122 protein-coding genes, 3 tRNA genes and 2 rRNA genes (1 of these 127 only partly in view) are annotated in these 107,217 nt (G+C 64.2%); 82 read left to right on the forward strand and 45 right to left on the reverse strand.

Going from position 1 to position 107,217, the window contains the following annotated elements:
* The 3 genes from LY622_RS13555 to LY622_RS13565 all read left to right on the forward strand — a co-directional run.
* A 23S ribosomal RNA gene (locus LY622_RS13555) occupies nucleotides 1-1,726 on the forward strand; the annotation flags it as partial.
* 106 nt (nucleotides 1,727-1,832) lie between these two features.
* Nucleotides 1,833-1,948: ribosomal RNA gene (rrf, locus tag LY622_RS13560) — 5S ribosomal RNA — on the forward strand.
* Nucleotides 1,949-2,381: 433 nt separating this feature from the next.
* Nucleotides 2,382-3,176 carry a substrate-binding periplasmic protein gene (locus tag LY622_RS13565; RefSeq protein ID WP_234291382.1) on the forward strand — a complete coding sequence of 265 codons (795 nt, stop codon included), beginning with the start codon at nucleotides 2,382-2,384 and terminating at the stop codon, nucleotides 3,174-3,176.
* A gap of 48 nt (nucleotides 3,177-3,224) precedes the next feature.
* Here LY622_RS13565 and hisC read toward each other — a convergent pair whose 3' ends face one another.
* A complete protein-coding gene (hisC, locus tag LY622_RS13570; RefSeq protein ID WP_234291383.1) occupies nucleotides 3,225-4,280 on the reverse strand; it encodes a histidinol-phosphate transaminase in 1,056 nt (351 codons plus the stop codon).
* 125 nt (nucleotides 4,281-4,405) lie between these two features.
* On the opposite strand from hisC, the gene LY622_RS13575 reads away from it, so the two are divergent.
* The 5 genes from LY622_RS13575 to mnmH all read left to right on the forward strand — a co-directional run bounded on the left by LY622_RS13575 (nucleotide 4,406) and on the right by mnmH (nucleotide 9,569).
* Entirely contained in the window at nucleotides 4,406-5,302 is an 897-nt protein-coding gene (locus tag LY622_RS13575; RefSeq protein WP_066444732.1) for an AEC family transporter, read from the forward strand.
* A gap of 117 nt (nucleotides 5,303-5,419) precedes the next feature.
* A complete protein-coding gene (locus LY622_RS13580; protein ID WP_234291384.1) occupies nucleotides 5,420-5,869 on the forward strand; it encodes a copper resistance protein NlpE N-terminal domain-containing protein in 450 nt (149 codons plus the stop codon).
* A gap of 112 nt (nucleotides 5,870-5,981) precedes the next feature.
* Nucleotides 5,982-7,358 carry a DNA repair protein RadA gene (radA, locus tag LY622_RS13585; RefSeq protein WP_234291385.1) on the forward strand — a complete coding sequence of 459 codons (1,377 nt, stop codon included), beginning with the start codon at nucleotides 5,982-5,984 and terminating at the stop codon, nucleotides 7,356-7,358.
* 55 nt (nucleotides 7,359-7,413) lie between these two features.
* The gene (gene selD / locus LY622_RS13590; protein ID WP_234291386.1) at nucleotides 7,414-8,451 is read left to right on the forward strand and encodes a selenide, water dikinase SelD; all 1,038 of its coding nucleotides are present in this window, start codon (nucleotides 7,414-7,416) and stop codon (nucleotides 8,449-8,451) included.
* Nucleotides 8,448-9,569: a tRNA 2-selenouridine(34) synthase MnmH gene (gene mnmH, locus LY622_RS13595; protein WP_234291387.1), complete on the forward strand. Its 1,122-nt coding sequence runs from the start codon at nucleotides 8,448-8,450 to the stop codon at nucleotides 9,567-9,569. Before selD ends, mnmH begins: the two co-directional genes overlap by 4 nt.
* A 7-nt stretch (nucleotides 9,570-9,576) precedes the next feature.
* On the opposite strand, the gene LY622_RS13600 is transcribed toward mnmH, so the two are convergent.
* On the reverse strand, nucleotides 9,577-10,272 hold the full coding sequence (locus LY622_RS13600; RefSeq protein WP_234291388.1) for a type 1 glutamine amidotransferase: 696 nt from the start codon (nucleotides 10,270-10,272) through the stop codon (nucleotides 9,577-9,579).
* Between the two features lie 52 nt (nucleotides 10,273-10,324).
* Between LY622_RS13600 and LY622_RS13605 the strand changes: the two genes are divergently transcribed.
* Together LY622_RS13605 and LY622_RS13610 are read left to right on the forward strand one after the other, a co-directional pair.
* Nucleotides 10,325-10,618: an MGMT family protein gene (locus tag LY622_RS13605; protein ID WP_234280999.1), complete on the forward strand. Its 294-nt coding sequence runs from the start codon at nucleotides 10,325-10,327 to the stop codon at nucleotides 10,616-10,618.
* A 55-nt stretch (nucleotides 10,619-10,673) separates the two neighbouring features.
* Nucleotides 10,674-11,264, forward strand: coding sequence for a YjaG family protein (locus LY622_RS13610; protein ID WP_234291389.1), 591 nt, complete (start codon nucleotides 10,674-10,676; stop codon nucleotides 11,262-11,264).
* 16 nt (nucleotides 11,265-11,280) lie between these two features.
* On the opposite strand, the gene LY622_RS13615 is transcribed toward LY622_RS13610, so the two are convergent.
* From LY622_RS13615 to hisB, 5 genes are all read right to left on the reverse strand, one after another.
* Nucleotides 11,281-11,808, reverse strand: coding sequence for a hypothetical protein (locus tag LY622_RS13615; RefSeq protein WP_439649592.1), 528 nt, complete (start codon nucleotides 11,806-11,808; stop codon nucleotides 11,281-11,283).
* Between the two features lie 10 nt (nucleotides 11,809-11,818).
* Entirely contained in the window at nucleotides 11,819-12,592 is a 774-nt protein-coding gene (hisF, locus tag LY622_RS13620; RefSeq protein WP_234291390.1) for an imidazole glycerol phosphate synthase subunit HisF, read from the reverse strand.
* Between the two features lie 4 nt (nucleotides 12,593-12,596).
* Nucleotides 12,597-13,355, reverse strand: coding sequence for a 1-(5-phosphoribosyl)-5-[(5-phosphoribosylamino)methylideneamino]imidazole-4-carboxamide isomerase (hisA, locus tag LY622_RS13625; RefSeq protein ID WP_234291391.1), 759 nt, complete (start codon nucleotides 13,353-13,355; stop codon nucleotides 12,597-12,599).
* A gap of 80 nt (nucleotides 13,356-13,435) precedes the next feature.
* Nucleotides 13,436-14,077, reverse strand: a complete 642-nt coding sequence (hisH, locus tag LY622_RS13630) for an imidazole glycerol phosphate synthase subunit HisH (RefSeq protein ID WP_234281004.1) — start codon at nucleotides 14,075-14,077, stop codon at nucleotides 13,436-13,438.
* 29 nt (nucleotides 14,078-14,106) lie between these two features.
* Nucleotides 14,107-14,700 (reverse strand): imidazoleglycerol-phosphate dehydratase HisB, encoded by a 594-nt coding sequence (gene hisB / locus LY622_RS13635; RefSeq protein ID WP_234291392.1) that lies wholly within the window; start codon nucleotides 14,698-14,700, stop codon nucleotides 14,107-14,109.
* A gap of 190 nt (nucleotides 14,701-14,890) precedes the next feature.
* Here hisB and LY622_RS13640 point away from each other — a divergent pair, with 190 nt between their 5' ends.
* The 7 genes from LY622_RS13640 to LY622_RS13670 all read left to right on the forward strand — a co-directional run bounded on the left by LY622_RS13640 (nucleotide 14,891) and on the right by LY622_RS13670 (nucleotide 19,510).
* Complete coding sequence (locus tag LY622_RS13640) at nucleotides 14,891-15,346, forward strand: acetyl-CoA sensor PanZ family protein (RefSeq protein WP_234291393.1); 456 nt, start codon at nucleotides 14,891-14,893, stop codon at nucleotides 15,344-15,346.
* The gene (locus LY622_RS13645; RefSeq protein WP_234291394.1) at nucleotides 15,343-17,688 is read left to right on the forward strand and encodes an AsmA family protein; all 2,346 of its coding nucleotides are present in this window, start codon (nucleotides 15,343-15,345) and stop codon (nucleotides 17,686-17,688) included. Before LY622_RS13640 ends, LY622_RS13645 begins: the two co-directional genes overlap by 4 nt.
* Before the next feature lie 90 nt (nucleotides 17,689-17,778).
* Complete coding sequence (mutY, locus tag LY622_RS13650; RefSeq protein ID WP_234291559.1) at nucleotides 17,779-18,870, forward strand: A/G-specific adenine glycosylase; 1,092 nt, start codon at nucleotides 17,779-17,781, stop codon at nucleotides 18,868-18,870.
* Entirely contained in the window at nucleotides 18,867-19,139 is a 273-nt protein-coding gene (locus tag LY622_RS13655) for an oxidative damage protection protein (protein WP_234291395.1), read from the forward strand. The genes mutY and LY622_RS13655 overlap by 4 nt, the downstream gene beginning before the upstream one ends.
* A 93-nt stretch (nucleotides 19,140-19,232) precedes the next feature.
* Nucleotides 19,233-19,308 (forward strand) — tRNA-Phe (locus tag LY622_RS13660).
* A gap of 6 nt (nucleotides 19,309-19,314) precedes the next feature.
* A tRNA-Gln gene (locus LY622_RS13665) sits at nucleotides 19,315-19,389 on the forward strand.
* Between the two features lie 45 nt (nucleotides 19,390-19,434).
* Nucleotides 19,435-19,510, forward strand: a tRNA-Thr gene (locus tag LY622_RS13670).
* Between the two features lie 152 nt (nucleotides 19,511-19,662).
* Here LY622_RS13670 and LY622_RS13675 read toward each other — a convergent pair.
* The 19 genes from LY622_RS13675 to LY622_RS13765 all read right to left on the reverse strand — a co-directional run bounded on the left by LY622_RS13675 (nucleotide 19,663) and on the right by LY622_RS13765 (nucleotide 29,315).
* A complete protein-coding gene (locus LY622_RS13675) occupies nucleotides 19,663-20,835 on the reverse strand; it encodes a site-specific integrase (protein ID WP_234291396.1) in 1,173 nt (390 codons plus the stop codon).
* Complete coding sequence (locus LY622_RS13680; RefSeq protein ID WP_234291397.1) at nucleotides 20,832-21,044, reverse strand: DUF4224 domain-containing protein; 213 nt, start codon at nucleotides 21,042-21,044, stop codon at nucleotides 20,832-20,834. The genes LY622_RS13675 and LY622_RS13680 overlap by 4 nt, the downstream gene beginning before the upstream one ends.
* 176 nt (nucleotides 21,045-21,220) lie before the next feature.
* Nucleotides 21,221-21,376 carry a hypothetical protein gene (locus tag LY622_RS13685; protein ID WP_234291398.1) on the reverse strand — a complete coding sequence of 52 codons (156 nt, stop codon included), beginning with the start codon at nucleotides 21,374-21,376 and terminating at the stop codon, nucleotides 21,221-21,223.
* Nucleotides 21,376-21,966, reverse strand: coding sequence for a hypothetical protein (locus tag LY622_RS13690; protein ID WP_234291399.1), 591 nt, complete (start codon nucleotides 21,964-21,966; stop codon nucleotides 21,376-21,378). Before LY622_RS13690 ends, LY622_RS13685 begins: the two co-directional genes overlap by 1 nt.
* Nucleotides 21,963-23,564 (reverse strand): DNA cytosine methyltransferase, encoded by a 1,602-nt coding sequence (locus LY622_RS13695; protein ID WP_234291400.1) that lies wholly within the window; start codon nucleotides 23,562-23,564, stop codon nucleotides 21,963-21,965. Before LY622_RS13695 ends, LY622_RS13690 begins: the two co-directional genes overlap by 4 nt.
* The gene (locus LY622_RS13700) at nucleotides 23,561-23,914 is read right to left on the reverse strand and encodes a hypothetical protein (protein WP_234291401.1); all 354 of its coding nucleotides are present in this window, start codon (nucleotides 23,912-23,914) and stop codon (nucleotides 23,561-23,563) included. Before LY622_RS13700 ends, LY622_RS13695 begins: the two co-directional genes overlap by 4 nt.
* On the reverse strand, nucleotides 23,911-24,105 hold the full coding sequence (locus LY622_RS13705) for a hypothetical protein (RefSeq protein ID WP_234291402.1): 195 nt from the start codon (nucleotides 24,103-24,105) through the stop codon (nucleotides 23,911-23,913). Before LY622_RS13705 ends, LY622_RS13700 begins: the two co-directional genes overlap by 4 nt.
* Entirely contained in the window at nucleotides 24,102-24,560 is a 459-nt protein-coding gene (locus tag LY622_RS13710; protein WP_234291403.1) for a hypothetical protein, read from the reverse strand. The genes LY622_RS13705 and LY622_RS13710 overlap by 4 nt, the downstream gene beginning before the upstream one ends.
* Nucleotides 24,557-24,802, reverse strand: coding sequence for a hypothetical protein (locus tag LY622_RS13715; RefSeq protein ID WP_234291404.1), 246 nt, complete (start codon nucleotides 24,800-24,802; stop codon nucleotides 24,557-24,559). Before LY622_RS13715 ends, LY622_RS13710 begins: the two co-directional genes overlap by 4 nt.
* Nucleotides 24,799-25,419 carry a hypothetical protein gene (locus LY622_RS13720; protein ID WP_234291405.1) on the reverse strand — a complete coding sequence of 207 codons (621 nt, stop codon included), beginning with the start codon at nucleotides 25,417-25,419 and terminating at the stop codon, nucleotides 24,799-24,801. Before LY622_RS13720 ends, LY622_RS13715 begins: the two co-directional genes overlap by 4 nt.
* A 49-nt stretch (nucleotides 25,420-25,468) precedes the next feature.
* Nucleotides 25,469-25,783 (reverse strand): hypothetical protein, encoded by a 315-nt coding sequence (locus LY622_RS13725; RefSeq protein WP_234291406.1) that lies wholly within the window; start codon nucleotides 25,781-25,783, stop codon nucleotides 25,469-25,471.
* Nucleotides 25,784-25,841: 58 nt separating this feature from the next.
* Entirely contained in the window at nucleotides 25,842-26,645 is an 804-nt protein-coding gene (locus LY622_RS13730) for a DUF2303 family protein (RefSeq protein WP_234291407.1), read from the reverse strand.
* A gap of 60 nt (nucleotides 26,646-26,705) precedes the next feature.
* Nucleotides 26,706-27,059 (reverse strand): YfdP family phage-associated protein, encoded by a 354-nt coding sequence (locus tag LY622_RS13735; RefSeq protein ID WP_234291408.1) that lies wholly within the window; start codon nucleotides 27,057-27,059, stop codon nucleotides 26,706-26,708.
* 36 nt (nucleotides 27,060-27,095) lie between these two features.
* On the reverse strand, nucleotides 27,096-27,500 hold the full coding sequence (locus LY622_RS13740) for a pyocin activator PrtN family protein (RefSeq protein WP_234291409.1): 405 nt from the start codon (nucleotides 27,498-27,500) through the stop codon (nucleotides 27,096-27,098).
* Complete coding sequence (locus LY622_RS13745) at nucleotides 27,487-27,780, reverse strand: phage antirepressor KilAC domain-containing protein (RefSeq protein WP_234291410.1); 294 nt, start codon at nucleotides 27,778-27,780, stop codon at nucleotides 27,487-27,489. Before LY622_RS13745 ends, LY622_RS13740 begins: the two co-directional genes overlap by 14 nt.
* A gap of 1 nt (nucleotide 27,781) precedes the next feature.
* Nucleotides 27,782-27,958, reverse strand: coding sequence for a hypothetical protein (locus LY622_RS13750; protein ID WP_234291411.1), 177 nt, complete (start codon nucleotides 27,956-27,958; stop codon nucleotides 27,782-27,784).
* Nucleotides 27,955-28,302, reverse strand: a complete 348-nt coding sequence (locus LY622_RS13755) for a hypothetical protein (protein ID WP_234291412.1) — start codon at nucleotides 28,300-28,302, stop codon at nucleotides 27,955-27,957. The genes LY622_RS13750 and LY622_RS13755 overlap by 4 nt, the downstream gene beginning before the upstream one ends.
* Nucleotides 28,299-28,487 (reverse strand): hypothetical protein, encoded by a 189-nt coding sequence (locus LY622_RS13760; protein WP_234291413.1) that lies wholly within the window; start codon nucleotides 28,485-28,487, stop codon nucleotides 28,299-28,301. Before LY622_RS13760 ends, LY622_RS13755 begins: the two co-directional genes overlap by 4 nt.
* A 153-nt stretch (nucleotides 28,488-28,640) precedes the next feature.
* Nucleotides 28,641-29,315, reverse strand: a complete 675-nt coding sequence (locus tag LY622_RS13765) for an XRE family transcriptional regulator (protein WP_255762587.1) — start codon at nucleotides 29,313-29,315, stop codon at nucleotides 28,641-28,643.
* Nucleotides 29,316-29,430: 115 nt separating this feature from the next.
* Between LY622_RS13765 and LY622_RS13770 the strand changes: the two genes are divergently transcribed.
* The 44 genes from LY622_RS13770 to LY622_RS13975 all read left to right on the forward strand — a co-directional run bounded on the left by LY622_RS13770 (nucleotide 29,431) and on the right by LY622_RS13975 (nucleotide 65,232).
* Complete coding sequence (locus tag LY622_RS13770) at nucleotides 29,431-29,652, forward strand: helix-turn-helix transcriptional regulator (RefSeq protein ID WP_234291415.1); 222 nt, start codon at nucleotides 29,431-29,433, stop codon at nucleotides 29,650-29,652.
* 213 nt (nucleotides 29,653-29,865) lie between these two features.
* Nucleotides 29,866-30,366: a phage regulatory CII family protein gene (locus tag LY622_RS13775; RefSeq protein ID WP_234291416.1), complete on the forward strand. Its 501-nt coding sequence runs from the start codon at nucleotides 29,866-29,868 to the stop codon at nucleotides 30,364-30,366.
* Nucleotides 30,366-30,572, forward strand: coding sequence for a TraR/DksA family transcriptional regulator (locus LY622_RS13780; RefSeq protein WP_234291417.1), 207 nt, complete (start codon nucleotides 30,366-30,368; stop codon nucleotides 30,570-30,572). The genes LY622_RS13775 and LY622_RS13780 overlap by 1 nt, the downstream gene beginning before the upstream one ends.
* Nucleotides 30,569-31,603, forward strand: a complete 1,035-nt coding sequence (locus LY622_RS13785; RefSeq protein ID WP_234291418.1) for a PriCT-2 domain-containing protein — start codon at nucleotides 30,569-30,571, stop codon at nucleotides 31,601-31,603. The genes LY622_RS13780 and LY622_RS13785 overlap by 4 nt, the downstream gene beginning before the upstream one ends.
* Nucleotides 31,603-33,045, forward strand: a complete 1,443-nt coding sequence (locus LY622_RS13790) for a virulence-associated E family protein (protein ID WP_234291419.1) — start codon at nucleotides 31,603-31,605, stop codon at nucleotides 33,043-33,045. Before LY622_RS13785 ends, LY622_RS13790 begins: the two co-directional genes overlap by 1 nt.
* 280 nt (nucleotides 33,046-33,325) lie before the next feature.
* Nucleotides 33,326-33,550 (forward strand): hypothetical protein, encoded by a 225-nt coding sequence (locus LY622_RS13795; protein ID WP_234291420.1) that lies wholly within the window; start codon nucleotides 33,326-33,328, stop codon nucleotides 33,548-33,550.
* A 45-nt stretch (nucleotides 33,551-33,595) separates the two neighbouring features.
* A complete protein-coding gene (locus LY622_RS13800) occupies nucleotides 33,596-33,976 on the forward strand; it encodes a hypothetical protein (RefSeq protein ID WP_234291421.1) in 381 nt (126 codons plus the stop codon).
* 270 nt (nucleotides 33,977-34,246) lie between these two features.
* Nucleotides 34,247-34,825, forward strand: coding sequence for an N-acetylmuramoyl-L-alanine amidase (locus LY622_RS13805; RefSeq protein WP_234291422.1), 579 nt, complete (start codon nucleotides 34,247-34,249; stop codon nucleotides 34,823-34,825).
* Between the two features lie 57 nt (nucleotides 34,826-34,882).
* Nucleotides 34,883-35,212 carry a phage holin, lambda family gene (locus tag LY622_RS13810; RefSeq protein ID WP_234291423.1) on the forward strand — a complete coding sequence of 110 codons (330 nt, stop codon included), beginning with the start codon at nucleotides 34,883-34,885 and terminating at the stop codon, nucleotides 35,210-35,212.
* Nucleotides 35,209-35,667: a hypothetical protein gene (locus tag LY622_RS13815; protein ID WP_234291424.1), complete on the forward strand. Its 459-nt coding sequence runs from the start codon at nucleotides 35,209-35,211 to the stop codon at nucleotides 35,665-35,667. Before LY622_RS13810 ends, LY622_RS13815 begins: the two co-directional genes overlap by 4 nt.
* A complete protein-coding gene (locus tag LY622_RS22485; protein ID WP_255762589.1) occupies nucleotides 35,657-35,782 on the forward strand; it encodes a hypothetical protein in 126 nt (41 codons plus the stop codon). The genes LY622_RS13815 and LY622_RS22485 overlap by 11 nt, the downstream gene beginning before the upstream one ends.
* A complete protein-coding gene (locus LY622_RS13820; RefSeq protein ID WP_234291425.1) occupies nucleotides 35,779-36,099 on the forward strand; it encodes an HNH endonuclease in 321 nt (106 codons plus the stop codon). The genes LY622_RS22485 and LY622_RS13820 overlap by 4 nt, the downstream gene beginning before the upstream one ends.
* A 165-nt stretch (nucleotides 36,100-36,264) precedes the next feature.
* Complete coding sequence (locus LY622_RS13825) at nucleotides 36,265-36,777, forward strand: phage terminase small subunit P27 family (protein WP_234291426.1); 513 nt, start codon at nucleotides 36,265-36,267, stop codon at nucleotides 36,775-36,777.
* Nucleotides 36,740-38,461: a terminase large subunit gene (locus LY622_RS13830; protein ID WP_234291427.1), complete on the forward strand. Its 1,722-nt coding sequence runs from the start codon at nucleotides 36,740-36,742 to the stop codon at nucleotides 38,459-38,461. Before LY622_RS13825 ends, LY622_RS13830 begins: the two co-directional genes overlap by 38 nt.
* A gap of 11 nt (nucleotides 38,462-38,472) precedes the next feature.
* Nucleotides 38,473-39,723, forward strand: a complete 1,251-nt coding sequence (locus LY622_RS13835) for a phage portal protein (protein WP_234291428.1) — start codon at nucleotides 38,473-38,475, stop codon at nucleotides 39,721-39,723.
* On the forward strand, nucleotides 39,710-40,426 hold the full coding sequence (locus LY622_RS13840; RefSeq protein WP_234291429.1) for a head maturation protease, ClpP-related: 717 nt from the start codon (nucleotides 39,710-39,712) through the stop codon (nucleotides 40,424-40,426). Before LY622_RS13835 ends, LY622_RS13840 begins: the two co-directional genes overlap by 14 nt.
* Before the next feature lie 70 nt (nucleotides 40,427-40,496).
* Entirely contained in the window at nucleotides 40,497-41,747 is a 1,251-nt protein-coding gene (locus LY622_RS13845; RefSeq protein WP_234291430.1) for a phage major capsid protein, read from the forward strand.
* A 77-nt stretch (nucleotides 41,748-41,824) separates the two neighbouring features.
* Entirely contained in the window at nucleotides 41,825-42,313 is a 489-nt protein-coding gene (locus LY622_RS13850) for a hypothetical protein (RefSeq protein WP_234291431.1), read from the forward strand.
* Nucleotides 42,314-42,316: 3 nt separating this feature from the next.
* Nucleotides 42,317-42,850, forward strand: coding sequence for a head-tail connector protein (locus LY622_RS13855; RefSeq protein ID WP_234291432.1), 534 nt, complete (start codon nucleotides 42,317-42,319; stop codon nucleotides 42,848-42,850).
* Complete coding sequence (locus LY622_RS13860; protein ID WP_234291433.1) at nucleotides 42,847-43,182, forward strand: phage head closure protein; 336 nt, start codon at nucleotides 42,847-42,849, stop codon at nucleotides 43,180-43,182. The genes LY622_RS13855 and LY622_RS13860 overlap by 4 nt, the downstream gene beginning before the upstream one ends.
* On the forward strand, nucleotides 43,179-43,598 hold the full coding sequence (locus LY622_RS13865) for an HK97-gp10 family putative phage morphogenesis protein (protein ID WP_234291434.1): 420 nt from the start codon (nucleotides 43,179-43,181) through the stop codon (nucleotides 43,596-43,598). The genes LY622_RS13860 and LY622_RS13865 overlap by 4 nt, the downstream gene beginning before the upstream one ends.
* Nucleotides 43,595-43,924 (forward strand): tail completion protein gp17, encoded by a 330-nt coding sequence (gene gp17, locus LY622_RS13870; protein WP_234291435.1) that lies wholly within the window; start codon nucleotides 43,595-43,597, stop codon nucleotides 43,922-43,924. Before LY622_RS13865 ends, gp17 begins: the two co-directional genes overlap by 4 nt.
* A 41-nt stretch (nucleotides 43,925-43,965) precedes the next feature.
* Complete coding sequence (locus LY622_RS13875) at nucleotides 43,966-44,427, forward strand: phage tail tube protein (protein ID WP_234291436.1); 462 nt, start codon at nucleotides 43,966-43,968, stop codon at nucleotides 44,425-44,427.
* Between the two features lie 12 nt (nucleotides 44,428-44,439).
* A complete protein-coding gene (locus LY622_RS13880; RefSeq protein ID WP_234291437.1) occupies nucleotides 44,440-44,865 on the forward strand; it encodes a phage tail assembly chaperone in 426 nt (141 codons plus the stop codon).
* A 26-nt stretch (nucleotides 44,866-44,891) separates the two neighbouring features.
* Nucleotides 44,892-45,176, forward strand: coding sequence for a phage tail assembly protein T (locus LY622_RS13885; RefSeq protein WP_234291438.1), 285 nt, complete (start codon nucleotides 44,892-44,894; stop codon nucleotides 45,174-45,176).
* A 225-nt stretch (nucleotides 45,177-45,401) separates the two neighbouring features.
* Entirely contained in the window at nucleotides 45,402-45,749 is a 348-nt protein-coding gene (locus LY622_RS22670) for a hypothetical protein (RefSeq protein WP_369413790.1), read from the forward strand.
* Nucleotides 45,750-45,803: 54 nt separating this feature from the next.
* Nucleotides 45,804-46,070 (forward strand): type II toxin-antitoxin system HicA family toxin, encoded by a 267-nt coding sequence (locus tag LY622_RS22675; protein WP_369413791.1) that lies wholly within the window; start codon nucleotides 45,804-45,806, stop codon nucleotides 46,068-46,070.
* Between the two features lie 185 nt (nucleotides 46,071-46,255).
* Nucleotides 46,256-46,750 (forward strand): carboxypeptidase regulatory-like domain-containing protein, encoded by a 495-nt coding sequence (locus tag LY622_RS13895; protein ID WP_234291440.1) that lies wholly within the window; start codon nucleotides 46,256-46,258, stop codon nucleotides 46,748-46,750.
* A gap of 57 nt (nucleotides 46,751-46,807) precedes the next feature.
* Nucleotides 46,808-50,113, forward strand: a complete 3,306-nt coding sequence (locus LY622_RS13900) for a phage tail tape measure protein (protein ID WP_234291441.1) — start codon at nucleotides 46,808-46,810, stop codon at nucleotides 50,111-50,113.
* Between the two features lies 1 nt (nucleotide 50,114).
* Nucleotides 50,115-50,489, forward strand: a complete 375-nt coding sequence (locus LY622_RS13905) for a hypothetical protein (RefSeq protein WP_234291442.1) — start codon at nucleotides 50,115-50,117, stop codon at nucleotides 50,487-50,489.
* Complete coding sequence (locus tag LY622_RS13910) at nucleotides 50,486-50,956, forward strand: DUF1833 family protein (protein ID WP_234291443.1); 471 nt, start codon at nucleotides 50,486-50,488, stop codon at nucleotides 50,954-50,956. Before LY622_RS13905 ends, LY622_RS13910 begins: the two co-directional genes overlap by 4 nt.
* Before the next feature lie 7 nt (nucleotides 50,957-50,963).
* Nucleotides 50,964-51,371, forward strand: a complete 408-nt coding sequence (locus LY622_RS13915; protein ID WP_234291444.1) for an NlpC/P60 family protein — start codon at nucleotides 50,964-50,966, stop codon at nucleotides 51,369-51,371.
* On the forward strand, nucleotides 51,362-54,859 hold the full coding sequence (gene gpJ / locus LY622_RS13920) for a TipJ family phage tail tip protein (RefSeq protein ID WP_234291445.1): 3,498 nt from the start codon (nucleotides 51,362-51,364) through the stop codon (nucleotides 54,857-54,859). The genes LY622_RS13915 and gpJ overlap by 10 nt, the downstream gene beginning before the upstream one ends.
* On the forward strand, nucleotides 54,856-55,152 hold the full coding sequence (locus LY622_RS13925) for a hypothetical protein (RefSeq protein ID WP_234291446.1): 297 nt from the start codon (nucleotides 54,856-54,858) through the stop codon (nucleotides 55,150-55,152). Before gpJ ends, LY622_RS13925 begins: the two co-directional genes overlap by 4 nt.
* Complete coding sequence (locus LY622_RS13930) at nucleotides 55,152-55,898, forward strand: hypothetical protein (RefSeq protein ID WP_234291447.1); 747 nt, start codon at nucleotides 55,152-55,154, stop codon at nucleotides 55,896-55,898. Before LY622_RS13925 ends, LY622_RS13930 begins: the two co-directional genes overlap by 1 nt.
* Nucleotides 55,899-55,907: 9 nt before the next feature.
* On the forward strand, nucleotides 55,908-56,363 hold the full coding sequence (locus LY622_RS13935) for a hypothetical protein (protein WP_234291448.1): 456 nt from the start codon (nucleotides 55,908-55,910) through the stop codon (nucleotides 56,361-56,363).
* An 83-nt stretch (nucleotides 56,364-56,446) separates the two neighbouring features.
* Nucleotides 56,447-57,418, forward strand: a complete 972-nt coding sequence (locus tag LY622_RS13940; protein ID WP_234291449.1) for a hypothetical protein — start codon at nucleotides 56,447-56,449, stop codon at nucleotides 57,416-57,418.
* 750 nt (nucleotides 57,419-58,168) lie between these two features.
* Nucleotides 58,169-58,906: a FadR/GntR family transcriptional regulator gene (locus tag LY622_RS13945; RefSeq protein ID WP_234291450.1), complete on the forward strand. Its 738-nt coding sequence runs from the start codon at nucleotides 58,169-58,171 to the stop codon at nucleotides 58,904-58,906.
* Between the two features lie 178 nt (nucleotides 58,907-59,084).
* On the forward strand, nucleotides 59,085-60,035 hold the full coding sequence (locus LY622_RS13950) for a Bug family tripartite tricarboxylate transporter substrate binding protein (RefSeq protein ID WP_234291451.1): 951 nt from the start codon (nucleotides 59,085-59,087) through the stop codon (nucleotides 60,033-60,035).
* 77 nt (nucleotides 60,036-60,112) lie between these two features.
* Nucleotides 60,113-61,651, forward strand: a complete 1,539-nt coding sequence (locus LY622_RS13955; protein ID WP_234291452.1) for a tripartite tricarboxylate transporter permease — start codon at nucleotides 60,113-60,115, stop codon at nucleotides 61,649-61,651.
* Nucleotides 61,648-62,103: a tripartite tricarboxylate transporter TctB family protein gene (locus LY622_RS13960; protein WP_114575098.1), complete on the forward strand. Its 456-nt coding sequence runs from the start codon at nucleotides 61,648-61,650 to the stop codon at nucleotides 62,101-62,103. The genes LY622_RS13955 and LY622_RS13960 overlap by 4 nt, the downstream gene beginning before the upstream one ends.
* A gap of 9 nt (nucleotides 62,104-62,112) precedes the next feature.
* Nucleotides 62,113-63,282 (forward strand): mandelate racemase/muconate lactonizing enzyme family protein, encoded by a 1,170-nt coding sequence (locus LY622_RS13965; protein WP_234291453.1) that lies wholly within the window; start codon nucleotides 62,113-62,115, stop codon nucleotides 63,280-63,282.
* A 179-nt stretch (nucleotides 63,283-63,461) separates the two neighbouring features.
* Nucleotides 63,462-64,460: an ectoine hydroxylase gene (gene thpD, locus LY622_RS13970; protein WP_234291454.1), complete on the forward strand. Its 999-nt coding sequence runs from the start codon at nucleotides 63,462-63,464 to the stop codon at nucleotides 64,458-64,460.
* A gap of 106 nt (nucleotides 64,461-64,566) precedes the next feature.
* Entirely contained in the window at nucleotides 64,567-65,232 is a 666-nt protein-coding gene (locus LY622_RS13975; RefSeq protein WP_234291455.1) for a fumarylacetoacetate hydrolase family protein, read from the forward strand.
* 103 nt (nucleotides 65,233-65,335) lie between these two features.
* On the opposite strand, the gene speA is transcribed toward LY622_RS13975, so the two are convergent.
* The 3 genes from speA to LY622_RS13990 form a co-directional block, all read right to left on the reverse strand.
* On the reverse strand, nucleotides 65,336-67,258 hold the full coding sequence (gene speA, locus LY622_RS13980; RefSeq protein ID WP_234281014.1) for a biosynthetic arginine decarboxylase: 1,923 nt from the start codon (nucleotides 67,256-67,258) through the stop codon (nucleotides 65,336-65,338).
* On the reverse strand, nucleotides 67,255-68,217 hold the full coding sequence (locus LY622_RS13985; protein WP_234291456.1) for a homoserine kinase: 963 nt from the start codon (nucleotides 68,215-68,217) through the stop codon (nucleotides 67,255-67,257). The genes speA and LY622_RS13985 overlap by 4 nt, the downstream gene beginning before the upstream one ends.
* A 110-nt stretch (nucleotides 68,218-68,327) precedes the next feature.
* A complete protein-coding gene (locus tag LY622_RS13990; protein ID WP_234291457.1) occupies nucleotides 68,328-68,624 on the reverse strand; it encodes a DUF2782 domain-containing protein in 297 nt (98 codons plus the stop codon).
* 168 nt (nucleotides 68,625-68,792) lie between these two features.
* Between LY622_RS13990 and polA the strand changes: the two genes are divergently transcribed.
* Nucleotides 68,793-71,591 (forward strand): DNA polymerase I, encoded by a 2,799-nt coding sequence (polA, locus tag LY622_RS13995; RefSeq protein ID WP_234291458.1) that lies wholly within the window; start codon nucleotides 68,793-68,795, stop codon nucleotides 71,589-71,591.
* A 204-nt stretch (nucleotides 71,592-71,795) separates the two neighbouring features.
* On the opposite strand, the gene LY622_RS14000 is transcribed toward polA, so the two are convergent.
* The 6 genes from LY622_RS14000 to dctP all read right to left on the reverse strand — a co-directional run bounded on the left by LY622_RS14000 (nucleotide 71,796) and on the right by dctP (nucleotide 78,825).
* On the reverse strand, nucleotides 71,796-72,869 hold the full coding sequence (locus LY622_RS14000) for an ABC transporter ATP-binding protein (protein WP_234291459.1): 1,074 nt from the start codon (nucleotides 72,867-72,869) through the stop codon (nucleotides 71,796-71,798).
* Nucleotides 72,866-74,476: an ABC transporter permease gene (locus tag LY622_RS14005; protein WP_234291460.1), complete on the reverse strand. Its 1,611-nt coding sequence runs from the start codon at nucleotides 74,474-74,476 to the stop codon at nucleotides 72,866-72,868. Before LY622_RS14005 ends, LY622_RS14000 begins: the two co-directional genes overlap by 4 nt.
* A 56-nt stretch (nucleotides 74,477-74,532) precedes the next feature.
* On the reverse strand, nucleotides 74,533-75,531 hold the full coding sequence (locus LY622_RS14010; RefSeq protein WP_234291461.1) for an iron ABC transporter substrate-binding protein: 999 nt from the start codon (nucleotides 75,529-75,531) through the stop codon (nucleotides 74,533-74,535).
* Nucleotides 75,532-75,761: 230 nt separating this feature from the next.
* Nucleotides 75,762-77,090, reverse strand: coding sequence for a TRAP transporter large permease (locus LY622_RS14015; protein WP_234291462.1), 1,329 nt, complete (start codon nucleotides 77,088-77,090; stop codon nucleotides 75,762-75,764).
* Complete coding sequence (locus LY622_RS14020; protein WP_234291463.1) at nucleotides 77,087-77,590, reverse strand: TRAP transporter small permease subunit; 504 nt, start codon at nucleotides 77,588-77,590, stop codon at nucleotides 77,087-77,089. Before LY622_RS14020 ends, LY622_RS14015 begins: the two co-directional genes overlap by 4 nt.
* A gap of 125 nt (nucleotides 77,591-77,715) precedes the next feature.
* Complete coding sequence (gene dctP / locus LY622_RS14025; protein ID WP_234291464.1) at nucleotides 77,716-78,825, reverse strand: TRAP transporter substrate-binding protein DctP; 1,110 nt, start codon at nucleotides 78,823-78,825, stop codon at nucleotides 77,716-77,718.
* Between the two features lie 337 nt (nucleotides 78,826-79,162).
* Here dctP and LY622_RS14030 point away from each other — a divergent pair, with 337 nt between their 5' ends.
* Both LY622_RS14030 and LY622_RS14035 read left to right on the forward strand, forming a co-directional pair.
* Nucleotides 79,163-81,331, forward strand: a complete 2,169-nt coding sequence (locus LY622_RS14030) for a tRNA(Met) cytidine acetyltransferase TmcA (protein ID WP_500796438.1) — start codon at nucleotides 79,163-79,165, stop codon at nucleotides 81,329-81,331.
* Nucleotides 81,332-81,431: 100 nt separating this feature from the next.
* Nucleotides 81,432-82,901 (forward strand): aminoacyl-histidine dipeptidase, encoded by a 1,470-nt coding sequence (locus LY622_RS14035; protein WP_234291466.1) that lies wholly within the window; start codon nucleotides 81,432-81,434, stop codon nucleotides 82,899-82,901.
* A 100-nt stretch (nucleotides 82,902-83,001) separates the two neighbouring features.
* Here the strand turns inward: LY622_RS14035 and LY622_RS14040 are convergent, their stop codons facing one another.
* Entirely contained in the window at nucleotides 83,002-83,475 is a 474-nt protein-coding gene (locus LY622_RS14040; RefSeq protein ID WP_234291467.1) for a Dps family protein, read from the reverse strand.
* Nucleotides 83,476-83,869: 394 nt separating this feature from the next.
* Here LY622_RS14040 and LY622_RS14045 point away from each other — a divergent pair, with 394 nt between their 5' ends.
* The 4 genes from LY622_RS14045 (at nucleotide 83,870) to LY622_RS14060 (ending at nucleotide 86,576) form a co-directional block, all read left to right on the forward strand.
* Entirely contained in the window at nucleotides 83,870-84,421 is a 552-nt protein-coding gene (locus LY622_RS14045) for a hypothetical protein (protein WP_234291468.1), read from the forward strand.
* Nucleotides 84,421-84,777, forward strand: coding sequence for a hypothetical protein (locus tag LY622_RS14050; RefSeq protein WP_234291469.1), 357 nt, complete (start codon nucleotides 84,421-84,423; stop codon nucleotides 84,775-84,777). The genes LY622_RS14045 and LY622_RS14050 overlap by 1 nt, the downstream gene beginning before the upstream one ends.
* Before the next feature lie 66 nt (nucleotides 84,778-84,843).
* Nucleotides 84,844-85,524 (forward strand): DUF1007 family protein, encoded by a 681-nt coding sequence (locus LY622_RS14055; RefSeq protein ID WP_234291470.1) that lies wholly within the window; start codon nucleotides 84,844-84,846, stop codon nucleotides 85,522-85,524.
* Nucleotides 85,515-86,576 (forward strand): nickel/cobalt transporter, encoded by a 1,062-nt coding sequence (locus LY622_RS14060; protein ID WP_234291471.1) that lies wholly within the window; start codon nucleotides 85,515-85,517, stop codon nucleotides 86,574-86,576. Before LY622_RS14055 ends, LY622_RS14060 begins: the two co-directional genes overlap by 10 nt.
* A gap of 6 nt (nucleotides 86,577-86,582) precedes the next feature.
* Here the strand turns inward: LY622_RS14060 and LY622_RS14065 are convergent, their stop codons facing one another.
* Nucleotides 86,583-87,005 (reverse strand): HIT domain-containing protein, encoded by a 423-nt coding sequence (locus tag LY622_RS14065; protein ID WP_234291472.1) that lies wholly within the window; start codon nucleotides 87,003-87,005, stop codon nucleotides 86,583-86,585.
* Nucleotides 87,006-87,180: 175 nt separating this feature from the next.
* On the opposite strand from LY622_RS14065, the gene LY622_RS14070 reads away from it, so the two are divergent.
* The 3 genes from LY622_RS14070 (at nucleotide 87,181) to LY622_RS14080 (ending at nucleotide 87,999) form a co-directional block, all read left to right on the forward strand.
* Nucleotides 87,181-87,312, forward strand: coding sequence for an entericidin A/B family lipoprotein (locus LY622_RS14070; protein WP_234280767.1), 132 nt, complete (start codon nucleotides 87,181-87,183; stop codon nucleotides 87,310-87,312).
* Nucleotides 87,313-87,416: 104 nt separating this feature from the next.
* A complete protein-coding gene (locus tag LY622_RS14075; protein ID WP_114479694.1) occupies nucleotides 87,417-87,548 on the forward strand; it encodes an entericidin A/B family lipoprotein in 132 nt (43 codons plus the stop codon).
* Nucleotides 87,549-87,732: 184 nt separating this feature from the next.
* On the forward strand, nucleotides 87,733-87,999 hold the full coding sequence (locus LY622_RS14080) for an I78 family peptidase inhibitor (protein ID WP_234291473.1): 267 nt from the start codon (nucleotides 87,733-87,735) through the stop codon (nucleotides 87,997-87,999).
* An 18-nt stretch (nucleotides 88,000-88,017) separates the two neighbouring features.
* Here LY622_RS14080 and LY622_RS14085 read toward each other — a convergent pair whose 3' ends face one another.
* The 5 genes from LY622_RS14085 to LY622_RS14105 form a co-directional block, all read right to left on the reverse strand.
* On the reverse strand, nucleotides 88,018-89,025 hold the full coding sequence (locus LY622_RS14085; protein WP_234291474.1) for an ion transporter: 1,008 nt from the start codon (nucleotides 89,023-89,025) through the stop codon (nucleotides 88,018-88,020).
* A 35-nt stretch (nucleotides 89,026-89,060) separates the two neighbouring features.
* Nucleotides 89,061-89,579: an acyl-CoA thioesterase gene (locus tag LY622_RS14090; RefSeq protein WP_234291475.1), complete on the reverse strand. Its 519-nt coding sequence runs from the start codon at nucleotides 89,577-89,579 to the stop codon at nucleotides 89,061-89,063.
* Between the two features lie 108 nt (nucleotides 89,580-89,687).
* Nucleotides 89,688-90,998, reverse strand: coding sequence for a short-chain fatty acid transporter (locus LY622_RS14095; protein WP_234291476.1), 1,311 nt, complete (start codon nucleotides 90,996-90,998; stop codon nucleotides 89,688-89,690).
* A 118-nt stretch (nucleotides 90,999-91,116) separates the two neighbouring features.
* Entirely contained in the window at nucleotides 91,117-92,412 is a 1,296-nt protein-coding gene (locus tag LY622_RS14100; protein ID WP_234291560.1) for an MATE family efflux transporter, read from the reverse strand.
* A gap of 157 nt (nucleotides 92,413-92,569) precedes the next feature.
* On the reverse strand, nucleotides 92,570-93,184 hold the full coding sequence (locus LY622_RS14105; RefSeq protein WP_234291477.1) for an outer membrane beta-barrel protein: 615 nt from the start codon (nucleotides 93,182-93,184) through the stop codon (nucleotides 92,570-92,572).
* Nucleotides 93,185-93,378: 194 nt separating this feature from the next.
* On the opposite strand from LY622_RS14105, the gene LY622_RS14110 reads away from it, so the two are divergent.
* Nucleotides 93,379-93,702, forward strand: a complete 324-nt coding sequence (locus LY622_RS14110) for a hypothetical protein (protein ID WP_234291478.1) — start codon at nucleotides 93,379-93,381, stop codon at nucleotides 93,700-93,702.
* Nucleotides 93,703-93,785: 83 nt separating this feature from the next.
* Here LY622_RS14110 and LY622_RS14115 read toward each other — a convergent pair whose 3' ends face one another.
* The 3 genes from LY622_RS14115 to LY622_RS14125 all read right to left on the reverse strand — a co-directional run bounded on the left by LY622_RS14115 (nucleotide 93,786) and on the right by LY622_RS14125 (nucleotide 96,557).
* Entirely contained in the window at nucleotides 93,786-94,034 is a 249-nt protein-coding gene (locus LY622_RS14115) for a YfhL family 4Fe-4S dicluster ferredoxin (RefSeq protein ID WP_066451434.1), read from the reverse strand.
* A gap of 83 nt (nucleotides 94,035-94,117) precedes the next feature.
* Nucleotides 94,118-94,597: a pantetheine-phosphate adenylyltransferase gene (coaD, locus tag LY622_RS14120; RefSeq protein ID WP_114575201.1), complete on the reverse strand. Its 480-nt coding sequence runs from the start codon at nucleotides 94,595-94,597 to the stop codon at nucleotides 94,118-94,120.
* An 82-nt stretch (nucleotides 94,598-94,679) separates the two neighbouring features.
* Nucleotides 94,680-96,557, reverse strand: coding sequence for a beta-ketoacyl synthase (locus LY622_RS14125; protein ID WP_234291561.1), 1,878 nt, complete (start codon nucleotides 96,555-96,557; stop codon nucleotides 94,680-94,682).
* Nucleotides 96,558-96,906: 349 nt separating this feature from the next.
* Here LY622_RS14125 and trmB point away from each other — a divergent pair, with 349 nt between their 5' ends.
* From trmB to napA, 10 genes are all read left to right on the forward strand, one after another.
* Nucleotides 96,907-97,611 (forward strand): tRNA (guanine(46)-N(7))-methyltransferase TrmB, encoded by a 705-nt coding sequence (gene trmB / locus LY622_RS14130; protein WP_234291479.1) that lies wholly within the window; start codon nucleotides 96,907-96,909, stop codon nucleotides 97,609-97,611.
* 1 nt (nucleotide 97,612) lies between these two features.
* On the forward strand, nucleotides 97,613-97,942 hold the full coding sequence (locus tag LY622_RS14135; protein WP_234291480.1) for a DMT family transporter: 330 nt from the start codon (nucleotides 97,613-97,615) through the stop codon (nucleotides 97,940-97,942).
* Nucleotides 97,943-98,000: 58 nt separating this feature from the next.
* A complete protein-coding gene (gene dacB / locus LY622_RS14140; protein ID WP_234291481.1) occupies nucleotides 98,001-99,443 on the forward strand; it encodes a D-alanyl-D-alanine carboxypeptidase/D-alanyl-D-alanine endopeptidase in 1,443 nt (480 codons plus the stop codon).
* Between the two features lie 57 nt (nucleotides 99,444-99,500).
* Entirely contained in the window at nucleotides 99,501-99,872 is a 372-nt protein-coding gene (locus tag LY622_RS14145; protein ID WP_234291482.1) for a diacylglycerol kinase, read from the forward strand.
* 87 nt (nucleotides 99,873-99,959) lie between these two features.
* Entirely contained in the window at nucleotides 99,960-102,953 is a 2,994-nt protein-coding gene (glnE, locus tag LY622_RS14150) for a bifunctional [glutamate--ammonia ligase]-adenylyl-L-tyrosine phosphorylase/[glutamate--ammonia-ligase] adenylyltransferase (protein ID WP_234291483.1), read from the forward strand.
* Between the two features lie 233 nt (nucleotides 102,954-103,186).
* On the forward strand, nucleotides 103,187-103,630 hold the full coding sequence (gene aroQ, locus LY622_RS14155; RefSeq protein WP_234291484.1) for a type II 3-dehydroquinate dehydratase: 444 nt from the start codon (nucleotides 103,187-103,189) through the stop codon (nucleotides 103,628-103,630).
* Nucleotides 103,631-103,830: 200 nt separating this feature from the next.
* Nucleotides 103,831-104,004, forward strand: a complete 174-nt coding sequence (locus LY622_RS14160; RefSeq protein ID WP_234291485.1) for a periplasmic nitrate reductase, NapE protein — start codon at nucleotides 103,831-103,833, stop codon at nucleotides 104,002-104,004.
* 7 nt (nucleotides 104,005-104,011) lie between these two features.
* Nucleotides 104,012-104,512, forward strand: a complete 501-nt coding sequence (gene napF / locus LY622_RS14165; protein WP_234291486.1) for a ferredoxin-type protein NapF — start codon at nucleotides 104,012-104,014, stop codon at nucleotides 104,510-104,512.
* Nucleotides 104,502-104,813 carry a chaperone NapD gene (locus LY622_RS14170; RefSeq protein ID WP_234291487.1) on the forward strand — a complete coding sequence of 104 codons (312 nt, stop codon included), beginning with the start codon at nucleotides 104,502-104,504 and terminating at the stop codon, nucleotides 104,811-104,813. The genes napF and LY622_RS14170 overlap by 11 nt, the downstream gene beginning before the upstream one ends.
* A protein-coding gene (gene napA / locus LY622_RS14175) for a nitrate reductase catalytic subunit NapA (RefSeq protein WP_234291488.1) crosses the window boundary here: on the forward strand, nucleotides 104,810-107,217 show its 5' portion. 97 nt of this gene lie beyond the right edge of the window; only the first 2,408 of its 2,505 coding nucleotides appear in the window; its start codon is at nucleotides 104,810-104,812; the stop codon falls past the right edge of the window. The genes LY622_RS14170 and napA overlap by 4 nt, the downstream gene beginning before the upstream one ends.

The raw sequence follows: 107,217 nt of genomic DNA on the forward strand, positions 1-107,217 counted from the left end.
GCAAGCGGTAGAGGAGCGTCGTGTAAGCCGATGAAGGTGGATTGAGAAGTCTGCTGGAGGTATCACGAGTGCGAATGCTGACATGAGTAACGACAAGGGGAGTGAAAAACTCCCCCGCCGGAAGACCAAGGGTTTCTGTTCGACGCTAATCGGAGCAGAGTGAGTCGGCCCCTAAGGCGAGGCCGAAAGGCGTAGTCGATGGGAAACGGGTCAATATTCCCGTACCTCACATGGTTGCGATGGGGGGACGAAGAAGGCTAGGTGAGCCAGGCGTTGGTAGTCCTGGTGAAAGTCAGTAGGCTGGGGGTTCAGGCAAATCCGGACTCCTAAGGCCGAGAGACGAGACGAACTGACTACGGTCAGGAAGTCATCGATGCCACGCTTCCAGGAAAAGCCTCTAAGCTTCAGATCATGTGGGACCGTACCCCAAACCGACACAGGTGGTCAGGTAGAGAATACCAAGGCGCTTGAGAGAACTCGGGTGAAGGAACTAGGCAAAATGGTGCCGTAACTTCGGGAGAAGGCACGCCGGCGTAGGGTGAAGGCACTTGCTGCTGGAGCTCGAACCGGTCGAAGATACCAGGTGGCTGCAACTGTTTATTAAAAACACAGCACTCTGCAAACGCGTAAGCGGACGTATAGGGTGTGACGCCTGCCCGGTGCCGGAAGGTTAATTGATGGTGTTAGCCCTCGGGCGAAGCTCCTGATCGAAGCCCCGGTAAACGGCGGCCGTAACTATAACGGTCCTAAGGTAGCGAAATTCCTTGTCGGGTAAGTTCCGACCTGCACGAATGGCGTAATGATGGCCACGCTGTCTCCACCCGAGACTCAGTGAAATTGAAATCGCAGTGAAGATGCTGTGTACCCGCGGCTAGACGGAAAGACCCCGTGAACCTTTACTATAGCTTCACACTGGACGCTGATGTTGCCTGTGTAGGATAGCTGGGAGGCTTTGAACCCTGGACGCCAGTTCAGGTGGAGCCAACCTTGAAATACCAGCCTGGCATCATTGGCGTTCTAACTCAGGTCCGTTATCCGGATCGAGGACAGTGTGTGGTGGGTAGTTTGACTGGGGCGGTCTCCTCCTAAAGAGTAACGGAGGAGCACGAAGGTACCCTCAGCACGGTCGGAAATCGTGCAGTGAGTGCAAGAGCATAAGGGTGCTTGACTGCGAGACAGACACGTCGAGCAGGTACGAAAGTAGGTTCTAGTGATCCGGTGGTTCTGTATGGAAGGGCCATCGCTCAACGGATAAAAGGTACTCCGGGGATAACAGGCTGATACCGCCCAAGAGTTCACATCGACGGCGGTGTTTGGCACCTCGATGTCGGCTCATCACATCCTGGGGCTGAAGTCGGTCCCAAGGGTATGGCTGTTCGCCATTTAAAGTGGTACGCGAGCTGGGTTTAGAACGTCGTGAGACAGTTCGGTCCCTATCTGCCGTGGGCGTTGGATGTTTGAGAAGAGCTGCTCCTAGTACGAGAGGACCGGAGTGGACGCACCTCTGGTGTTCCGGTTGTCACGCCAGTGGCATTGCCGGGTAGCTATGTGCGGACAGGATAACCGCTGAAAGCATCTAAGCGGGAAGCCCCCTTCAAGATGAGACATCCCTGAGGCCTTGAGCCTCCTGAAGGGCCCAGCGAGACCAGCTGGTTGATAGGCCGGGTGTGGAAGCGCTGCAAGGCGTTGAGCTAACCGGTACTAATTGCCCGTGAGGCTTGACCATATAACCCCAAGGGGTCTGCGCATTACGCGCGCAATTGACGGATACGCAAGGCCCGGTGAGCACCGTGGCCGAGACGATCACGCCAGCATGATTCCAACCAGTTTTGCCTGACGACCATAGCGTTCGGGAACCACCTGATCCCATGCCGAACTCAGCAGTGAAACCGCTCAGCGCCGATGGTAGTGTGGGGTCTCCCCATGCGAGAGTAGGTCATCGTCAGGCATTTATTCCGAGAAAACCCCGAGTTCGAAAGAGCTCGGGGTTTTTTCATGGGCATGGGTCGACCCCGCTCTTTATATCGTGGGGCCGCTTCGCGGGCCGGCCCCTCGCCGGCTCGGGGCGTTCGACCGCCCTCGCGGCGGTGCCGCGAAAGGCCGGGCGGTCTCACCCCCATGCGACCCGTTTGTCGGGAACAAACGGGAACCGCTTTAGCGGGCCCGAAGGGCGAGTCTCAGGATGAGACGAGTAGAGTAGCGGAGCGCCGCCCGGGTAATCGTCAGGCATTTATTCCGAGAAAACCCCGAGTTCGAAAGAGCTCGGGGTTTTTCATGCCACCTCGGAAATTGTAAATTATCGAAACCTTGCGTTACTTTTTGATGCGACTGCCTGCTTGCGGTTATGCTGCAGGCAGGAGCGTGCATACGGGAGGGTTGCTATGAAACGGCTACGAGGGGTCCTTTTGGCGACTCTTTGCCTGGTGGCAGGGGCAAGCTCCCACGCGGCAGAAGAGAAAAGGGTGCGGATCGCCACCCTCTACGACTACCCCCCCTTTGGCTTCTACGAAGACGGCCGGGCCCCACCGATTCTGGAAGTGGTGGTGCCTCCCGGTAGCGATGCTGGCAGGTTCCAGGGCTACAGCTGGGACATCGTGCGGGAAAGCTTTCATGCCCAGGGCTACACCATCGAGCTGGCCATCACACACTGGGCGCGAGCGATGGCCAGCGTCAAGGAAGGTAACGTCGAGCTGCTCTACCCGACTGGCATGAACACCGAGAGGCTGGCCTATTTTTCCTATTCGGAGTCACCGGTCAACGATGCCGCCTTCCTGGTCTACGTAAATCAGGATACGGATATCGAGTGGCAGGGCCTGGCTTCGCTGGAGGGAAAGACCATCGGTATGGTTCGGGGCTACAACTTCGGCGATGAATGGAGCGAGCAGGAAGGGATATCGAAGTACCCCCTCAACAGTATCGAGCAGGGCTTTCGCATGCTGCAACGGGGGCGACTGGACGGCTTTGCCGGCTACGAAACGAACTGGGACTATGTGCTCAAGGAGATGGGGTTGCAGGGGAGCTTCGACAAGTTGCCTGGGTTTGGCTCCAGCAAAGAGTATGTGGTTGGCCTGCAGGACAACCCCGACACCGAGCGACTGCTACGGGATTTCGAGGCGGGGCTTCAAGCCATTCAGGAGAACGGCGAATATCAACGCATTGTAGAGCGTTGGCGCTGACTCTCCAGGTAGGGCCGCCAGCGGGTAACGCCAGCGACCTTTATCGCCTCAGCCGCAGAGTGTCTCCAGCACCTCGACCAGGGAGTCCATCTCGTCGTCGGTGCCGATGGAAATACGCAGGAAATTGCGTAGTTCCTCGGTATTGAAATGGCGCACCAGGATGCCTCGCTCCCGCAGCCCGACGAAGAGCTGGGCGGCATCGAAGTCGGGATGCTCCACCAGCAGGAAATTGGCCTGGGAAGGCAATGTCTCGAAGCCCAGCTCCTTCAGCCGTTTGACGGTGCGCTCACGGGTCGTGATGACCTTACCTCGGCAGGCATCGAAGTACTCGCGGTCCTCGAGCGCGGCGATACCGATGGCACTGGCCAGGCTGTCGATGGGATAGGAGTTGAAGGAGTCCTTGACCCGCTCGAGGCCTTCGATCAGTTCACGTGAGCCGATAGCATAGCCAAGGCGAAGCCCGGCCAGGCTTCGCGACTTGGAGAAGGTACCGGTCACCAGCAGGTTGGGATGACTCGCCACCAGGGGAACGACGCTTTCGCCGCCGAAGTCGACATAGGCTTCATCGACCAGCACGACGCGTTCGGTGATCCGTTCCAGCAGCGCTGAAATGGCATCACGGGAGTGGCCATGGGCGGTAGGCGCGTTGGGGTTGGCGAAGATGACGCCGGCACTATCCGCGGAGAAAGCGTCGAGGTCGACGCGCCACTGTTCATCGAGCGGGCGAGTGCGTCGCTCGATGCCATACAGCCGACAATAGACCGGATAGAAACTGTAGGTGATGGCCGGCATCTCGAGCGGCCGGCCCTGACAGAAGAAGGCCTGGAAAGCCAGCGCCAGTACTTCATCCGACCCGTTGCCAACGAAGACCTGCTCGGTCTCGACACCGTATTCGCGGGCCAGGGCCTGGCGCAGCGCCCGAGACTCCGGGTCTGGGTAGAGGCGCAGGTGGTCGGCGGGGAATTCACGCAGCACCGCCTCGACACCGGGAGCCGGCGGATAGGGGTTCTCGTTGGTATTCAGCTTGATAAGGCGTTCCCGTGGCTGCTCTCCCGGTACATAGGGGGTCAGCTCGCGCACGGTGGGGCTCCATAACTGGCTCATGCTTTCTCGCTTGGCTCGATGACGTGAAACTTTAGCCCATGTTGACCCGAGCGGCGTGACCGCGCAAGCCGTCGACGTGCTAGCCTAGGCGCACTTCAGCGAAACCGAATACCCGGAACCCTTTGATGACCGCACAGATAATCGCCACGCTGCTACCGGTATTTCTGATCGCAGGCTGTGGCACCCTCTACGGGCGTTTTCGCACCCCTGATATCCGCAGCCTCAATACCCTGAATATGGAAATCTTCGTGCCGATGCTGGTGTTCGCCGTCCTGGCGGACCGGCAGGCACCGCTGGCGGAGTATGCCGGGCTGGCACTGGCGGCAGCGGTGGTGGTGTTGGGCTCCGGCCTGGTGCTGTGGCCGGTGGCCAAGCTGCTCAAGCTGGAGCCGAAGACCTTCCTGCCGCCGATGATGTTCAACAATTCGGGAAACATGGGAATTCCGCTGCTGGTGCTGGCTTTCGGTGAGGCGGCCCTGCCGGCGGCGGTTGTGCTGTTCATTGTCGAGATGCTGCTGCATTTTTCCGTGGGGCTCTATATTCTCAGCCCGCGTACGCCGTTGTGGCGACTGCTGCGTATGCCCATCGTGCTGGCAAGCATCGCCGGCCTGGGGTTCAATCTGGGTGGGGTGCCATTGCCGGGATGGCTGCTCGAGGCACTGCATATGCTGGGAGGCGTCTGTATCCCCCTGATGCTGTTCGCGCTGGGGGTGCGCATGCTGGATATCGACTTCGGCGACTGGAAGACCGGGCTGCTCGGCGCCTTGCTCTGCCCGCTCTCGGGGCTGATCCTGGCTGTGCCCATGATTCTGTGGCTGGAGCTGACCGGGCTGCAGGCGGCGTCGCTCTGGGTATTTGCTGCCTTGCCACCGGCTGTGCTCAACTATCTGGTGGCCGAGCAGTACAAGCAGGAGCCCCACAAGGTGGCTTCGCTGGTGTTGATCGGTAACCTGGGGAGCCTGGTGGTGATGCCCATCGTCCTGGCTCTGGTGTTCATGCATGTCTATCCTGGCGCCAGTTGAAGGCATCCCCGGGGAACCCTACGAGTCGGAGGCTGTCTGCTGAAGCTGAGAGGGTTTATGCTGTGAGACAGGCTGCCGTAGTTCACGGCGTCAAGCCCATAGGTTAGGAGTAAGAAAATGCAAATCAGGACCCTGCTGGCTGGCTCGGCCATGCTGGCCTTCCTGGCCGGTTGTGCAGCCGGCCCGATGGATGATCGTGCCGACCCGGCGATGGATGACGCCGAAGTGGCCTACCAAGGCACACTGCCCTGCCGCAACTGCGCCGGGATCGATCTGGATGTGCGACTCATGGGAGATGAGCAGGACTCCCTGGAGGCGCGTACCTTTACGCTGAGTGCCAGCTACCGTGAACACCCGCAGGATCCGCCGGACGAGAACTATGCCGGCAACTGGGAGGTGCTCAGCGGTACCGCAGTCGACCCCGATGCCACGGTCTACGAGCTGACACCCGATGGCGAAGGGCAGATCTACTACTTCCTGCGTATCGATGAGAGAACGCTGGAGCTGATCGACCCCCAGCGGCGCCGGTTCCAGAACAACGAGGCCCTGCAGTTGCAGCGCCTGTAATCACTGCTGGCTCGATTGAACCGAAGGCGGCCTTGTGGCCGCCTTCGTGCGTCTGGGTGCAGCCCCGCAGGTGCCTGTTAGAATGGTGCCGTCATCTGCAAGAGGGGCCGGCATGGCCAAAGCGAAAAGCGCCTTTGTTTGCACCGAGTGCGGTGCGGAATACAGCAAGTGGCAGGGCCAGTGCTCGAGCTGCCAGGAGTGGAATACGCTGAGTGAGGTGAGGCTGTCGGCAGCCCGCCCCGGCGCGGCCACGCCGGGTGCCTCTGGCCGCAGCGGCTATGCGGGCAACCTTTCTCGGGAAGTGGTGGATCTGGGCAATGTCGACCTTTCCGAGGTGCCGAGGCTCTCCTCCACCTTCGAGGAGTTCGACCGCGTGCTGGGTGGCGGTCTGGTACCCGGCTCGGCGGTGCTGCTGGGTGGGCATCCGGGCGCCGGCAAGTCGACCCTGCTGCTGCAGACCGCCTGCAAGCTGGCTCAGTCCCGACAGGTGCTCTATGTCACCGGCGAGGAGTCGCTCTCCCAGGTGGCGATGCGGGCCCACCGGCTGCAGCTGCCCACCCGTGGTCTCAAGATGCTGGCAGAGACCAGCGTCGAAACGGTGCTTGCCGTAGCCGAGCGCGAGCGCCCGGAGATACTGGTCATCGATTCGATCCAGACCATGCACCTGGAGGATATCGCCTCGGCCCCGGGTGGGGTGGCGCAGGTGCGAGAGTCGGCCGCCGCCCTGACTCGCTTCGCCAAGCGGAGCAATACCGTGCTGCTGCTGGTGGGCCACGTCACCAAGGATGGATCGCTGGCGGGCCCCAAGGTGCTGGAGCACATGATCGATGCCTCGCTGCTGCTCGAGGGCGGTGCCGACTCGCGTTTCCGCACCCTGCGTGGACAGAAGAATCGCTTCGGGGCGGTCAACGAGCTCGGCGTGTTCGCCATGCTCGAGCACGGGCTCAAGGAAGTGAAGAACCCCAGTGCGATCTTTCTTTCCCGCAGCGAGGCGCTGGCCTCGGGCAGCCTGGTCATGGTGGTGTGGGAGGGGACTCGGCCACTGCTGGTGGAGGTACAGGCGCTGCTCGACGAGACGGCCCTGGGCAATCCGCGCCGGGTTGCCGTGGGCCTCGACCAGAACCGGCTGGCCATGCTGCTGGCGGTGCTGCATCGCCATGGCGGCCTGTTCACCGGCGACCAGGACGTCTTCCTCAACGTGGTGGGCGGGGTCAAGGTGCTGGAGACCAGTGCGGATCTGGCGGTGCTGCTGGCGGTGGTCTCCAGTCTGCAGAATCGACCATTGCCGCGTGAGCTGGTGGTATTCGGGGAGGTCGGGCTATCCGGCGAGATACGCCCGGTGCCCAGCGGGCAGGAGCGCATCGTCGAGGCGGCCAAGCATGGCTTTACCCGGGCCATCGTGCCCAGTGGCAACGCACCGAAGCGAGCCCCGGCAGGCATGGAGGTGGTTGCCGTGGACAAGCTGACCGATGCCCTGGAGGCGCTGTGAGGCAACGGGGCCTCACTGATATAGAATGGTGTCATGACCTGCCAAGGAGAACGAGATGAGTGCAATCCGCCTGACCCAGTACAGCCATGGCGCGGGATGCGGCTGCAAGATCGCCCCTGACGTACTCGACAGCATCCTGGCCAAGGCTGGCCCGGGTGCCGGCCACAAGGGCCTGCTCGTCGGTAATCAGGGGCGTGAGGATGCTGCCGTCTACGACCTGGGTGATGGCCGCGGCATGATTGCCACCACCGACTTCTTCATGCCCATCGTCGACGACCCCTTCGACTTCGGGCGTATCGCCGCCACCAATGCCATCAGCGATGTCTATGCCATGGGCGGCACGCCGGTGCTGGCCCTGGGGATTCTCGGCTGGCCGCTGGACAAGCTGGGGCCGGAGATCGCCGGCGACGTGGTGGCCGGTGCCCAGTCGGTGTGCCGCGAGCTCGGCCTTGCCCTGGCTGGTGGCCACTCCATCGATGCCCCCGAGCCGATCTTTGGCCTGGCGGTCAATGGGCTGGTGGACCTCGAACACCTGAAGCTCAACAAGGGCGCGCAGGTCGGCGATCTGCTGTTCCTGACCAAGCCGCTGGGGGTGGGTTTTCTGACCACGGCGGAGAAGCAGGGACTGCTGGAGTCCGGGCACCAGACGCTGGCCCGGGAGACCATGCTGAAAGCCAACCAGATCGGCATCGACCTCGCCAAGGTGAAGGGCGTGCACGCCATGACCGACGTGACCGGCTTCGGCCTGGCCGGTCACCTTTCCGAAGTGTGCATCGCCAGCGGTGTGGCGGCTCGTATCGACTTCCGGCGCCTGCCACGACTGGCCGAGGCCGAGGCCTATCGCCGCCGTGGCGCCGTGCCGGGTGGTACCCAGCGTAACCGCGAGGCCCTGGGGGCCGCCCTCAAGGAGATGGACGAGCCTCACTGGCAGTGGCTCTGCGATCCCCAGACCTCCGGTGGCCTGCTGATCTCGGTCCATCCATCCTGGGAGGATGATGTGGAGCGTATCGGCCGTGCCCATGGCATCGAGCTGGTGCCGTTTGGCGAGATCATCCCGGCCGGAGGGACGGCGCTGATAGAGGTGCGCGGATGAGCCTGCCGCTGGTTGAACCCGATCTCAGCCTGCTGCGCGAGGGACGCGTGCTGATCGACGTGCGCGCGCCGGTCGAGTTCGCCCAGGGCGGCCTGCCCGGTGCGGTCAACCTGCCGTTGATGGATGACGAGGAGCGCCGCCTGGTCGGCATCGAATACAAGGAGCGCGGCCAGCAGGCGGCCATCGAGCTCGGCCAGCGGCTGGTCAGCGGCGGAATCAAGGCGGCCCGGGTGACGGCCTGGCGCTCCCTGCTGCAAGCGCAGCCCGAGGCCATTGTCTACTGTTTTCGCGGTGGGCTGCGTTCGCAGATCGCCCAGCAGTGGCTGGCCGACGTGGGGTTCGAGCGGCCCCGTATCCGCGGTGGCTGGAAGGCCATGCGGCAGGGGCTGTGTGCACGCATCGACGCCGCCGCCGAGCAACCGTTGCTGGTGGTCGGTGGGCTCACCGGCTGTGCCAAGACGGCGCTGATCCAGCGGCTGCCCAACGGCCTGGACCTGGAGGGCTGCGCCCGACACAAGGGCTCCGCCTTTGGCCGCCACCCGCTGCCGGCACCCTCTCAGATCGATTTCGAACACGCCATGGGGCTGCGCCTGCTCTCGCTTGACGGCCCGCTGGTGGTGGAGGACGAGTCACGCCAGATCGGCGCGGCCAGCGTGCCGCTTGCCTTCTGGCGAGCCATGGAACAGGCGCCGCGTATCCGCGTGGAGATGCCGCTGGACTGGCGTATCGGCCAGATCCAGAAGGACTACATCGATGACCTCTGGGCTATCTACCGCCACCAGTGCGGTGAATGGCTGGGCTGGACGCTGATGCGCAAGCAGCTCGCCACCGCCTTGTCGCGGCTGAGGAAACGGCTTGGCAGTGCTCGCCTGGCACGTATCGCCAGGCTCCAGGCCCTGGCCTTTCGCGAGCATGAGCGCGGCAACACCCAGGCCCACGAGGCGTGGCTGGCACCGCTGCTGACGGAATATTACGATCCCATGTATCGCTATCAGCTCGAGCGGCGCGATCCCCAGCGTTTCCTGCACGTGGGCGACTGGGATAGCTGCCTGGCGGCTGCGCGCTCCTGGTCGGCCGAAGCGCCGCACCACGACTCGGGGCGGCTTCAGCCAGCCTGATTCCCGCTCAGGCAGGTGTGCTCCGCAACCATTGACTGAGCAGGCGATCGAGCAGTGGCGCCAGCCGGTCGAAACGGGCCGTATCGGCCAGGATCGCCTCGCGAGCCTGCACGTGAGGGCTCGCGTCGCTGCCTTTCGGCCGCTCCTCGCGGTCCAGCAGCTCGGTCACGCCGGCGCGAGTCACCTCGATATGGCAGAGCAGGCCGAGGGCTCTACCCGCATCCCAGGCGAAGCCCTGGACGGGGCTGACCGGGCTGCCGCCCAGTGGCAGGGCGTCGTCGGGCAGGGCGAAGACATCGCCATGCCACATGAAAGCCGTGAACTGTTCCGGCAGGTCGAAGGGGCTCTCGGGGGCCAGGGTCACCTCGTGCCAGCCAACTTCGGCAAAGGTGCCACGGCCCACCGTGGCTCCCAGCTCCGCGGCGATCAGCCTGGCTCCCATGCCGATGCCCAGCAGTGGCTTGTTGCCATCCAGTGCCCGGGCAATGAGTTTGCGCTCGCGCTTGAGCCAGGGATGGGCCGCGATGTCATCGATGTTCATGGCGCCATCGAGCGCGATCAGGGCATCGCAGTCGGCCAGGTCGGGGGGCGCCTCGCCGGCGTACAGATGAAACACCGTATGGCTGTGCCCCATGCTGTCCAGCCAGTCGGCGATGCGGGCGGGGCCGTGGTGCGGGCTGTGTTGAAGCAGGTGTAGATGCATGGGAACCTCGCCATCGATGGAATGCGAAACATGACAGGGGGCGCAAGAGTACATGAAGCCGGCGCTGCGAGAACAGATACTGACGATCATCGCCGAGATACCGGCAGGCCGTGTTACCACCTATGGCCGCATCGCGGCGATGACCGACGGTGGGACGCCACGGCTGGTGGCCAGGGCGCTGCGGGATCTTCCGGAAGGACACGACTTGCCCTGGTTTCGCGTGATCACGGCGTCGCGTCGTCTGGCGGACCACCCTGGCGCCGTCGAACAGCGCGCACGGCTGGTCTCCGAAGGCGTGCTGTTCGATGGCGGTGGGCGGGTTGCCAGCGAGGTCCTGTGGCCATGATCCCCCTGTCGCTCCTTACGCTCACTCTCAGACCCTCATTTTCCGGAGAGAATCCATGAGTCAGCCAACCGGTGGCTTTCATCAGCGCCTTCAGGCCCTTTCGCTGCGTCAGCAGCAAGCCTTCATGGCGGCGCTGTGCGAGCGGCTGCTACCCAACTATGCGCTCTATGCCCAGACGACCGGTGAAGGCAACCCTGCCGGCCTGAAGGCGATTCTCGACCTGGTATGGGAACAGCTGGCGGTCAAGGAAGCGCGCATCGATTTCGATCGCCAGGCCGAGAAGCTGGCCGAACTGGAGCCGACGGCGACAGACGATAGCTTCGGCGTTCGCCGGGCGGTGGAGGCGGTAGTGGCGCTGTCGGCGTTGCTGGATACCCTGCGCGGCGAGGCCCCCGATGCAGTGCTGGAGGTCAGCCGTGTCTCCAAGGGCGGTGTGCGCGCCTTCATCGAACTGACCGAAGGGGAGGAGGACGCCCAGCGCCTGGCGGTCCGCATTCGGGAGCACCCGCTGATGGCGGACGAAAACGACTTCCAGGATGCAGTGCTTGAAGCTGCTGAAGGCCAACTGGATCGCGATGCGCTCAAGGCGTTGCGCCGGCTGGGTCGCAACGAAGGTGTGAGCAATCTGGGGCTCGAAGCAGGCTAGGATCAGCCGACCTTCGCTAGAAGCGGATGCCGCCGAGGATCATGGCACCGGCGGTGCCGAAGACGATCAGGTCGGTCTCGAAGCGCCCCCACTGCAGGCCCAGGCTGGGCAAGGCGGCCGGTGCGGTGCCGTAACGGTTGAAGGGAATGTTGTCCTGATATTCGCCCCGGTAGCCATGCAGCAGTCCAGCGCTCAGCTTGGCCCTTACGGTGATGTTCTCGGTCGGCTTCCAGAAGGGAAATTCACGTCCGGCATAGAGGTAAACGGCTTCCTGGTCGAAGGAACTGAGGAAGCGGGCGCCGCCGACCAGCCAGCGCTGCGGATTGTGCAGTTCGAGGCTGATCAGCTCCTGGTGATTGTTGTGGTCGGGCTGCGGGCTGAAATGGCGGGTATAGAGGCTGGTCTGCAGCAGCACATGGCTGACCTCCAACTGCGGAGGCCAGGTCGGCTGCGGTTCGGCCATCACCGCCTTCGAGGGCAGCAGGAGAACCAGCGCCAGACACAGAGTGGCCAGCCGGGTCGTTGTCATCCCTAACGATGTCACTATTACTCTCCTAGAGACGCATTTCGATTCCGCGTTCGGCCATGTAGCGCTTGGCCTCGGGAATGGTGTATTCGCCAAAGTGGAAGATACTGGCCGCCAGTACCGCATCGGCGCCACCCTCCAGCACGCCATCCACCAGGTGGTCCAGCGTGCCGACGCCGCCCGAGGCGATCACCGGCACGGTCACCGCGTCAGAGATGGCCCGGGTCACGCCCAGGTCGAAGCCGATCTTGGTACCGTCGCGATCCATGCTGGTCAGTAGCAGCTCGCCGGCACCGTACGCCACCATCTTCTTCGCCCATTCCACGGCGTCGAGCCCGGTCGGGCGGCGGCCACCGTGGGTGAATATTTCCCAGCGTGGCGGCTCGCCTTCACCGGAGACCCGCTTGGCATCGATGGCCACCACGATACACTGGCTGCCGAAGCGGTCGGCGGCCTCGCGCACGAATTCCGGGTTGTTCACCGCAGCCGTGTTGATCGACACCTTGTCGGCGCCGGCATTGAGCATGGTGCGAATGTCGTCGCATGTGCGGATGCCGCCGCCCACGGTCAGCGGGATGAACACCTCGCCGGCGATGCGTTCGACCATTTCGACGGTGGTGTCGCGGTCCTCGTGGCTCGCCGTGATATCGAGAAAGGTGATCTCGTCGGCGCCCTGGAGGTTATAGCGCTGGGCGATCTCCACCGGGTCGCCGGCATCGCGGATACCGATGAAGTTCACTCCCTTGACCACGCGGCCGGCATCGACGTCGAGACAGGGGATGATACGCTTGGAAAGACCCATCTGTTCAGCTCCCGGCTCGGTCGAGCCCTGCAGTCAGTTCATCGCATAGCCGCTGGCCCGTGGCGACGTCCAGCGAGCCTTCGTAGATGGCGCGACCGGTGATGGCGCCCAGTATGCCCGGTTCGCCGGCCGCTACCAGTGCGCGCAGATCGTCGAGGTTCGTGACGCCGCCGGAAGCGATTACCGGAAGGCCCCCCTCCCGGGCAAGCTGGGCGGTGGCCTCGACATTGACGCCATTCATCATGCCGTCGCGGGCGATGTCGGTGTAGACGATGCTGGAGACCCCGTCGTCGGCGAAGCGCTTGGCCAGGTCGGTGGCCTTGACGCTGGAGACCTCGGCCCAGCCGTCGGTGGCGACGTAGCCGTCACGGGCATCGAGGCCGACGATGACATGACCCGGGAAGGCGCGGCACATCTCGCCGACAAAGGCGGGCTCCTTGACTGCCTTGGTGCCGATGATCACGTAGGAGACCCCGGCGGAGAGGTAGTGCTCGATGGTATCGGCGGAGCGGATGCCACCGCCGATCTGGATCGGCAGTTCCGGCCAGCGCCGCGCAATGGCCGTCACTGCCTCGCCGTTGACGGGCTTGCCTTCGAAGGCACCGTTGAGGTCGACCAGATGCAGCCGGCGCGCACCGGCCTCGACCCAGCGCGCGGCCATGGCCACCGGGTCGTCGCCGTAGGTGGTGGCTTCGTCCATGCGGCCCTGCTTCAGCCGCACGCACTTGCCGTCCTTGAGATCGATGGCGGGTATTACCAGCATGTCATTGTCCTCGGTTGGCATGGTCCCGGGCACCCGATAAAGGTGCGGCGCCGGGCGCCTGGAAAAGAGCGGTGCGGGCCTCAGGGTGCCCAGTTGATGAAGTTTTCCAGCAGCTTGAGCCCTGCCCGGGAGCTCTTCTCCGGGTGGAACTGGACGGCAAAGGTGGCATCGCGCCCGATGGCCACGTGGGCGTTGACCCGGCCATACTCGGTGGTGCCGAACACCGTGGCGTCGTCACTGGCCTCGGCGTAATAGCTGTGCACGAAATAGAAGTGCTCGTCCTGGTCGATGCCGTTCCACAGCGGGTGGTCGTGATGCTGATGCACCAGATTCCAGCCCATGTGCGGCACCTTGAGACGCTGCCCGTTGGCATCGCGCATGTCGGTCGGGAAGTGCTTCACCTCGCCGGGGAGGAAGCCCAGGCAGGCAATGCCGCCGTTCTCCTCGCTGTGATCGAGCAGCATCTGCTGCCCGACACAGATGCCCAGCAGCGGCTTGCTCTGGCTGGCCAGGAGTTCCTGGACGAGGCCACGCAGCTCGGTCTTTTCCAGCTCGCCCATGCAGTCGCGGATGGCGCCCTGGCCCGGCAGCACCAGGCGAGTGGCACCGCGAATGCAGCGAGGGTCGCGGGTGATGATCACGTGCTCGTGGGTGACGTGCTCCAGCGCCTTGGCAACCGAATGCAGATTGCCCATCCCGTAGTCGATGACGGCAATGGTCATGGAGGCTCCTCATTTTTCGGTCGTCGTATCTACAGACAGCCCTTGGTGGACGGCATCTGACCGGCCATGCGCGGGTCCGGCTCAACGGCCATGCGCAGCGCGCGACCGAAGGCCTTGAAGATGGTTTCCGCCTGATGGTGGGCATTGAAGCCCTTCAGGTTGTCGATATGCAGCGTGACCCGGGCGTGATTGACGAAGCCCTGGAAGAACTCCCAGAACAGCTGGGTGTCCAGGCGGCCGATGGCGGCGCGGGTGAACTCGACATCCATGAACAGCCCGGGGCGGCCGGAGAAGTCTATCACGACCCGGGAGAGCGCTTCGTCCAGCGGTACATAGGCATGGCCATAGCGGCGAATGCCGCGCTTGTCGCCGATCGCCTGGGCGAACGCCTGGCCGAGAGTGATGCCGAGATCTTCTACGGTATGATGATCGTCGATATGCAGGTCGCCCACGGCCTTGATGTCCAGGTCGACCAGGCCGTGACGTGCCACCTGATCGAGCATGTGGTCGAGGAAGGGGACGCCGGTCTCACAGGCCAGCCGGCCTTCGCCATCGAGATTGACGGTCACCGTGATCTGGGTTTCCTGGGTGTCACGGGTTACCGTGGCGATTCGCTCGGACATGTCGGACTCTCTCTCGCGCTTTCGCGCGTCGGCATGGGTGGGCCCGGAAGGCCCTGACGGTACGGCTACCGGGCAGGCAAGACGGTGCTTGCCATCATGGGGCCGTTCATTATAGAGAATCGAGCCCCCCATCCGCTACAATGCGGCCATCACAGCGGCGGCCCCGAGCCGCGGCCCAGGGAGATCCACCATGCCGGTTACGCTTCATATCGTCGATCACGCCGCTTGGGCGTCGGATGCACAGGCCCGGCATGACCTGCCGCGCATCTATGGCGATGCACCGGTTGAGCGGCTCTCCGTACCGGTGAATGACTTCATCCAGCATCACCTCGAGGCTGGCCACTTCTTCGGCTGCGCACGCTTCAATGAGCGCCTGCTGGGTGCCGTGGCCGTGCGTGCCGATGCCGAAGCCTGGTGGCTCTCGGAGCTCTGCGTGCGCAAGACCACCCGAAGGCGCGGTGTGGGTTCCCGCCTGCTGGCCCTGGTCAGCAGCGCTGCGGCCGACCGGGGCCTCGGCCTGCGCGCCCCCGCCTCCGAGCTGCCGGTGGCCGATCAACTGCTGCTTTCCCGGCTGGGCTATCGCCTGCACGCAGCCGGAAACTACTTTGAACTGGCTCCACCGCTGCAAGGAGGCGGTAAACCATGAAGCGACTCTTGCAAACCCTGCTGGCGGCCATCGGCGTACTGGGCGTGGTGGTGGTGGCTGCCGTCGTCTACGTCACCACCTTCCTCGACCCGGAGGACTTCAAGCCGCGGCTGATCGATGTGGTGCGTGAGCACAGCGGCATGGAGCTGACGCTGAACGGCCCGCTGGCCTGGTCCTTCTATCCTCGCCTGGGTGTGAGCGTGGAGCGAGTGGAAAGCCACTTGCCCGAGCAGGCGCCGGATGCACCTCCCTTCCTGGCCTTCGACAAGGCCGAGGTGAGCCTGGCCTTTGCCCCCCTGCTGCGTGGTGAAATCGCCATCGAAGGCCTGTCCCTGGACGGCATGCAGCTGCGGCTGGTTCGGGACGAGCAGGGGCAGGGCAACTGGGAGCCGCTGCTTCAGCGCCTGGACGAGCGGCGTGAGGGGGCTGCGTCGGCGCTGGCACCAGCCAGTGCAGGGCCCAACCTGGAAGGCAGCAACCTGGCCGTGGCGCTCAATATTGCCAACGTCCAGGTACGCAACGGTGCCGTGCGCTTCCGTGACCTGGCGGCAGAGAGCGAGTGGACGCTCGATGACCTCGCTCTTTCCGGCACCAACGTCAATCCGGAGCGCGCCTTTCCCCTCAAGGTCTCCTTTAAGCTGGCCTCCTACGGCGCGCTGGACTGGCGTGAGCTCGAGCGAACGCCGGGGCTGGCCAGCACGATTTCCCTCGAGGGTCGGGCAAGCCTGGCTCTCGCCGAGCGGCGCTATGTGATGGAGGGCTTGAGGCTGAGCACGGCGACGCGACTGGGGGGTGTCGAAGGCCGGCAGCAGGCGGACCTGACCGGACAGCAGCTGGTGCTGGATCTGTCACGCCAGCGCCTGCAGTTGCAGGAGGGGCGCCTGGAAGGCAGCGTACAGCATCCTCGGCTGGGGGAGTCGGCCATCCCATTGGTGCTGGCCTTCGCCATGGAGGCGGATCTGGCGGAGAGCACGGCTCAACTGCGCGACCTGTTGCTCACTGGTCCCGATGACCTGCGGCTCAGTGGCAATCTCAACCTGGCCGGGCTCGACGACGCGCCTTCCTACAGCGGCCAGATCAGCCTGGCGCCCCTGTCGCTACGCCCCTGGCTTGCGCGCATCGACCAGCTGCCCCGCATGGCCGGGCCCCAGGCACTCTCCGACGTGGCACTGACCAGTCCCGTGCGGGGTGACCTGGGTCAGGTCGAACTCTCCGGCCTGACGCTGGTGCTGGATGACAGCACCTTCACCGGCCGACTGGGCATGGGTTTCGATGGTCGTGCATTGCAGCTGGCGCTGCAGGGGGACAGCCTGAATCTGGACAACTATCTGCCCCCGCCGGATGCCGCGGAACAGAGCGCCTCCCAGCGTGGCTTCTTCGGTATCCGTCAGGCCCATGCCGATGAAGCCGCGCCGCTGCTCCCCGTGGAGTGGCTCTCCGAGCTGGCCCTCGATGGCGGCCTCGAGCTCGAACGGCTGAAACTGGGTGGGCTCGATTTCTCCGACGTGGACCTGGCGCTGTCCGGCGGCGATGGTCGCCAGCGCCTGGATCGATTCGGCGCCAAGCTCTATGGCGGCGAGATGAGGGCGAGCGGCGAGCTCGACCTGACGCGTGATCCGATACGCTGGCAGTTGACCCCCGAGCTTTCCCGGGTGCGCCTGGAGCCGCTGCTGCAGGCGCTTTCCAAGGACGAGGAGCCCTCCCCTCTGCGTGGGCGCCTCTCCATCGAGGGAGAGCTGGAGGCGCGCCACAACACCTTGCCCGCACTCAGGCGAAGCCTGAACGGGCGGTTGAGCGGCCACATCGACGAGGGCGCGGTACTCAATGTCAACGTCTCCGAGGAGCTGTGTACCCTGGCGGCCATGGTCGAGGGCAAGGAAATCGACCGGGACTGGAGCGATGACACCCGCTTCGAGCGTGCCGAAGCCAGCCTGCGCATCAGCGATGGCGTTGCCCGCAGCGAGAGCATCCTGGTCGCCATCCCCGGAATCGACATGGATGGCGTGGGGGAGCTGGACCTGGTCACCGAGCGCTTCGACCTGCGCGCGGCGGCACGTTTCGTCGACGCTGCCGAGGCGGCCTGCGCGGTCAATCCGCGGTTGGAGCGTGTCCCCCTGCCGGTTCGCTGCACGGGCGAAATCGGTGGCGATAGTAGCGAGTGGTGCCGCTTCGATCGCAACGCCTTCCAGGCCACCCTGGTCGAACTGCTGCGTGACGAAGTCTCGCGCCGTGCCGGCGATGAAGTCGAGCGTCGCCTGGAGCGGCCGCTTGAGCGACTCGAAGAGCGGCTGGGTGAAGATGGCAAGGAACTTCGCGATGCGCTGCGCGGTCTATTTAACTGAGCATCAAGCAAGTCAGTTTCTGCGCCGACTCCCTAGTCGGCGCTTTTTTTCGTGTTGCTTTTCTGCGGGGTGTTTTTGCCGATGACGCCGATGATAGAGATGCCGACGCCGGTGCTTTCCCCGGAAGAATTCCAGCGCCGCCTGCTGGCCTGGTTCGACCGCCACGGCCGTCACGATCTGCCCTGGCAGCAGGAGCGCTCGCCCTACCGGGTCTGGGTATCGGAAATCATGCTGCAGCAGACCCAGGTTGCCACGGTGATTCCCTATTTCGAGCGCTTCATGGCACGCTTTCCCGATCTTGCCGCCCTGGCCGGGGCGCAGCAGGACGAGGTGCTGCATCTCTGGACGGGGCTTGGCTATTACGCCCGTGGGCGCAACCTGCACAAGGCGGCCCGTGAGGTCGCCGACCGCCATGGCGGCGAGCTGCCGCTGGATCTTGAGGCACTGTCCGCGCTTCCCGGGATCGGCCGCTCCACCGCGGGTGCGATCATCGCCCAGAGCAGCGGCCGGCGGGCGGTCATTCTCGACGGCAACGTCAAGCGCAGCCTGGCCCGGCTGCACGCCGTGGAGGGGTGGCCGGGGAGTACGGCCGTATCCCGTCGCCTCTGGGCCCTGGCCGAGCATTACACCCCTGACGAACGCCTGGCCGACTATACCCAGGCGATGATGGACTTCGGGGCGACCCTATGTCGGCGTGGGCAGCCCGACTGCATGGCCTGCCCCTTCGCCGATGTCTGCGTGGCTCGTTGCCGGGGCGAAGAGCGTCGCTTTCCCGAATCGAAGCCCAGGAAGGCGCTGCCTACACGCACCACCCGGATGCTGCTGCTGCAGGACCCCGAGGGACGGGTGCTGCTCGAACAACGCCCCTCCAGCGGCCTCTGGGGTGGGCTCTGGGGTCTGCCGCAGTTCGACGACATCACCGCGCTCGCGGCCTGGCTGGACAGCCACGCCCCGGATGCCGAGCTCGGCCGCGCCTGGTCACCCTTCACCCATGTCTTCAGCCACTTTCGCCTGGAGATCACGCCGCAGCCGGCCCATTGCCACGCTGTCTTCGCCGTGGACGAGTCGCGCTGCTGGTACGATCCTGACAATCCTGCCAGCATCGGACTGGCCGCGCCGGTCAAGTCGCTGCTGATGAGGTCCAGGCCAATCACGTTTCAGAAACAGGGAGAGCACCCATGAGCCGTACCGTATTCTGCCGCAAGTACCAGCAGGAGCTGGAAGCGCTGCCCTTTCCGCCACTACCGGGCAAGAAGGGGCAGGACATCCAGCAAAATGTCTCTAAAAAGGCCTGGGAGGAGTGGCAGGCGCTGCAGACCCGCCTGATCAACGAAAAGCACCTGAACATGCTCGATCCGGAGTCACGAAAGTACCTGAGCGACCAGATGGAGCGCTTCCTCGACAACCGCGAGACCGACCAGGCCGAGGGCTATATCCCGCGGGACCAGTGATCGGGCGGGCACCGATGCCATTTCGCCATCTTCATGAAACGGAAGGGCTTGACGCCTAAGGCCGTATCTTGTTTAATACGCACCGTTGGCAGCGGCCAGATAGCTCAGTTGGTAGAGCAGGGGATTGAAAATCCCCGTGTCGGCGGTTCGATTCCGTCTCTGGCCACCAAACTGCTGGGGTATAGCCAAGTGGTAAGGCACCGGTTTTTGGTATCGGCATTCCCAGGTTCGAATCCTGGTACCCCAGCCACGCCAACGCTTTTCCGATTCTGCAGTTCGCCTGGATCGGCCCCGAGCCGGCATAGCTCAGTTGGTAGAGCAACTGACTTGTAATCAGTAGGTCCCGGGTTCGACTCCTGGTGCCGGCACCATTAAGTGTTTCGGGAAATCAGCGACTTGCACAGATTAGAAACCGCCATCGAGGGCGGTTTTTTGTTGTCTGCGTAAAATGTGACGTAAAATTCCCGCCCCGTTCCGCCCATTCGATAGGCTCCCCTGCGTGAAATCTGGCGCGCTTCGTGGGTCATTCCTCGCTACTTTTCACGACAGGCAGGCTCAGGTCGTAGACGTCCATCATCTGCTCGGAGCGGTGGCCGCTGGCAGCCTGCTTTTCACCCCTGGTCCCTTTCGTATCTGTGATCCCTTTGCGCTTGAGGTCGTGCAGCCCGAAGCGCTCCTCGGCGCTGATTGTTTCGTCGGAAAGTGCGAGCCGGATGAAGCGCTGCCAGGCGGAATCGAATCCGCTCTTGCGCAGGGCATCGCCGCTGCGGGAAACGATGAGCGGGCGGCGTTCAGGTAGTAGCGGCAGGGCCCGGGCTCTGCGCTCCCAGATATCGGCACGCCTTTGTTGGGCAGCGGTGACGGCAGCGCGCAGGCGCGGTGTCCAGCCGACGATGTTGTCGCGGCTGCCCTTGCGGCGGTTGGTGCGCAGGCCCTGCTCAGTGACGTGGGCGTCTGTGAGGGTCACGACTTCGATGCCACGCAGGCGGCAGAGGTACGCGATCTCCATCACGATCCATAGGTAGGTGGGGCAGCTGCCGGCCTGGCCGCGCTTCGGGTAGTCGTCGCCCCGTTCCTGGGCCCGGGCGATCAGCCGCGACATCACCACCGTTTCCGGCAGCCGGCGCTGCTGGCGTTCCTTGGCGGGTTCCACGCCCTGGGCGGGGTTGTCGTCGCAGTAGCCGCGGTTCTTTCCCCAGCGGAACAGGCGGCGAAGGTAGCGCAGCACGGCGTTGGCCTTGCTGGGTGTGCCTTCGTCGGCAATACGATCAATGAGTCGCTGGATCACAGCACTGGTGAGCTTGCGGGTGGTGAGCTCGCCGAAGGTGCCGATGCGCGTGGGCTGCTCGAGCAGGGCCTTTCGCGTGTACTCGTAGCCATCGCGGGACTTCTTGCTGAGTGCCTTGAACTGGGCGCTGTCGTGGAAGGCTTGAGCGAGCCAGCGCAGCTTGTGGCGGTCGACTTGGGTGAGATCTTCGGCGAGCCTATGAAGCTCGGCCAGGGTGGCGCGTGCCGTGGCGATGTTCTTCCTTCGCTGGCGGTCGCCGTCCTGGTAGAGCATGTACCAGTTGCCACGCCCGCGGTGGTCGAAGTAGACCCCGTCGGGCAACTTGGCCTGATCGATGTGGGCGGGAATGTTCGGGTTGTGGCCGCGCTTGCGGCCACGCTTGGCGGGTGGTGGGCTCGGTGGGTTCATAGAATTCTTGGATCGTAGCTGTCGTCGTTCTGCGCATGGGGAGTGAGTCCACCCGCCTGGTTGACCAGGTCGATGGTGGTCCAGGGGCCGAGGCGCCCCCGAAATACCTTCACGCCCTGCTCGACAAGGCAGCGCTCGATGTCGGCCGGCCGCTGGTAGCCGGTGATTGCGCGCAGGTCCTCGCAGGATAGTACGTTTGGGCTACCCATGGCGTGGCGCTCCCCTCCGCTTAATGCCACCAGGTGGCACCCAGCCGGTGACGGTGGCCAGACGGTCGCAGCGATCCTGAGCGATGACATGGGCGGTACGCTCGCGGAGCTTGGTTCGGCGCGCCTGTTTCAGGTGCTCGTGAAAGTTGGTGAGAATTGGTGAGAAGAGTGGCATGTCAGCGGCCCTTGTCTGCTTGGCGAAGCTGTCTGCGTGTAGCGGTCATCAAGTCCATAGCCACCCATAGCAGGGCGAATTGCCACCAGGTCATATTGGTGTGCAGAGCGATCGCCAATGCGGCGGCAAGTGCCGCTATTTCAGGTATCCAGCGCATCAGCGGCCTCCCTCAGCTTGGCGGCGTTTCTCGCGGGCCCCGCAGCGTAGCCAGTTAGCCATCTGGTGCATGTCGGCAACGCAGTCGTCAGCGGCTTCTTCGAGTGCCTCGGCTTGCTTCTCGGCGATCAGTTTGCGAAGTGCCGGCGTGCTTGCCTTTGCCTTATGACGTAGATCGATCGCTCGCTTCTCGAGGCGGTTAGCGTCGACCTGGTCAAACATCTCGGGGAATTCTTCTTCGAGGATTTCGGCCTGTGCGAGGGCTTTGAAGCTTGTGAGCTGGCTGGTTGGAGCGTCGAGCAAGAGTTTCCGGGCTTGATCAATTCGCCACTCTGCATCATACGGCGCAGACAAAGCCCTTATCGCTTGCTCACCTTTGGCGGCTAATGCGGCCGCCTCTCCCTCTGCCCGATTGACTCGTGACTCCAATGTGTCTAGAACGCCTCGCATATTGGCAAGCGCATCTTTCAGTGCGGCGCTTTCTTGCTCTAGTTCCTCCGCCCTGGCGAGGTGCTCCTGGGCCGCGCGGTAGGCGGCCTGAGCAGCTTGCTCGGCGCTCTGGTAGGTGATTCGCCATGCTTCGTAGATCATGCAGCACCTCCAATCCGCTGCAGCGCGGGTACCTGGCTGTCGTTGGCTTCGGCGATGGCGGCCATTGGCAAGGGGCTGACGGAGTTACCGACCATGCGGGTCTGTGCGGTGGCGGTGATACGCCGGCCATCGTGGCCTCGATCGATGATGTAGGTGTCCGGAAATCCTTGGGCCCGATAGAGCTCTCGGCCCTTGAGCATGCGCAGGCAGATATCAACGATGACGTAGGGCGTGCCCTGGATCGTGGCCGTGACCAGTGCCAGGCGGTCGCGGGTTGTCAGGGTGTCCATCGGTTCGCGCAGATCCCTGGGCCCGCCCTTGCCGTAGTAGCTGATCAGGAAGGCGGCAACGCGCAAGGCACCGGCTTCGACTTCGGGGGCCAGCTGGCACTCGACCAGGGCGTGATGCTCGCCGCCGGCAGTGATGGTCGCCAGTGGGTCGCGGATATCGGCGCCGATGCAGTTGCGGCGCAGCGTCGCCAGGTGAGCGGTAACCAGCTGCTGCTGGGTGCCTCTGCCGGTGATGGTGGTCAGCGGCTCACGCAGGTCTCGGCCCGGGCTTTCGTTATATCCGCCGTTCATCTGGGCCATGTAGGCGGTGGCCACCGCGAACGCGCCGCCACGTGGCCAGGCGGTGATGGTGCGCAGCGGCTCGTTTATCGACTGGACGATGTCGCTGGTACCGCCGTAGTTGGCGATAGGCACGATGAACGGCTCACCGGCCTCGATGACGAACTTCTGGATGCCCTTGGCGATGCGTCGCAGGGTGTTTTCTGCCAGCGGCCGGGGGCGGTCGAAGATGCTGCGGGTGGGGATCGACCAATCAATGCACTCGGCAGCGGCTCTCCAGCGCTTCTGGCCCCGGCCCGGGCGCTTGTGATGCGTTGCCTTGGGCCAGACGATGGGCTGGCCGTCGCAGCGGGCCATCAGGTAGAGGCGCTCGCGGGTAGTGGGGGCGCCGTGGTCGCAGGCGGCGATGGTCCGCCACTGCACCTGGTAGCCGAGCCGTCGCAGGCCCTCGACGAAGTGCCGCCAGTTGTGCCCACGCCGAGCCCTGTCCGGTACCAGGAACTGTTCCTGCACTGGTACTCGCTCGCCAGGGGCGGCAATGGTGCCATCGATCTTGATCACCCGGCCGGTTTCCTTGCAGCGCTTGGCGATCAGCGGGCTCCATTGCAGGATCTGCTCAACGTTCTCGAGCGAGATCCGCCTTGGCCGCGCCAGGCCTGCCCACTTGTGCACCACCCAACTGAGCGAACGGATCGCGCGCTTGCGAGGTTGGCCGCCGCGGGCCTGGCTGTGGTGAGTGCAGTCGGGGCTGGCGTGCAGCCAGCCCACCGGGCGGCCTCCAGTTGCCTCGAGGGGATCGACCTCGTAGACGTCACTGAGGTAGTGCTTGGCGCCAGGGTGGTTGGCCTGGTGCATGCTGATCGCGTCGGCGTCGTGATTGATGGCGACGTGCACCGGGCGTTTGAGGCCCATCTCGAGCCCGGTGCTGGCCCCGCCGCCGCCAGCAAACAGGTCGACGTTGATCTCGCCCTGGTAGTCCAGGGCGAACTGGTGGCGCCAGGCTAGGTTGGCGGGAGGGTTGGCGGTCATGCACCACCTCCTGCCGCGATGATCACGGCCTGCACCCTGGCGAGGGTGTCGGTTGAGATACAGCCGTTTGTGCGGCGCATCTCGGTGCGGATCTGCAGCAGTACCTCGCGCATCTCACGGACATGGGCGATCAGCTCGGGTTGCATCATCTTGCCGAGTGGGTCGCCGGCAGCGACGCGGATATCGAAAGTCAGGCCGAGAAGGCAGGTGTTGTCGTGGTTGGCCTCTTCGAAGTAGCGTGCAGCGGCGTCCGCCACTTTACGGGCCTGCGGATCGCTCTCGTGCCAGGCCATGCCGAGGGTGTTGGTGACCAGATCGTTGGCCCAGCGGTCGCGTTGCTGTTCGTTCATGACTGCTGGCCCTCCTTGGGGCTGGCTGGGTGGCGTTTCAGCACCTTGTCCAGGAGGTCCACGGCGGTGATGCCGGCGGAGGGCATGGGGGTGTCGCCGATCGTGTCGCGGACGGCCTTCAGGTCGGCACGCAGCCGCTCGTAGCTTGCCTCGAAGTTGGCCGGGTCCTGACGGGTGGGGGGCTTGATCATGACGGTTGGCCCTCCGACTCAATCGGCAGCGAAGGCACGCCATCCATGTAGGCAAACATCTCTGCCAGGCTGTCCTCGTCAGCCTCGCGGAAGCGCTCAAAGGCAACATGGGCGGCGCCCTTCAGGACCGTGGGCGTCATGGCGGCGACCAGATCGTCGGTGAGATCCGGCGGTTGTTGGTTATGGTCGAGCAGGGGAACTCTGGCGAGGCAGCGGCCGGTGCGTGCCTCGGTAACGTTGACCTGGTGCTCCCAGTTGCTGATGAGGTCGTCGCCTACGTGCTCAAGCCAAGCAAACGCCTCGATCCTGCGTCCGGCCAGGTCGCCCTCGGCCACCTCCATGCTCAGGTCGCCCAGTGCCTTCACGTCGTGTACGCCACTTCCGCCAACAATGCTGATCCTGCGCATGTGCGGCGCGCCTTCGTCGATGGTTCGCGTGCTCTCGTGCAGCTTCATCCCCGGCCCCCTTTCCCGTAGGCCTCAAGGGCTTTCTGCAGGCCTTCCTGCTGGCCGAACTCGCGGATGTTGTTACGGATATCCCTGGGCGACATCCAGAGTTCATCCATGTCACCTTCGCTGTATGTAACCTCGACCCGGGCGGCCTCGGCGCCGCGGCTGGCACGGCGCGGGTTGAACTCGATCAGGCGGAACTGGGGGAAGATCGGGCCGGGATTGGTCGCTTGCTGGAGGTGGTTCATGCGGCACCTCCCTGCCGGGCAGCAGCACGATCGAGGCGTTCGATCTCGGCGAGGATCAGGGCGCCGGCCTTGACCAGGTTTCGGCGGGGGTCGCTGGGCTTCCACCATTTCCTATCCCATGGCCAGATGGCGGGGGCATTGTCGGTGCAGGTGTTCGCCGCTTGATAGGCATAGCTGGCCGCTGCGTAGGCCAACTCGGCGTGTTGGTATTCATCATCCCGTTCGCGGCTGAACCCTTCGGTGGAGAGCTGCCGCATGCGCTCGTGGTAGACGGCGAGATAAGAGGGATTGAGAGCGCTCTCCCGGCCGGCAAACGCCGAGTCAGCGCACAGCAGCAGCTGAGCGAACACGGTCTTGGCGCGCACGGCGACGCTGAATATCTCGCTGTCTTCGTTGTCGCCGCGGTAGATCTCAGTGAAGGCGGCGGGGTGCTGGAAGGTGAGCGAATCGATATAGGCCATGCTGTCGCGGCCGAAGGCGTCGGCTTCCTCCGGCTGCTCGATGGGGCAAGGCAGTTCCTGGAACTCGACGCTGACTTCGAACCCGAAGGGCTCCAGGGTCTCCTTGATGGGGCGCTCTTCAAACAGCGGATGATCAAGCAATTGGTGGTTGTGCATTTGGTGTGCTCCCTGGGTGGTGGACCGCTGACGACCTGGTGGGCAGTCGTCAGGCGGCGTAGTCGCGGAAGAGTCGGCCAGCGAGCTTGCCGGCCGGCGTGGCCAGCACCTGGCTGGCGACCTGCTTCCGTGTTGCCGGCGAGCGGCTCGCGGCGGTCTGGCGGTTGCGACGGCTGGTCGATGCCATTTTGCCGGCGCGGCGCTTGCCTTCGGGCACCGCTTTGATCAGCTCGAGGCCCCGCTTGCCGTCGCAGTAGCGGCGCTGGATGGTGGCGTAGTTGTGGTCGTGGCGGATGGCCAGCTCCTGCAGGCTGACAAGCTCACCGGTTGCCGGGTCTTCCGTCATGTGTTTCGGGCGTGCCATGGCTGTGTCCTCTGCGGGGATCGGCCAGCATCGCCGGCCGGTCCCGTGGGGTGGTGGCTCACTGCTTGCTGAAGTTGCCGAGCAGCAGGGTGGCGTCGTCGTCCAGGTTGGCTCGCAGCACATCCTTGAAGTCCTTGGCGATCTCCTCCTTGATGCCTTCCAGGCCCATCACGCGCAGCTTGACCTTGGGCTTGTCGATGTCGGTGAGGATCGAGACGCGCAGGTCGAAGGTGCGCAGCGGCAGTCCTTCATAGGGCAGGCAGGTGAGGCGGATCACCGCCGGGGTGTCGGTACCGGTGCTGGCGTCGATGGCATCGAGCCCGGTGCGCGTGGCGTTCCAGTCGCCCTCCTCGTGGGTGCGCTCGCTTGCGGCCTTGATCTCGATCTTGCGCACCATGTTGGCCAGCTGCTTGGGGCTGAGCAGGTTGCCATTGGTGCTCTCGCCCTCGATGTGGGCGTGCCAGTCCTCGATCCAGTGGGCGAGCTCCTTCTGGCCGAAGGCGTTTTCGTGGGCACTGAGCACAGCGCGGTAGGGTGCGGTCTTCTGCAGCGCCAGGCTGGCACGGTGCTCGGCGTGGCCGGGTGCCTCTGGGTTGCCCAGGTCAAAAAAGGCGATTGCATCCATGTCGTCGGTGTCGACGAATACCTCGGCCTCTAGCTGCTTGTTGGCGTACTCGGCGAAGTCCTCGATCGAGCGGGTGGAGAACACGCCCCGGTAGCGGCTGGGCGCCTCCTGATACTTCTCGAGGCTGGCCAGCTTGTAGCCTTCGGGCACGAGCATGGTGGGTACGTCGGTGCCGGGGTGGCCGATCTGCGACGCCTGGACGAGCGCCTGGATCTTATCGATGGCTTGTGCATCCATGTTTCAGGTTCCTGTGTGATTGCGGTTGGTGTGCGTGTGGTGGTGGGTTGGGCGCGGCGGTTAAGCGCGCTGGGTGGCGTTCGGCTGCTGGTCGAACTGGAACTTGCCCTGCTCTTCCGGGAACAGCGAAAGACCGTTACGACCTACGTGCAGCGGAGTCGAGGTGGTGTTCTCCTCGGTCTTCTTGCCCTTCGCTGTGGGCTGGATGAACGAAACCTTGTGGTCGCAGTTCACCTGGCGGCTCTCAGCTATGCGCTTGAAGCTCAGCTTGATGGTCACTTCGCCGGCCTTGCCGTGCTCGACGACGCCAAAGGCGACATCGGTCAGGGCGCGGGCGATCTTCTCGCGAAACACGCCGGCATCGAGATCGTCGAGCAGGGCGTTCACGTCGGTGTTGGTAGATTGCTGTGACATGGTCTTTCTCCTACGTGGTGGTGGCCCGTGGGCCGGTTAGTCCGCGGTGGCCAAGGCCACCGTGCGGAATTCGGTTTCGGGTACCGCGTCGATCATCCGTTGCCGAAGCCGGCGTTTGTCTTCCGACGTGGTGTAGAGCACCTGGCGTTGGGCGGCGGCATGGGTGGCGCGGGATTCGATGAGGGCGGCGAGCTGGTAGATGCAGACGTACGTCATCGCCTTGGCGCTATCGTCGAGGGTGACCAGCGGCAGGGGGATGCGTCCGTCGCGCAGGGCCCGCTTGAAGGTTGCCTCGTTGAGATTGCGGAAGTACGCCTTGCGCACCGCATCAGGATCGATCAGCACGCCTCCGAACTGGCGGTAGAGCAGTGCGACGGTGCTTGTGTCGTCGGTCGGCTCCTCGCTGCCCAGGTGGCGGATGTCGACGTCAGGCTTGCTCATCGTTGGCCGCCTCGCGGTCGGTGACGATCTGCCGGCCCAGGCGGGTGGCGATGTAGCGCAGCCCCTGATCTGTGATCAGCGTCTTGCCGTAGGGCACCGGTGAGCCCCTGCCGACGTGCTTATACTCCTTGAGTTTGACGACGAGCCGGCCGGCGCTGGTGTGGGCACGGGTGCCCAGGTTGCGGCTGTCGAGCATGCCGAGTTCGCGGAGCTCCTTGCAGAGTGTCGTTCGGCCGGTACCAAGCAGGGCGGCGGCTTGCTGGAGGGAGTATTGGGCCATGTCAGAACCTCCTCTCGAGATAGGTGCCCAGGAGGGCGGCAAACAGGAGAAGTGCGATCAGCACGAGCATGATGCCCAGCAGAATGGCGCTGCCCACGGCCAGGTCGCTTGCGTCTGCCGGGAGCAGGGCGACCAGCAGCGTGGCGAGGTAGTGGAAGGGGCTGAAGAAGTCGCTCATGCGGCACCCCCCGTCCCTGGTCCTGGTCCTGGCATCGGCAGGCGCGCGGTGAGCTGGTTGAGCATGTGGCTCAGGCTATTCAACGAATCAGCGTCGGCGAGCTTTTGCGGTGGCAGGTAAACACTCATGCTCCACTCGGATCTGTAGCTACCATCGCCGCCTTTTTCCTTTTCCTGACGATGAGGTGGGATGATCGAAGCAGTGAGCGAGTGGGTGCCCCCTGAGTAATGGCAGCAAGCCTCGTACTCGGTGTGCAGGGTGATATCGACACAGATGTCCTGGATGCGCGCCATCAGGCAGCGGTGTGCCGTGGTCAGGCCGTGCAGGTGGGTAACGTTGTTCATGCCGCACCTGCCTTCGCTTCGGCGCGGGCTATTTCTGCGGGGGTGAGCAGGTGGATACCACGACCGGCGGCGACGACGCAGGCGAGTCGGCCGGTGGCATGCTCAATGGCTTGAATGGCTTTGATGCTGGTTATGGCGGCCGGGTGCAGGTACACCCGTGCCGGGGTGATGCTGTTGGTGTGCATTGCGCTTTCCTCTAACTCGTGGTGGGCGAGTAAGAGAAGCATTGCGCAACGTTTGGTTGTTGTCAATACGAAATGTTATGTCTGCTGGCGGACTATAACAAAAAGGCCGGTGCTGACCGGCCGATATGTAGTGATGACTGGAGTGTGTCGGTGCTAGAGGTTGCCGCCGTGCCAGATGATGCGTCCGACGATAGTCAGCTGGGCCATGGCGTCATCGGCGAGCTCTTCATCGGGATATCTGCGCTTGTCGTCATTGTCGCTGCGGATGATCCAGCGGCCGGTAATGCTGTGAACCAGGCGCTTGATCAGCAGTTCGCCATCGGGTCGGCGAATGACATAGATTTTGCCATTGCGGGGCTCGGTCTGGCTTTCATCCATCAGCACCACGTCCCCATCGAGGATGGTCGGCTCCATGCTCATGCCTCTGGCATAGATAACATGCAGGTCATCTGGGTTTGCGCCCATGCGGTGCAGCCAGGAGCGCTTGAAAGCCAGGCCGCCATTGACCTCGATGTGATCATTCATGTGACCATTGCCCAGCGATCCAGCGGCGGTGTATTGGTCAATGATGATGAAGTCGTCGTCCCCGTGCTGCTGCCTGTCTTCTTTTACGCCGTGGCTCTCTTCATCCAGCAGCCGCATCAGTGATGCGTCCAGGGCACGGGCGATCTTTCGCAAGTCGCCGATGTTGGGCTCTCTGCGATCCTTTTCATAATTGGCAATTCTTGCTTGGCCCGCCGAGTCCCAGCCGCAATGCCTTGCCAGCTCTGCCTGGGTCAGGTTACGGGCCTCGCGCAGGGCGCGTATGCGCTGGCCGAGTGTGTTCATTCCGCGAAAATATCACGGTATGAAAAGGCCGGTGCAAACGATTGGTAGGGTTCGTGCTTGTGCGCATTGCAATCCGTTATTATAGTGGGGCATGAACCCTACGGAGTAACGGGGAATGAACAGGATAATTGAGCTGCGAAACAAGCACCGCATCAAGCAAATAGACCTTGCTAATCAACTGGGCTGGCATCAGGCCCGGTTGAGCAATTATGAGCATGGTCGCCGGGGTCCTTCGCTGGAAGACAGTCGCGCTATCGTAACCGCGCTGCAGGCTCTGGGTGTTGATTGCACGCTTGACGATGTTTTTCCCCCAAAGCATGAAGGTCAGGCCGCCTAGGGAGGCGGCCTGACCAGTGCCGGGGAACCTACCCACCATAGGTAATCCCCCGGCGGTGCTGGTGAATGTGGTTAGCAGTCACCAGACTTGTCGCAGAGAGGTTGAATGCCCACCACAGGCTTCTCTGCATGTGATGCACACCAAATGCGATCACGCTTGCAAGGATAACGCATTGGCAAGCGGATCGCATGGCAACGTAGCGGGAGTAATGCCATGTCGAGGCGCCTACCGAATTCGCGCGATCGTGCCCAGCGCGAAGTCCTTCCTCTTTCCCTTGCCCTGTACCACGCTGCCCGGGACTATCCCGGTGGCATTAAAGCCGTCGCCGCGGTACACGGGATCAACCCCACTACCCTGCAGCACAAGCTGAGCCCCACCCACGAACCGCACCGGCCGAACATCGATGACCTCGAGGCGGTGCTCGCCACTACCGGCGACGCCCGCATCCTGGATTCCCTGGGCGAGATGGCCGGGTGCATCTTCGTGTGCCCGTGCCCCAAGCATGTCGAGGGGCCAGTGGTCGGCCTGCTGGCATCGGTCGGTGAGCTGCAGCAGCGTGTGGCAGATACCGTCAAGACCCTGCACGAGAGCCTGGAAGATGGGGTGATACACCCCCACGAGGCGCGTGAGCTGCACCTGCGCGTGCGGCGGTTGATGGCGGCGTCGCTGGCGATCGAGGCGGCGGCGAACAACTACGCGGAGGGCGATGAGTAATGGACAACGCCGATATCGCGCAGGATCTGATCGAGTATCGCCTTCAGCAGAGCCTTGCCGCACGCCAGGCGGCTCTGGCCAAAGCCGGCGTCGGGCCGGTGGAATGCGAAGAATGCGGCGAGGAGATCCCCGCTGCCCGCCGCGAGCGGTTGCCGGGCGTGACGACGTGCGTACCCTGCCAGACGATCAGGGAGGGGCGTCGGTGAATTATGATCCTCTATCCCTCGACGAGCTGCGCCAGGCGCTGCAATACATTCCTGCCGATGACCGCGAAACCTGGGTCAGCATCGGCAACGCCTGCAAGACTGAATACGGCGACGATGGCTGGGAGCCCTGGAACGAATGGAGCGAGCAGGCGGCGAGCTACAGTGCGGGCGATGCCAAGGCGGTGTGGCGCAGCCTGAGCCCGGGCCATGTGCGCCTGGGTACGATTATCAAGCTGGCTACGGATGGCGGCTGGAAACGCACGGAACGAGAGATGAGCGCGGCGGTCAGGCGGGAGCTGAAGGCTGCGGCGGAGGAGCGCCGGCGCAGGGCGGCTGAGAAGGTCGAGGCCGACCAGGCCAAGCTGGCCCGGATGCAACAGGCCGTGGCCGGTGCCTGCCGGCGGGTGATCGAGCAGCACCTGGTGGCCGAGGGGGAATCCCCCTATCTGCAGCGTAAGGGCGTCGGCGCCCATGGCGTGCTGTTTCCGAAGCGGGCGGTGGTAGTGAGCGTGGATAGCCAGCGCGAGCGGGTCGATATCTGGGCCGGTACCGATGTGAAGCTGTTCTTCGATGACCTGCCGAAGCCCCGCCCGGATCACCTGCACTTCTTCCACTTGCGCTCGAATGACGTCGTCGTGCCGCTGCGGGATGCCCGCGGGCAGGTTTGGTCACTGCAAACGATCAATCACCTGGGCACCAAGCTGTTCCCCAAGTTCGGCCGCAAGTCTGGATGTTTCCACCTGATCGATCCCAGTCCCAACGAGATGCCGCCCATCGTGGCGATTGCCGAGGGCTACGCAACGGCGGCCAGCGTGTACGAGGCGACCGGCTGGCCGGTGGCCGTGGCGGTGGACCTGGGCAACATGGTGAAGGTGGCGCCTCTGATGCGGGCGATGTTCTCCGCTTCTCAGCTGATCCTCTGCGGTGATGACGACCCGGATAGCCCGGACAATCCGGGGCGCACGAAGACGGCGGCACTGGCGGAAAGCCTGGGCTGTGCAGTGGCCTTTCCGAGCTTGGAGGCCGCCTGATGGATTGGAATGATCTTCACCAGGCGCAGGGCCTGGATGCGGTGCGGCAGCAGCTCTTCTCCGCACTCGAGGCTGCCAATGATGCTTCACCCCCCATCGAAAGCCTTGCGGCAGGCACCGAGAGTCCGCCATCCGGGCGTAAGCCTGAGGATGGGGTAGGAGACCCTGCCGACGCAGAGTGGCAATGGGTCGAAGAGCTGAGGCGAACTGACCGAGGGACCATCAAGGGGGAGCTAGGTAACGCCTACCTTGTGTTCAAGCACCACCCGGCATGGAAGGGGCTGCTGGCATTCAACTCCTTTACCCAGGAAGTGGACAAGCTGAGGGCGCCACCCTTCCCCAATGGTGAGGCCGGCAAGTGGCGCGATGCCGATGCCGGGCATGCGTTGGTGTGGCTGCAGCAGCAGATGGGCGTGCCGATCGGCCAGGTCAACGTGGCCGACAAGGCAGCGATGACCGTAGCCGACGAGCACCGATATCACCCGGTGGCCGATTATTTGAAGAACCTGCCGGCGTGGGATGGTACGCCCAGGTTGGCGGGGCTCATGAGTCAGGTCTTCGGAGCGGACGATAACGACTACACGCAGCACCTGGGCGTTTCGATGCTGGTCTCGGCTGTGGCTCGGATACAAGAGCCGGGCTGCAAGGTCGATGAGATGATCATCCTCGAGGGCGGGCAGGGGCTGGGCAAGTCGACGTGTATCCGCGAGCTGTTCGGCGCCGGCTGGTATGTGGAGCTTTCCGAGGCGCCCGACAACAAAGACTTCTTCCTGACGATCCAGGGGGCCTGGGCGGTCGAGATCGGCGAGCTGCAGTCGTTCTCGAAGGCCAACATCACCATGGTCAAGATGGCCATCACCCGCCGCGATGACAAGTTTCGCCCACCTTATGCGCAGCGCGCCATCAGCCACTTGCGACAATGCATCTTCATCGGTACCACCAACGCGACTGAGTACCTGATTGACTCCACAGGGGCACGTCGCTTCCTGCCCGTGGCTTGCCGCAAGGCAGATGTGGGGTATGTCAGCCAATGGCGTGAGCAGCTCTGGGCGGAAGCGTTGAAGCGTTACCGAGACGGATTCGAGTGGTGGAAGGTGCCAGTTGACCAGGCGGCCATTGAGCAGGATCAGCGCTACCTCGAGGATCCCTGGGAAGAGCGCATCGTTGACTACCTGGATGGTCATGCGCCCTCCAACGCCTATCCGGACTGGCGCAATGGCGGGGCGAAGTCTGCCTATATCAACAAGGTGACGACGAGGGAGCTCATGGAGCATGCCTTGCGCCTGGACGTGGCGAGGCAGGGCAAGCAGGAGCAGCGAAGGGTGGGGGACATCATGCGCCACCTGGGCTGGCTGAAGCAGCCTCAGCAGAGAATCGCTGGCTCGACGAAGCGGATCCGGCCATACCTGCGGCCAGGTGCCGACCCAGATTCGGAAAACTAAGGATGATTTGTCACATGATCGGGGTTTGTCACATGTTCTGTCACATGATGGGTGAGGAAAAATCCTTTGCTAATCAATCGTGTCACCAGTGTCACCAGTGTCACCAGTGATTCGCGCACATATGCGCGCATGCGCACGCACGCGCATGTATATTTATAGTTTTATATGTGACATATGTGACACTAGTGACAACGTTGATATATAAGAATTTTTCTTGTCACATGATACGAAGGTCTTATGTGACACATGTGACAGCCACTTACCAGCAGGGAGATTGACCATGAGAAATCAAGGCACGCTTGAACAGCGTCAGCGGGAGGTCAGAGAGGAGCTGCAGGAACAGTCCGCGCTGGCGGTGGAGTCCTATCTGGTAGCCGCCATCGACATCCTCGATAGGAACCTCTCGCCAGAATTCTTCGAGAAGAATCCGCAGCTGCTCGGCGATATGGTCAAGGCGATGGCCATCCAGCACCAGGCAGATGTCGAGTTGGCGAAGAATCAGTAGCTCACGGCCACCCACCAGGCCCACCACCACGTAGGAGCACACCAAATGATCAAGGAAATGGACGAGCTGCTGCAGCACTGGGCAGACCAGCATCGAGGGCGGGGGTTGCGCCAGTGCAGCCCCCTGGGCGCCCTGGTTGAGTTTGGTGGCATACCGCCACGCTCGAGTAACCCGAAGGGCAGCCGGGACCCGCTGGGGCTGGGTGAGCTTGACGAGGCGGCGTGGCAGATCGAGCAGGCCCTGCGCACGCTGCATGACAACCACCAGGTGCTGGCACATGAGCATTACCGCTGGAACGGCTACAGCGACGAGAAGGCAGCACGGCTTGGGCTGGCCCGCCAGACCTATTATGACCGGCTGCACCGGCTGCATTATGAGCTGCAGCGTGCCCTGAAGGACCAATTCAAGCGGCAGCGGTATGCCTGAGACCGTTGCATTGTGGTATGACGCCGGGGCGAACCCCACACATTGCGGTATGAGCATTACTTGGTGGTTGATGCCACCGGAATCGAGGGCCATGATTCGCGTACCGTCACATAGCTGCGCCTGATTCGAATCCCTGCGGTCACCTTGCATGGCACTTTCCCCCGGCATCTCGCCGGGGTTTTTGTTTCTTGCGCATGACGAACCGAGTTACTCCCGCCGTGGTGGGCGGTGCCGCCTTCGGGCGGCATTTTACTTTCTGGAGGCAGTGCGATGACGATTCGCTGGATTGATCGAGTCAAGGCGATCCCATCTGCCCCGCCCCAGGTGTGGACCGTGATGATCTCTGCCGGGCACAGCGATACCCAGCCTGGCGTTGTGGCCAACGGCTTTCGCGAAGCGGATATCGTGCTGGAGTTCCGGCAGCTGGTCAGTGCCGAGCTGTGCGAGCTGGGTATCAAGCACCTGCTTGACGGCGAGCCACACGAGAACCTGCCGTTGAGCCAGGCGGTGGACATAGCCAAGCGCTGCGATATTGCCGTGGAGTTTCACACCGACTCGGCATCGCCCAGGGCCAGCGGTAGCTGGACGCTCTCGCATGCCCCCAACAAGCCGCTGGGTGCCAAGCTGGCCCGCATGACTGCCGACACGCTGGGCATCGAGAACCGTGGGGCCCGCCCTGAGAATGCCGGCCATCACCATCGCCTGGCGTTCGTCTCGGATGGTGGGGGCATCATCCACGAGCTGTTTTTCCTGACCAACCCGCACGACTTGGCCGCCTACATGCAGCACAAGCAGGTGCTGGCCGGCGAGATCGCTGGCGTGCTGGCCACGGCAGCAAGAAAACCATAACCCGAAATGCGCAGGGCAGCCCCATGAGGTGGCCCAATGAAAAGACAGAGAGATGCCATGTCCGGCCCGGATAAGGATCCGCAGTTCCTGCAGGCTGCTCTGGCGTATGTCGCGAATGCGTGGCCTCAGCTCTACGCCGCGGCGCTGGCGTTCGTTGTTGCCCTGGTGCGGAGCCTGCATTCTGGCACGAAGCGGAAGAAGAGCTGGATGGAGGCGGTGCTGTGCGGCTGCCTGACTCTGGCCGTATTCCCTGTCCTGCAGTACCTGGGCCTGCCCGTGAGCCTGGCTGCCGCCATCGGTGCGGTTATCGCATTCAAGGGTACCGAATGGGTTGGCCACAGGAGCGATGAGCTGTATCAGAAGCTTGTCGGACGGTGGCTGAAATGATCCGCCGTCTGATGAGTGGAGCCACCGGCTGGCTGATTGCTGGGCTTCTCGGCATCACTGTCTATGCCGGGATGCAGGCGCGCCATTATGCGCTGCAGCTCTCGGACAGCAAGGCCCAGGTAGCACGTAGTGAACAGCGCGCCGAGATCCTGCTCGAGCATCAGCGCTGGCAGCGGCAGCAACTGGAAACCCTGTCGTTGGTCCTGGCTGTGCGTGACGAACAGCTTGAGCGTGATGGCCAGCTGCTCGACTTGATCCGCACCGCGGCCAGCAACTTGGAGCGTGACGATGCCGAAACTGCCGACTGGGCTGATCAGCCTAGCCCTGCTGCTGTTCGTCAGTGGCTGCGCGACCTCACAGCCGATGCCGTTGACGGTGCCGGTGATGGTGAGTCCGGACGTGCCCAGCCACCTGCTCAGCCCGCTGCCGGTACCGACGAGGAACGTGACTCGTAACCGGGACCTGCTGCAGCTGTTGGCTGACTATGAGTCGCTGCGGCGTAGAGCCAATGCCGACCGCGCGGCAGTCGCGGGCATCCTCGAGCGCCCCGGATCGGCGGGTGAGCAGTGAGTGAGTATGACCAGCGCCGTGGTAGCGCAGCGTCACGCGGCTATGGCCACAAGTGGCGCAAGGCCCGGGAGGATTACCTTCGGGAGCACCCGCTTTGTGTGTTCTGTCAGCGACGGGGCAAGGTGACGCCGGCAACGGTTGTTGACCACATCGAGCCACATAAGGGCGATCTCAAACTGTTCTGGCGACGCTCGAACTGGCAGGGGCTGTGCAAGCCATGCCACGACATCGACAAGCAGCGCCTGGAGAAGGGTGGCGCCCTGCCTGGCTGCGATGCCGATGGGCTGCCTGCAGACCCTCATCATCACTGGTCCTGACTCGCCTCGCGATGCGTGGCGGGCCGAAGGGGGAGGGGGTGGTCAAAGTCCACAGCCTCAGCGACCGAGACCGATCCGCCCCCTTTTCTTGTGAAAGCGGGAAATATGGGAGGGGGGTATCTCGAGCCTGGGGTGTCCTGAATCCCATCAACTGGAGTCGCCGTTATGGCTGGCAACAAGAATTCTGGCCGCCGGCCGTTGCCGGCGAATGTTCATGCCCTGCGCGGCAACCCCTCGAAGAAGCCCGGGCATGAACTGCACGACAACGGCGCGCCGTCGCTAAAGGTTGAGGCGCCGCCGTGCCCTGCCTTCCTGACCAAGGATGCCAAGGCCGAGTGGCGGCGGATCGTGAAGGATCTCGAGATACTCGGCCTGCTCACCAAGGTCGACCGGGCCGAACTGGCGGTTTACTGCCAGGCCTGGGGCGACTGGAAGCAGGCGCGCGAGAAGATCGCCGAGCTTGGCGATTCGGGCATGGTGGCGAACACGCCGAGCGGCTACAAGCAGATGTCCGTCTGGATGCAGGTGGCGAACCGCGCCGAGGAGCGCATGCGGTCAGCCGGCAGCTCGTTCGGCCTGAATCCCTCGGCCCGCGCCAAGCTCGGTACCGGCCACGTGACCCAGGGAGAACTGTTCCCCAATGAGCAAGCGGAAACCGCCCGAAAGTACGGTCTGTGACGATCGGGCGACCGCCTATGCTCGAGCAGTAGTCGCTGGCGAGCTGATCGCCGGCCCCCAGGTTCGCAACGCATGCGAGCGTCACCTTCGGGATATGGAGCATGGCCCTGAGCGGGGGTTGCTCTGGGACCTGGAAGCGGCGAACCACGCTATCGGATTCTTCGAAGACGTGCTGCGGCTCAACGGTGGCCGCTTCGAGGGAGAGCCGTTCCACCTGCTGCCTTGGCAGGCCTTTGTAGTGGGCTCGCTGTTTGGCTGGAAAGCCGAAGATGGCTGGCGGCGTTTCCGCGTGGCCTACATCGAGACCGCCAAGGGCTCCGGCAAGTCGCCGCTCGCCGCCGGTGTCGGGCTCTACGGTCTGGCCGCTGACGGTGAGGAGCGTGCCGAGGTCTACGCCGCGGCGACGAAGAAGGACCAAGCTCAGATCCTGTTCCGCGATGCAGTGGCTATGGTCGATCAGTCGCCGCTGCTGGCCACGCGCATCGTCAAGTCAGGGGCCGCGGGCAAGGAGTACAACCTCGCCTTCCACAAGACCAGCAGCTTCTTCCGCACGGTGGCGGCCGATGACGGCCAGTCGGGCCCTCGGCCCCACGTAGCCCTGCTGGACGAGATCCACGAGCACAAGACGCCGCTGGTCGTGGAGATGATGCGCGCCGGCACCAAGAGCCGCGAGCAAGCGCTGATCTTCATGATCACCAACAGCGGTACCGACCGGCTGTCGGTCTGCTGGGACTACCACGACTACGCGGTGAAGGTGGCCAATGGCGGCCTCGAGGACGATTCGTTCTTCGGCTTCGTCTGCTGCCTGGATGAAACCGACGACCCGTTCGAGGGCGAGGAGTGCTGGTACAAGGCCAACCCCTCGCTGGCTTACGGGATCCCCGGCCTCAAGTACCTGCGCGAGCAGGTGACCCAGGCGCGAGGCATGCCATCGAAGGAGGCGACGGTAAAGCGGCTCAACTTCTGCATGTGGGTGCAGGCCGACAACCCGGCGATCAGCCGGGATGCCTGGCTGGCTACCCAGGACAAGGAGTTCGATCTCGACACCCTGCGCGGTCGGCGCTGCTATGCCGGCTTGGACCTGTCGAGCACGCAGGACCTCACGGCCCTGGTGCTGCTGTTTGAGCCGGTAGAGGACGATTCCGTTTGGCGCATGGTGCCGTGGTTCTGGCTGCCTGAAGAGGGCTTGCCCCGCAAGGCCGAGAAGGACCGGGTGCCGTACGTGTTGTGGCAGGAGCGAGGTTACCTGCACACCACGCCTGGCCGGGCGATCAACAAGCGTCATGTACTGCATCAGCTATCCGAGATCGCTGCGATGTACGACCTGCAGGGCATCGGCTACGACCGCTGGCGAATCGAGGACCTGACCGCCCTGATCGATGAGGAGGGTGTGAGCCTGCCGCCGCTGATCAGCTGCGGCCAGGGCTTCCAGACCATGGCCCCAGCGGTCGACGAGTTCGAGCGCCGCCTGGTCAATACCGAGATGCGCCATACCGGCCACCCGGTACTGACCTGGTGCGCCGCCAACGCGGTGTATCAGGAAGACCCGGCGGGCAACCGCAAGGTGGACAAGCGCAAGAGTACGGGCCGGGTTGATGGCATCGTTGCCGCTGTTATGGCCACGTCGCTGACGCTGGGCGAACTAGACGACGATGGCGGTGAGCCTGACTTCATCATTCTGTGACGGGAGACGCCGTGCGTAACCTACTCAATCGCCTGACGGGCAGCACCGCTCCCGCGGTGCGAGAAGAGCCGACGCTCTCGCCCGACCCTGGGCCTCGCAACGAGACCGTCAGCACGGCCAACCCTGAAAGCCTGCTCGAGCTGTTTCAGGTAGGGCCCAGCTACGCCGGCCCCGCGGTGACAGCCGAGACGGCCATGCGGGTGACAGCCGTCTACGCCTGCGTTCGAATGCTCTGCGGGGCGGTGGCTACCATGCCGCTGCATGTCTACCGACGCACCGACAAGGGGCGCGAGCGTGTCGACCATCCGCTCTGGTGGCTGCTCAACCAGGAGGCAAGCCCCACCTTTACCGCCAGTGCGATGCGCGAACATCAGATCGCCTCGATGCTGCTGCGCGGGGATGGCCTGGCCTGGATCCGCCGTAACCGCCGAGGCGAGGCCGAGCGTCTCGACCCGCTGCCTCGGCAGCACACCATCATCGAGAAGCGTGGCGGCCGCCTGATCTACTTCGCCAACCTGGAAGAAGAGGGCTACCGCGGTATCGACCAGGATGACGTGCTGCACCTGCCGAATGTCGGCTTCGATGGGGTGAGCAGTCCCTCGGTGATCGGCCTGGCGGCCAAGCAGGGCATCGGCCTGGCCATGGCGGCCGAAGAGTACAGTGCTCGCTTCTTCTCCAACGGGGCTCGCCCCGACCATGTCATCACCATGGAAAAGACGCCGAGCCAGGAGCAGCTCGACCGGATCCGCGATAACTGGCTGAAGCGTCACACCGGCACGGCCAATGCTCACCTTCCTGGCATGCTGGTCGGCGGGGCAAAGGTCCAGCAGATCACCATGAGCTCCGAAGATGCACAGCTCATGGAGGCTCGGCAGTTCCAGGTTACCGACATTGCCCGAGCCTTCGGTCTGCCCAGCTGGATGATCAACGCCAACGAGAAGAGCACCAGCTGGGGTAGTGGTCTCGAGCAGATGGGCCTGGGCTTCATCATCTACACCCTGCAGCCTCACCTGACCCGCTGGGCCCAGGAGATCAACCGCAAGCTGCTGCGCGACCAAAACTTGTTTGCCGAATTCAACGTTGCCGCCCTGTTGCGCGGTGATGCCAAGACGCGTGCCGAGTATTACAAGTCGGCCCTGGGCGGTACCCAGAACCCGGGTTACATGACGCCCAACGAGGTACGCGCCAAGGAGAACCTGCCGCCGATCGAGGGTGGCGACAAACTCTACGCACCCGAGGTGACCCCCAATGCCGATGCCTAAGCTGCTGCAGCTGTTCCTGGACAACCAGGCGCGGCCCAAGGATTTCCGATCCGTCCATAACGAAGGGCGCGGTGAGATCTATCTCTATGACGCCATCGGCGATTGGTTCGGCATCAGCGCCGAGGCCTTCAACCGCGAGATCCGCGCGATGGAAGGCGAGATCGACGAGCTGCACCTGTACATCAACAGTCCGGGGGGTGACGTCTTCGAAGCCAGGGCCATGGCCACCGCGCTATCGCAGCTCAAGGTCAAGACGTTTTCCCATATCGAGGGACTCGCGGCCAGTGCTGCCACCTTCCTGCCCATGGTGACCGACGAAGTCGAGATGAGCGAAGGCGGCTTCTTCATGATCCACGAGGCGTGGACCCTGACCATGGGCAACAAGCGCGACCACCTGAAGCAGGTCGACCTGCTGACCAAGGTCGACGACTCCATCCTCGACGCTTACGGCAAGCGCACTGGCACCGAGCGTGACCAGCTGATTGCCTGGCTCGAGGCCGAGACCTGGTTTACCGCAGCAGAGGCAAAGGAACATGGCTTCATCGACTCCGTTCTCGAAACCGACCGGCGCCAAGCCGCTGCCCAGTGGAACCTGGCTGCCTACCACAACACGCCCAGCGCCCTCACTCAAGGGCCGCCCCCTGAACAACAGTACGACCGAGCGCAAGCCGAGCGACGGCTCGCGCTGATCGAACGGCACTAGCGGGCTCCCGCGTGCCATATCCCTGCGCCGCCCTCTGGGCGGCGTTTTAGTAAGCGAAGGAGACAGCATCATGCCTCAGAGCATCCAAGACCTGCGGGAGCAGCGCACCAAGGCCGCCAAGGCCGCCCGCGAGCTTCTCGACAAGCACCCCGGAGACACCTGGGGTGAGGAGCAGGATACCCAGTACGCCAACCTGATCGGTGAGATCGACCGCATCGATGCCAGTCTCGACCGTCAGCAGAAGTTGCTCGACCGCGAGGCCGAAGAGAAGCACCGCATCGAGGATCGTGCTGGCCGGGATGGCATCAGCACCGACGAAGCCACCGCCCTCAAGCAGAAGGAGAGCTCCATCTTCAAGGCCTGGATGCGCAACGGCGTTGACGGCCTGAATGCCGAGCAGCGCGAGCATGTGCAGCAGGTTCGGCAGAAGATGATGCAGAACGCCATGAGCACCGGCACCGGCAGCGAGGGCGGCTACCTGGCGCCGGACGGTTTCAGTGCCGAGCTGCTGAAGGCGCTCAAGGCTTTCGGTGGAATGCGCGAGATCTCCCGCGTCCTCTCTACCGCCTCCGGCGTGGCGATCAACTGGCCGACCACCGACGCCACCAGCGAGGAAGGCGAGATCGTCGGCGAGAACGCTGCGGTCAGCGTGGGCGAAACCAGCTTCGGTACCCTGCCTCACGTGACCTACAAGTTCTCGTCCAAGTCGATTGCGCTGCCCTTCGAGCTGCTTCAGGACAGCGAGATCGACCTCGAGGCCTACGTGCGCGAGCTGCTGCAGGAACGCCTGGGACGCATCACCAACCGGATGTTTACCACTGGCACCGGTGTCGGCCAGCCGCATGGCATCGTCACCAGCTCCGGTGCGGGCAAGATCGCCCCGACCGGCCAGGTCGACAGCGCCGGCTACGACGACCTGGTGGACCTGGAGCACAGCGTCGACCCGGCCTATCGCCGCAGCGGCAACGTCGGCTACATGTTCCACGACATGACCCTGCGGGAGCTGAAGAAGCTGAAGGACGATCAGGGTCGCCCGCTGTGGGTGCCGGGCGTGGCGGTGAGCGAGCCGGATACCCTCAACGGGTACCGCTACACCATCAACCAGCACATGGATCAGCTCGGTGCCGGCAACAAGCCGATGCTCTTCGGTGACTACGCGAAGTACATCATTCGTGACGTCATGCAGCTGCAGTTCTTCCGCATGACCGACTCGAAATACACCGAGAAAGGCCAGGTCGGCTTCCTCGCCTTCATGCGCTCCGGTGGTCGCCTGATGGACGTGGGCGGCGCCGTGAAGCACTTCCAGAACGCCGCTTCCTGATCACTGGGGCGATAACCCAACCACGGTAAGTGCAGGGCCGGTACGCCGGCCCTGCACAGCATAGCGAGGAACCGAGCATGGCTGACTCCAAGAGCAAGACCGCCAGGCAGGATGAAGGGAAGGGCGAAGAGCTGGCAACCACTCCGGCATCGGCATCGCCCAAGGCGGAAGAGCCTGCCGACGAGCAGGAGACTGGCACGCCGCCAGCGAACGATCCTGCCGACGATCAGGGGGCCGGCACGCCGCCCGCGAACGATCCTGCCGACGAGCAGGAGACTGGCACGCCGCCAGCGAACGATCCTGCCGACGATCAGGGGGCCGGCACGCCGCCCGCGAACGATCCTGCCGCCGAGCAGGGGGCCGGCACGCCGCCCGCGAATGATCCACCGCCTAGCCACATGGCAGTGCTCATCCTTCGTGATGAGCGGGTGGGAAAGGTCGACTACAAGCCCGGCGCCACGCCGACGCTGCCTTATGACGAGGCGCAGCGCTTGATCAAGCGTGGCGGCGCTGATGGCAACGAGAAGGCAGTGCGTGCCGCCAAGGCCGCCCGGAAGAAGGACTGAGTGATGCCAGTGCGTAGCCGACTGATCACGCCCCCTGAAGCCGAGCCGGTGACCCTGGTCGAGGCCAAGGTGCAGGCCACGGTCGAGCATGATGAGCATGACACCATGCTGCAGCTGATGATCACGGCTGCCCGGCAAGAGGCCGAGCTTCGCACTGGCCGTGCCCTGATCGATCAGGCGTGGCAGCAGCGCCAGGAGGCGGATGGCAATACCGTTTGCCTGCGCCGCTGGCCTGTCATCGAGGTCACCAGCGTGAGCGATGACGAAGGCCCGCTGGACCCGGCTGACTACCAGGCCGAGATCGGTGACTTCCCGGCCGTGGTCGCGAACCGTCGATTGGTGGGCACCGTGACCGTGGAATATCGGGCGGGCTATGGCGCTGCCGGTGACGACGTGCCGGCAGCCATTCGGCAGTGGATCCTGGCGACGGTGTCGAGCATGTACGAGCACCGTGAAAGAGCCGTGGTCGGCACCATCACATCCAAGCATGACTTCCTCGAAGGCCTGCTGGATCTCTACGTGGTGACACCGACATGAGAGCCGGACGACTCCGCGACCGTCTATCCCTGCAGAAGCGCGACGAAGTGCGCGACGACCTGGGCGGCATTACCCACGACTGGGTCGAGGTGACCGAAGTGTGGGCCGAGGTCCGGGGCGTCAGCGGGCGCGCCTTTCTCTCTGCCAGTGCCGAGCAGGGCGAAGTGACCGTCGAAGTGCTCATGCGGTACCGCCCTGGTGTGGAGGCGCTCATGCGGTTCGTCCACCTGCCGCCCGGCGGCAACGGCGAGATCTACACCATTCAGGCTCCATTGCCCGACGCCAAGCGCCGGGAGCTGCTCTGCATGTGCTCCACGGGGGTGCGGAAATGATCAAGAGCCGGTTGGATTTCGTCGGCCTGGGCAACCTCGAGGATGACCTCAAGATGCTGACTCAGGCCGAGAATGACCGTGTGCGGCGCCAGGGTGCTCGTGCCGGTGCCGGTGTGATACGCGACGAGGCTCGTCGCCGTGCGCCGAGGCGCAGTGGGAAGCTCTCCCGCAACATCCAGGCGGTGACCGTCAAGGTGAGTGAAGGGAACCGGTCCGCTGCAGGGGTTCGCGTGCGCAGCCGCGGCAAGGCCGACGACCCCAGTAACGCTTTCTACTGGCGCTTCATTGAGCTGGGCACATCGAAAATGCCTCCGGTGCCGTTTATCCGCCCCGCATTCGATGCCAAGGAGCAGGAAGCCGGTGACGCGGCGATCGCCAAGGTCACCGAGGCGCTCGACAAGGTACTGAAGAAATGATCGAAGCCCAGCTCTTCGCCGCCCTGTCGGCGCTCGCCGGCGGCCGAGTCTTCCTGTTGGTGGCCCAGCATGGCACCGAAGCCCCCTACCTGGTGTTCAGTGTGCCGACCAACCAGGGCGACGACGCCCTGGCAGGGTTGGGGGCCAAGCGGGCGGCGGTGCAGCTCGACGCCTATGCCGACAGTCTGCTGGCTGCAAAAGGTCTGCTGGCTGACGCGCTGGGTGCAGTGGATCACATGGATCCCGGCGATCTGATGGAGCTGCAGGATTACGAGCCCGATACCGGGCTCTACCGAGCGACGGCAGAAGTCGCGATCTGGACCTAACCCACCCGCCGCCGGCGGGTTTTTCAAGCCTGGAGGAAACCATGGCCCGTAAAGCGAAGTATCAACTCACCGCCGGCACCGTTGTCGAGGTGTCTGGTGCCGCCGTCGAGACGGTCGCCGACGAGGTGGCGGAGTGGAAGAAGATCTCCACCACCGCCAAGGAGATCGCCTACACGGCAGGGCAAAAGAGCGACCTGGACGTCACCGTGATCGAGAGCGAGGAAGAGGAACTCGAGAACGGCCTGCGCGGCCAGGGCGAACTGACCATCAGCGGCAACTGGAAGCAGGAAGATGAAGGGCAGGACACCCTGCGCGCCGCCGATGCCGACGACTCCCTGCGCATCGTTCGGGTGACCTTCAAGACCGGCAACACCGCCAAGCTGCTGGTGCAGGTGCGCCAGGATAACTGGAGCATTGCCCCCAACGGAGTGGCAACCGGTGGCTTTAATCTGCGCGTGATCGGTAAGCCCGCCTACGCCCCTGCACCCGAACCCGCACCGTAAGCGAGGCTTTGAATGGCACGCCGTAAATCAACCACCACCGATCCGCGGGCGGCGCTTCTGGCGCCCCTCGCGGGCTTTCGCCACCGGTCCATGCCGGTGGGCGACACCGACGCCCAGGTCATCGTTCGTGAGCCTGGTGCCGACGACTGGCTCACCTGGCAACAGCACCTGCAGGAAGCGGCCGGCGAGGACGTTACCGAAGAGAACGCCGAGGAAGTGGCCGAGCGCGTCACATCCAGCCGGGACCACACCCCCGAAGCGGCGTTGCTCGTTCGCGTATTGCTCGACCCGAATACCTTTGAGCGCATCTTCACCGATGACGATGTGGAAGAAGTGAACCGCCTGTGGGGGCCGGTGTACGGCCGTTACCTCAACGCTGCCTTCGAGCTGGCCGGGCTCAACACTGCCACGCCGGTGGAGGATGCGGCAAAAAACTGAGAGAGAGCCCCGGGCTGAACTTCCTCATGACCCTGGCGCTACGGTTGGGCAAGACCCTCGCCGAACTACGCCACACCATGACAGCCCGGGAGCTCGTTCTCTGGATGGCCTACGACCAGCAGTCGCCGATCGGTGACCGGCGCGGTGACATTCAGTCCGCGCAGATCGCCATGGCCGTGCTTCAGTCACAGGGTGCCAAGGTCAGCTTTGACGACGTGCTGCTCGACTGGGGCGGGGGCGAGGAAGACGCCCCGGCGGAAGACGACGAGGCGCTGGAGATGCTGTTTGCAGGGTTGGCGGGTGAAGCGTGAACCACCACATCTTGACAGTAACAGGCGGGATGTGTGTACGGGACACAAGATGTGGTGGTTATACATACAGTTCAAATCACGACTTTAGGCCTATGTCAAGTAGGGAAACTTGCGTATCACTAAGAGTGTCGCTTACTATGCATTCAACAGAAAGTTGAAAAAAAGAAAGCCCTGCCAATGAAGCAGGGCTCTGTTATCTCGGTAGGTGGCGGTGGAGTAATGGCTATGAGTGATGCTAAGTATCTGAAATTACGCTGCTTGCTACAGCGAGAGGGTGATTTGTACCTGGCATTCTGCATCGATCTGAGCTTGGCGGTGCAGGGCGACTCGGCAGAAGAGGTTCGTACCAAGCTGCATGATCAGGTCCATGATTACCTCAACTATGTTGAGCGTGTGTACCATGAAGGCGACCGCCAAGGTGCGATGCAGCTGCTTCACCGACCTGCCCCACTCTCTACCCGCATGCGCTACCACTGGGTACGAGCCAAAGTGTGGTGGCATAATAAGCAGCAGGCTGCGCAGGAAAGGCAGCTTTGGAAAGAAAAAGGTGATCTTCCCTGGGCTTGTCCGTAAGAGGCGCGTGTGGGTTTTCGAGAAAGACCAGTCACAGCCCGGGAATTCATCAAGATGCTGAAGAACCTTGGCTTCGAGCAAGATCGGCAGGCGGGTACTTCGCATGAACAGTGGGAACACCCCTGCTTCGAGGGACAAAGGCGCTTGGTGACAGTGAGTCAGCACCTTGAGCCATTCCATCGTGAGCTTCTCAAGAACATGAGAAATCAGGTGGGTCTGAGCAAGCGTGATCTCATGAAGTGCCTTGTTGATGAGAGGTATGCCAAGCGCATGGGGGAGCGGAACGCCCCACCAGCTGCAGTGCTTGAATCGAATCGCTAAAAGCCCCGCCCCCGGCGGGGCTTTTTGATGGGCGAAAGGTGTGTCGGATTGGCCTGTTCAAAGCGGCACACAGAACGGATCGGTGAGTGAATGAGGTTGCCTGGTCTTTCTTGAGCTCAGCACTAGCCAAGCCGGTAACGGTGGGTTACGTTCTCAGTTGGTACGTAAGCAACGGGGAACTAACTATGAAAAAAGTAGGGCTAGCTCTAATCGCATTGCTGTTCTTGTCTGGCTGCCAGACAATGCAGACACAAGAGGTTGTAAAGCGTCAAGTGGCTTTTCCAGAATCAGAATATGCTGCCCTTGAAATGTCTGGAGATTCTACTGTAAGGGGGCAGGTATTCATGACTACACGTGGTGGGGACGTGAAGTATGGTGCTGGTAGGGAGGTTGTTATAACTCCTGTCACCTCTTATACATCAGAAGCTACAAGGGTGATGCTTGCTGGGAAAAGAATTGAAGATCCTGATCCGAGAGCGCAAGCGTTCACTCGCAGAACCATAGCTGACGGAAGCGGCAACTTTGAATTCAATGGGTTACCTGCAGGAAGATATTACGTGGCTGGTTCTGTAGTTTGGGAAGTGCCGTCGCAGTTTGGTCCAGCTCGGCAGGGCGGAGCGGTTCTCCGGCAAATTTCGGTTGGAGAAGGTGAAACAGAAACTGTGATGTTGAATAGATAACTATATTCTTTTCTTAAAACCCGCTTCGGCGGGTTTTTTTATGCCCGGAGATTGCTAATGGCAGCGACCCTACGCGAACTGATCGTCCGCATCAGCGCTGATTCGAGTGTATATCAGCGCGAGATGTCTCGCGCGTCACGCATGGGGTCCGAGTACTACCGCTCGATGGAGGGTGGTGCCCGCCGCACTGATGCGGCTCTCGTTCGCAACCAGCACAACCTGCGCGCCCTCAACACTCAAATGCTGGCTATTCGCCAAACGGCGCTGCGCATGACCGGTGTGCTGGCCGGCGCCTTCGCCGCCGGGCGGCTGATCGAAACTGCCGATGCCTATGGCCAGATGGCCAGCCGTATTCGATTGGCGATCGAGAGCGAGCGTGAGTACGCCGATGTGCAGGAGCGGCTGCAGCGCATCAGCCGGGTGACCTACAAGAGCCTGATGGACAACAGCGAGTTGTTCGTCAACTCGGTGGGTCCGCTGCGTGAGCTGGGCTTTGCCACGGCGGAAGTGCTCGACATCACTGAGGCGCTCTCGGCCGGCCTGGTGATCAGCGGTGCCAATGCACAAAAAACGAAGTCGGTGATCGATCAGTTCAGCAAGGCAATGATTGCTGGGCGCCTGCAGGGCGACAGTTTCAACTCGGTGATCCAGAACGCGCCTCGATTGCAGCAGGCCCTGGCTGAGGGGCTGAGCGTTAGTACCAGGCGCCTGCAGGAGATGGCCACCGCTGGCGAGCTGACCGCTGATGTGGTGATCGGCGCGCTGACGCGTTCGCTCGGCGAGCTGCGCCGCGAACTCGAGGAGATGCCGACCTCGGTGGAAGATGCCACTCAGGTGCTGAAGGATTCGTTCATGGCCTATATCGGCCAGGCGAACGAAGCCCATGGCACCACGGCGGCTCTGGCCGGCGGCATCGAGCTACTGGCCGATAATATCCAAAACGTGGTTGCCGTGGCTGGTGTGTTCGCCGCCATGGGTCTGGGACGCTTCATGGGCGGTCTGGCGGTGTCTGCTGGTGCAGCCGCTGCGGAGTTCGTCAAGAACACCCAGGCGCAGATTGCGCATGCCGCCGCCCAGCAGCAAGCGGCTGCTGCCTCGGCAAGGCTGGCGGCAGCTGAGGCAGCCTCAGCCAAGCAAGCCCTCGCCCGGGCAGTTGCTTCAGAGCGCGCGGCACGCGGCACCGACCAGCACACGGCAGCCTTGACCCGCTTGGGTGCTGCCCGCACTGCAGCGACAGGCGCCTCTGCCCGCCACACAGCGGCAACGAATGCCGAGGCAGCAGCCCAGAGCCGCTTGGCAGCCTCTACGAGTCTTGCTGCTCGGGCGAAGGGGGCTGCGCTTGCCTTGCTGCCAGGGCCTGCTGGCTTGATCACGCTGGCCGCCGGGGCCGCCGCCAGCTTCCTGCTGTTCCGTGATCGCTCGGATGAAGTGGCCGCCTCGCTGCTCGACCTCGAGCAACCGATGGACACCTTGATCGGGCAGTTCCGCGAGTTGACGACTGAGCAGCAGAAGGCGGCTCTGATCCGTTGGGGTGACCGTCAGGAAGAGGAGGCCGAGAAGGCCCGCCGGGCGCTTGAGTCTGTTCGTCAGGGGCTGCTGAGTGAAGCGTTTGCCGATATGGACGGCGCTGCGGCGCGCACCTTCTTTGATGAGATCAATGCTGCATTCGATGAGGTAAAGGACGGCGCCAGTAGTCTCGACAGCGTGCTTAACGAGATCCAGGAGCGCATCGGTGTCCCCGACCGCATCATGCGTGAATACCGGCTGCTGGCCGCTGAGTTCTCAGAGGGCCGCATAAATGCCGACGAGTTCGGCCGGCGCATCGATACCCTCAACGGGCACCTAGATGAAACCGAGGGCGCCGCCCGCCGCGCCGGTGGTGCGGTAAACGGAAACGCGCCCAGCGACAAGACCCTGCAGGCCTGGCAGCGCTACAACGACCAGCTACGCGAACAGATTGCCAACCTGCGTGACCCCTCGTTGCTGGGCCAGACCAGCCGCCGGCTGGATGCCATGGGGGCGGACGTCTCCGACCTGATGCGGGGTACCACGCTGTTTCTGGCGTCGACCCTGGATCGCGAACAGCAACTGGCGGATGCGCGCAAGAAAGCCGCCGACGAAGCCAAGCGAGCAGCGGAAGAAGGTCAGCGCAATGCCGAGCGGATCCTGCAAGCCTACCAGCAGCAGGCGGAGGGCCTGGAACGGCAGATCGCCCTGCATGGCGATGCCAGCCGTGCTGCCGCCCTGCGCTACGACCTGGAGCATGGTGGCCTGCGGGAGCTGAGCCAGGCCCAGGGAGCGCACCTGCTGCAGCTCGAGGGAGAGCTGGCCGCGAAGGAGCGGTTGGCCCAGCAGGCGCGTGAATCCATTGAGCTGATGCGCTTTGAGGCGACAGAGCGAGCGCGGCTCGCTGCGCGTTCGCAGGAGGTGGAGCTCGACATCGTCGCCGTTGGCCGAAGCGATCAAGCCGTTTCGGCCATGCGAGAGATTGCCTCGGTTCGGCAACGCTTCGCCGACGAGCTGCGCGACCTTCACCAGCGGCAGGAAGACGAGAGCACCCGCATCAGCGAAGCGGCGTACGAGGAGCGCCGGCAACTGCTGATGCGGCTCATGGACGAAGAGGTTCGCCTGGTTCAGTCGGCCAACGCACGCAAGCTGGCCGCCGAAGAGGACTGGCGCAACGGTGCCCGGCGGGGCTTCGAAACCTATCTCGACAACACCCGCGACATGGCGGGGCAGACCGAGACCCTGGTTACCAACGCCTTCTCGGGTATGGAGAACGCCCTCTCAGAGTTCGTGAAAACGGGCAAGCTCGACTTCAGCAGCCTGGCCGACAGCATCATCAACGACATGGTGCGAATCTACGTCCGGCAGGCGGCGCTGGGCCTGTTCGGCAGTTCCGGCGGTAGTTCCATTCCTGGTGGTTTCACATCACAAATCGACTTCGGCGGATATGCCCAGGGCGGTTACACCGGCCCGGGGGGTCGTTATGAGCCTGCTGGTGTCGTGCACCGTGGTGAAGTGGTGTGGAGCCAAACGGACGTTGCCCGCGCCGGCGGTGTGGCGGTGGTGGAGGCGCTGCGCAAGGGGTTGGGTGGATATGCCCGTGGCGGTGCGGTGGGTGTTCGCACGCCCACCCTGCCGGCTATGCAGGGCAGCGGCTCGCCCAATAACGTCTACATCACCCCGCCCGATGGCCACCAGGCCCGCACCGAGGAGCGAGAGAACAGTGACGGTGGCATGGACCTCTTTGTCATGTTCGATCAGATGGGTGCCCAGGCGCTGAACACCCCCGGTAGCAAGATGAGCCGGGCGCTCAAGAACAAGTTCGGCGCGCAGCCGGTACTGACAGGAAGGGGCTGATATGACCACACCCGTATGGCCGGCCACGTTGCCCCAGGTGCTGCGCTTCCCGATCGCCCAGCGCCGCCAGAGCGGTAAGCTCCGCACCGAGACCGACACCGGTCCGGCCAAGGTTCGCCGCCGGTTCACGGCTCGGGTGACGGAATACCCCGGGGCCAGCATCCAGGCGACCGGCGAGCAGAAGGCGATCTTCGATGCCTTCTATGACGATGACCTGGGCGGCGGTTCCTTGGCCTTCTCCTGGACCGACCCTGACACTCGGCAGCCCGCGCTGCTGCGCATCAAGGACGAGCCCGAGGCCGACCTGATCCGCCCCGGGGCAAGCCAGGCAAAGCGCTTGTGGGAGATCTCGTTCACCGTTGAGGTTCTGCCATGACCCAGGCCAGCGAGATCCTCCGCCGCAGCGCCTTCGCCCAGGAAACCGACGAGGTCTGGCTGGTGCTGCTCACGCTGTCGCACCCCAGCCTTGCCGAGCCCATCCGCGTCGTCGATAACACCGTGCCGATGGTCTCGCGTGGCGCGGAGTTCCAGGACTTCCCCTTCGGCCTGGACCCTCCCGGCGAGCACGAGGATGCCCCCGGCCTGGCCCGGCTGTGGATCGACAACGTCAGCCGCGAGATCGGGCAGACCATCCGTTCTATCCAGACCCCGGTTCAGGCGCTGATCGAGGTGGTGCGCGCCGCCGATGCGGATACGGTCGAGCGTGCCTGGCCTGACTTCTGGCTGCGCAATGTGCGCTGGAATGCCGGGCGTGTGACCGGCGACCTCACCCTCGAGGACTTCACCACCGAGCCATACCCGGCCGGCACGTTCACGCCGGCGAGTTTCCCCGCCCTGTTCTGAGGTGACCATGACCCTGATGGAATTCGCCGCCGGCGCCATTGGCACGCCGTTTCGGCCGCATGGCCGTGGGCCGGATCACTACGACTGCTATGGGCTGCTGGTGAAGGCCTGGCGCGACGTGCGCGGCATCGAGCTGCCGGACTACGTTAGCGACTACCCGCGGTTCAAGGATAGCGATCAGCTGGCCTCGGTGGTGTCTGGTGCTTGCGTGCATGACTGGCAGCCCGTGGAAGTCCCGCAGCCCATGGATGCCGTGGTGATCTACCGCGATGGGCGTCCGATGCACATCGGCCTGTACCTGGGCGCTGGCCAGGTACTGCACATCGAGCACGGCATTGAGGCCGTGGCCGAGCCGGTCACGGCGTTCCGCATCGAAGGTTACTACCGGCCGAGGAAGACCCGCCCATGCGCGTGATCGCCCGCAACCATCCGCTGCGTGACGACATCGTCGACCTGTGCCTGCCGGAAGGGCTCAACATCGAGGAGATACTCGTCCAGGCACAGCCCGACCCGATCCTGCGCGCTCACGCCTATGTGTTCGTCGGCGACGTGATGGTGCCTCGTGCCCGCTGGACCCGGGTGCGGCCCAAGCCCAGCGCGGTAGTCAGCATCAAGTTGCTACCCCAGGGTGGCGGCGGCAGCAAGAACCCGCTGCGTACGATCATGACCATTGCGGTGATTGCCGCTGCCTCGGCGGTAACCGGCGGTGCCGCCGCGGGACTGCTGGGAAGCGCCTTCGCCAAGGGCACCATTGGTGCATCGCTGCTCGGCGCCGGTGTGGCCGCCGCCGGCATGCTGGCGGTCAATGCCATCGCACCCATCCGCCCGCCCAGCTTTGACCAGCGCAGTGGCACCACCAAGCGCGACAGCCCGACGCTCTCCATCGAAGGCGCCCGCAACGATGCGCGGCCATTCGGCGTGGTGCCGGTGGTGTTGGGTGAGCATCGCCACGTGCCGCCGCTGGGGGCCCGTTCCTACACCGAGGTGCTGGGCGATGATCAGTACCTGCGTCTGCTCGTCGTGTGGGGCTACGGGCCACTGCGCGTGCGAAACCTGCGCATCGACGAGACGCCGCTCTCGAGCTTCGACGGGGTTCGGGTGCAGACCCGGGAAGGCCGCCCAGGCGATGCCCCGGTGACACTGTTTCCTGGGCAGGTGCGGCAGGACGATCTGGCGATAACGCTTAAGCAGGTTGATGGTTATCAGAGGCGCACAGCTCCCCCCAATGCCGATGAATTGAGCGTCGACATTGCATTCCCTCAAGGCTTGGTTCGGTTTAATGATTCGGGGGGGAAGCAGAACAGGGGGCTGATCATCCGTATTCGATACCGGGCGGTAGGCGCGTCGACTTGGCTGGTGCCTGAGTTCACGGACAAGACGGTACCCAATAGCTGGATCGAAAATGAGGAGCGCATCCGCTTCACTCACAAGCGAACGAGTGCCATACGGCATGGCTTTCGGTGGTCGGTTCCCAGGGGCGAATACGAGGTTCAGATTCAGCGCAGCACGGCAGATACCGACGACACACAGATCGTGGACACTACGGTATGGACCGCGCTGCGCTCAATCACCAATGAGAGCCCGATCAAGTTCCAGCACCCGGTAGCGGTGACGGCTCTGAGCATCAAGGCCACGGACCAACTGAACGGGATCGTCGACCGGCTGCAGGCAGACGTGGCCAGCTACGTGACCAACTGGAACGGCAGCGAGGTGGTCAGCAGCAACCCGGCGCTACTCTATCGCCACGTGCTGCAGGGGCCGGCCAACGCCAAGCGCCTCACCAATGAGCGCGTCGACCTCGAGGGGCTGCAGGAGTGGGGGGAGTTCTGCGCCACGAACAGCTTCGCCTTCGACATGGTGCGCGATTTTCAGTCGAGCGTGTGGGACACCCTGGCCGACATTGCCGCCGTTGGCCGAGCCTCACCCAGCCAGATCAATGGCAAGTGGGGGGTGGTAGTTGACCGGCCTCAGGCTCTCCCGGTGCAGCACCTGACGCCCCGCAACAGTTGGGGCTTCGAGGGAGAGAAGGCATTTCCGGACCCGCCCCACGCCTGGCGGGTGCGATTCAGCAGCCGGGCTGCCGGCTACCGCCAGGATGAGCGCATCGTCTATGCCGACGGCTACCACGCCGGCAATGCCGAGATCTATGAATCCCTCGATATGCCCGGTGTGGTCAATGCCGGCCATATCTGGAAGGACGCCCGCTTCCACCAGGCGCAGATCACCAACCGCCCGGAGCGATGGACGCTCAACTTGGACTTCGAGCACCTGGTGGCGCGCCGCGGCTCGCTCGTGCGCATCACTCATGACGTACTGTTGGCAGGCCTTGCCGCCGGTCGTATCAAGCAGCTGCTGACCGAGGTCGACGACGAGGACGGCAAGACCTATATCATCGGCATTGTTTCCGACGAGCAGCTCGAGATGAGCGAGGGCGAGACCTACGGCGTCTCGCTCCGCACCGTTGACGATGCCGGCGTGACACGCCAACTGGTTACCGAGGCCGGCCGGCATCACCAGGTGATGTTCGCCCAGCCCATCCTGGCCGATAGCGGCCTCGAGGTCGGCGACCTGTTCGGTTTCGGCTATGCCGGGCTGGAATACATCGAAGGGCTGGTGGTCAACATCGAGCGTCAGGCGCACCTGGTGGCCCGCCTCTCGCTGATCCCGTACAGCCCCGAGGTCTACGATGCCGACCAGGGGGCGATCCCGCCCTATGACCCGGGCATCACGTCGCTGCCGACCATCCCCGATGCGATAGTGACAGGGGTGCGTACCGGCGAAGAGGTGGTGACCCTGGGCGTGGGCGACACGCTGATCCCGCATGCCGCTATCGCGATGGAGAACCCGGACTATCCGGGTCTGGTGATCGATGCGCAGCTTCGCGTACATGGTACCGAGGAACCGTTCTACGAGTCGACGATAGCTAGGCGCAACGGCAGCGAGGTGTGGATCGGCGAGGTGGACGAGGGAGAGACGTATGACATCCGCGTGCGCTGGCGCGACCCGAATCGGGTGGTGCCAGGACTCTGGGCGTACGTCAATGCCCAGATCATCAGCGGTTCCACCAATCCGCCCGAGGCGCTGCGCGGATTGACCATCTCTGTATTCGGCGGCTCGGCGCTGCTGCGGTGGGATCAGCCGCCCGAGATCGACGTGCGCATCGGTGGGGAGATCCGCTTTCGCCACAGCCAGGCCGAGAACGCCGAGGTCGCCCAATGGAACAACTCGACGTCCATCGGCGACAGCGCAAACGGCAGTCAGACCTGGGCGGTGCTGCCGCTCAAGCCAGGCACCTACCTTGCTCGGGTCTACGACCGGGGCGGCAGACCATCCGTCGACATCGCCGCGATCAGCACCAAGCAGGCGAGCGTGCTGGAGTTCGCCAACTTGGACTCTGTCACCGAGAGCCCGACATTCCCCGGCGCTACCGAGGGCGCCACGGCCGTTGACGGCTCGCTGTGGTTGTCAGCGCTGGGGCAGTTCGACGACATCGAGGACTTCGATTCACTGTCGTCCCTCGACAGCTTCGGCGGTATCGGCAGCGAGGGCTACTACACCTTCGGCGGCGGGTTCGACTTCGGCACCGTGAGGCGCATACGCCTGACCAGCATTATCGATGCGACCGCCGTCAACGTGCTCGATCGCATCGACGAGCGCAGCAACCCGATAGATGGCTGGGAGGACTTCGACGGCACGCTGCAGGCGCAGTCCGACGGCAGGGTGCAAGTGCGCCACACCGACGATGACCCCGCTGCATCACCTGCCTGGAGTGTCTGGAACAACCTCGACTCAGCCGAGTTCGAGGCCAGGGGTTTCCAATTCCGCGTGAAACTCACTTCCCGTGATCCCGCTTATAACATCCGCGTCGACGAGCTCGGCGTGGTCGCAGAGGAGTTGACATGATGCCCAGAGTTGCAGTGCTGGACAAGCAAGGGCTGCTGATCGGCAGCAGGCAGAAATCGAAGCTCGCCAAGGGCGACGTGGAGTGCGGCGACCTGCCGTGCGACGGGAGCTACCGGCTGAAGGACGGCGCGTTCCTGCCGGTGGGTCGCGGCCACGGCAAGCCCCGCAACCCGCCTGTGTCGCCCTACCAGGCCCTGGCGTTGCTGATCCGCTCAGTAGAGAGCGGCACCCCGGTGCCGCAGGAGTGCACCGATTGGGCCGACTGGTATGACGAATTCGGAGGGGCACGCTGATGGCACAGTCTGATCTCAACATTGCCAACTCTGATGGGGCCACGGTTCGAGCCGACATTAACAGCCAACTGGAAGCGCTGGTCACTCAGAGCAGCGGGCCGACCTCGCCACCGATAACCTTCCCATACATGCGCTGGTTTGATACTGCCGCTGGTCGTTTGAAGGAGCGCAACGCATCCAACACGGCCTGGATTGTCGTGGCGGATGATCTGAAATGGCAGGTCCAGCCCATTGGGGTTCCATTCGGCATTCGCGATGACCTCGCCGGGGCCGATGTTCCGCCCACCGATAACGCCAACTACCGCTATATCAAGCTCACCGCCTCCGACGCTTATAACTCGGGGGCGCTGACGAGCGAGTCAATTTCAGGTAGTGCCCCGCTTGTCGTCGCAACTGCTGTTATTGATTTCACTGACAGCCCGATCAATGGCGAGACGGTCAACTTGTGGAACACAGAAGGCCGCTACCCGAAAGCGGGGACTTCACCCGGCACTGTTGCCAATGACCAGATGCAGCAAATTACTGGCGCAGTTTCTTCGGGTACAATTTTAACGGTAGGGCTAACAGATACCGAAGGAGCGTTTGAAGATTCGGTTGTTCCTGGTACATCGGCAAGCTTCTCATCATCTACGGGTCGAGGATTGGCACCTCTAGACTTTAACTCTGAAAACAGCCCTGGTGCCCGCGTAGGAGCGTATACTGACGTCAAGCATCAGCAAGTCACTTACTACATGCGCATCGCATAAGGAATCGTCATGCCCTACGCAGCCAACGGTCAAATCAGCCAGTCGCCCATTGAGGGTGGAGTTCCGATCAATGACGAGCAGTATCAGGATGCGCTGGCGGGCATCATGCGCGGCGAGGTGGTGAGCATCGACGGCGGTTTCAGCGTTGCGCCGCCGCCTGAGCCCGAGAAGGAGTCGGAGCCCGAGCCGCTAACGCCGGAGCAAGAGCTAGTCCAGTGGCGTAAGTCAGCCTTCGTCTCCAGCCGCCAGGGCGAACAGCAACTCATCCTCGCCGGCCTTGATGAGCAGGTCGAAGCCGCTATCGACGGCATTGAGGATGTAATCGAGCGCAAGCTGACACGGGCGTGGTATAACCGTTCGACTGTGTGGGAGAGAACGAACCCACAATTTGTCGCACTAGGTTATGCGCTCGGGCTGACTGACGACCAGATAGACGAACATGTCAGGCGAGCGTCAAAGCTCTAACCTGATAGGTCGCCTTATGGGCTCGACCAAGCGTATGCTTTGAAGGTAGGATCAATCTGCCTGATAAAAAAGAGTGATGCGCAATGGAAGTCGTAGTTGTCGGAACTGAAAGCTGCGGGCTTGCTCGCGGAAAAATGAAGCCAGAGAGGTTTCTGGCCCCATTCGTGCAGCATTTAGAGCGACACAGCGTGCGCGTTCACATAGTGGAGCGGCCTTCGGATCTCAGTTCCGCCACTATAAGAAGCGCCAAGATAGCCGTCCTGCCTGTAGTGAATGAGGAAGACCATCAGCACGATTTCCGAGCGATCCAGTCCTGGGCAGATCAGGTCGGTGCGTTGATGTGCCCCTCGTTCGCTACCGCCAAGATGATGGCCAATAAGCGCGATACTAATGTGGCCTTTGCATCCCGTGGTATTCCTGTGCCTAAGCTGGCAAGCCAGTCACAGGGTCTGGCCATTTTCTCAAATGAGGTAACCGGGTCCGGACAAGAAACCAAGCTGCTTGAAAGTGGCTCGCCCATTGATGAGAGCCGATACAACACAAGCTTTATAGATTCCACCCACACATTCAATGGCGAGCCATATTATGTATCCTTGCGTGCCATGGCAGTCGGCACCCATTGTGTCTCAATCTATCTACGGGCCCGCCCGGTATCTGATAATGCTCCGTCTGTACATAGCAAGGACACGCCTCGGGATGCGGCGGTGATAAACGCTTTGTACAACGAGATTGTCACGCCTAGAAAGAAATTGCTTAATGAAATTTGTGACCGGGCGGGCTCTGTGTTAGGGGTCGGGTATTATGCCCACGACATTATACCCTCTCAGGATGGACAGTTTTTCATCTGTGAGACTGGCCTGAAGTACAATGACACGATGTTGGCCAATCACCTCAAGGCTGAGCGCTTCAAAACCCATTTCGCTGATATATGTACCGAAGACGAAGTAAAGCGTTCCGCTGATGCCCTTCTACAGCAATTGGGGTGGAATGCTGCGCCGGGCATTGCGTCAAAATTATTGAGGCGCTTGAGTGCCCAATGGTGGCCGCGGGACTAGCAGGGATACAGGCCAGACCACCACAGCAATAGACGACCTAGCAGGGTGGCTTTGTCTGATCCCCTGCAATACGCCATGCCCATCCCTAGACATCCTCGCCCGATTAACACATACACCGTCGTACCTGGCTCTCCAATACCCCACTGTTACGTCGAAATCTTTCAGCCGCACCCGGCCGCTGACGATCCACCCCTGCCAGATCACGTGATACTCCACCACCCGGTCACGCACCGGCGCGCCCCGCCGCAAGCTGATCCAGCCTTTTCGCTCGAGGCGTTTGCGCCATTGGGTGATGAGGAGGCGAGTTTGTTCATCCATGGGGGAGAGCATGGCAGGCGCTGGGGTTGCGTACAATAAGGCGACAAGTTGCTGATTCTTAAGACCCGAAGCCGCCTTCCTGCGTAAATAGATTGACGTCAAGTTGCTGTTTTTACAGCATGAATAGTTATTTCTTGTAATCAGTAGGTCCCGGGTTCGACTCCTGGTGCCGGCACCATCCTGAGCCTGGGATGAGATTAGGGATATCAGCGACTTGCAGCTATTTTAAAACCGCCCATCGAGGCGGTTTTTTTGGTGGTGCGCTAGGCATGCGCGCAGCGCCTGACTGGCGCTGTTCCCGCGAACAGCACGCGCGACCGAGGGGCTGGCCATGGCAGCCGGCACGGGTTGGGACAGCGTGGAGCCGGCCGGGTGGCGAGCCCATGGACAAGTTCGCGTATCATGAAGGGAACAGCAGCCAGGGAGTTCGGCATGAGTTCTCGCAGCGACACAGGCGTCGTCCAGGGCACCTTTCCTGACCGGCAGGGGCGCCAGGGGCAGAAGCTCAGCGATCACGTCTACGGCGACATCATCGACCGCATCATCAAGGACGAATACGGTGAGGGGCAACGCTTGCCTTCCGAGGAGAAGCTGGCACAAATGCACGGGGTCTCGCGTCCCATCGTGCGCGAGGCCCTGGCCAGGTTGCGTGAGGATGGCCTGATCCGTTCGCATCGTGGTGCCGGCAGCTTTGTGCGGCTGCGTCCCAGCCGCGCCATGCTGGACTTCGCGCCCCTCGACAGCCTTGCCGATATCCAGCGCTGCTTCGAATTCCGCATGGCTGTGGAGGCCGAGTCGGCACGGCTGGCGGCGCTCAACGCCACCGCCGAGGATCGCGAGGCGCTGGCGGCGGCCTTCGCCCTGCTCGAGCAGCGCATCCGCGAGAATGCGCTGGGGGTCGATGCCGACTATGGCTTCCATCTGGCCATCGCCCACGCCACCCACAACCGCTTCTTCGCCGAAACCCTGGCCTCGCTGGAGGCCACCATCACCTATGGCCAGCGCCTGGCCAGGGGCCTGGGCCTGCGACGGCCGACCCACCACCTGCCCGAGGTGCAGGAGGAACACCGCCGGATCCATGACTGCCTGCAGCGTGGGGATGCGGAGGGGGCCGCCCGGGCCATGCGCGAGCACCTGGGCAACTCCCGTCGGCGGGTCTTCGAGGGCTGACAGACTTTACAGGTTTGACAACTTTTACAACTCGACTAGTCTTTATGGCAGGCCGAGGGCTTCATGATGCCAGCTCGGTCCGGCAGCCCAGGCTGTCCCGCCTTTCACTACAATTTTTCTTCACAACGCTCATCACAACGCTCATCACAACGCGGATAACAAGATCGGGAGCCTTGCCATGAAGTGTCGCCTTTCCACCCTGGCCGTGGCCGTATCGGCGTGCACCCTGCTCGGAGCCGTCGGCGCTGCCCAGGCGGATTACCCCGAGCGCGCCATCACCTACATCATTCCCTTCAACCCGGGCGGCGAGTCTGACGTGACGGCGCGCTTCCAGGAGCCGATCCTGGAAGAGCTGCTGGGTGTCAGCGTCAACGTCACCCATCGTCCCGGTGGCGGTGGCGCGGTGGCCTGGAGCGAGTTCCAGAACAACGCCGAGCCCGATGGCTACGAGATCATCGGGGTCAATATCCCGCACATCATCGGCCAGCCGATCCAGCGCTCCGACGCGGGCTTCGAGACCGACAACTGGGAGATCATCACCTTCTTCCACTCCACCCCCAATGCCCTGATCGTGCCTGCCAACAGCCCCTTCGAGACCCTCGATGACCTGGTCGAGTATGCCCGCGAGAATCCCCAGGCGGTGACCCTCGGCGGCAGCGGCACCTACAGTGCCAACCACCTGGACATGCTGCGCTTCGAGCAGGAGGCCGACATCGACCTCACCTACATTCCCTTCACCGGCACGGGACCGTTGCCGGCGGCCCTGGAGGGCAACCACGTGGCCGGGGTCTTCAACTACACCATGCTCGGCGTGCAGATGGACGATCGCGTAAGGGTGCTGGCCGTGGCCTCGGAAGAGCGGGTGTCGGCATTGCCCGATGCGCCCACCTTCTCCGAGCTCGGCTATGACATCGTCGGCGGTGCCTACCGCGGCGTGGCAGCGCCGGCCGGCACCCCGCCGGAGATCGTCGAGACGCTGGCCGAGGCCTTCGCCGAAGCCAATCGGCGTATCACCGAGCAGCAGGAACCGCTCGGCTTCGTGATGGAGTACATCACCGGTGAGCAGATCGATGAGGTGATCAACAGCCTCAGCGAGGCCTACGGGCCGATCCTGGAGGCCGCCGACTGATCCCGATGCCACTCCCTGCGGGTCCGGGCACTCCGTCCGGACCCTGATGTCCTGTTGCGCCTGCCGGAGGGAGACGCATGGAGATGTTGCTCGAGGCGCTGGCATCGCTGATGACCTTTCAGAGTTTCATCACGGTGCTGGTCGGAGTGTCGGCCGGACTGCTGATCGGCTCCCTGCCCGGGTTGACCGCCACCATGGCCCTGGCGGTGCTGTTGCCCTTCACCTTCTCGATGCCCCCCCTGCAGGGCCTGATGGCCCTGGGGGCCGTCTACATGGGTTCCATCTATGGCGGGGCCTTCACGGCGATCCTGATCAATACGCCGGGTACCCCGTCGTCGATCGCCACCACCTTCGACGGCTATCCCATGGCCCGGCAGGGGCGAGCCTTCGAAGCCCTGGCCGGCGCCACCATCGCCTCGGTGATCGGCGGTCTGGTGGGGGTCACCTTCCTGCTGCTGCTGGCCCCGCCGCTTGCGCGCTGGGCGGTGGCCTTCGGGCCCGCCGAGATGTTCTGGGTGGCCATGCTGGGCCTGACGCTGGTGGCCAGCCTCTCCAGCGGCTCGCTGCTCAAGGGGCTGCTGGGCGGCTGCATCGGCATGCTGCTGAGCACGGTCGGCGTCTCGCCGGTGGGGGGCGAGACCCGCTTCACCTTCGGCTTTCCCCCCCTGCAGGGGGGCATCGAGTTGATCGTGGCCCTGATCGGGCTGTTCGTGATCCCGGAGCTGCTGACCATGGCCGCGGAGGGCAGGGGGGCACTGCGGCCGAGTGGCGAGTTCGGCAAGCGTGAAGCAAGCATCGGCCAGGTCGCCAAGCGGATTTTTCGCCGCCCGGGCAACCTGGTTCGCTCCTGCCTGATCGGCCAGGTCATCGCCATCATTCCCGGGGCCGGGGGCAACGTCACCAGCCTGGTGGCCTACAACGAGGCTCGGCGGTTCTCCAAGGATCCCCAGAGCTTCGGCAAGGGGAACATCGATGGCGTGGTGGCCTCCGAGTCGAGCAACAATGTCATGGTGGCGGGCAGCATGATCCCGCTGCTGACCCTCGGCATCCCCGGTGCACCACCTGATGCCATCATCCTCGGCGTGCTGATGCTCCATGGCCTGCGCCCGGGGATCGACCTCTTCACCGAGACCGGCGTGCTCACCAACGGCTTCATCCTCTCGATGGGGCTGGCGGCGCTGATGCTCCTGCCGGTGGGGCTGTTGGGCGCTCGGCTGATCTATCGGGTGGTCATCAAGACCCCCTACTACTTCATGGTGCCCTGCATCGCCATGGTCACCATCATCGGTACCTTCGCCCTGCGCAACAGCCTGCTGGACGTCGGCATCATGCTGATCCTTGGCACCCTCGGCTACTTCCTGCGCCTGATCGGCATCCACGCCGCCCCCATCGTGCTGGGCCTGATCCTCGGCGGCATCGCCGAGCAAGGGTATGTGCAGACCATGCTGGCCGCGGTGGTCGACCCGATCCCCTGGTTGCGACTGGTCCGCAATCCGCTCTCCCAGGTGCTGGCGGGCATGGTGCTGTTGGGCGCCGCCACGGCGCTGCTGCCCGTGTGGCTGGAGCGCAGCGGGCGGCTGCAGAAGGTGACGTCGGCTGAGGAGGAGAAACCATGATCCTGCGTCTCAATACCGACATCGCCGCCGGTTTCGTCGGCCTGGCCTTCGCCGCCCTGCTGTGGCTGGCGCGCGGCGACATGGGCAGGCTCAGCATCATCTTTCCCCGGGCCATCCTGCTGATTCTCACCGTCATCGCCGTGGCGTTGATCATCAAGGGCCTGGTGCGCCCCGGCGATCGTCAGGTCGAGATTACCGGCAGCCCGCGGCGCCTGTTTGTGGTGGCGGCCGGCTTCTTCGTCTGGTGGGTGGCGATCGGCCAGCTGGGCTTCGTCGTCTCCAGCGTCGTGGCGCTGCTGCTGTTGGTCTGGTACCTGGCTCGCGTGGAAGGGCCGGTGAGTCCGTGGCGCCTGTTGCGCTGGGTACCGATCGTCCTGCTGCTGGTGGGTGTCTTCTACCTGACCTTTACCCAGCTTCTCAATGTACGTCTGCCTTCGGGCCTGCTGATCTAGGAGTCACGCATGCGCATCACCGACATACGCGAGGCGCGGGTATCCATCGCCTCCGACATCGCCAACGCCTACATTTCCTTCTCGAAGATGGATGTCTCGGTGCTGGCCATCTATACCGATGCCAAGGTCAATGGCCGCCAGGTGGTGGGCTATGGCTTCAATTCCAATGGCCGCTATGCCCAGAGCGGCCTCCTGCGCGAGCGCTTCCTGCCGCGACTCAAGGAAGCGGACGCCGCCGCCCTGCTCGACGAGAGCGGTGCTAACCTCGACCCCTTCAAGGTCTGGTCGGTGTTGATGGCCAACGAGAAGCCCGGCGGCCACGGCGAGCGCAGCGTTGCGGTGGGCATCATCGACATGGCGATTTGGGACATTGTCGCGAAGGTGGAGAACAAGCCCCTGGCTCGGCTGCTGGCCGAGCGCTACGACGACGGTACGCCCGACGACAAGGTCGCCGTCTATGCGGCTGGTGGCTATTACTACCCGGGCAAGCCGATCCAGGGCCTCAAGGACGAGATGCGCGACTACCTTGACCTGGGCTACACCTGCACCAAGATGAAGATCGGCGGCGTGCCGCTCGCCGAGGATATCGAGCGGGTCGAGGCGGCCATCGAGGTGGTCGGCGAGGCCGGCCGCCTGGCCGTGGACGCCAACGGCCGCTTCGACCTCAGGACAACCCTGGCCTTCGCCGAAGGACTGGCACCCTATGGGGTGCGTTGGTACGAGGAGGCGGGCGATCCGCTCGACTACGCCTTGCAGCAGCAACTCGGCGAGCACTATGCCGCACCCACGGCCACCGGTGAGAACCTGTTCTCCCACCAGGACGTGCGCAACCTGCTGCGCTATGGGGGAATGCGTCCCGACCGCGACATCCTGCAGATGGACCCTGTGCTCAGCTACGGACTGGTGGAGTACCTGCGCATGCTCGAAGTATTGCGCGCCCATGGCTGGTCGTCACGCCAGTGCATACCCCATGGCGGCCACCAGTTCGCGCTGAACATTGCCGCCGGCCTGAAGCTCGGCGGCAACGAGTCCTATCCCAGGGTGTTCGCCCCCTTCGGCGGCTTCGCCGACTCCACTCCGGTGGAGGGGGGAGTGGTCGCGTTACCCGACATGCCGGGGATCGGCTTTGAGGACAAGCGTGAATTGATGCAGGTCTTCAAGGAGCACTTGTCGGTCTGACGGCTCGCGTCACGCCCCTCAGTCGTCAGACTCGTCCGCTACGCTGGCCTTGAAACCCCATCTGATGATCACCACATTCATCCATGCAAGGTCCCCCTGGGGCCTCCCGCCACGGCGACAGTGCCGTTGGAACGAGTTCAATCTGAAAACTGGTCACGGATACACAGGAGGTGATTGGGATGCCAGTGCAAACATCGTCCAACCGCAAGCTGAAACAGGTCACCGATTATGCCGTTGCCGACGGACCAGCCACTCTCGGCCAGGCAGGCTATTTTGCCGATCGCCTACGGGATCCCTATCCCACTCGCCTGAGCCAGCCGCTCGATGTTCCCTGGCTCGACCGCCAGGAGGCAGTGGTCAAGGGGCGTGCCGAGGATGGCCCACTGAGCCAGGCGCAGCTCGATGAGTTCGACCGCAAGGGCTTCCTCTTCGAGTCCAATTTCATCCGGGGAGAGGAGCTCGAGGCGCTATATGGGGAGCTGAACGAGCTGCTGGGGCGCGACGATTTCCGGGGTCGCGATTTCAGTATCACCGAGCCCGACAGCCGCGAGATTCGCTCGCTGTTCGCTGTCCACTACCTCTCGGAGCGCTTTCGACGGCTGGCCCACGATGAGCGGTTGATGGGCCGGGCCCGGCAGATCCTCGGCGGTGACGCCTATGTCCACCAGTCGCGTATCAACTACAAGCCCGGCTTCGAGGGCAAGGGCTTCAGCTGGCACTCCGACTTCGAGACCTGGCACGCCGAGGATGGCATGCCGGCGATGCATGCGGTGAGCGCCTCTATCGTGCTGACCGACAACCATGCATTCAATGGGCCGCTGATGCTGATACCCGGCTCGCACAAGGTCTTTGTGCCCTGCCTGGGCGAGACCCCCGACGATCACCACAAGCAGTCACTGAAGCACCAGGCGTTCGGTGTGCCGGGTCGCGATGCGCTCAGGCAGCTGGTCGAGCGCCACGGCATCGAGGCACCGACCGGTGCCGCCGGTGGTCTGCTGCTGTTCGATTGCAATACGCTGCACGGCTCCAACGCCAACATGTCACCGGACCCGCGCAGCAATGTCTTCTTCGTCTACAATCGACGTGACAATGCCTGTGTCGAGCCCTTCGCCGCCCGGCGCAGACGGCCAAGCTTCCTGGCCCATGCGCCCGACGAGGCGTGGTCGCCGGAGCGGTGATGCTCAGCCTCACGCCTCGGGGATTGTGGAACAGGGTGCCTGGTGGGGTAGACTGTCTAGCTTGTTGTTGAAGAGCGGCACGCATATGAGAAGGAGAAGACCCGCCATGCGCTTTGTCCCACGTTTTACCGATGGTCAGGAGTTTCCCCATCCGCTCGGAAAGGTCGTGTGTATCGGTCGTAACTATGCCGACCATGCCCGGGAGCTGGACAACCCGGTGCCCAGCGAGCCTTTGCTGTTCATCAAGCCGGCCACCAGTGTGGTCAGCCTGGACGAGCCGCTCGACCCGCCCTTTTCCCGCGGGGATGTGCACTACGAAATCGAGCTGGCCCTGCTCATCGGCGAGGAGCTGACCCATGCCACGTCGGACGAGGCCGAGCGCGCCATCGTCGGTATCGGCCTGGGCCTGGACCTGACGCTGCGCGACGTACAGACGCGCCTCAAGGAGAAGGGCCACCCCTGGGAAGTGGCCAAGTCCTTCGACGGCGGCTGCCCGCTGAGTGACTTCCTGCCGCTCAGTCGCGTGCCGAACTGGAATGCGCTCACCTTCGAGCTGAAGATCGATGGGGAGCTGCGCCAGCACGGAGAAGGTTCGGACATGCTGTTTCCGGTGCCCACTCTGGTGGCGGAGATGAGCCGGCATTTCACCCTGCAGCCGGGCGACGTGATCCTCACCGGGACCCCGGAAGGCGTGGGTGAGCTGCCGCGCGGTGCCCGCCTGGAAATGACCCTGACCGGCGGATTACAGGCCACTGTGCAGGTCGTGGAGTAATCCCGCCGCCACGGCACTGATTGCAGGACCTGAACGACAGAACCCCCGCAGCCTGGCCGCGGGGGTTCTGTCGTTGGCTATTCCAGAGGGCTATCTCAAAGCGCTATTCCAGATAGGTATAGCCCTGCAGGCCGGCGGAGAGGTCGTCGAGGAACTGTGCCTGCTCCTCTTGCGGCAGCCCGCTCTCGGCCAGCTGGCCAGCCAGCCGCTCACGCAGCACCTCGGCATCGAAGTTGACGTAGGCGAGGACGTCGGCCACCCGGTCGCCCTGCTGGGCATGGGACAGCACCCAGCGCTCATCCTCGCCCAGGGCAGCATCCACCGAATCGGTATCGCCGAAGAGGTTGTGCAGGTCGCCGAGTATCTCCTGATAGGCGCCGACCAGGAAGAAGCCCAGCAGCCGCTCTTCGCCCTCACGCCACTCCGGCAACGGCAGCGTGGTCTCCACGCCCTGGCCATCCACGTAGCCGTCGATGCGACCATCGCTGTCACAGGTGATGTCCTGGATCACGCCGCGACGGGTCGGTTCGCGGTCGAGTCCGGTCAGCGGCAACACCGGGAAGATCTGGTCGATACCCCAGACATCGGGAACCGACTGGAACAGCGAGAAGTTGACGAATAGCTTGTCGGCCAGCTTCTCGGCCAGTTCGTCGATGATTTCCCGGTGGGCCCGGTTGCGGCTGTCCAGCCGTGAGCGCAGGCGGGCGCAGGCGGCGAAGTAGACGCCTTCGCCCTCGGCACGGGCAATGATGTCGGCAAGCCCCATGATGAAGCGGTCATGCAGCTCGCTCATCGCCTGCAGCAGGTCGTGCCACGCCTCCACCAGCCCTCGGGGCTCCATGTGGTCGTGAAGCAGGTCATGGACCCTCCACAGCTCCTCGAGCTGGGGATCATCCTCGGCCTGGCGCTCGGGGGCCTGGTCGTTGACCCGCTCCTCGCCAATCACGTTGGTGATCAGCACGGCGTGGTGCGCGGTGAGTGCCCGGCCGGACTCGCTGATCAGGTGGGGCTGGGGGATCTCCGCTTCATTGCAGGCCTGAGCGAAGGCGCTGACCACGTTGCGGGCGTATTCGCGCATGGAATAGTTGATCGAGCAGAAGCTGCGCGAGCGAGTGCCTTCGTAGTCGATGCCGAGCCCGCCGCCCACGTCGACGGTATCGATGGGGGCGCCCAGGGCCAGCAGGCTCTGGTAGAAGCGCGCGCACTCCCGCAGGCCGAACTGGATGTCGCGGATATTGGCGATCTGCGAGCCCAGGTGGAAATGCACCAGCTGCAGGCAGCCCAGGGCATCCGATTCGCGCAGGCTCTCCACCACGGCCAGCATCTGGCCGGAAGTGAGGCCGAACTTGGATTTCTCGCCACCGGTATCCTGCCACTTGCCCATGCCCACCGAGGCCAAACGTGCCCGCAGGCCAATGCGTGGGGTCACCCCGAGCCGCTCGGCCTCTTCCATGATCAATGGCAGCTCGGAGAATTTCTCCACCACCAGATAGACCCGGTGGCCGAGCTTTTCCCCCATCAGCGCCAGGCGGATGTACTCGCGGTCCTTGTAGCCGTTGCAGACGATCAGCGAAGGGCCGTCGCCGGAGAGGGCCAGTACCGCCAGGAGTTCCGGCTTGCTGCCGGCCTCGAGGCCGACTCGCCCGTGGCCGCGCTCGCGGGTGGCGAGAATCTCCTCGACTACCCGGCGCTGCTGATTGACCTTGATGGGATAGACCGCGGTATAGCCGCCGGTGTACTCCTCCTCGGTCATGGCCAGATCGAAGGCGTCACAGAGCTGCTCGACCCGGTCGTGGAGGATGTCGCTGAAGCGCACCAGTACCGGCAGGCGCAGGCCGGCCTGGCGCAGCTCATCCACCAGCGGTGCGAGAGGCAGTGCCGGGCCGTCGGCCTCGCTGCCGAGCGGTCGTACCAGGGCGTGCCCGGCATCGTCTACATCGAAATAACCGCTGCCCCACTGGTCGATGTTCCAGGTACGGCGGGCGCGCTGGGCGGGACCGGAGGCTGCTCCCATCGATAGAGTCATGCGTTGCTCGCTTCGGGCAGGGGCAGGGCGCCGTGGTTCAGGCGTGCCGTGAGAATGGTATGAAAGTGTCCCGGGTCGTGGGGCGTCAGGTCATGGGCCGGCGGGTCCACATAGACCACCAGCAGGCGGGACAGCCAGTAGCGCAGGGCGGTCATGCGCAGCATCGTCGGCCACACCTCGCGCTCGGGACCGGTGAGCGGCCGCCGGTTCTGGTAGGCACGCAGGATGACATCGTGGCGCTCGGCGTCGAGGCGTCCGTCGTCACCGGTGGCCCAGTCGTTGATCACGATGGCAAGGTCGAAGAGCAGGTCCCCGGTGCAGCCATTGTAGAAGTCGATGATGCCGCCGAGGCGGTCACCCTCGAACAGGGTATTGTCACGAAACAGGTCGCCATGCAGCGCACCCTGGGGTAGCTGCGGCGCATCACCGAAGACACCCTGGTAGATCTCCACCTCGTCCTTCATCAGGGCCTGGTCCTCGGGGGACAGATAGACCAGCACCCGGTGGTGCATGGCCATCAGCCAGTTCAGGTCGCGTGGGTTGGGGCGGTGGCCGGGAAAGTGCTGCGAGACCATGTGCATGCGGCCCAGGGTATCGCCGAGCACCCGGCACTGCTCCAGGCTGGGTGATCGGGGATGGCGGCCCGGCAGCTTCGGGAAGAGCAGCGACGGCTTCCCCGACAGGCTGTGCAGGGCGACACCCTCCCGATCGTGAACGGGGCCCGCCACCGGCAGGCGGTGTTCGTCCAGGTAGTCGAGCAGCTCGACGAAGAAAGGCAGCTCCTCGTGTTCACCCTGCTCGAAGAGGGTCAGAACCAGCTCACGGCGGTCGGTGGTGACGAAGAAGGTGGAGTTCTCGGTGCCACCGGCCACGCCCTCCAGTGTCGCCAGCGAGCCGACGTCGAAACGGCTGAGGAATTCCGCGACCTGCGCGTCGCTTAGCGGTGTGAATACGGCCATGTCTCTCTCGCCCGGGTTGCCAAGCCGCCTATTGTAGCGACTTGGCACTTCGATGCACGTCCGTGGAGGATGGTTCGACATTCCGGCATCGTCAAAACCCGGGACGAGGGCTACCAGCTGATCAGCACCCACTGGGGCACGGCAATCCGATCGCCCTCCTGGCGCTCGAAGTTACCATCGCCGTCATGGTCCACCAGGTAGTAACTTGGGCCCCGGCTGGGGCGGATCTCGATGGCGTAGAGCTGGCCGTTCACCCGGTACTCGCGAATGGTGCGCTCCTCTTCCTGGCGGATGGTGATGTCGGGCTCCACATCGGCGGAGGATTGCGCCAGGGCCGGGGCGGCAAGGCCCAGGCCGAGCCCCAGGGAGAGTAGTGCGACAGCCAGGATATGACGCTTTGTGTTCATCTTGACCTCCGAAGCCGGCTTGCGACAATCGCTATCACCGCGCGGGATACATGCAGTGTATGACGTTGGACAGCGCGAACCCAATGTCGGCGGCAAAACAGTTGCGCAATGCGTATCATGGCTGACCAGGATCACGTTTTCTTGCACAGACTCAACGGATGCCGATACATGGCCGACACGCCCATCGTTCTCGTCGACGGTTCCTCCTATCTCTACCGAGCCTTCCACGCCCTGCCGCCCCTGACCACGTCCAAGGGGCAGCCTACCGGCGCCGTGAAAGGCGTGCTCAACATGCTCAAGAGACTGATCAAGGACTACCCTGACAGCCCCATGGCGGTGGTCTTCGATGCCAAGGGCAAGACCTTTCGCGATGAACTCTTCGATCAGTACAAGGCCCATCGTCCGCCGATGCCCGATGACCTGCGCTCCCAGGTGGAGCCGCTGCACGCCTGCGTTCGGGCATTGGGGTTGCCGCTGCTCTGTGTCGAAGGCGTGGAGGCCGACGACGTCATCGGCACCCTGGCCCGCCAGGCCACGGAGGCGGGCCGCGACGCGGTGATTTCCACCGGTGACAAGGACATGGCCCAACTGGTCAATGAGCACATCACCCTAGTCAACACCATGAAGGACGAGACCCTCGACGTGGAGGGGGTCAAGGCCAAGTTCGGCCTGCCGCCGGAGCTGATCATCGACTACCTGGCGCTGATGGGCGACAAGGTCGACAACATTCCCGGCGTGCCGGGGGTCGGCGGCAAGACGGCGCTGGGCCTGCTGCAGGGCCTGGGTGGCGGCCTGGATGCCATCTATGCCGACCTGGAAAAGGTCAAGACGCTCGATTTTCGGGGGGCCAAGACGCTGCCCAAGAAACTCGAGGAGCACCGCGAGATGGCCTATCTCTCGTACCAACTGGCCACCATCAAGACCGACTGCGAGCTGCCGGTTGGCCTCGACGACCTGGATATCGCCCATCCCGATCGTGAAGCGCTGAAGCACTGGTACGCCGAACTGGAGTTCAAGGCCTGGCTGTCGGAACTGCTGGCCGGAAAGGACGAAGGCGTCGATGACCTGAACCGTGGCGCCGGGGCCGTAGGCAGCGCTGCCGCCGACAACTCCGACCCGGAGGCGCCGCCGGCCAGTGTGGCGACGTGCAAGAACCACCTGATCCTGACCCGGGAGGAGCTGGACGACTGGCTCGCGCGCCTGGATGCGGCAGAGACGTTCTGCTTCGACCTGGAGACCAACAGCCTCAACTACATGGTTGCCGAGGTCGTCGGCATCGGCCTGGCGCTGGAACCGGGGGAGGCGGCCTACATTCCCGTGGCCCACGACTACATCGACGTGCCTGACCAGCTCGATCGCGACCAGGTGCTGGCGCTGCTCAAGCCGCTGTGGGAGGACCCCGCGCGGGGCAAGATCGGCCAGAACCTGAAGTACGACATCTCGGTGCTGGCCAACTACGGCATCCGCGTGCGCGGGCCGCTCACCGACACCATGCTCGAGTCCTATGTGCTCAACTCCACGGCGACCCGGCACGACATGGACTCGCTGGCGCTCAAGTATCTCGGCCAGAAGACCGTCAGCTTCGAGGAGATCGCCGGCAAGGGGGCCAAGCAACTTACCTTCAACCAGATCGACTTCGAGCAGGCCGTGCCCTATGCCTGCGAGGATGTCGACGTGACGCTGCGGCTGCACGGCGAACTGCGCCCGCGGATCGAGGCCGAAGGGCGTCTGGCCGAGGTGCTCGACAACCTGGAGCGGCCGCTGATTCCGGTACTGTCGCGCATGGAACGCACCGGGGTGGCCCTGGATGCCGACCGGCTCCACCGCCAGAGCCAGGAGCTGGCCGAGCGTATCCGTGAGCTCGAGATCCGCGCCTTCGAGCTGGCCGGTCGCGAATTCAACCTCGGCTCGCCCAAGCAGCTGGGGGAGATCCTGTTCGAGGAGCAGAAGATCCCGGTGATCAAGAAGACGCCGAAAGGCGCGCCCTCCACCGCCGAGGCGGTACTCGAGGAACTGGCGCTGGATTACCCGCTGCCCAAGGTGATCATGGAGCACCGGGGGCTCTCCAAGCTCAAGTCCACCTATACCGACAAGCTGCCCCGGCTGATCAACCAGGCGACGGGGCGGCTGCACACCAGCTATCACCAGGCGGTCACCGCCACCGGGCGGCTCTCGTCCAGTGATCCCAACCTGCAGAACATCCCGATCCGTACCGAGGAGGGGCGCAAGATTCGCCGGGCCTTCATCGCCCGGCCCGGCTACTGCATCGTCGCCGCCGACTACTCGCAGATCGAGCTGCGCATCATGGCCCACCTCTCCGAGGACAAGGGGCTGCTCACCGCCTTCGCCGAAGGGCGTGACATCCATACCGCCACCGCTGCCGAGGTCTTCGGCGTGCCCATCGACAAGGTCTCCGGCGACCAGCGGCGCAGCGCCAAGGCGATCAACTTCGGCCTGATCTACGGCATGAGCGCCTGGGGGCTCTCCAGGCAGCTGCATATCGAGCGCAACCAGGCGCAGACCTATATCGACCGTTATTTCGACCGCTACCCCGGCGTGGCGCGCTACATGGATCGCATTCGTGCCCAGGCGGCGGAGGATGGCTACGTGGAGACGGTCTTTGGCCGACGGCTCTATCTGCCCGAGATCCGTGCCCAGAACCATGCCCGGCGCCAGGCCGCCGAGCGCACCGCGATCAACGCGCCGATGCAGGGCACCGCGGCGGATATCATCAAGCGTGCCATGATCGAGGTCGACACCTGGCTGCATGAGCAGGCGGGCAAGGCGGCCGAATTCGACGCCGTGATGGTGATGCAGGTCCACGACGAGCTCGTGTTCGAGGTGGCCCAGGCCCAGGTAGCCGACTTCCTCGTCCAGGTTAAGCAGCGCATGCAGGCTGCCGCCGAGCTCAGCGTACCGCTGATCGTCGAGGCGGAGAGTGGGGTGGACTGGGACGAGGCTCACTAGCGTGAGTCCGGAGCCAGTAGTCTAGCGGGCGCCACCTACGCAAGCGGCGCCGGGGACGGGTCGGAGCGGAGGTCATTCTTCAGGGATGAAGAATGTAGCGCCCAGGGAGGGGTTCACAGCGCCTCCGCGAAGGCCGGGCCCCGGGAAAGCCGCGCTGTTAGGTCCTCGCCGTTCCACCCCTGAGCAGCTGGCGTTTGGCCCCGCTCAGTCCCTCAGCACCGTGGCGGTGCGCTGGGGCTCGAGTCGCACCTGCTCGCCGATCTTCCACAGGGTGTGGCTGGGGGTGATGGCGCAGAATCGCTGGCCGTGGTGCTCGAGCAGGTAGTAGCAGTCGTGGCCGCGGAACTCGCGCTCGACGATGGTGGCGCCATGGTCGTCGGGCGCGGCTGACAGCGACAGGTGCTCAGGGCGCAGTGAAAGGCGCACCGGACCCTGATGGTGGTGGTTGATCGCCACGGGGCCGAGGACGGTCTGGGCGATCTCGCCATCGGCCTCGCCTTCCAGCAGGTTGGTATGGCCGAGAAATTCGGCGATGAAGGAGGTGGCGGGCGTCTGGTAGATGCACTCCGGGCAGTCCATCTGCAGCAGTCGCCCCGAGTGCATGACCCCGACCTGATCGGCGAAGGAGAGTGCCTCGGCCTGGTCGTGGGTAACGAGAATGACGGAGGTGCCGGCGGCCTTGAACAGGCGACGCACTTCCTTGCGGGTCGACTCCCGCAGGGCGGCATCGAGGTTGGAGAAGGGCTCGTCCAGCAAGACCAGCTCCGGCTCGGCGGCCAGCGTTCTGGCCAGGGCGACCCGCTGCTGCTGGCCTCCCGAGAGCTCGTCGGGCATACGGGCGGAGAGGTCCGCCAGGCCCACCAGGTCGAGCCATTCCCGCGCCTTGGCGTGGCGTTTCGTCTTGGCGATATGGCGCATGGCGAAGGCGACGTTGTCACCCAGGCTCATGTGCGGGAAGAGCGCATAGTCCTGGAAGACGATGCCGATGCGACGCTGCTGGGGAGGCAACTGGGTCACTCGCTTGCCATGCAGGAAGATCTCCCCGCTATCCGGCGTCTCGAAGCCGGCGATCATGCGCAGCGTGGTGGTCTTGCCACAGCCGCTGGGACCCAGCAGAGCGAGGATTTCGCCGTTGCCCAGCGTGAAGTTGACGTCTTCCGCCGCCAGCGGATCACCGCTGCGGTAGCGTTTGCTGAGCCCCTCCACCGAGAGCAGCGGGTCGACCAGCCGGACAGGGCTACCCTGCGGGTCGGCGCTGATGTTGAGGTTCGTCATCATTTGCCCTCCTTGGTGAGCAGCAGGCCCACGGACAGGCTCGAGAACACCACGATGGCAGCGGCGAAGGGCGCCGCTTCGGCCAACATGCCTTCCGAGGTACGGGTGAATACGGTGACCGCCAGCGTGGTATAGCCGGTGGGGGCCAGCAGGAAGGTGATCGGCAGCTCCTTCATGCAGAGCACGAAGACCAGCACGACGCCGGCCAGGATGCCGCGACGCAGGCGTGGGAAGATCACGTGGATGAAGGTGCTGACCGGGCCATGGCCCAGCGAGTGGGCGGCCTGTTCCATGCTGGGCCGGGTCTGCAGCAGTGAATTGCGGATCGGGCCCAGTGCCAGCGCCAGGGATGCCATGGCCCAGGTAATGATCAGCAGCGCCAGCGTCTGGTAGAGAAACGGTGCGGTACGCAGCGAGAAGAACACCATGGCCAGGCCAAGTGCCAGCGGCGGCAGAGCATAGCCGATATACGCCGAGCGCTCGATCAGCGTCGAGAAGGGAGAGCGGTAGCGCACCGTGAGGAAGGCCAGGGGCAGGGCGAAGGCGGCCGCCAGCAGTGCGGCCGGCAGTGCGGCGCCTGCAGAGCGCAGGAAGGTCCCTGGCACCCGGGCGAAGAAGCTCATGTCGGGGGGCGCGAGCAGCAGCCAGTAGCCGAGAATCATCACCGGCAGGCCGATGGAGACACCGAACAGCACGATCAGGTAGGGCCAGGCCAGCCAGCGGGCCCTGCCCAGGGGTGTGGGGCGAAGGGGGCGTGCCACGCCGGTACCGACACGGGCCAGCTTGCGCCTGAGCACCAGGCTGTCGAGCATCACGAAGCTGGCCGCCACCACCAGCAGCATGATGGCGAGCCAGGCGGCATAGATGCGATCGAAGGCGCCGGAGTACTGGGTATAGATGGCGTAGCTGAAGGCCTCGTAGCGCATCAGCGCAACAGCACCGAAGTCACCCAGCACGTAGAGGGTGATCACCAGCCAGCCGGCCATCAACGATGGCATCAGGTGAGGCAGCGTCACCTTGCGCAGGATCTCGCCCTGGGAGTAGCCCAGGCTGCGTGCGCTCTCTTCCAGGTTGCCGTCCAGGCCGGAAAGGGCCGTGCGCAGGTTGAGGAAGAGATAGGGGAAGGTATAGAGCGACAGCGCCAGGGTAGCGCCGACGTAGCCTTGAATGCGTGGCAGCTGAATGCCGGTGAGCTGGGCCAGCACGCCGTAGTTGCCGCCCAGGCCGATCAGCGCATAGGCCATCACGTAGCCCGGCACAGCGAGCGGGATGACGCCCATGATGGTAAGGGCACGCTTGAAGCGAATGTCGGTACGAGTCACCAGCCAGGCCAGCGGAAAGGCCATTACGGTGGTCAAGACCACCACCCCTGCGGCCAGGGCCAGGGTGTTGATCAGCAGTTGGAGATTGCGGGGGCGAAAGACCAGGTCGACAAGCGTGGCACTGTCGGCCTCGAAGGCACGCAGGCCCAGATAGACCAGCGGCACCAACATGGCGGCGGCAACGACCAGTGACGGCAGCAGGATGTGCAGCGGCACATGCCGGGGCAGCAGGCGCTGCAGGCGTGAGGCCGGCTGACTATGGATGGAGGTGCTGTTGGTCCGTGTCATCGTGCCTCGCAGAATGAAGTGTGCCGCCTGCAGTGCAGGCGGCACTCGGATCGGCGTTAAAGCAGGCCGACATCGCGTAGTAGGTTCAGGGTGCCTTCGAGATCCTCGAGATCATCCAGGTCGATTTCCGGTGCTACCTCGAGCAGGCGGTCTGAGTCCTCGAGGAGTGGGTTCTGGATGACGCCACGGGTCACCGGGTACTCATAGACGTTGGTGGTGAAATACTGCTGGGCGGCCGGTGAGAGCAGGTAGCGAATGAACTCGACGGCCTCTTCCTGGTTGTCGCTGCTGGCCACTACGGCAATGCCGGCGACGTTCACCAGGTTGCCGATATCACCCTCGGCGAAGAAAGCCTGTTCGACGGGGAATTCCTCGTCGCTGGCCTGGAAGCGAGGCAGGTAGTAGTTGTTGACCAGGCCGAAGTCGATCTCGCCATCGGCGATGCCCTGCACCTGGGTGGAATTGTTGCGGAAGGTGACGGCATCGTTGTCACGCATGCCTTCCAGCCATTCGCGGGTACGCTCTTCGCCGTGCTCCAGGCGCATGGCGGTGATGAACGACTGGAAGGAACCGTTGGTTGGGGCCCAGCCGACGCGGCCTTCATAGCGCTCGTCGGTGAGGTCGAAGACGCTCTCGGGCAGCTCGCCCTCGTCCACGCGTTCCGGTGAATAGGCGACGACCCGCGCACGACCGCTGGCAGCGACCCAGCTGCCGGTCTCGCTGGTATAGATGGTCGGCAAGCCTTCATAGATGTCGGCCGGCAGCTCGGCGAGCAGCCCGGCCTGGCTGATGGCGCCCATGGCCCCGGCATCCTGCCCCCAGTAGAGGTCGGCCGGCGAGCGGTCGCCCTCTTCCTGCAGCAATACGGCCAGCTGGGCAGTGTCGCCATAGCGGACTTGCACGCTGATGCCCGTGTCCTTCTCGAACTGCTTGACGATCGGCTCGACCATCGACTCGCCACGGCCCGAGTAGAGCGTCAGGCTGGCGGCAGAGGCCAGCGGAGCGGCAAGCAGGGTGGTGGCAACAGCGGTTGCAGTAAACAGCGTCTTGCGCATGGATGTGTTCCTTGAGGCTGAAAGGCGGGGAAATGGTGCGCCACTCTGCGTTGGCATCGTCCCTCGGCCAGTCTCGGTCTAGCGCCACGATAGCAAAAATGGATCTGGTTGCAAATGACAATGATACGCAAAAAGATTTTTATGATCTCGGTCAATTTTTCCGACCTGGAAAGTGCGCCGCCCGCCACTCGGTGAGTGGCGGGCGGCGTAACAGCATCAACCCGGTGGGTTCAATAGCCGACCAGCATAGAGGGCAGGCCGGTGATGATGGCAGGGAAGAAGGCCATCAGCACGCAGGCCAGCATGATGATGGCCACGAAGGGGATCACCGCCTTGTAGAGATCGACGATCTCCACCCCCTTGGGCGCCACCCCCTTCAAGTAGAAGAGCGCATAGCCGAACGGCGGGGTGAGGAAGGAGGTTTGCAGCACCACGGCCACCATCACCACGAACCACAGTACGTCGATGCCCATCTCGGCGACGATCGGCAGCATGATCGGGAAGCTCAGCAGCACGATGCCGGTCCAGTCGAGGAACATGCCCAGGATGAACACCAGGAAAAGCATCAGGATCAGCGCGCCGGTGGTGCCACCGGGCATCGCCAGCACCAGGTCGCTGATCACCGTCATGCCGCCGCCGCGAGAGAAGACCCCGGTGAAGGCGGTGGCGCCCACCAGCACCAGCATCACCATGGTGGTGGTCTTGCCGGCGTCGATCAGGGTGCGGTAGCAGGTCGAAGCCTTGCGATCGCCGAAGATCATGAACAGCAGGAAGGCGATCAACACGCCGATGGCCGAGGCCTCGGTGGCGGTGGCGATGCCGGTAAACAGGGCACCGAGCACCCCGAGGATCAACGACATGGGCGGCAGTACGTACTTGGCCAGCATGATCAGCAGTTGGCCGGTATTGGTCTCGGCACGCTCCTCTGCCGGCACTTTCGGCCCATAGGCGGGCTTGATGTAACAGATGATCAGCACATAGAGGGCATACATGACACCCAGCATCACGCCGGGGACCAGGGCGCCGGCGAACAGCGCGCCCACCGAAACAGGTGAGTAGCTGGCCATCAGGATCAGCATGATGCTCGGCGGAATCAGGATGCCCAGGCAGCCGCTGGCCATGATGACCCCGGAGCTGAGCTCCTTGTTGTAGCCGTACTTGAGCATCGGCACCAGGGCGATCATACCCATCACCGCGATGGAGGCGCCGACGATACCGGTGGTGGCGGCCAGCAGCACCGAGACGATGACCACCGTCAGCGCCAGGCCGCCGCGCAGGTTGGCCAGCAGCAGTCGCATGGTGTCGAACATCTTCTCGGTGACGCCGGAATCATTGAGGAAGCGCGCCATCAGCACGAACAGCGGAATGGCCACCAGGACATAGTTATCCATGGCGTTGCCATAGATGTTGTTGATAATGGTGCCGAGGACCCGCGATCCGGGCCCCAGCCAGGCGCCCAGCACGGCGATGCCGCCCAGTACGAAGGCCAGCGGATGGCCCATGAACAGGCCGACCAGCAGGCCGCCGAACATGAACAGGGTGAGCATTTCGGGGCTCATGAGGCGGTCTCCTCGCGCAGTTGCTGAATGGCACGGATGACGATGGCGATGGCCTGCAGCAGGATCAGCACCGCGGCGAAGACGATCACGCCCTTCACCGGATAGACCGGGATCGAGACCATGCCGTAGGTGGTCTCACCGCGGCTGAAGGAGCGCATGAAGAAGCTCCAGCCGAATGTCAGCAGCATCCAGATGAAGGGGACGAAGAAGATCAGGTAGCCGAGGATATCGAGGGCGGCCTGCTTGCGGCGCGAGAGCAGGCGCTTGAGCACATCGACCTCGACGTGAGCGTGATGGCGTAGGCCATAGGCTGCCATCAGCATGAAGTGGGCGCCAAATAGCATCTTGGTGATGTCGAAGGCCCAGTCGCTGGGTCGGCCGGCGAAGTAACGCAGGCCGATGTCATAGAGGACGATCAGAGTGATCACGGCAATCAGAGGGGCAATCAGCCGACCGAACCCCTCGTTGAGGGCATCGATCGCCTTGGCAATGGCATTCATGGTCGGTGGTCTCGAGAGTCTTGGAGGTTAGCTACAGGACGGAAAACGCCACCGGTGCAGCTCCAGCGCCGGTGGCGATCACTCCCAATGAGCCTCCCGGGATCACCGGGAGGTCTCGTTGACGCTTAGAGACAGGCTTCGAGTTCTTCCAGCGACGGGAGATTATCCATGGTCCGGCTCATGTTGAAGGGCGCGGAAATGTCACGCCAGTTGGCGTAGTGCTCCAGGTAGCTGACCATGGAGTGATAGACCTTGGCGTGCATCGGGTCTTCACAGGCGCCGCGCAGAATCACGTCGTTGGTGATGTCCTGGATGCGGGCTAGGTCGTCGTCGGAGAGCTGGTGGATTTCCACGCCGGCTTCCATGAAATTCACCGTACCCTCGGTGGACTCGCGCTCGGACCAGGCCAGCGACCAGGCCATGGTGGCATCAGCAGCGATCTTCAGCTTCTCCTGGGTTTCCTCGGTGAGGGCGTCCCAGGCGTCCTTGTTGATCATCACGCCGAATACGCTGGCTGACTGGTGCCAGCCGGGCACCGTCCAATGCTCGGCTACCTCGGCGAAGCCGACGTTGTAGTCGACACCCGGGGTGGAGAATTCGCCGGCGTCGATGACGCCACGCTCGATGGCCTGGTAGACCTCGCCCCCGGCCAGGGTGACCTGGGAGCCGCCCAGCTCTTCCAGCACGCGACCCTGGTCACGGCCTGACAGGCGCAGGCGCTTGCCGTCCAGGTCGGCCAGGCTCTCGATGGGCGTGCGGCCCATGAAGCCGGACTCGTTGTTGGTGATGCCGTAGGGCAGATACACCATGTTGTAGTCCCCATAGACCTCCTGGTAGAGCTCCCAGCCGCCCCACTGCTGGATCCAGTTCAGGTAGTCCACGCCGTTGAACAGGCTGGTGGTGGTGGCCAGCGGCGAGAAGGCCGGGCTGCGGCCGGCCCAGTAGCCGGGCCAGTCACCGGAGGCCTCGATGCTGCCGGTCTCGGTTGCGTCGAACACCTCGGTGCCGGGCATCAGGGTGCCGCCGGCGCGGAACTCGATCTGCAGCTCGTCACCGGCGAGCTTGTTGACCAGGTCGGCCCAGTGGCGGTCGATCTGGATCAGATCGATGTTTTCCGGCCAGGTGGTGGTCATGGTCCACTGCTCCTGAGCCTGAGCCTGGGCCGTGGTGGCCATGGCTGCGAAACTAATGCTGGCCGCCAGGCCAGTTAGAGCGAACCGGGTCGTCTTCTTCATCTCATGCTCCCTAGTATTTCGTTGTCTTGTCATAACCGGGAAAAACGTCGATTTGCCGAGGTGCCCGGAGCGCCTGAGGCCTTGTTGACCGAACGCACAACTCGACAGCAAATAACAACCTAGCAGGTGTGCCTGACATGTTCGATAGCTTGATCAAGGAAGCGCTAAAATAGGAGCGAGGATAGAGAACGCTACGCTAAGGCATGATAATGATCTTTTCGCTGTATCTTATTGTAATGTATTGATATACGGGATTAAAAGCAGCGGGTTGCTGGCGGCGGCGGCTCCCTCTTACTGCCACCAAGGTCTAATTAAAGATATTCAGTGCAAGGCGCCCATGGGACAGGTCGGTGGGCGTCTTCAGTTGCTTCTACAGGAGAGTCATTTGAGAGCGTCAGAGGTCGCTTTATTGCTGAATTGGACAGACCAAATGGCGAAGCTTGGCTGGCGAGGCCTTGCCTGGATCAGCGGCGGTGTGGAGGAGGCCCAGGAGCGTGCCGACGACATCTGGGAGCAAGGCAGTTGGCAAGCGCCGTGCTGGGTGGCTGCCGAGCGGCCGCCCGGGTGCGACGCGGCTCAGTGGCTGTCACCGACAATGGCGCGCAGCCACCTGGGCGGCGAGCATGATCTGGTCGTGTTCGATACGGTGACGGCGGATGCCGGCTTCGACCCCGACGCCTTTGGCGCCCTGAGCGGCACCCTCCGCGCCGGGGGCCTGCTGCTGCTGCTGACACCCGTAGACTGGGGAGGACCACGGGCGGAGAGCCCGGCGGGTCCCTACCTCTCGCGTCTACGCCGACGGCTGGAGGCAGACGGTGCTGTGGCTCACTGGCGGGCCGGCTCGACCCCGGTGCTGCCCGAGTGGCCCGGCGCGGAACCTGCGAAGACCACTCCCGTCGCCGACCCGGACTGTCTGACGGCCGACCAGGTCGAGGCGGTGTCGCGGCTGGTCAGGTTGAAGCGCCGTCGGCCACTGGTGCTCACGGCGGACCGCGGGCGGGGCAAGACGGCGGCCCTGGGGATCTCCTGTGCCCGACTCCTGGCCGCCGGGGAGCGTGAAATACTGGTCACGGCTCCCCGGCCCGCCGCGGTGTCGGCACTGTTCGAGCGGCTGGCCTCGCTGTGCCCGGAAGGCGAGCGGCAAGGCAACGACTTCGTCGACGGCCGTGGGGGGCGGGTGGCGTTCGTCGCGCCGGATACGCTGTCCTCCATGGCGGAGCGGGGGGAGGCGGGCGGCAGCGGCAGCCGCTTGCTGGTGGACGAGGCGGCGGCGATTCCCGCCGGCCTGCTGGGCCAGTGGCTCGAGGCCTTTCCGCGGATCGCCTTCGCTACCACGGTTCATGGCTACGAAGGCTCCGGGCGCGGCTTTGCCCTGCGCTTCCGGGCGCGGCTGCAGCGCCAGGCGCCCGACTGGCACGAACTCCACCTGGCGGCGCCGGTCCGCTGGGCGGAGGGCGACCCGTTGGAGCGTCTGGTCAGCGACCTGCTGCTGCTCGACGCCGAACCGCCCATTGCTGCACCCGCGACAACCGCGCTGGTGGAGAAGGCGTGGCCGCGCGACCGGCTCGCCACCGATGAAGCCGCACTGCGTGATCTGTTTGGCCTGCTGGTCCAGGCTCACTACCGCACGACCCCGGGAGACCTGCGGCGCCTGCTCGACGAGCCGGGTCTGCGGGTTTCGACGCTGGATGCCGCAGGGCAGGCCCAGGGGGTGATCGTCCAGGGGGATGAGGGTGGTTTCGATAGCGAGTTGGCCGAGCGGGTGGCCAGGGGCGAGCGTCGCCCACCGGGGCACCTGCTGGCTCAATCCCTGGCTGCCCATGCAGGCTCCCGCGAGGCCCTGATGGCTCGACTGCGGCGCGTGCAGCGCATCGCCGTGCACCCCGCGCGCCGCCGCGAGGGGCTGGGGCGACGACTGATCGACTCGGCCCTGGCTGAGGCCCGTCGGGACGGGGTCGACCTGCTGGGCGCAAGCTTCGGTGCCGAGTCGGGGCTGATGGCCTTCTGGCAGGCGCAGGGCTTTCGGACGGTCAGGCTGGGGCTGTCCCGGGAGACGGCCACCGGCGAGCATGCGCTGATGGTGCTGGCGCCGACCAGCGAGCGGGGCGAGGCCCTGGCCACCGAGCTCACGGCAGGCTTTCAGCGTCTGCTGCCAGCGTTGCTTGCCTTCGAGCTGAAGTCCCTGGATCCGGCGGTGGCGTTGACGCTGCTGGCCGAAGGGCCGAGGCCCGTCCTGGATGCCGGCGATCGGCGTGATATCGACGATGTGGCCTTCGGCTATCGCGAACCGGCCCTGGTACGCCCGGCCCTGCAGGCCCTGCTGCGCCAGGCGGCGATCGACAGGTGTGGCGATCCGGCGCTGGTATGGCTGGTGGCCTGGGCCTTCCAGGGCCGTGACATGCGCTGGATGGCGACTAACCTGAAGGTTGCGGGTCGGCGCAGCGTCATGGAGCAGCTGCGCAAGGCCGTGGCACGGCTCATCGAGGGGCAGGTCGCGCAGGGCTAGGTGAAGAGTGAAGCGGGGGGTGGATGGCGAGTTTGAGTGGACTTTCCCCAGCGCGGTCGTCCCGGTAAGGTAGCGCGGTTATCCACATGAAGACTCAACGATGAACGAACATCTCGAGCAGCTTTCGCCGCAGCCGCTGTGGCGGCATTTCCGGACCCTGTGCAATACGCCGCGGCCCTCCGGGCACGAGGCCGCGCTGGTAGCGATTCTCGAGGCCTGGGCCGACGCCCGCGGCCTGGCCCATGACCGCGACGCCTTCGGCAACCTGCGTATCCGCAAGCCCGCCACGCCGGGCCATGAAGAGGCGCCTGGCCTCATTCTGCAGGGGCATCTGGACATGGTGGCTCAGGCCAACGCCGACCACCCCCACGACTTCACGCGGGACCCCATCGAGACCCATGTGAATGAAGGCTGGCTGCACGCTCGCCATACCACGCTGGGGGCGGACAACGGGCTGGGCGTGGCGGCGGCGCTGGCCGTGCTCGAGGATGATAGCCTTCGTCATGGCCCGCTCGAGGCGCTGTTCACCCTGGAGGAGGAGTCCTCCATGGGCGGGGCCCTGAACCTGGCGGAGGGGTGGCTGGATGGCCGGGTGCTGCTCAACCTCGATTCCGAGGACCGCGGCGAGGTCTTCGTCGGCTGTGCCGGTGGCGCCGATATCGTGGTGGAAGCGCAGCTGCCGACCGGCGAGCTTGCCGACGATGAACTGGCGCTGCGGCTCTCCATCACCGGCCTGGTGGGGGGCCATTCCGGCATCGATATTCACCGCGGTCGTGGCAACGCCAATCGGCTGCTGGTGCGGGCCTTGCGGGCGCTGGAAGCCTTCGATGCGCGCCTGGTGGACTACCACGGAGGCACCCTGCGCAATGCCTTGCCCCGTGAGGCGTTTGCCACCCTGGCGCTGCCGGTCGACGAGGAAACGGCTGCCCGTGAACGGATCGCCGCGCTGCAAGAGGAGCTGCGTGCCGAGCTGGCAGGCGTCGACGAGGGGGTGACGCTGGCCCTGCAGGCCCTGGTGGTGGCGCCGGCCAAGGCGCTCAACGCCCATGCCAGCCGGATGCTGGTAGCGGCATTGCACGTGGCGCCCTGTGGGGTGGAGCGGATGAGCCAGGATATGCCCGGGGTGGTGGAGACCTCCAACAACCTGGGTGTGATCAGCCTGGAGGAGGGGCGCTTCCATCTCTGCGCGCTGGTCCGCTCGCTGCGCGATAGTGCCGCGGCGGACATGGCCGACCGCTTTGCCGGCCTGTTCGACCTGATCGGTGCCCGCACCCGTGTCGAGAATGCCTATCCCGGCTGGACGCCGGACCCCGACAGCCCCCTGCTGGCGCGCTTCCGCCGATTGCATCGGCGCCAGCTGGGCAGTGACCCGGCGGTCAAGGTGATCCATGCCGGACTGGAGTGCGGCATCCTGGCCGGCAAGTATCCCCACCTCGACATGATCTCCTTCGGTCCGCTGATTCGCGGGGCACACTCCCCCGACGAGCGGGTGGAGCTGGCTTCCGTCGAGGAGTTCTGGGCGTTGCTGCGGGGGCTGATCGAGGATCTCGCCGAGAGCCGGGTGGCCTGACGCCGACGTCAGGACGAACCGGGCATGGAAAACGGCACCGTCCGAAGGGCGGTGCCGTAGAAGCGGTGAGCCGGTATCGAGGTCAACCAGGCCGGGGCCGTCAGCCCAGGTAGGCGTTGAGCATCCAGACGGTCTTTTCCTGCTCGCGAATGTAGTCACCGGCTTGGGCGGCGGTGCCTTCGTCATCGGCATCGGACGCCAGGGCAAGAACCTCGCGCTGCAGCTCGATCAGCGTTTGATAGCCCTTGAGCACGCCTCGTACGCAGGCTTCGCCATCGTGTACGTCCTTGTCTTCGCCGATCACCGCCATGGACACATAGTCACTGTAGGCGTGGGCAGGCTGGTGCCCCAGCGTCAGGATGCGCTCGGCCACTTCGTCGACCTTGGTCAGCAGGTCGGTATAGAGCTCCTCGAACTTGGTGTGCAGCTCGAAGAACTGAGGGCCCTTCACGTTCCAGTGGTAGCCGCGGACATTCATGTAGAAGATCTGATAGTTGGCCAGCAGGGCGTTGAGCTTTTCGGCAAGCTGGCTGGCGCTGCTTTCGTGCAGGCCGATGGCATTGGTGTCGCTCATGTGCAGTGCTCCTTGTGCTGAGTGCTTTCCCTGGAGAGAGTGCCTCTCCTGAGTGAGAGAGTGCCTCTTGGAAGAAAGCAGATCCATTGGACAAATCGCCGTTTCGGGTGCGATTTGCATCCCCATGGCTGGATGACCAGTGTAAAAGTCCCGGTGCCGGGGGATAAGAAAAATCTTGTCATCGCCCCCATAGCGTTCCTTCATGATGTGTCGCCGAGCGTATCGTTTTTCAAGGGTATGCGAGGTTTTGCCACACCGTCGACGACCTTGCGGGAACCCTGCGTCATGGCGAGACTCTGATAGTGGGCCTTCACGTGGCATGCTGCGCATCCGGCGGTTGCATGGCGCCCTGTGCCGAGTAGACTTCGAGCCAAACCGAATGGGAGAGAACCCGATGCGTTCATGGTGGTGGATGCCCTGCCTGCTGGTGCTGGCCGGCTGCCAGACGGCCCCCACGGCACTGCCCACGGCGGAGCCTCGACCGGCAGCGGAGTGCCGTTGGGAAGGCGGTGGCCTGGGGTCGGAGGAGTGGCTGCGCCGGGCCCTCACGGCGCTCGAGCAGGAGGGGTTCGTGATTCGGCACACCGAGACGGCGCTGGGGCTGGTCAATGCCGAGCGTACCCGCACGGTGCCTGGCTACGGCGACTTCTACGACCGTGAACGTGTCGGTGTGTTCGGCGGCTATGGCGTGGGCGGCGGGCGCGGCGGCCTATCCACCGGTGTGATGATCGGCTTTGGCGGCGTGGCAGGCAGCTTTACGCGTGATGCCACGCGCCTGGAGCGTGTCTCGCTGGTGGCCGACGGTGATTGGGTGCGGGTCACGCGGGATATCCAGGTCATCGACTGGCAGGGCGAGATCCGCGAGTCCCGCAGTGCCAGCGACACCGACTTCTGCCTTTCGTTGCGCAATGCCATGGCCGCGATCGACTCCCGGGGAGGCGCCTGATGTCCCGTTTCGTCATCCTGCTGCTGGCGCTCTTGCTGGCCGGCTGCGCGGCCACTGCTCCTGTGCCCGAGCCCCGCGAACTCTCCCTGGCGGCCACGCCAGGTGCCGTGCTGCAGGAAACCGTCGACCTGTTGATGGAGGAGGGCTATGTGATACGCCATGCGGATGCCGATCTGGGCCGGGTGGAAGCGGCACTGGCCCGCTGGCCCGGTTATCGGGTCCGGGCGGAGGTCACGCCCGAGGGCGAGGCGGCACGCATCTCGCTGACGGCCACGCGGGGTGGGCGCCCATTGCCGCCTCACCTGCTCGACCGACTGCTCGCGGCACTGCAGACCCGGCTCGGGCTGGCTCCCTGATGTCTCGGTGCATCGGCGCCTGTAACGCGCTCCCTGTTTCACCTGCTTTCGAGATACCCGAAGACTATGAAGCTTTTACGCCCTTTAATACCGCGCCGTGCTCGCTTCTGGCTGATCTGGATGACGGTGCTGCTGCTGATGCCTGTTCTGGCTCAGGCACACCCCCATGGCTGGATCGACATGCGCATGCGCTTGATGCTCGACGACCAGGGCCGCCTGGAAGGGTTGCATCAGGCCTGGCGCATGGACCCCTTCTATAGCCTGATCATCCTGGAGGAGCTGGGGCTGGCCGAAGGCGAGGGCGGCCTCGAGGCGGGTCTTGACAAGCTGGGTGGCGAAATACGCCAAAACCTGGCGCCCCACGACTATTTCACCGAGCTGCAGGTGGATGGCGAAAAGCTGGCCGTCGGGGAAGTGACCGAATACACCGTCATGGAGCGCGGCGGGCGCGTCGAGTTCATCTTCATGCTGCCGCTGGAGACGCCGCTGCCGCTGAGCGAGAAGACGCTGTACTACAAGGTGTTCGATCCCACCTACTACCTCGAGGTGGTGCACGAAGCCGAAGGCAACACGCCCCTGGACGATGCCCTGACGGTCAACGGCGAGTTGACGTGCTCGACGCGTATCGTACCGGCCGACCCGGACCCCGAACTCGTCATGGAAGCCGCGATGCTGGATATCACCGATGAAGCCGAGCCGGGGCTGGGCCGTTACTTCGCCGAGACCGGGGAGGTGACATGCGATTGAGTGCAATGCGCCTGCAGGGCAGAGGGTGGCTGCTCGGGGTTGGCCTGCTGCTGGTTGCCACTCTCGTTCTGCTGGTCACTCAGGGAAGCTTTCAGTCACTGAGCTTTCAACTGGTCTCCTGGCAGCGAGATTTTCACCGCGCCCTCACCATGGCGATTACCGAACTCTCCGGGACGCCCTCGCCGGCCACCTGGATGGCACTGCTGGGCATCAGCTTCGGCTACGGGGTCTTCCATGCCGCGGGGCCGGGTCACGGCAAGGCGGTATTGACCACCTACCTGCTCACCCAGGGGGGAGCGGTTCGCCGTGCCCTGGCGCTCTCCTTTGCGGCTTCGCTGCTGCAGGGCGTCGTCGCCATCAGCCTGGTCGTCGTGCTGGTACATGGCCTGGGCTGGGTCACCCGCCAGGCCATGGGTAGCGTGGTCTGGGTCGAGCAGGCCAGCTTCCTGATGGTGGCGCTGTTGGGGGCCTGGCTCTGCCTGCGTGCCATTCGACAGCTGCGACGGCCAGCGACCCACCGCCATGCCGACTCGCCGCCCGGTGCTGCTGCGGACCATGCATCAGAGCATGCGGCGGACCCTCATCATGGCCATGAGCACTGCTGCGGGGGGCATCACCACGTGGACCCCCGGCAGGCCGCCGACTGGCGTACCGCGCTGGCCACCGTCGTCGCCATCGGCATCCGCCCTTGCAGCGGCGGGGTGCTGCTGCTGGGTGCGGCGACCCTGCTGGGCCAGTTTCCGGTTGGTGTGGCAGCGGTGCTTGTCATGTCGCTGGGCACGGCATTGACCGTCTCCGGCCTGGCGTTGGCCAGCGTCGTGGCGCGCGGCTGGGCCGAGCGGCGCCTGGCCCGGCAGAGCAGCATGGAGCGTGCCGGTCGCATGCTGGGTTGGGCGTCTCTGGGAGGCGGCCTGGCCATCATGGCGCTGGGAATCTCGCTTTCCGTGACCGGGGTGTCCCAGCCCGCTTCGGCGCCACTGCTGGGGGAGCCGCCTTCGCGCAGTGCCGGCGCCGAGTCGCCCGCCCGGACCAACCCCTTCGGTGGAGGCTGAGCTCGGTTACCTCAGCTTGAGGGCCTCGAGCTGGGCCAGCAGGTGGTCCCGCATACTGGCCAGGCCGTCCAGGTCGTAGGGTTCGGCCTCGCCATGGCCCCACACGGGCGCGGGCCAGGCGGCATCGCCCCTGCGCCTGACGACGACATGGACATGGAGCTGGGTGACGACGTTGCCGAGGCTGGCAATGTTGAGCTTGTCCCCCTTGGCCAGGGCCTTCAGCATGCGGCCGACCTGAGTGGCTTCGTACCAGAGCCGCTGCTGGTCCTCCTCGCTCAGGTCGAATATCTCGCTTACGCCGCTGCGACGGGGAATCAGGACCAGCCAAGGGAAGCGGGCGTCATCCATCAATCGGACCTGGCACAGTGATAGCTCGGTTACCGGGTAACTGTCCTGCACCAGCCGCTCGTCGAGTTCAATGACTGTCATGGCTCCCCCTCGTCGTGATCGCCGTGTTGAGTATCCGCCCGTCTCATCATGACACAGCCAGTTCGAGAATGGCTTCACTACGGCGGAGCGAGCCGTTGTTGTCTTAATCAGCGCAGTGGCGGGCCGTCGATGCTAGATTAAAGAAGCAGACGTCCTGCCCAATGGAGAAGGCAAAATGAAACGGATACTACCCATGTTGCTGGTTTCGCTCTTTGCCCTGTCACTGCTGAGTGGCTGCAACACCATGCGTGGCGCGGGCGAGGACATCGAAAGAGGCGGCGAGGCGATTCAGCGCCAGGCAGAGTGAAGCGGCAGAATTAGGCAAGGCTTGGCCAGCCCTGTTACGCTGAACGAGGCCATTGCTTCACGGAAAGGAATGGATGTCCCGGAAATTTTCAAGGAGAAACGACCATGAAGAAAGCCATTGCCCTTAGCTTTGCCCTGCTGATGACCGCCGGTGCCCTTGCAGGCTGCAACACCATGCAAGGTGCCGGAGAGGATGTGGAGCGCGGCGGACAGGCGGTACAGGATGCCGCCGAATAAGTCCGTGTTCTAACTCCATGAACGGTTCGGCCGACACACGGGTGTGCCAGGCGGCATGCCCGTGTGTCCCCCCTTCGGCCGTCCTTCCCTGTTATTTCCGTCAGCCATTGAGGCGAAGATGGCCATATCCATGAAGCTGTGCCTGTCGTTTACCAGCCTGTTGCTGCTAACCGCGTGTGCTCCCATGAACCAGACCAACCCACCCCGTGAGCCAGCCCCGGAGCCTCCCCGCGTCAGCAGTGGAGAGGATGTCTGTGGCGCGAGCCGTGTCCAGGACCGTGTCGGTCGCCGCTATGACGAGGCGCTGGGCGAGTCGATGCGCGAACAGAGCGGTGCCGGTACGCTGCGAGTGATGCGTCCCGGCCACGCCTATACCCTCGAGTACCGTGAGGATCGTCTCAACGTGCGCGTCGACGAGAACGAGGTGATCACCGACATCGGCTGCGGCTGAAGCCGGCTTTCGTTCGCTTCAGTCATAGCGCTGCTTCCAGCGCTGGCGGGTGACCTGCTCCTTGAGCAGCTCCAGGGTGTCGAGCAGTACCTGCTCGGTCACTCGGTCGGTGTGCGCATCGACCCGCAGCCAGGCGTCGAAGCTGCTGTCGGCGAGGTGCTCCACCAGCGAGTCGAATTCCGGCGAGTGCAGGCCCTCGATGGCCTCGTGCACCAGCCGTTGCGCGATATCGCTGAGCGTTTCATCGAGGGCGCTGGCGACCTGGCCGCCCAGCGGCAGGCGCCTGAGCCGCTTGATCTCGGGGCTTTCCGCCAGGGTTCGCCTGACCAGGGCACTGATGAAGCGCATCAGGTCATCGCGATTGGCCCGGTAGGCACTGTCCGCCATATCCTCCAGGCGGCGACAGATTTCGTGGATCAACTCCTGCTTGCGCGGCATGATCACCTCGTCGGCGATACGCTGCGACAGGGAGTCGCTGCTGCGTACCTGCTCCTGGATACTCACCAGCTGGCGAAGGGCGATACGGTCCGACAGCTCCTCGAGCAGGATGTCGTAGTACTTGGCGTAGATGCCGTACAGCCGCCACTGGCGGATATCGATCAATCCCAGCCGTTGCAGGCGGTGCAGCAGTGAAATGATGCGCAATATCCTCAGTAGCCGGAAGCCGCCCACCGGAATGCAGCCCAGCACGTCGTACCAGTGCACGAACGGGTAGAAGAACCAGCGATGATAGCGGCGCTCGGCAATGGCCGCCGCCCAGCCCAGCAGGACATCGAGCACGAAGATCGCCACGAATACCAGGTCGATGGCGACGAAGTTGGCATGGATGTGCCGGTCGTAGGCGCCATGCAGACCCGGGGCGATGGCCTCGAAGGCGTCGTTCAGCGGTGACAGCAGGAACAGGCCATCAATCAGCAGCAGCATCAGGTTGGCCACGACCAGCACGATGATGACCAGATCCCAGACCAGATGGATGCGCTCGATGAAGACGGAGGGTCTGCCGTGGTCGGCTCGGGTGCGGGACATGGCCTCTCCTTGTGCGCTATCGGGCTGGGCGTGCGTCAATCATCCTGCCGCTGGCTGGCGAAGTGATCCTTCTGTGCGCGGCGCTCTTCCTCTTCGGCCTTCTTGCGCAGTTTCTTGCGCAGCGCGGCCTTCTCGAACCGCAGTTTCTGCAGCGAGGTCGCGAGCTTTAGCGGGGGCACCGGTGCCGGGTGTCCGCTGGCATCCACCGCCACCATGGTGAGGTAGCAGCTGTTGGTATGCCGTATCACCTTGTCGCGAATGTTCTCGGCCACCACCTTCACGCCGATCTCCATGGAGGAGCGGCCGACGTGGTTGACGCAGGCGAGGAACGTCACCAGTTCGCCGACGTGGATCGGCTGCTTGAACAGCACCTGGTCGACGGAGAGCGTCACCACATAGTGGCCCGAGTAGCGGCTGGCGCAGGCATAGGCCACCTCATCGAGCTTCTTGAGGATGGCGCCGCCATGGACCTTGCCGCTGAAGTTGGCCATGTCGGGGGTCATCAGCACGGTCATGCTCAATTCATGCTGACCGGGCAGGTCGTGGTGGTCCATATCGATTTCCTGTGGTGTCGTTCCTACAGCATAACGCCTTGCCACGATCGTCACGACTCGTTGGCAAGGCGTTATCTCAGCCTGGGGGCCGTTGGTGCGCGGCCGAGTTCAGAACCAGGTCAGGCCAACGGCAATGATGATGCCGGTAAAGAACAGCTGGATCAGGCAGAAGCCCATGATGTCCTTGGCCTTCAGCCCGGCGATGGCAAGTACCGGCAGCGCCCAGAACGGCTGCAGCAGGTTGGTCCAGGCATCGCCCCAGGCCACGGCCATGGAGACGCGTGCCACGTCCACGCCCAGCGCCTCGGCGGCCGGCAGCATCACCGGTGCCTGTACCGCCCACTGGCCGCCACCGGAGGGCACGAAGAGGTTGACGATGCCGGCACTGAGGAAGGACCAGAAAGGCAGCGAGGTTTCGGTGGCAAACGAGATCAGGCCCTGGGACATGGATTCGGCAAGTCCGGACTGCACCATGATCGCCATGATCCCGGCGTAGAAGGGGAACTGGATCACGATGCCGGCACCGCCCTTGATCGCCTCATTGAGGCTCTCGAGCAGGCTGCGGGGCGTGCGGTGCAGCACGATGGCCAGGAACAGGAACATGAAGTTGACGATGTTCAGGTTCAGGCCGCCGCCACGCAGGAGGAAGTGGTCGAGCAGGAAGATCACCCCGGGGATGCCCACCAGCCAGGCCAGGGTCACGCTGTTCTCGAGCCGGTCGGCGGGGCGGGTGATGCGTGCCCGGGCATCGGGCGCCTCCCCCAGCACCTTGGGGTCTACATAGACGCTGTCCTTCTCGTCGGGCAGCATCAGGCGGTTGACCAGGGGAATGCTGATGAACAGGCAGGCCACGATCGCCAGATTGAAGAAGGAGAAGATGGTGGAGCCGGTGCCGATCACGCCGATCTGGTCGGCGGTGAAGTGCCCGTCGGTGGCGATGGTCAGCGGAATGGAACCGGCCAGCCCGCCGTGCCAGACAACGAAGCCGGAGTAGGCGCTGGCCACCAGCAGGCGATAATCGACCCGCACCAGCCGTGCCAGTTCCTTGGCGAACAGGGCGCCTACCACCAGCCCGAAGCCCCAGTTGATCCAGCTGGCCAGCAGCGAGACCAGGGTGACCAGGATGATGGCGCTGCCGGCGTTCTTGGCCTTGCCTGCCAGCTGCTGCAGCATGCGTTTTACCGGCGGTGAGCTGGCCAGCATGAAGCCGGTGACGAGAATCAGCAGCATCTGCATCGAGAACGTCAGCAGATTCCAGAAGCCATCGCCCCAGAAGCGCATCACCGCCAATGGTGTCTGGCGTTCGACGCCAATGGCCGCGGCGGCCGCGATGATCGTAAGCAGCAGCACGAAAATGAATGGATCGGGCAGATAGCGATCGACCAGCCTGACGGCAGGTTTGGACAGGAACTTGAGCATGGCAGTTTCGCTTCTTCTAATGTTGTGGAATGGCTGTCGGGTCGTCTGAGAAAAGTAGCGCAAGCTCAGAAGGTTGCATGGTTCGACTCGTCAACGGTGGGACGAATGCCGGGCTTTGTCAAAGGCAAGGGGCCGCAGGATGCCAGCGGGTACGGCGGTGATGAAGGTAATAGCCGGCAAGAACGGCCGAGCGCACCAGGCTGAATGTCAGGAAGGCCAGCCATAGGCCATGGTTGCCCAGCGACTGAGTGGCCCACCAGATCGGAAGGTAGGCGGCAAGGCCAATGAAGATGCTGTTGCGCATCTCGCGTATCGCCGTGGCGCCGATGAAGACGCCATCCAGCAGGTAGCTCCACACGGCGATCAAGGGCATGGCCACCATCCATGGCAGGTAGCTGCCTGCCGTGGCACGCACTTCCGGTAGCCCCGTCAACAGGGCGATGAGGTAGTGGCCACCGAGGGCGAAAGCCAGCGAGGCGATGCCTGCAGTGGCCAGCGAGAACCAGGCCGCGGTACGCACGGCGGTGGCGAACTCGTCCCAGCGGCGCCGCCCCACCGAGCGGCCGACGATCGCCTCAGCGGCGTGGGCGAAGCCGTCCAGGGCATAGCTGGTGAGCATAATGAACTGCAGCAGCACGGCATTGGCGGCCAGCACGGTATCGCCCTGTACGGCGCCCCGCGAGGTGAAGAAGGCCATGGCGAACAGCAGCCCCAGGGTGCGCACGAAGAGATTGGCATTGACGTGGAAGAGCTCGGCGTAAGCGGCCAGCGTCAGCAGGCGCTCGCGCAGGAAGCGTCCCTCCAGCAGCTTCAGCTGTCGGCTCACCAGCCACAGGCCGAAGGTCAGCGCCGTATAGTCGGCGATGACCGTGGCCCAGGCCACCCCGTCGCTGGTCATGCCGAGCCCCACCACGAAGAGCAGGTCGAGGGCGATGTTGACGCTATTGGTCAATACCAGGATGAGCAGGGTGACCCGTGAATTCTGCTGGCCCAGGAACCAGCCGAGAATCGCATAGTTGGCCAGCACCGCCGGCGCCGAGAGAATGCGGATCTGCGCGTACTCGGCTGCCAGTTCGGTGGCCACTTCGCTGCCGTTCAGCAGCCAGAGGCCGAGTGAGATCAGCGGCCGTGAGAAGAGGATCAACAGGGTGCCGATGGCGGCAGCCAACAGCAGCGACTGGCCCAGCAGGTTGCGCACCTCGCTGTCGCTTTCGCGCCCCAGCGCCTGGGAGGTCAGCCCCGTGGTGCCCATGCGCAGGAAACCGAAGCCCCAGTAGAGGAAGCTGAACAGGGTGGCGCCCAGGGTCACCCCGGCCAGGTAGCGGGAATCCGGCAGGTGACCGACCACGGCGGTGTCCACCAGCCCCAGCAGCGGCACGGTGATGTTCGACAGGATGATGGGCCAGGCCAGCATCCAGATGCGACGGCGGGCGGCGGAGGGTGTAGCCAGTTCCTGGGGTGCCACGGGGTCTTCCGGTGAGAGGCGAAACCGTGAAGCATGGCGGGCGATGCAACATAACGCAACAGCCCCGCGGCGGCGGGGCTGTCAGGTGCCGAGCCAGCTGGGTGAATCAGAACAGATAGCCGATACCGGCGGAGATCAGGTCGATGGTAAAGTCCTCGCCCTGATCGCGTAGATCGAAGTACTCGTACTCGGCGCGTACCATCACTTGGTTGACCACATATTCGACACCCACCCCATAGAATGGGTCGGTGCCATCGGCGCTACCCAAGACCTGTACTCGGTTGCCTTGGGTCGTGGTGAAATTCCCGCTCCCCTTTCCGTCCCAGGCGATCAGCCCCACCTTGCCGTATATGCCGAATCCGTGCTGGATCGGTAGCCTGCCCAGCAAGGCAAAGCCAAAGCCGTCAGCGCTTGCTTTCCCATCGGCAGGCTCGCCATTGATGCTGCCACTGGCAGTGAAGTCGCCGAAATCCACATAGCTGGCTTCCAGCGAGAAGTTGGGATTGAAGTCATAGCCGACAAACAGCTTATAGGCGGTATCGGTGTCATCGGTACTGGCACCAAGGTCGCTTAGCAAGTCCAGGGTATCGTTATCCAGCTTGGACTGCCCGAGACCGGCGCCCAGGTAGAGGCCCGTATGGGGGCCAGGCTGGTAGCTCTGGGCGAAGGCAGGGCTGGAGACCAGGGTGGCCAGGGCGGCGGTGGCGATCAGACGCTTCATGGCGTTCTCCATTGCAGGTTAGGGCGGGCCTTGGCCCGCGAGGCAGGGCAATCGACACAAGCCGGCCACCCTTAATGTAAACTAATGCATCAGAATGTATCCTAGGCGCTGTCAGGTGCTAAATCCAATTAATACTTTTGTACGCGACAAGGCATACTAATCACACCAGCCGTAGACGACAGAAGGGGAGGGAAATGATCACGACACACAAGACGCTAATGGTAGCCGTGCTGGTGCTGGTCACGATGCTCGGCAGCACGAAGGCAATGGCTCAGGAGCAGCATCTTGAAGCTCGACCGAGCGGCGGCGCGATGATCGCCGATGCTCTTATTGCACGGCCGTTGCTGCTGGTGGCGACCCTGGGCGGTACCGCACTATTCGTGGTGTCGCTGCCGTTCTCGGCAATGGGGGGCAACGTGGATCAGGCTGCGGAAACGCTGGTCAAGACACCGGCCGAGGCCACGTTCCGGCGCTGCCTGGGGTGCACGTCCATCAATCCCCGTACCTACGAGCGATAACCTGACCGTCACCAACCAACGCCAGCGCCCCGCGTAATAGCGGGGCGCTGGCGTCTGTCGTGAGTCCTGGCGTCGTTGCGCGTTCAGGCCGCGGTGATGACGTGGTACTTCTCCATCAGCTGCTCGCGGCTCTCCTCGCGCTCCGGGTCCAGCGGGATGCAGTCCACCGGGCAGACCTGCTGGCACTGGGGCTCGTCGTAGTGACCGACGCACTCGGTGCACAGGTTGGGGTCGATGATGTAGATCTCTTCCCCCGCCGAGATGGCGCCGTTGGGGCATTCGGGTTCGCAGACGTCGCAGTTGATGCACTCGTCGGTGATCATCAGGGCCATGGGGCTACCTCGCGATAAGGCGCGGCCAGTGGTACTGGCCCCGCCCGGGTGATGCGACTCGGGCGATAAACCGAGTGTTGTAGTCAGGTATTGTAATGGCTACGCAGCGCTTCGGCGACCCTGGGATGCACCAGTCGTGTGACATCGCCACCGAGCTTGGCAATTTCCCGCACGATGGTGGAGGAGATATAGGAATTCTCCACCGCGGGGGTCAGGAAAACGCTTTCCAGCTCGGGCGCCTGGGCACGATACATGTTGGCCAGCTGCAGCTCGTACTCGAAGTCCGATACCGCACGCAGGCCACGCAGGATGATGCGTGCTTTCTGTTCGACCATCATGTCGGTCAGCAGGCCGGAAAAGCCGATGATCTCGACATTGTCGAGCTCTGCCACCACCTCTTGGGCCAGGGCGATGCGCGTGCCAAGGTCCAGGGCCGGCCCCTTGCCGGGGCTGGCGGAGATCGCCACCACGACCTTGTCGAAGAGGCGCGCGGCGCGCTCGATCAGATCGTAGTGGCCGTGGGTGATGGGATCGAAGGTACCGGGATAGACCGCGATTTTCATGGCGCTTCGCTCAGTTGCCACTCTCAAGGGGCTCAGGGTAACCGGCTGCGGCCAGGCCGACAATGGCGACTCGGCCGCCGGGTCACTCCTCCAGCCGGCCGAAGGGGTTGTCCACCGCCAGCGAGACAGGGCGCGCGTAGCCGGGAATCCGGATGCTGTCGGCGCTGACGTCGAGTTCCGGCCCCTCCAGTACCCCTTCGCCGAAGCGATAGCGGGCCTCGTAGTGGCCGTGATCGGCCCTGTCGAGGTAGGCCTTGCTCGCCTCGCGGATCGCCTCGCGGCGTTCACGCCAGGCCGCCAGCGCGGCTTCACCATGGCGCTGCGTCAGCAGCCGTTCGGTCACGGCCGGCGACAGCACCACGCCGGTGGCGTTGTTGCCGCCGAAGCCCTTGGCATTGATGAAGGCGGCATCGGCGTCGAAGGCCTGGGGGGTGCGGGAGAAGTGCAGCCGGTCCGCATGTACGTCGTCGGCCACCGCGTTCAGGGTGGGAATGCCCGGCAGCAGGCCATGGGCGAAACTGCCCAGGGCGCTGGTCAGCTGGTCGCCGGCGGCGCTGCCCTGGGAGTGGCCGACGAAGGCCTTGACCGCCACCACGGGCCAGTTCTCGATGCCGTGGGCCTGGGCGATGAGGTCGAAGACATGGGACTCGGTCACGCGATTCTTGGGCGTGCTGGTGCCATGGGCATGCAGGAAGGTGCGTTCTTTCAGGGCTTTCTCGCCGAGCATGTCGCGCACCAGTGAGGTGGCCTTGCCCAGTGTGATGTAGTTGCCGATGCCCGGGGCAGAGATCGAGCGCTTCCAGCCGTCGGCGTTGACGAAGACCCCCGGCACGCTGCCGAGTATCTCGGCACCGACTTCCAGCGCCAGGGCGTCGTCCAGCAGCAGGATGAACTGGCTGGCCTCGGCGATGGTGAATCCGCAGTTGCGGGCGAAGGGGCGGCAGGCACGCTGGTAGTCGGCATCGGTCAGCAGCTCCAGGGCGTCCAGCGCCTTGAGGCTGTCGTCATCGGCCAGGGCGCCCATGGCGCGAAAGCCCTCGATGATCTCCGGCGTCACCGGCGCATCGGAGGTGCCGACCATTACCGCCCGGCGCTGGCCGCTGCGAATATCCTCGCACCCCAAACGCAGGTTGTAGAGGAAGCTTGCGCAGGCGCCGAGGACGGCGCCGGTGCCACCGACGCTGCCCAGTACATAGGCGTTGAGGAAGTCGGCGGGCATCTGGCCATAGCCCAGCGGCATCTGCTTGGAGGTGGCGCGGTTGCCCGAGACGAAGCTCTTGAGCAGTCCACCCCAGCCTTCGTCGTCGAGCTGGCCGATGGAGTTGCCGGCATAGACGGCAACCTCGTCCGGGTCGAGGCGATCGCGCAGTGTCTCCCAGGTCAGCCCGCTGCTGCCCAGGCAGTCGCTGGCGGCGAAGATCGACATCGACAGGCCGCGAGGGTGATGCACGCTGCGATAGTGGCGGCTGGGATCGAAGCCGCTGGGCAGCTGGCCGGCGGCGCGAACCAGGGCCGGGCGGGTTTCAGGCAGCATCACGTCCAGGTCGCCGGGAGGCACCGTGACTTCGAGGGTATGGCGATCCAGCTCGCGAACCTGCCAGGTTCCCGGGAGGCGTTCGGGCAGCTGGCGGCGCCGAATGCGGAAGACCAGTTCGTTGCCCAGCTCCAGGCTGGCACGCCGGTTGGCCGGCAGGCCGTCATCATTGAACCGGGGGTCCTCGATGCGCCGGATGAGCGTGTGGTCGAGGATCTGCTCGCGGCACTGGTCAGCCAACTGGGAAGGGCTGATGGCCTGGCCTGTGGCGTCATGCCAGCGGCCATCCCGATGGCTACCCAGCCCCATCAGGGCGGCCAGGCCCAGCAGGAGATGCTGCTGGTCGTCGTCGGTCAAGGCATCGATCACGGTGCGACGAAATGCTTGATGGCCAGACGTACGGCCGGCGGCGTTGACGCCGCCCATGCCGACGATCACCGGTAAGTGTGACAAGCCGCTTTCCTCGTTCTGCTGTTGGTGCGAGTGGCTGTAATTGGTATGAGACTGGCGATCATAGCACCCGGCCCGGGACCCCGTCATGGGCTCCCCGGGGCCCTTTGAGGCACAAATAAATGAAACGAACGTTTGATGTATGGCGGCTGGCGCGCTACCATGGGCTTGCTGTTTGAGTCATACGAGTGGGTATGTGGGCGCGCTTCTTTGGAGCGCGCCATTTTTTTGTTCACTCGCCGCCTATCTCCGCCGCATCCCGCCTCGCGTGCGGCGCCATGGCTGGTAGAATGGTCGGTTTCGCAATCGTCGTAGCCGATGCCGCATGCATGCCACTTCCCGTAACATCGTGACCAACCAGCCGGGGCCCCACCGGGACCTGGCCCGCCGCGTCGAGCGTGCCCTGCGCCATCCGCTGCGCAAGCCCATAGCCGACCATACCCGCGCGGCCTTCGAGCAGGCCGACGCCTGGCTGCAGGGCGCTGCCGGGGCACCGCTGATCCTGGATGCCGGCTGCGGCGTGGGGCTTTCCACCAGGCGCCTGGCGAGCCGCTTCCCCGACCATCGGGTCATCGGTGTGGATCGCAGCGCCGACCGCCTTTCCCGCGATCATGGCGCGCTTCCCGACAATGCCCTGCTGGTACGTGCCGACCTGGTGGATTTCTGGCGCCTGGCGCTGGCAGCCGGCTGGCAGCCGGCGCGTCACTACCTGCTCTACCCCAACCCCTACCCCAAGTCGGCCCATCTCAAGACCCGCTGGCACGGTCACGCGATCTTCCCGGTGATCGTGGCGCTGGGCGGACGCCTGGAGCTGCGCTCCAACTGGCGGCTCTACGTCGAGGAGTTCGCCCTGGCGCTGGAGCAGGCCACCGGGGAGACGGCCGCCGTGGAGGCTCACGATCCCGGCGCGGATTGCCTGACTCCCTTTGAACAGAAGTACCATGCCAGTGGTCAGTCTCTGTGTCGCCTCGTTGCCACACTGCCCCATGCACCCGGCCTGGTACCCACCGAATCGAACGAGGAGGGCTGAGATGGCGTTTGTCTACCTGGCCCTGGCCATCGTGGCCGAAGTGGTTGCCACCAGCGCGCTCAAGGCCACCGAGGGCTTTACCCGGCTCTGGCCCAGCCTGATAGTGGTAGTCGGTTACGTGCTGGCCTTCTACATGCTGTCGCTGGTGCTGCGTACCATCCCCGTCGGGGTCGCCTACGCGATATGGGCCGGCATGGGGATCGTACTGGTGGCACTCGTCGGTGCGCTGGTGTTCGGCCAGCGGCCCGACCTGCCGGCCATGCTGGGGATTACGCTGATCATCGTGGGGGTCGTGGTGATCCAGCTGTTCTCCCGGGTATCCGTACACTGAGGCGTACTTCGGGCCGGCCACATGGGTTCGACATTCTTACAATACGAGGTTCCTGTTCATGTCGCGTTGGCTTGTCCTGCCGTTGGGATTGCTGTTGGGGTTGCTGTTGCCACTGGGTGCGGCGGGTGCCGGCTTTCCGGAACTGGAGCGCATGGTCGAGAGGGGCTTTCTGGTCAGTGCCGAGGCCAAGCTGCTCGACACCGGCGAAGTCCTCGGTGCCATCGAGCCCCAGCGCCAGCTGTCGCCCGCCTCGGTGACCAAGGCCTACCTGGCGGCGGCGGCACTGGATCGTTGGGGCCCCCAGCACCGCTTCACAACCCGGCTGGCAAGCGATGCCGAGCTCAACGGCTCCGGTGTCGTGGCCGGCGACCTGATACTCGAGGGAGGCGGCGACCCGGCGCTCACCACCGAGGACCTGTGGCGCCTGGCGCAGCGTCTCCACCAACGTGGCGTACGTGAGGTGGAAGGGCGCCTGGTGGTCAGCCAGTGGCGCTTCGGCCCCGTGGAGTGCATCACCACCGATCGCTGCCAGGCCCGTACGCGCACGGCCAACGCCTACAGCGCGCTGCTCTCGTCGGCGGGGGTCAACTACGGCAGCTGGTGCGTCAGCGTGGCCCCCGGGGCGGCGGCCGGCCAGCCGGCGCAGATCACCAGCTGTGACAGCCAGACCACCATCGTCGGCATCGACAACCAGGTCGAGACCCAGCCCCCCAACAGCGGCACCGAGCTCAATGCAGAACGGGTCACCGGTGAGGAGGGTGATGTCATGGTGCTGCGTGGCCAGATATCGCTGAACGCCTCGCCACGCGAGGTCTACCGGGCCAGCAGCGACCCGGCACAGCAGACGGCGCGGACCATGACGGCCATGCTCGAGCAGGCAGGGATCGCGGTGCGCCAGGGCTATACCACCAGCGTCGAGGAGCCCCCCGCCGCGGCCGGCACCCTGGCGGCAGTGGATGGCAAGCCGCTGCAGGAGCTGTTGCTGCGAACCATGAACTACTCCAACAACTTCATGGCCGATGTGCTGGCGCTCAACCTGGTCGATACGCCGCGCAGCAGCCTGCTGCAGGCCGGCGACGCCATCGAGCACTACGTGGCGGGGATGCCCGACCATGGACCGTTGATCATGCAGAGCGGCAGCGGGCTGACCACCGAGAATCGCACCTCGGCCCATGGCTCCAACATCCTGCTGGAGAGCATGTTTCACCGCACGGCGCTGTTCCCCAGCTTCGTTGCCAGCTTCCAGTCGCCGGCCAACGGCGTGTCGCGCTTCATCCAGCGGGGCTCGTCCACCTTCCAGAACCACGTCATGCTCAAGACCGGGACCCTCAACCAGCCCATTGCCGTGCGCTCCGTGAGCGGCTACTTCCGAACCCTCTCCGGGCGTTGGGGGGTCTTCACCGTACTGGTCAACGGGACCGCGACGACGCCGTGGCTCAACTGGGCCCAGGTGCTCGACCCCCTGGCCGACGACCTGGAGCGCATGATCGAGGCCCACTGACCTGGCCGTAGGCCCTTCACCCAGCCCGCTAGGGCGCGAGACAGGAAGCACAGCATCATGAAGCGTGGACACACCGGTTGGCGCCATCTGATCAACTCCACCGGCTATTCGCTCAAGGGGCTTGAGCTCGCCTTCCGCCATGAAGCGGCGTTTCGCCAGGAGCTGGCCCTTTGCGTGATCCTGCTACCGCTGGCCTGGTGGATCGGCGAGGGGCCGGTGGAGTGGATCCTGCTGCTGGGCAGTTGCCTGCTGGTACTGATCGTCGAGCTGCTCAACAGCGCCATCGAGAGCGTGGTGGACCGCATCGGCACCGAGCACCATGAACTCTCGGGGCGGGCCAAGGACATCAGCTCGGCGGCGGTGATGCTGTCGCTGCTGCTGGCAGGCCTGGCCTGGGGCCTGCTGACCTGGCAGAAATTCCTGAGCTGAATGCCGCCATGGGCTCCTGCGGGGTGCCGGTAAGGCCTCGCCTTCGTTATGCTGGAGGCATCCGAGCTGCGACAAGGCGAGCTGCATATGGCCCTTCCCGATGACTTCCTCCCCGACGATGACGTTCCCGCTCCGCTCAGGCCCGCCCTGGGCAAGGCCTGGCAGCGCCTGAGCGACAGCCTGGCCCAGGCCGACAATGTCGCCGAGATGACGGGGCAGGAGCGGCCCTCGGAGAGCTGGGAGGCGCTCGATGAACAGCGCCGCCGCCAGCTGGCCCGGGTGCTGGTCATCTCCGACTTCGTGCTCGATACCCTGGTGCGCCATCCCGACTGGCTGTTGCATCTGGATGCCGGCGGCGAGCTGGAGGCGGCCCCCGACGAGGCGACGCTGCGCGATACGCTGGGCGAGCGGCTGGAAGCGGCCGAGGACGAGGATGCCCTGCATGCGGCCATCCGTCGGTTTCGGCGTGCGCGCATGCTGGGCATCGTGTGGCGCGACCTGACACGGCCTGCCGGCGTGGACATGTGGCATACCAGCGCGGCGGTTTCCCGCCTCGCGGAGGTCTGCCTGGATGGCGCCCTGGGCTGGCTTGAAGCTCATCTCGAGCCCCGCTGGGGGCGCCCCGCCCCGCGTGACGACGGCAGGGAGCAGCGCCTGGTGGTGCTGGGCATGGGCAAGCTCGGCGCCGGCGAGCTGAATCTCTCCTCGGATATCGACCTGATCTTCGCCTACGCCGAGACAGGCGAGACCCAGGGCGGCCGCAAGGCGCTCGAGCATCAGGAATATTTCACCAAGCTGGGGCAGCGGCTGATCACCGCCCTGGACGCGGTGACCGCCGATGGCTTCGCTTTTCGCGTCGACATGCGGCTGCGCCCGCTGGGCGACGGCGGGCCACTGGTGGGCAACTTCGCCTCGCTGGCCTCCTACTACCAGGACCAGGGGCGCGAATGGGAGCGCTACGCCCTGCTCAAGGCACGGCCGGTCGCCGGCGACCTGGAGGCGGGCGGCGAGCTGCTGGCCAACCTGCGGCCCTTCGTCTATCGCAAGTACCTCGACTTCGGCGCCATCGAGTCGCTGCGCGAGATGAAGGGGCTCATCAACCGCGAGGTGAAGCGCAAGGGCATGCAGGCCAATATCAAGCTCGGCCCCGGCGGCATCCGCGAAGTGGAGTTCGTGGTCCAGGCCTTCCAGCTGATTCGCGGGGGGCGCGACACGGAGCTCCAGGTGACCTCGCTCAAGACCGCGCTGGAGCGGCTTCCCGACGTGGGGCTACTGCCCCAGGAAGTGGTCGACGAACTGCTGCCGGACTATGTCTTCCTGCGCGACCTGGAACATGCCCTGCAGGCGCTGGAGGACCGTCAGACCCAGAGCCTGCCCGGCGACGACCAGGACCGCGAGCGGGTGGCGCTGGCGCTGGACATGGAAGACTGGCCGGGGGTGATCGCCCGCCTCGACGAGGTGCGGGAGCGGGTGCGTCAGCACTTCGACGCGGTGATCGCCGACCCGGAGGGGGAAAACGGGGGTGAAAACGGAGAGAGCGACGAGGCGGAGGATGGCAGTGCCGGCTCGCTCGAGGCGTGGCGTTCGCTGTGGCAGGGCGAGTTCAACCAGGAGGAGAGCCTGGAACTGCTGACCCAGACCGATTTCTCCGCGCCGGACACGGCCTTGCGCCGGCTCGTGTCGCTGCGCGAGTCGCGCCAGGTGCAGGCGATGCAGCGCATCGGCTACCAGCGCCTGGATGCCCTGATGCCGATGCTGCTCAACGCCGTCGCCGAGAGCGAGAACCCGGATACCGCGCTGGAGCGTGTCCTGCCGCTGGTCGAGTCGGTGCTGCGGCGCACCGCCTACCTGGCGCTGCTGCGCGAGAACCCCGAAGCCCTGAGCCACCTGATGCACCTGTGTGGCGCCAGCCCCTGGATCGCCGAGCAGCTGGCCCGCTTCCCGCTACTGCTCGATGAGCTGCTGACCCCCGAAACGCTCTATACCCCCGCCGACAAGGCGCGGCTGGCCGATGAGCTGCGCCAGGCACTGGGCCGTATTCCCGAAGACGACGAGGAGGCCCAGCTCGAGGCGCTGCGGGTCTTCAAGCACGCCCACGTGCTGCGGGTCGCCGCCTCGGATATCGCCGGCACCCGCCACCTGATGAAGGTCAGCGACTACCTCACCTATATCGCCGAGGTGCTGCTGGAGGCGGTGCTGGGCATGGCCTGGCGGCACCTGGTGCGCAAGCACGGCTACCCGGTGCGCAGGGATGGCTCCCGGGCCGGTGCCGACCCGGAGTTCCTGATCATCGGCTACGGCAAGCTGGGCGGCATCGAGCTGGGCTACGGTTCGGACCTGGACCTGGTGTTCGTCCATGATGCCGATGCCAACGCCAGCACCGACGGTGCACGCCCCGTCGACGCGCCGGTCTTCTTCACCCGCCTGGGGCAGCGCATCATCCACCTGCTGACGGCGGTGACCCCGGCCGGCACGCTCTATGAAGTAGACATGCGCCTGCGGCCCTCGGGCAATTCCGGCCTGCTGGTGACCTCGCTGACTGCCTTCGCCGACTATCAGCGCAATCAGGCCTGGACCTGGGAGCACCAGGCACTGGTTCGGGCCCGGGTGGTGGCCGGCAACCCACAGTTGGCAGAGGGTTTCCATGCGGTGCGCCAGGAGATCCTTGGCCGCAGCCGCGACGTCGAGGCGCTGCGCCAGGAGGTGGTGGCGATGCGGCGCAAGATGCGCGACCACCTGGGCAGCAAGGGCGAATCCGGTGCCTTCGACCTGAAGCAGGACGCCGGCGGCATGATCGACATCGAGTTCATCTGCCAGTTCGCGGTGCTCTCCATGGGGCACGACACGCCCGAGCTGCTCCAGTGGAGCGACAACATGCGCATCCTCGAGACCCTGGAGAGCAGCGGTCGCCTGCCTGCCGACGACTGTCGGCGCCTGCGCGAAGCCTACCTGGCCTACCGCAGCGCCGTTCACCGTACCTCGCTGACCCGCGAAGCGTCTCTCGGTGATGGCAGTGACTTCCAGGCGCACCGGCAGGTCGTGATCGATGCCTGGCAGCGATTGCTCGAACCGTCGACATGAAATCAGAGCCGGCCTTCTCTAGGCGCGGTTCCTTCCGCCATCACGACAGTGCTATCACGAAAGCGCTAAGGAAGCGCTGAACAAATTGACGAGCGAGATGAAGCGCAAGGCGCACGGAGCACAGGAACCGGAGCATATGGGGTATATGTGAGGATTCCGAGCACCGCGCAACGTAGCGATTCGCTCGCGCAGGCATTTGTGCAGTGTTTCCCTAACACGAAAGAGACAACGAGATGAACAAAGTACTGGTACTGCACGGCCCCAATCTCAACCTGCTGGGTACCCGCCAGCCGGAGATCTACGGCAGCGAGACCCTCAACGACATCAACAATGCCCTCTATGAGAAGGCGGCGATGAACGGCTGGGACGTCACCTGTCGCCAGAGCAACCACGAAGGCGAACTGATCGATGCGATCCATGCCGCCCGTATCGACGGCACCGCGGCGATCATCATCAACCCCGCCGCCTATACCCACACCTCGGTGGCGATCCTCGATGCGCTCAACGCCTTCGACGGCACGGTCATCGAAGTGCATCTCTCCAACGTGCACAAGCGCGAGAGTTTCCGCCATCACTCCTATGTCTCGCTGCGTGCCGACGGCGTCATCGCCGGGCTCGGCAGCCAGGGCTACCAGGCCGCGCTGGATGCGCTGATCCGAGGGGCTAAACAGCCCTGAGCGGGGTGGTGGAAAGCAGCCCTGAGCGGGGGTAGAAGACAGCCCTGAGCGAGATATCTTTGCCGTTGCCCCGCGGGCCCGCCATCCGGCGGGCCCGTTGCGTTATTTGCTTATGACAAGGCGTGACAGGCTCGGAATATTAGCTACCCTTGAAGTCAAGGTGACCAAGAATTTGCTGTTGGGTAATGAGGGAGAGTGGTATGGAAGACCCGGATACCATGGCGCCGGAGGTCCGAAAGCGGAAGGAGCTCAAGCTGTTCCTGTTCATCGCCATCCTGCTGTTTCCGATACTGGCGATCGCCGTGGTGGGCAGCTTCGGCTTTTCCGTCTGGATCTACCAGACCTTCACCGGCCCGCCCGGCCCCCCGGGCTGAGGGCCGTATGGCAAAGACGAACAACAACAACAGGCGTCGTCAGTTCTTTCGCTCCCTTGGCGGACATGGCCCCATCCGGCGGCCTCCCTGGACCGGCGATGACTTCACCGAGCGCTGCGTGCGCTGTGCGGCCTGTATCGAGGCCTGCCCCGAGCAGGTGCTGTTCCAAGGCGGTGGCGGCTACCCCGAAATCCGCTTCGACGAAGAGGGCTGCTCCCTGTGCGGCGCCTGCGTAGAGGCCTGCGGCGAACCGGTCTTCGATACTCGACGCGTCGCCTTTCCCTGGCGGGCCCGGATCGAGGCCAACTGCCTGGCGCTGGGAAACGTTCACTGCCAGAGCTGCCAGGACGCCTGCGAGTGGCGAGCCATCGCCTTTGCGCCTGAAATCGGCCGCGCCCCAAGACCGCGACTGGATACCGAGGCCTGTACCGGCTGCGGTGCCTGCCAGTCCCAGTGTCCCAATCATGCCATCACAATGACAATCGAGGAGATGGCCCATGCCGAATGAAGCCCTGCATATCGCCAGCCTGCTGGTCCATGCCCGGCCCGAGCACCGCCGGGAAGTGGCCCAATGGCTGGATGCCCAATCCGGGAGCGAGGTCAGCGCCGACGATCCGTCCGGCAAGCTCGTGGTGGTGGTGGAGAGCGAGCGCGAGGCGCGGATTCTCGAGCTGATCGATTCGGTCCAGATGAGGCCCGGCGTACTGGGGGCGGCGCTGGTCTATCACCAGATGCTCGACCCTGCTACCGCCGATGAACCCGCCGATACCGTCGAACAACAAGCCCCAGCAGAAGGGATGCCGACATGAAGCTGACTCGTCGTGAATTCGCCAAGGCCAATGCAGCGGCAGTGGCGGCCGCCACCGCCGGCATGGCCATGCCGGTTGGCGCCAGCAACCTGATCACCAATGCCGAGCTCACGCAGCTCAATTGGAACAAGGCGCCCTGCCGATTCTGTGGGGTGGGCTGCAGCGTGATGGTAGGCACCCAGAACGACCGTATCGTTGCCACCCACGGCGACGTTCATTCAGAGGTCAACAGGGGGCTCAACTGCGTCAAGGGCTACTTCCTGTCCAAGATTCTCTACGGCCAGGATCGGCTGCAGCAGCCGATGCTGCGCAAGCGCAACGGGGTCTATGACAAGCGGGGTGACTTCGAACCGGTCTCCTGGGACGAAGCCCTCGACCTGATGGCCGACAAGTTCAAGACCGCCATTCGCGACCATGGGCCCGACAGCGTGGCCATGTTCGGCTCCGGACAGTGGACGATCTGGGAAGGCTATGCCGCCAGCAAGCTGTTCAAGGCCGGGCTGCGCACCAACAACATCGACCCCAATGCGCGCCACTGCATGGCCTCGGCGGTGTATGCCTTCATGCGCGCCTTCGGCTCCGACGAGCCCATGGGCGTCTACGACGATATCGAACATGCCAATGCCTTCGTGCTCTGGGGCTCGAACATGGCGGAGATGCACCCGATCCTCTGGACCCGGGTCACCGATCGACGGCTCTCCTTCCCCGATACCCAGGTGGCGGTGCTCTCCACCTTCGAACACCGCAGCTTCGACCTGGCCGACATCCCCATGGTGATGACGCCCAATGCGGACGTGGTGATCCTCAACTACATCGCCAATCACATCATCCAGACCGACCGGGTCGATCGCAATTTCGTCGATAGCCATACGAACTTCGTGCGTGCGGTGGACGACATCGGCTACGGCCTGCGCGACGAGCATCCGCTGCAGCAGGCGGCCGCCAACGCCGACGATCCCAACCGCTGGACGGCGATGAGCTACGACGAGTTCGCCGAACACGTTGCCGACTTCACCCTGGAGCGGGCGGCGCGGGAGTCCGGGGTCTCCGAGAGCCGACTGGAGCAGCTTGCCGAACTCTACGCCGATCCCGACATCAAGGTGATGACCTTCTGGACCATGGGGGTCAACCAGCACACCCGCGGCGTGTGGGTGAACAACCTGATCTATAATCTGCACCTGCTCACCGGCAAGATATCGGAGCCCGGCAACAGCCCCTTCTCGCTGACCGGCCAGCCCTCGGCCTGCGGCACGGCACGGGAAGTCGGGACCTTCGCCCACCGCCTGCCGGCGGACCGGGTGGTCACCAACCCCGAACATCGCGCCTTCGCCGAAGAGGTCTGGAAGCTGCCTGAGGGGACCATCCCCGAAAGGGTGGGCTTCCATGCCGTTGAGCAGAGCCGCAAGCTGAAGGATGGCGAGATCAAGGTCTACTGGACCCAGGTCAACAACAACATGCAGGCCGGGCCCAATACCCAGCAGGAGATCCTGCCGGGCTGGCGCAACGAAGAGGCCTTCGTCATCGTCTCCGATATCTACCCCACTGCGTCGGCCCAGGCCGCCGACCTGATCCTGCCGGCCGCCTCCTGGGTCGAGAAGGAGGGCGCCTTCGGCAACTCCGAGCGGCGCACTCAGTTCTTCCATCAGCTGGTCACCGCCCCGGGTGAGGCGCGCTCCGACCTCTGGCAGCTGGTGGAGTTCTCCAAGCGCATCCGGGTCGACGAGGTCTGGCCGGCGGATCACCTCGACAAGGCGCCGGAGTACCGCGACAGCACCCTGTTCGACCTGCTCTACGCCAACGGCCAGGTGGATCGCTACCCGCTTTCCGACATGGAGGAGGGCTACGCCAACCAGGAGGCCGAGGCGCTCGGTTTCTATATCCAGAAGGGGTTGTTCGAGGAGTACGCCCGCTTCGGTCGCGGCAAGGGCAAGGACCTGGACGACTTCGACAACTACCACCAGAACCGCGGCAAGCGCTGGCCGGTGGTGGATGGCAAGGAAACCCTGTGGCGCTATCGCGAAGGCTACGACCCCTACGTGGAAGAGGGCCGGGGCGTGCAGTTCTACGCCAAGCCCGACGACCGCGCGCTGATCTTTGCCGTACCCGACGAGCCGCCCCCCGAGTCGCCGGACGACGAGTTCCCCTACTGGCTCTCGACCGGGCGGGTGCTCGAGCACTGGCATACCGGCTCCATGACCCGCCGGGTGCCGGAACTGCACCGGGCGGTGCCGGCGGCGCTGCTCTACATGCACCCGGAGGATGCCCGTGCGGAAGGCGTGCGGCGCGGCAGTGAGGTGAAGGTGATCAGCCGCCGTGGCGAGGTACGCCTGCGGGTCGAGACCCGCGGCCGGGTGAGGCCGCCGCAAGGGCTGGTCTACGTGCCCTTCTTCGATGCCAACCGGCT

The organism is Halomonas alkalisoli, assembly GCF_021412585.1.
Taxonomy (GTDB): Bacteria; Pseudomonadota; Gammaproteobacteria; order Pseudomonadales; family Halomonadaceae; genus Halomonas; species Halomonas alkalisoli.

Excerpts from the sequence above, each read along its gene's own strand:
- LY622_RS13910 (WP_234291443.1), top strand. The coding sequence starts at position 50,486 with ATGACCCAGGCCAGCGAGATCCTCCGCCGCAGCGCCTTCGCCCAGGAA.
- thpD (WP_234291454.1), top strand. The coding sequence starts at position 63,462 with ATGCCAGTGCAAACATCGTCCAACCGCAAGCTGAAACAGGTCACCGAT.
- LY622_RS13875 (WP_234291436.1), top strand. The coding sequence starts at position 43,966 with ATGGCCCGTAAAGCGAAGTATCAACTCACCGCCGGCACCGTTGTCGAG.
- LY622_RS14095 (WP_234291476.1), bottom strand. The coding sequence starts at position 90,998 with ATGCTCAAGTTCCTGTCCAAACCTGCCGTCAGGCTGGTCGATCGCTAT.
- gp17 (WP_234291435.1), top strand. The coding sequence starts at position 43,595 with ATGATCGAAGCCCAGCTCTTCGCCGCCCTGTCGGCGCTCGCCGGCGGC.
- LY622_RS14170 (WP_234291487.1), top strand. The coding sequence starts at position 104,502 with ATGCCGAATGAAGCCCTGCATATCGCCAGCCTGCTGGTCCATGCCCGG.
- LY622_RS13955 (WP_234291452.1), top strand. The coding sequence starts at position 60,113 with ATGGAGATGTTGCTCGAGGCGCTGGCATCGCTGATGACCTTTCAGAGT.
- glnE (WP_234291483.1), top strand. The coding sequence starts at position 99,960 with ATGGCCCTTCCCGATGACTTCCTCCCCGACGATGACGTTCCCGCTCCG.
- LY622_RS13855 (WP_234291432.1), top strand. The coding sequence starts at position 42,317 with ATGCCAGTGCGTAGCCGACTGATCACGCCCCCTGAAGCCGAGCCGGTG.
- LY622_RS13720 (WP_234291405.1), bottom strand. The coding sequence starts at position 25,419 with ATGCACAACCACCAATTGCTTGATCATCCGCTGTTTGAAGAGCGCCCC.
- LY622_RS13965 (WP_234291453.1), top strand. The coding sequence starts at position 62,113 with ATGCGCATCACCGACATACGCGAGGCGCGGGTATCCATCGCCTCCGAC.
- LY622_RS13815 (WP_234291424.1), top strand. The coding sequence starts at position 35,209 with ATGATCCGCCGTCTGATGAGTGGAGCCACCGGCTGGCTGATTGCTGGG.
- LY622_RS14125 (WP_234291561.1), bottom strand. The coding sequence starts at position 96,557 with ATGGGCGGCGTCAACGCCGCCGGCCGTACGTCTGGCCATCAAGCATTT.
- LY622_RS14065 (WP_234291472.1), bottom strand. The coding sequence starts at position 87,005 with ATGACAGTCATTGAACTCGACGAGCGGCTGGTGCAGGACAGTTACCCG.
- LY622_RS13775 (WP_234291416.1), top strand. The coding sequence starts at position 29,866 with ATGTCGAGGCGCCTACCGAATTCGCGCGATCGTGCCCAGCGCGAAGTC.
- LY622_RS13725 (WP_234291406.1), bottom strand. The coding sequence starts at position 25,783 with ATGGCACGCCCGAAACACATGACGGAAGACCCGGCAACCGGTGAGCTT.
- LY622_RS13845 (WP_234291430.1), top strand. The coding sequence starts at position 40,497 with ATGCCTCAGAGCATCCAAGACCTGCGGGAGCAGCGCACCAAGGCCGCC.
- hisB (WP_234291392.1), bottom strand. The coding sequence starts at position 14,700 with ATGTCCGAGCGAATCGCCACGGTAACCCGTGACACCCAGGAAACCCAG.
- LY622_RS13900 (WP_234291441.1), top strand. The coding sequence starts at position 46,808 with ATGGCAGCGACCCTACGCGAACTGATCGTCCGCATCAGCGCTGATTCG.
- LY622_RS13745 (WP_234291410.1), bottom strand. The coding sequence starts at position 27,780 with ATGGCCCAATACTCCCTCCAGCAAGCCGCCGCCCTGCTTGGTACCGGC.
- LY622_RS13895 (WP_234291440.1), top strand. The coding sequence starts at position 46,256 with ATGAAAAAAGTAGGGCTAGCTCTAATCGCATTGCTGTTCTTGTCTGGC.
- radA (WP_234291385.1), top strand. The coding sequence starts at position 5,982 with ATGGCCAAAGCGAAAAGCGCCTTTGTTTGCACCGAGTGCGGTGCGGAA.
- LY622_RS13825 (WP_234291426.1), top strand. The coding sequence starts at position 36,265 with ATGGCTGGCAACAAGAATTCTGGCCGCCGGCCGTTGCCGGCGAATGTT.
- LY622_RS13715 (WP_234291404.1), bottom strand. The coding sequence starts at position 24,802 with ATGAACCACCTCCAGCAAGCGACCAATCCCGGCCCGATCTTCCCCCAG.
- hisF (WP_234291390.1), bottom strand. The coding sequence starts at position 12,592 with ATGGGTCTTTCCAAGCGTATCATCCCCTGTCTCGACGTCGATGCCGGC.
- LY622_RS13840 (WP_234291429.1), top strand. The coding sequence starts at position 39,710 with ATGCCGATGCCTAAGCTGCTGCAGCTGTTCCTGGACAACCAGGCGCGG.
- LY622_RS13705 (WP_234291402.1), bottom strand. The coding sequence starts at position 24,105 with ATGATCAAGCCCCCCACCCGTCAGGACCCGGCCAACTTCGAGGCAAGC.
- LY622_RS13655 (WP_234291395.1), top strand. The coding sequence starts at position 18,867 with ATGAGCCGTACCGTATTCTGCCGCAAGTACCAGCAGGAGCTGGAAGCG.
- LY622_RS14085 (WP_234291474.1), bottom strand. The coding sequence starts at position 89,025 with ATGTCCCGCACCCGAGCCGACCACGGCAGACCCTCCGTCTTCATCGAG.
- LY622_RS13605 (WP_234280999.1), top strand. The coding sequence starts at position 10,325 with ATGAAGCCGGCGCTGCGAGAACAGATACTGACGATCATCGCCGAGATA.
- LY622_RS13860 (WP_234291433.1), top strand. The coding sequence starts at position 42,847 with ATGAGAGCCGGACGACTCCGCGACCGTCTATCCCTGCAGAAGCGCGAC.
- LY622_RS14110 (WP_234291478.1), top strand. The coding sequence starts at position 93,379 with ATGATCACGACACACAAGACGCTAATGGTAGCCGTGCTGGTGCTGGTC.
- LY622_RS13985 (WP_234291456.1), bottom strand. The coding sequence starts at position 68,217 with ATGGCCGTATTCACACCGCTAAGCGACGCGCAGGTCGCGGAATTCCTC.
- LY622_RS22670 (WP_369413790.1), top strand. The coding sequence starts at position 45,402 with ATGAGTGATGCTAAGTATCTGAAATTACGCTGCTTGCTACAGCGAGAG.
- LY622_RS13610 (WP_234291389.1), top strand. The coding sequence starts at position 10,674 with ATGAGTCAGCCAACCGGTGGCTTTCATCAGCGCCTTCAGGCCCTTTCG.
- LY622_RS13960 (WP_114575098.1), top strand. The coding sequence starts at position 61,648 with ATGATCCTGCGTCTCAATACCGACATCGCCGCCGGTTTCGTCGGCCTG.
- LY622_RS13810 (WP_234291423.1), top strand. The coding sequence starts at position 34,883 with ATGTCCGGCCCGGATAAGGATCCGCAGTTCCTGCAGGCTGCTCTGGCG.
- LY622_RS13865 (WP_234291434.1), top strand. The coding sequence starts at position 43,179 with ATGATCAAGAGCCGGTTGGATTTCGTCGGCCTGGGCAACCTCGAGGAT.
- LY622_RS13800 (WP_234291421.1), top strand. The coding sequence starts at position 33,596 with ATGATCAAGGAAATGGACGAGCTGCTGCAGCACTGGGCAGACCAGCAT.
- LY622_RS14080 (WP_234291473.1), top strand. The coding sequence starts at position 87,733 with ATGAACCAGACCAACCCACCCCGTGAGCCAGCCCCGGAGCCTCCCCGC.
- LY622_RS13575 (WP_066444732.1), top strand. The coding sequence starts at position 4,406 with ATGACCGCACAGATAATCGCCACGCTGCTACCGGTATTTCTGATCGCA.
- LY622_RS14035 (WP_234291466.1), top strand. The coding sequence starts at position 81,432 with ATGAACGAACATCTCGAGCAGCTTTCGCCGCAGCCGCTGTGGCGGCAT.
- LY622_RS14075 (WP_114479694.1), top strand. The coding sequence starts at position 87,417 with ATGAAGAAAGCCATTGCCCTTAGCTTTGCCCTGCTGATGACCGCCGGT.
- LY622_RS13975 (WP_234291455.1), top strand. The coding sequence starts at position 64,567 with ATGCGCTTTGTCCCACGTTTTACCGATGGTCAGGAGTTTCCCCATCCG.
- LY622_RS13740 (WP_234291409.1), bottom strand. The coding sequence starts at position 27,500 with ATGAGCAAGCCTGACGTCGACATCCGCCACCTGGGCAGCGAGGAGCCG.
- LY622_RS14100 (WP_234291560.1), bottom strand. The coding sequence starts at position 92,412 with ATGCTGGCCTGGCCCATCATCCTGTCGAACATCACCGTGCCGCTGCTG.
- LY622_RS14010 (WP_234291461.1), bottom strand. The coding sequence starts at position 75,531 with ATGCGCAAGACGCTGTTTACTGCAACCGCTGTTGCCACCACCCTGCTT.
- LY622_RS13830 (WP_234291427.1), top strand. The coding sequence starts at position 36,740 with ATGAGCAAGCGGAAACCGCCCGAAAGTACGGTCTGTGACGATCGGGCG.
- LY622_RS13695 (WP_234291400.1), bottom strand. The coding sequence starts at position 23,564 with ATGACCGCCAACCCTCCCGCCAACCTAGCCTGGCGCCACCAGTTCGCC.
- LY622_RS14105 (WP_234291477.1), bottom strand. The coding sequence starts at position 93,184 with ATGAAGCGTCTGATCGCCACCGCCGCCCTGGCCACCCTGGTCTCCAGC.
- LY622_RS13700 (WP_234291401.1), bottom strand. The coding sequence starts at position 23,914 with ATGAACGAACAGCAACGCGACCGCTGGGCCAACGATCTGGTCACCAAC.
- LY622_RS13780 (WP_234291417.1), top strand. The coding sequence starts at position 30,366 with ATGGACAACGCCGATATCGCGCAGGATCTGATCGAGTATCGCCTTCAG.
- LY622_RS13730 (WP_234291407.1), bottom strand. The coding sequence starts at position 26,645 with ATGGATGCACAAGCCATCGATAAGATCCAGGCGCTCGTCCAGGCGTCG.
- LY622_RS13850 (WP_234291431.1), top strand. The coding sequence starts at position 41,825 with ATGGCTGACTCCAAGAGCAAGACCGCCAGGCAGGATGAAGGGAAGGGC.
- LY622_RS13765 (WP_255762587.1), bottom strand. The coding sequence starts at position 29,315 with ATGAACACACTCGGCCAGCGCATACGCGCCCTGCGCGAGGCCCGTAAC.
- LY622_RS14050 (WP_234291469.1), top strand. The coding sequence starts at position 84,421 with ATGTCCCGTTTCGTCATCCTGCTGCTGGCGCTCTTGCTGGCCGGCTGC.
- LY622_RS14030 (WP_500796438.1), top strand. The coding sequence starts at position 79,163 with ATGGGACAGGTCGGTGGGCGTCTTCAGTTGCTTCTACAGGAGAGTCAT.
- LY622_RS13640 (WP_234291393.1), top strand. The coding sequence starts at position 14,891 with ATGCCGGTTACGCTTCATATCGTCGATCACGCCGCTTGGGCGTCGGAT.
- LY622_RS13990 (WP_234291457.1), bottom strand. The coding sequence starts at position 68,624 with ATGAACACAAAGCGTCATATCCTGGCTGTCGCACTACTCTCCCTGGGG.
- LY622_RS13680 (WP_234291397.1), bottom strand. The coding sequence starts at position 21,044 with ATGGGTAGCCCAAACGTACTATCCTGCGAGGACCTGCGCGCAATCACC.
- LY622_RS14000 (WP_234291459.1), bottom strand. The coding sequence starts at position 72,869 with ATGATGACGAACCTCAACATCAGCGCCGACCCGCAGGGTAGCCCTGTC.
- coaD (WP_114575201.1), bottom strand. The coding sequence starts at position 94,597 with ATGAAAATCGCGGTCTATCCCGGTACCTTCGATCCCATCACCCACGGC.
- LY622_RS14115 (WP_066451434.1), bottom strand. The coding sequence starts at position 94,034 with ATGGCCCTGATGATCACCGACGAGTGCATCAACTGCGACGTCTGCGAA.
- polA (WP_234291458.1), top strand. The coding sequence starts at position 68,793 with ATGGCCGACACGCCCATCGTTCTCGTCGACGGTTCCTCCTATCTCTAC.
- LY622_RS13905 (WP_234291442.1), top strand. The coding sequence starts at position 50,115 with ATGACCACACCCGTATGGCCGGCCACGTTGCCCCAGGTGCTGCGCTTC.
- LY622_RS13750 (WP_234291411.1), bottom strand. The coding sequence starts at position 27,958 with ATGAGCGACTTCTTCAGCCCCTTCCACTACCTCGCCACGCTGCTGGTC.
- mnmH (WP_234291387.1), top strand. The coding sequence starts at position 8,448 with ATGAGCCTGCCGCTGGTTGAACCCGATCTCAGCCTGCTGCGCGAGGGA.
- LY622_RS13755 (WP_234291412.1), bottom strand. The coding sequence starts at position 28,302 with ATGAACAACGTTACCCACCTGCACGGCCTGACCACGGCACACCGCTGC.
- LY622_RS13930 (WP_234291447.1), top strand. The coding sequence starts at position 55,152 with ATGGCACAGTCTGATCTCAACATTGCCAACTCTGATGGGGCCACGGTT.
- LY622_RS13600 (WP_234291388.1), bottom strand. The coding sequence starts at position 10,272 with ATGCATCTACACCTGCTTCAACACAGCCCGCACCACGGCCCCGCCCGC.
- LY622_RS13795 (WP_234291420.1), top strand. The coding sequence starts at position 33,326 with ATGAGAAATCAAGGCACGCTTGAACAGCGTCAGCGGGAGGTCAGAGAG.
- LY622_RS13690 (WP_234291399.1), bottom strand. The coding sequence starts at position 21,966 with ATGATCTACGAAGCATGGCGAATCACCTACCAGAGCGCCGAGCAAGCT.
- LY622_RS13565 (WP_234291382.1), top strand. The coding sequence starts at position 2,382 with ATGAAACGGCTACGAGGGGTCCTTTTGGCGACTCTTTGCCTGGTGGCA.
- LY622_RS22675 (WP_369413791.1), top strand. The coding sequence starts at position 45,804 with ATGCTGAAGAACCTTGGCTTCGAGCAAGATCGGCAGGCGGGTACTTCG.
- LY622_RS13805 (WP_234291422.1), top strand. The coding sequence starts at position 34,247 with ATGACGATTCGCTGGATTGATCGAGTCAAGGCGATCCCATCTGCCCCG.
- LY622_RS13675 (WP_234291396.1), bottom strand. The coding sequence starts at position 20,835 with ATGAACCCACCGAGCCCACCACCCGCCAAGCGTGGCCGCAAGCGCGGC.
- LY622_RS14045 (WP_234291468.1), top strand. The coding sequence starts at position 83,870 with ATGCGTTCATGGTGGTGGATGCCCTGCCTGCTGGTGCTGGCCGGCTGC.
- LY622_RS13940 (WP_234291449.1), top strand. The coding sequence starts at position 56,447 with ATGGAAGTCGTAGTTGTCGGAACTGAAAGCTGCGGGCTTGCTCGCGGA.
- gpJ (WP_234291445.1), top strand. The coding sequence starts at position 51,362 with ATGCGCGTGATCGCCCGCAACCATCCGCTGCGTGACGACATCGTCGAC.
- LY622_RS14145 (WP_234291482.1), top strand. The coding sequence starts at position 99,501 with ATGAAGCGTGGACACACCGGTTGGCGCCATCTGATCAACTCCACCGGC.
- LY622_RS13790 (WP_234291419.1), top strand. The coding sequence starts at position 31,603 with ATGGATTGGAATGATCTTCACCAGGCGCAGGGCCTGGATGCGGTGCGG.
- aroQ (WP_234291484.1), top strand. The coding sequence starts at position 103,187 with ATGAACAAAGTACTGGTACTGCACGGCCCCAATCTCAACCTGCTGGGT.
- LY622_RS13735 (WP_234291408.1), bottom strand. The coding sequence starts at position 27,059 with ATGTCACAGCAATCTACCAACACCGACGTGAACGCCCTGCTCGACGAT.
- LY622_RS14070 (WP_234280767.1), top strand. The coding sequence starts at position 87,181 with ATGAAACGGATACTACCCATGTTGCTGGTTTCGCTCTTTGCCCTGTCA.
- LY622_RS14090 (WP_234291475.1), bottom strand. The coding sequence starts at position 89,579 with ATGGACCACCACGACCTGCCCGGTCAGCATGAATTGAGCATGACCGTG.
- selD (WP_234291386.1), top strand. The coding sequence starts at position 7,414 with ATGAGTGCAATCCGCCTGACCCAGTACAGCCATGGCGCGGGATGCGGC.
- mutY (WP_234291559.1), top strand. The coding sequence starts at position 17,779 with ATGATAGAGATGCCGACGCCGGTGCTTTCCCCGGAAGAATTCCAGCGC.
- LY622_RS13710 (WP_234291403.1), bottom strand. The coding sequence starts at position 24,560 with ATGAAGCTGCACGAGAGCACGCGAACCATCGACGAAGGCGCGCCGCAC.
- LY622_RS13880 (WP_234291437.1), top strand. The coding sequence starts at position 44,440 with ATGGCACGCCGTAAATCAACCACCACCGATCCGCGGGCGGCGCTTCTG.
- LY622_RS13770 (WP_234291415.1), top strand. The coding sequence starts at position 29,431 with ATGAACAGGATAATTGAGCTGCGAAACAAGCACCGCATCAAGCAAATA.
- hisA (WP_234291391.1), bottom strand. The coding sequence starts at position 13,355 with ATGCTGGTAATACCCGCCATCGATCTCAAGGACGGCAAGTGCGTGCGG.
- LY622_RS13915 (WP_234291444.1), top strand. The coding sequence starts at position 50,964 with ATGACCCTGATGGAATTCGCCGCCGGCGCCATTGGCACGCCGTTTCGG.
- LY622_RS13925 (WP_234291446.1), top strand. The coding sequence starts at position 54,856 with ATGATGCCCAGAGTTGCAGTGCTGGACAAGCAAGGGCTGCTGATCGGC.
- LY622_RS13945 (WP_234291450.1), top strand. The coding sequence starts at position 58,169 with ATGAGTTCTCGCAGCGACACAGGCGTCGTCCAGGGCACCTTTCCTGAC.
- LY622_RS13580 (WP_234291384.1), top strand. The coding sequence starts at position 5,420 with ATGCAAATCAGGACCCTGCTGGCTGGCTCGGCCATGCTGGCCTTCCTG.
- LY622_RS13885 (WP_234291438.1), top strand. The coding sequence starts at position 44,892 with ATGACCCTGGCGCTACGGTTGGGCAAGACCCTCGCCGAACTACGCCAC.
- hisH (WP_234281004.1), bottom strand. The coding sequence starts at position 14,077 with ATGACCATTGCCGTCATCGACTACGGGATGGGCAATCTGCATTCGGTT.
- LY622_RS14055 (WP_234291470.1), top strand. The coding sequence starts at position 84,844 with ATGAAGCTTTTACGCCCTTTAATACCGCGCCGTGCTCGCTTCTGGCTG.
- LY622_RS13685 (WP_234291398.1), bottom strand. The coding sequence starts at position 21,376 with ATGCGCTGGATACCTGAAATAGCGGCACTTGCCGCCGCATTGGCGATC.
- LY622_RS14060 (WP_234291471.1), top strand. The coding sequence starts at position 85,515 with ATGCGATTGAGTGCAATGCGCCTGCAGGGCAGAGGGTGGCTGCTCGGG.
- LY622_RS14005 (WP_234291460.1), bottom strand. The coding sequence starts at position 74,476 with ATGACACGGACCAACAGCACCTCCATCCATAGTCAGCCGGCCTCACGC.
- dctP (WP_234291464.1), bottom strand. The coding sequence starts at position 78,825 with ATGAAGAAGACGACCCGGTTCGCTCTAACTGGCCTGGCGGCCAGCATT.
- LY622_RS14160 (WP_234291485.1), top strand. The coding sequence starts at position 103,831 with ATGGAAGACCCGGATACCATGGCGCCGGAGGTCCGAAAGCGGAAGGAG.
- LY622_RS13950 (WP_234291451.1), top strand. The coding sequence starts at position 59,085 with ATGAAGTGTCGCCTTTCCACCCTGGCCGTGGCCGTATCGGCGTGCACC.
- LY622_RS14040 (WP_234291467.1), bottom strand. The coding sequence starts at position 83,475 with ATGAGCGACACCAATGCCATCGGCCTGCACGAAAGCAGCGCCAGCCAG.
- hisC (WP_234291383.1), bottom strand. The coding sequence starts at position 4,280 with ATGAGCCAGTTATGGAGCCCCACCGTGCGCGAGCTGACCCCCTATGTA.
- LY622_RS14015 (WP_234291462.1), bottom strand. The coding sequence starts at position 77,090 with ATGAGCCCCGAAATGCTCACCCTGTTCATGTTCGGCGGCCTGCTGGTC.
- LY622_RS13935 (WP_234291448.1), top strand. The coding sequence starts at position 55,908 with ATGCCCTACGCAGCCAACGGTCAAATCAGCCAGTCGCCCATTGAGGGT.
- LY622_RS14020 (WP_234291463.1), bottom strand. The coding sequence starts at position 77,590 with ATGAATGCCATTGCCAAGGCGATCGATGCCCTCAACGAGGGGTTCGGT.
- LY622_RS13760 (WP_234291413.1), bottom strand. The coding sequence starts at position 28,487 with ATGCACACCAACAGCATCACCCCGGCACGGGTGTACCTGCACCCGGCC.
- dacB (WP_234291481.1), top strand. The coding sequence starts at position 98,001 with ATGTCGCGTTGGCTTGTCCTGCCGTTGGGATTGCTGTTGGGGTTGCTG.
- speA (WP_234281014.1), bottom strand. The coding sequence starts at position 67,258 with ATGACTCTATCGATGGGAGCAGCCTCCGGTCCCGCCCAGCGCGCCCGC.
- LY622_RS14135 (WP_234291480.1), top strand. The coding sequence starts at position 97,613 with ATGGCGTTTGTCTACCTGGCCCTGGCCATCGTGGCCGAAGTGGTTGCC.
- trmB (WP_234291479.1), top strand. The coding sequence starts at position 96,907 with ATGCATGCCACTTCCCGTAACATCGTGACCAACCAGCCGGGGCCCCAC.
- LY622_RS13645 (WP_234291394.1), top strand. The coding sequence starts at position 15,343 with ATGAAGCGACTCTTGCAAACCCTGCTGGCGGCCATCGGCGTACTGGGC.
- napF (WP_234291486.1), top strand. The coding sequence starts at position 104,012 with ATGGCAAAGACGAACAACAACAACAGGCGTCGTCAGTTCTTTCGCTCC.